Source organism: Parcubacteria group bacterium, assembly GCA_041659505.1.
Classification (GTDB): Bacteria; Patescibacteriota; Minisyncoccia; order Moranbacterales; family UBA2206; genus UBA9630.
In genome coordinates this window covers 1-115343 of record JBAZYF010000003.1, presented here as the reverse complement: position 1 = coordinate 115343, position 115343 = coordinate 1, and the positions used below count along the sequence as shown (strand labels likewise).

Sequence of the window (115343 nt, the reverse complement as noted above, 5' to 3'; positions counted from 1 at the left end):
TTATGATGGCGTAGCGATGGAAGTGGATATGGAAATCGGCGGAACCGACCAAACTTTCAATATGCTTGTCGGGCGCGATCTGATCAAGAGTTATCTCGGCAAGGAAAAATTTGTACGCACGAACAAGATGATGGACGCGCCAGATGGCAGGACGATGAGCAAAACCAAAGGCAATGGAATTAATCTGGCCGATAGCCCAGAAGATATGTATGGCAAAGCGATGTCCTATTCTGATGCGCATATTTTGTCCGGCTTTGAGCTTTTGACGGCTGTGCCGATAAAAGAAATTGAGAAAATGAAACTGGCGATGGAAAAAGGTGAGAATCCGATGATTTTCAAGAAAAAGATGGCCTATGAGATTGTGAAAATAATTAAAGGAGAAGAATCGGCCAAAAAGGCCGAAGCACATTTCGAGCAAGTTTTTTCTAAAAAAGAATTGCCGATAGAAATTTTGGAAATTAAGGTTTCTGCAGGAGAGTCACTGATTGACGTTTTAGTGAAAAATAAGTTAGCGACCAGTAAGGCGGATGCTAGGCGCAAGGTTGACCAAGGTGGAATAAAAGCGGATAATGAAGTAATCCGTGATTGGCAGTTAAAAGTGGACAAAAGTTTTGATGGAAAAATTCTGAAAGCGGGAAAGAGGGAGTTTAGGAAGATGAAGATTGGTTAAACTGATTATATTTCGGTTCTCTTCTTGTGTCATCCCCGAGAAGGCGGGGATCCAGGTACCTCAGGCTTGGTATATAGATAAACGAGCTATTGAATGCAAGGCTGACTGAAACATAAGGCAAGAATATTTATAATTTGATTGTTTATAATTTATAACTAGTGGTACCTGGATTCCCGCCTTCGCGGGAATGACACGCATTAGAGCTTTTTTGTGATTTTGTAACTATTTGTATTTTTGTAATAATTCGTATTTTCGTAGTCAATATTTATGTCAATTCTAAAGAAAATATTCGGTTCGAATGAGAGGGAAATTGGGAAGCTGAAACCGATCATCGAAAAAATCAATGCGATTGAGGAGCAGATGCTTAAATTGTCTGATGATCAGTTGCGGGCGAAAACAGTTGAGTTTAAAAAGCGGATTACTGAAAAAGAAACACTCGACGAACTTCTGCCGGAAGTTTTTGCGGTTATGCGGGAAACGGTGAAGCGGGTGGATGGAAAAAGACTGTTCGATGTTCAAATGATGGGCGGTATTGTGCTTCATAGTGGCAAGATTGCCGAGATGAAAACCGGTGAGGGAAAGACCCATACTTCACTTCTGCCGATGTACCTCAATGCGCTCACCGGCAAAGGCGTGCATCTCGTGACGGTGAATGATTATCTGGCCAAACGCGACTGTAATTGGATGGGAGGCATTTTGCATTTTCTGGGAATTTCCACGGCTTGTATCATCCATGACGCTTCATATATCTATACTCCGAAAGTGGAAGATGATGACGAGGTTAGTGTTGAGATGGAAAATCTCGCGCCAATCTCCCGGCGTGAAGCCTATGCGGCCGACATTACTTATGGTACGAATAACGAATTTGGTTTTGATTACTTGCGGGACAATATGGTGCCGACGCTCGAGCATATGGTTCAGCGCAACTTGAATTATGTGATTGTGGATGAAGTGGATTCGATCCTCATCGATGAAGCGCGGACTCCGCTGATCATTTCCGCCGCGGACAGCGAATCGACAAAACTCTATGAGCAATTTGCGATGCTTGTGCCAAAACTGAAAAGAGAAGAGGATTATGCCGTGGAAGAAAAAACCAAATCAGTGACCATTACAGAAAGTGGAATTGCTAAGATTGAGTCATGGCTTAATGTGGGAAATATCTATGAAGCAGGAAAAATTACTTATGTGCATCATTTGGAGCAGGCTTTGAAAGCGCAAGTGATTTTTCAACTGGATCGCGACTATGTGGTGAAAGACGGTGAAGTGATTATTGTTGATGACTTCACGGGGCGCTTGATGCCGGGACGACGCTATAGTGAAGGGTTGCATCAGGCAATCGAAGCGAAAGAGCACGTGCGCGTGCAGAAAGAATCAAAGACTCTTGCGACTATTACTTTCCAAAACTATTTTCGGATGTACCAAAAAATTTCCGGCATGACCGGAACAGCTTCCACTTCAGCGGAAGAATTTTTTAAGGTGTATAAAATGGACGTGACGGAAATCCCGACCAACAAACCGGCTATCAGAAAGGATATTCCTGATGTTGTTTATAAATCAGAAAAAGGGAAGTTTAACGCCATCGTAGAAAAAATTAGGGAGGTGAATAAACTTGGTCAACCGATTCTCGTGGGAACGATTGCGGTTGAGAAATCGGAATATCTCAGCATGCTCCTTATGAAATCCGGCGTCGAGCATGAAGTGTTGAATGCCAAAAACCATGAACGGGAAGCGCAGATTGTGGCGAAAGCCGGGCACGTCGGATCAGTGACAATCGCGACCAATATGGCTGGACGCGGAACGGATATCAAGCTGGGCGAAGGGGCGCGTGAACTCGGGGGACTGTTTATTTTAGGCACAGAGCGGCACGAAGCGCGACGCATCGACAATCAGCTTCGCGGTCGCGCAGGACGCCAAGGTGATCCTGGAATGTCTCAATTTTTTGTTTCTCTGGAAGATGAGTTGATGCGGCGTTTCGGCGGCGATAATTTGATCAACCTGATGACAAAACTTGGATTGCCGGAAGATCAGCCGATCCAAAATCCGATCATTTCTCGTACGATTGAAAATGCTCAGTCAAAAATTGAAGGCTTTAATTTTGACATTAGAAAACACATCTTGGATTATGATGATGTGATGAATAAGCAACGTGAAATTCTTTATAAAAAAAGACGCGCGGTTCTTGAGGCAAATAATATCAAGCCGGAGATTATTGATAATATCCGGGAAGAAATTGAGCGGGCGGTTTCGGCAAGTCTCACGACAGAAGATGGAAATCTTGAAATGGAAAAAATTGCAGAAAATATCCAGGCGATGATTGTGCTTCCGCCAGTAGCGCAAGTCAAGCTCAAAGAAATTGTGGAAAATCACAATAAGAATACAGCCGAGCTGATTGGTGAGGCGACGGAATATCTGTCGGGCGTAGCGAAAGAGGTCTATAATCACAAAGAACAAGAAGTAGGAGAGGCGAATATGCGGATGGTTGAAAAGAGTATCGCACTTCAGACGATTGATGTGATGTGGATGAGTCATCTTGATGAGATTGATTATCTGCGAGAAGGTATTGGTCTTCGCGGTTATGGCCAGCGCGATCCATTGGTGGAGTATAAAAGAGAAGCGTTTACGATGTTTTCCTATTTGATGGAAAATATCAAACAAACCATCGTTCACACAATTTTCCGTGTTTCCGTAGCTCCAGTGCAACAAACGCAATCGGCAATTCCAGAAAAAAATCTCAACTTCAGCGGAGCCGAAGAGTCAGAATCATTTGCTTCCGCCCGAGAAATCCAAGACGGCGAAACACGCGAAGCACCCAAGCAAAAACCGATTATCAATGATGACAAGATTGGGCGGAATGACCCGTGTCCTTGTGGGAGTGGCAAGAAATATAAGAAGTGTTGTGGGAAGTAGGAGCTGAAAAATAAAGCCAGGTAATCCGCAGTTGCGGATTAAAAGGGGAAACCCGTGCGAAGAGCACGGGTTTTTTCTATGCCGAAAACCCCGATCTCGAAATTAATTTCGCTCGCCTGAAGGTCGAGGCACGCGGCGCCTGAGTCCGCAATAAGTTTACATAAGTTGACAAACACGCTTATGAAAAATCTAACGAAAATTAAACAACGCATTCGTAGTGAGATGCGTGGAAAAGTGATGCGTAGTCGCATCTTGGAAAAAGCCAAATGGCTCGCCGGGAATCTCGAGGATAATATCTCTGACGAAATCGGTGAGCTAATGGGAAAGTTTACGACGGAACTTGCTGACGAAGAAATGCAAAGCGAACTGTCGGGTTATGCCTTCGATCAGATTAGGAAAGCTCTGATCGAAAAAATCAAAAAGCAACTTAACCAATAACGTTGCGGTCGGTGCATATCGCACGGCCGAACAGTAATCAAAAGTATGATTGCAGTAACTTACCCACCTGTGCCGAGGCTTCGGCGGGCAGGCGAGCACGCTAAGAAAACAATCGTCTGCGCCACGCAACTGGCAGTTTTCCTGGTGATGCTCGACATAATGATTCTCTTCATCTCGCTTGCTCAAATAACGGCAGATGGCCAAAGCGGATACTGGAGTCCGTTCTGGTCAGCCCAAGCGAAGCTGGCGCTGAATATTCTCAAATGAAAGAACCGAAAACCACTCGCACGGTCACTTATCGCAGGCACGGAGTTCCCGCGATAATCCTTGAAGGGAAATGGCTCGCGGATCGCTACGAATGGAAAATAGGAGACCAAATCCAGATAGAGTACTTGCCAAACGAAATACGGCTTCGTAAGTTGAACGGAGTCGCCAAGCAATTAAATAGCTTCCCAATGGGCGAAACGAACCCGGAGGGAAATAAATGAGCCAGGTTTCCGATCCCGAATCGTTCGCCGAATCGGCGAAAGCGGAGATCGGAAACCTGCCGAAGATATAAAGTTATGGGAATTGATATTTACGCGCGCTGGAAAAACCAGACGCTAAAGCAAAGAGAAGAACAAATGACTGGCTTCTCAACCAGGCACGGACATGTGGGGTATTTGAGGGAAGCGTATCACGGCGATCCTTATGCAACTCACTATTTATTCCAGGAAGTTTTTACCAAAAAAGGAGAGACGAAAATCGCAGCCAAAATTTTACGCGAACGACTGCCGAAAACTCTCGAATTAATCGAAGAGCGAGAAAGGCGCCTCTATAAAGAAGTGAGAAAAAAACAGATCGACAGGATTCAAAAAAGTTTTATTGATTTTGTGAAATTGTGCGAGCAAAAAGAAAAGGAAACAGGAGAGCCTTGCACGATAGTAGCCGATTACTAATATGAAATACGCATTCAATCTCGAATGGAACGAGCTTCCTGAAGAATTGCGGGAAGAAAAAATACGTCAATTCATTCTTGATGGCGAAAAGCGCCTATGTGACGAATGTGATGGAGAAAATATTTATTGCAAAATATGCAAAGGTCTCGGGCAGGTCGATCCCGACCCGGATAACTTGCATGAACAGGAAGAGGCGGAGGAATATATAAGAATTCATTTTCCCATTTATTTCTAACAGTTCTCAGCCCTGTCTTGATTGCGAAAGTGTCAGGACAGTGGCTGTTTCTCTTTCACTAAAAATATGGACTACGAAATACAATCAATAATTCCCAATACGACTCAAATTCCGCATCTCATCATCCGTGTGTGGATGCCACTTTTGAGTGACGTAGAGCTGAGAATTCTTCTCGTTGTTGCCGATCAAACATTGGGATGGATTGAAGACATGGAAACAAAACGGCGCAAGGAGAAAGATTGGATTAGTCAGGGTCAACTGATGAAAAAGATAAACCGAAGCGACAGATCCATTCAAAACTCGCTTAAGCGATTAGTGGATGAGTTGAGAATAATCCAAGCTCACGACGAATTGGGCGAGCTTCTGGATTCATCGCAAAAACGGATGAAATGCGGAGGAAAAATTTTCTATCGCCTTAGCCTTAAGCACCCCCAACAAATACCTGACTTAACTACCCCCGAAAAAAGTTCGAGGGTTAGAAAATTTGCACAACCCCCGAAAAATCTTCGGGCGAAAAAATTTCGGGCTACAAAAGAAACCGAGTTTACAAAGAAGTCCTATCGGACAAGAAAACTTGTTGGGGATAATAAAAAAATAATTCCAACGCGGTATTTTATTGGGAAGTTTAGTCAGCTGTGCCAAGCAATCCGACATACTAAGCCGACGCTCGTGAAATTTAAAGACGGCAATTTACTCAAGCACGCTCTTTCGCATTTGACTGAATTTCAATTGGAACTTGAATTCATCTGGTTTTTGCAGAACAAGCCATCCATGTCGCCATCAATTGGCGCCGCGCTGTGCAAGGAGGTGCTCAGGGATTTTATAAAAGCCAGTTACCGCGAATATGGTTTTTATGGAAACCTGGAACAGATTGCTATGAAGTATGGCACTGCGAAAAATTCAAAGACCGAGAACGAAGCTGAAAAAATGAGCGCAATGGTCGAAGCGCTCAATAAGTTGAAGGAATCGCTTAGTGTTTCGCGGAAATAAAAATAAAAGCACATGAGACATTTAGATCTATTTTCCGGCATTGGTGGCTTTGCTCTGGCAGTGGAAGAAATTTGGCCGAACGCGGAACATATTTTTTGCGACAATGATCGCTACTGCCAAAAATTATTAAAACTAAGATTTCCAAATTCAAAAATATATGGGGACATCAAAGAAATCAAGTCTATTGCCGACGCCAACTGGAACGGACTACAAAAACAGAGGAAAAAACAGCAAGCAAGTGGGAATAGACAACTATTTAAAGTCGACATCCTCACGGGAGGCTTTCCTTGTCAACCCTTCTCCCAGGCCGGAAAAAGGCGAGGCACAGATGATGACCGTTATCTCTGGCCGGAAATGCTTCGCGTCATCCGCCTTACAAAACCGCGCTGGGTTATTGCTGAAAATGTGCGCGGATTATTTACTATGCAAAACGGAATGGTATTCGAACAAGTGTGCCTTGACTTGGAAAATTCCGGCTACGAAATCCAGCCGTTTATTATTCCAGCTGTCGCCGTCAACGCTCCGCACCGAAGAGACCGGATCTGGTTTGTTGCTCACGCCCTCAGCGATAAGACCAATCGAAAGAAAAAGCGCGGAAAGCTATCTGAAACGTCAGGTGAGCAGAAACAAAACAGGGCGCAACACAGTTCCGCCCGGCAATCTTTACGAACAGCTTTTGGCCGGAGGAGCGAGCGATTTGAGAAAAACACACCTGTGGCCGAAGATGCTAGGAACACCGAAAGCGCAAGACAGCCGAGCGGCCATGAGGGACAGAGGAAAGCACAATATGGGAGAACAAGTTCAGGAAGCGATAAACGCTTTGCTTCCGACACCGAGAGTAAGCGAAAAGGAAGGTGCTCCGGTAAAGAATGCGGAACTGAAAAACGGACGATGGAGCAGGGTAAATCGAAAGGGCGTGAGATTCGGAGTGAAGGTGAAAGACGTGTTGGCGATGCTTCCAGCTCCAAGCGTGATGGATATGCGGAGCGATATCAGAAAACCGGAAGAAAGAAGCAACCAAGCAATCAAAGGCGGGTGTTCAAATTTGAGAGAGAAGGTTGGGAACTCTCCTGGCTTGAAGTTGCAACCGAACTTTGTGGAGTGGATGATGGGCTACCCGCAAAACTGGACGAATTTGAACTCACCAAATCACGACATCGAGTAGAAAGACTAAAGGCTCTTGGCAACGCAATTGTTCCGCAGGTGGCGATTGAAATTATGAGAGCAATAAAAAAAACCAATAAAATTATTAGCAGTACCTGAGGCGTTCAGGAGTAAAAAAGACTGACTCTTCAGGTGTGGCTAATCCACATTGCTACCTGCGGTCGACAGGTGGTTAGAAACTAAAAAATTATCTAAAGAAAAATAAAATCTATGGAACAAGATCAAAATTTATTGAAGGAGATTTTACAGGCCATCGTTACGTATCCCGAACAGGTCGAGGTATTGAGGCATGTCGATGAGATGGGCGTGCTCCTCTCGGTGAAGCTTGGTGAAGGTGATGCGGGAATTGTGATTGGAAAAGACGGACGCGTTATCAAAGCGATCCGTTCAATCATGAATCTCGCCGGTCGCAGAAGCAAGGCTCGGGTCAGTGTTCGGCTTGACGTGCCGGATCTTCCGGGTAGTGTCAGACCGACATCTGTCGAACTTTAATAAAATAACGGCGGCCTTGTCGCTAAGGGCGGGACAAAGAAACAAAATCCGTCATATCAAATCATATGAAAACCAGACTGGAAATATTAGAGTCAATCCATGACTCACTGATAGAAGAAAACCTGCGACTAGAGATTGCCATTCGTAATCTCGAAGATCGCGATGACAATGACGTGGTGATACCGCGCCTGACCCCGTTTAATCTGGACGGTCAAAAAACTAAAAAGGAAATTGTGGCCGAGTATCAGGAGCGAATCGAAAAAGTCGAACACGCCATCTTAACAACAAAAAAATTAATTGAAGAAGAATATGTACGTGTCAAACAATAGTTCTCAAAAAAATCTTCCAGTGGCCAAAGAGCGAAAACAGCATATCGAAATGATTCAGCGAGAGGAAACGACGCAAGTATGTCCCGCGCTTCCAAAATGGCAGATGATATTAATTCGTATAAAAATATTTTTCATGTACCTATGGTTAAAACTACGCAAATAGTAAAAATTTCAGAACTCAAGCACCCGTCTTACAATCCGCGAGAAGTTAAGCAGGAAGACATTGATGCGCTAAAAAAATCGATTGAGCGCTTTGGGCTTCGCGGGCTCATAACGGTAAATACCAATAAGAGCCGTGCGGGCATTATTATTGGTGGCAATATGACCGTTATGGTTTTACAGGAATTGGGCTGGGAGACAGTACCAAAAGAAAACGTGGATTTGGTGGATTTGTCCGAAAAAGAAGAAAAAGCCCTGAGTCTTGCTTTGAACAAAATTGCTCAAAGGCGCGATTGGAATGATGAAAAGCTGGCTGAACTGATGACAGAACTCAACCACTCGGACTTTGATCTGAGCGTCACTGGGTTTAATGAAGTGGAAATCAGCAATCTCTTGGACAGTCAAATACTAGACGAACCGGATGATGAAGAAGAAAAAACTGTCGAAGAAGAATATGCGGAAATAAAAAAGCCGAAATCAAAATACGGCGAAATTTATGAACTCGGAAGGCATCGGCTTATGTGCGGAGATGCGACTAAAATGGAAGATATTAAAAAATTGCTTGGTACGCTCAAAGCCGATATGGTTTTTACTGACCCGCCATATAATGTGGCTCATGTCAGTCATGAAAAGAAAGGAAAATTTCCGACTGAGCAGGGCAGAATTTTGGGAGATCAGCAGAGCCAAGAAGATTTCGAAGCGTTCAGCGAGAAAGTATTCGCGAATTATTGTGAAATCATGAAGCCCGGCGCAGTGATTTATGTCTGCACCGGCTATACTAGTTATTCGCTGTGGTATTACGAAATGCTCAATTCAGGCTTTGAATTTTCATCGACGATCGTTTGGGTCAAACCGTCTTTCTCTATCGGTTGGGGCGATTATAAGAAGCAATACGAGCAAATCATGAAAGCCAAGCGAAGCAAGAGTAAAACGAAAGCTCAGCCGATTATGTATGGCTGGAAAAAAGGAGAGCGTCATTTTTTCTATGGTGACAATAATGAAAGCGACGTATGGGATATGCCCAGAAAGGCGGTTACTAAAATGACTCATCCAACTGAAAAACCGGAGTGGCTGATTATGCGAGCCATCAAAAACTCCAGTCGAATCGGAAATAATATTGTCGATTTTTTCGGCGGATCAGGTAGTACGCTTTTCGCTGCGCATAAATTAGGGCGCACTTGCTATCTACTGGAGCTTGACCCTTGTTGGTGCGATGTGATTCGAAAGCGCTGGGAAAAAGTAAAGCTCAAGGGATAGATAAATGATAAGCGATCAAGCCATATGGCAAAGCCCGTACTTACAACTTCAAAAATGCCAAGCGAAACGGAATCTCAATATACCGCTTGGCTTTTATATTGCGAAGCGGGAAGCATTCGAAAGACATTGGGGCTATGGGATAAGGTTGGGCAAAGCTTGGGTGAAACTTGGGTGGAATTTGCCGAAAGGCTTGGCAAGAAACCAAGTGATACAACGATAGAAACTTGGTCAAAAAAATATCGCTGGGTTGAACGGAAAGACCTCAAACTCACTGAAGATCTTGAGAGTCTTCGAAAGAAAGCGCAGGAAATCAAACAGAAAAAAGTGTTTGTTATCGGTGAGGTTTTTTGGGAAAAAATCCAGGCTCTAAAAAAGCAGATGAAAAAAGGAGAAGGAGCGACAGTCGACGAGATTAAGAAACTATGGGAAATGTTTCGCACGGAGATGGGAGAATCTCTCGGTAAGCACGAATTGAGCATCAAGGAAGAAGATCAAAAACCACCGACAGCGGAAGAAGAGGAGTTGGGATTGGCAATAGATGAAACTATCAAAGCTTTTTATGGACGAAAAGGAAAAACAAAAAAGTAGCATTCTGTATTGGATCAAGCAGAATGGAATAAAAAGCGAAAGTGGCGATGTAATTGAATTTTCGGATCACCGCTTTATGCTGGATATTTATTCCGATCGTACTCCGATGCAAGTTATCCGTAAAGGTTCGCAGATTGGAGCTAGCACGATGGAGATTTTGCGAGCGATCCACGCCGCGCGTTTTTGGGGCATCAATCAAATTTATACACTTCCGACGGTGGACGATGTGGCCGAATTCGTAAAGAGCAAGGTAAACAGAATCGTGAAAGTGAATTCCTGTGTGCTGGAAGGAGTGAGTGGAAAAGACGTGGATTCGGTGGAGCAAAAACAGATCGGAAAATCATTCTTGTTTTTCAAAGGAACATACACGGAAAAGGAAGCTATTATGCTTACTTCAGACAGAAACATTCACGACGAGCTCGACAAATCCAAGCCGGAGGTAATTCGCGATTACACAAGCCGTATGGGATTTTCGAAAATCAGAAGTCAGCATTATTTTTCAACCCCGACTGTTCCGGACGTGGGAATTGATCGGTTGTTCGGGCAATCCGACCAAAAACACTGGCGGTTTAATTGTCCTAATTGTAACTATGAACAGCATATGGACTGGGAGAAGAATGTTGACCGCGAACGAAGAATCTATGTCTGCCAGAAATGCCGAAAAGAAATCACCTCACGCTGGGTCTGTGATACTGGACGATGGGAAGCTCGATATCCAGGAGAAGCAATCAGCGGGTATTGGATCAGTCAAATGATGTGTCCTTGGCGCAGTGCGGCTAATCTGCTTGATGAAGAAGCCAATGCCGAAGACCAAAAATACTTTTACAATTTCGTTCTCGGTTTGCCCTATATCGCATCCGATCAGAAAATTCCCCAAAGCCTATTTTTGCGCAATATTACAAATGAAGAAGTCGAAACAGCCGGCTGGAACGTAATGGGCGCGGATACCGGGGATGAGAATCATATCGTAATTGGCAATGCCAAAGGAATATTTTGGATTGGTAAAATCAAAGACCGGCCGAACAAAACTCGCTGGGAATATATGGCAGAACTGATTCAATTCTATGACGTGCGGGTATGCGTTATTGACGCTATGCCATGGACGGAAGAAGCCCTGCGTTTGGCTCGCAAATTTCCCTATCGCGTCTATGTGAATTTCTATAAAGACGACCCGAAAATGCTCGAGGTAATTCGCTGGAATGACGAGAGGGAGGAAGACAGAAAACCTTTCGAGGATGAAGTGAAAGTGCTTACCTCACGCAATCGCATCATTGACGACACAATCTCATCCCTGAGGCGCGGAGAGATCAAATTTGCCATGCAGTCGAACGACACGACCTTTCGCATGCTAATAGACCACGCTCAAACAATGTATGCCCGGACGGTTACTAATCAGTTTGGCCAGGAAAAACGGGAATGGCAATCGACTACTGGCACTGATCACGCTTGGCATGCTCTCCTGTACTGGCATATCGCATTTAAAAAAAGACTGAAATATGAACCGAATAAATAAGCAAAAAACAAATATATCCAATGAGCGGGAGCGCAATCTGCTCCTTTCGGAAATCGCCAAGGATTTGGCATCTATTGAAGCGGAAGGCTTCGGGCGGGTTGTGATTGAAATAAAAAACGGCCAAATTGTGAATTGGTGGAAAGTGGCATCGCGCACCAGGCGCGGTTTTCTCAAGAAAATGAAGGATGCTCCAGAGGACTCAGTCTCATGAAAAGAACAAGGGGTAGAGCTTTATAAAAATTTTACCAAATTTTTACTGAAATTTATCTTTGCGATGAGTATAATTATTTTAGTTTATTAATATTTTTGGAAGCAAAAAAACAGTTCTTGCTCCGAGGCATCCTAGGGGATGGATGCCAAGAGAAGGTCGACGTGGACTGGGCGTCCAAGAAAAAATAATTTTTAGTTGCAGCAAAAAATATTTATGCTATCCATCACCTAGCGATTTTTATTCCAGTGCAAATACACTATGAAGAAAATACTCTCACGAGTGCGCGCCTTTCTTCGCAGTTGTTTCATAGGAATAAGCCAGGAGACAAAATTGAATCTAAACCAAAAAGAGATCTCTGCTAATCGCAGGGATTTCTTTTGTGGGTAACTTTTCTATGGGCAAAGAAAAGATTAGGTGCTAAAGTATAGGCAGGTGAAATATTAGCATCCTGAAAATAGTATGCGAATTTTAGTCATAGACGACGACCCTAAAATTTCCGACTTTCTCAAGTCGAATCTTGAGATGGAACTTTTTGCTGTTGACGTGGCAACGGATGGCGAGAAGGGAGCATTCCTCGGCCGTTGCAATGATTATGACTTAATCGTGCTTGATAACGTGCTACCCAAGAAAAGCGGACTGGAAGTGTGCCAGGCGATCCGCGAAAAAAAGAAAGACGTGAAAATCATAATGCTTTCGGCCTTGTCGGATATTACCACCAAGGTGGATCTTTTGGATAATGGTGCGGATGACTATCTGACCAAGCCTTTTTCTTTTCGGGAACTTTTGTCCAGAGTGAAAGCGCTACTGCGTCGCCCGAACGCCACAATCAGAGAAACAATAAAAATCGGGGATTTGATCATGAACACCAAAAATCATGAGGTGAAACGAGGAAAGAAAAGCATCAATCTCACGCGAAAAGAATTTATGCTCTTGGAATATCTAGCCAAAAATACGGGTCGAACGCTGTCGCAGGGAGATATCATGGAGCACGTGTGGGACATGGATTTAGATACTTTTTCCAATACTTTGAAATCACATATCAGAAACTTGCGTGCCAAGATCGACATTGGGAGAAAGGTGAGCCTGATTCAAACTGTGAACGGAAGAGGCTACAAAATGGAACTGGATTGATTTCTTGATATTTTCTTTACTTTTTCTTTACCTCGCTTTGATACAATTAAATTTGTAATTCTTGGTCGAGGGATTATTTTTATCAAAAAATTAAAATAACGAAGAAATGAAAAAGAAAATCATCAAAAAAATTCTAACGAGCAAGAAGGCCAGAAAGGCTGTCGCATTGAGTGCATTTGTCATGTCGATGGTGAGCGTCGCCAGTCCATGGAGCAATGCTCCGATGGCGTAGGCTTTTTATAAAAAGACACTATATGAAAAACGATCTACAAGAAAAGGATATTTCCAACTCTGGCGTTTTTCAAAAAAGTGTCTTTTTGTTATTTGAAAAAGTAATAAAACCGAAGTCAAAAAGCGAAGACTCCAGGCGCCACGAATTCATACTGAATGTTTTACTATTGTCCGCCATTGTTTTGTCGGCAACCTTTTCGCTCATTATTGCATATCAAGCAAATAAGGTCGGCTTGGAATATCGAGGTTTTCCGTTGAGCAATATATTGATTGTATTTTTTAGCTTTGTTGTTTTATATTTACTTTCCCGAGCGGAACTTTTCGTTTTTGTCTCCTATGTTTTCATAGCAATCTTTTTCATTTTGACCACCTACACCGCTTTTCATTGGGGCGCCGATGTTCCAGAGGCGCTCCTCGGTTACGCGTTTATTATTGTGGCGTCAGGTGTTTTGGTTGGTTCGCGCTTCGCATTTGGAATTGCTTTCGCGACAGCCCTCGCTATTTTAGCGGTGACATATTTTCAACTTAGCGGTGTGACACAACCTAATGTGTATTGGAAGCCTGAAACATTAGACATCAAAGATGCCATACAATTTTCTGTAACCTTCATGGTCATCGCCATCGTTTCCTGGCTTTCTAATCGTGAAATTGAAAGGTCATTAAAACGAGCGAGAAAATCCGAAGCGGAACTCAAAGAAGAACGGGATATGCTGGAAATGAGAGTTCAGGAAAGGACAAGAGAGTTAGAGAAGGCGCAAATGGAGAAAATCAATCAGGCTTCCAGGTTTATCGAGTTCGGCAAAATTTCCTCCGGACTTTTCCACGACCTTATAAATCATATCAATTTTCTTTTTCTGAACATAGAGCAGGCGACCGAGGGGGGAGAAAAGGAATTGGTTGAGATTAGAGAATATTTGAAGCAGGCCAATGATAATAAAGCGGCTATATCGGAATATATCGAAGATGCCAAGAAGCAATTTCAAAACCAAAAAATAGAAGCGTTGTTTTCGGCCAAGAAAGAGATACTCGGTGTCGCCAAAATACTGGGATACAAACTGAAAACGGAAAAAGTCGATATCAAGCTATGCGGCGATTTTGATATCCTTACTTACGGAAACGCGGTCAGATTCAATCATGTGGTAACCAATATCATACTCAACGCCTTGGACGCATATGAAATGAGCAATGAAGAGGGGAAAGAAATAAAGATAGGGTTGGAAAAGCGTGGCGAAAAGGCGGTTATTTCCATTGAAGATCGGGCAGGCGGGATTTCGGAAGAAATCCGCAATAAGATATTTGATCCGTTTTTTACCACCAAGGGTCCGCAAAAGGGAGCGGGGATTGGACTGGCAACCGCAAAAAACACGGTCGAGGAAGATTTTGGCGGAACAATCAAGGTTGAAAGCATCTGGGGGCAAGGAAGCAAATTTATTATTGAATTTCCAATTAGAAATGAACCATAGCTATATAGACAAAACGATAAAGGCGAGTATTGATTATTTAGATCAAAGGCAAAAAAAAGACGGAAGTTTTTCCAATCTTGTTTCAACTTCAAAAGATTTCAATGCATCCAGGGAAAACCAATCCGCATTTCCCACGTGCTTAATTTTAGCGAGTCTCAATAATCTTCCCAGTTCAAAGGCGCTTGATAATGTAAGAAGCAAAACTGCAAAATTTCTGATGAGCCAAAAAAGCGATTTTTGGTCGTGGAATTATTGGAAAAGAAATTCGCCGGAAAGCAAAGATACGCCGTACCCGGACGATTTGGATGATACTTGTTGCGCTATGGTCGCACTGACCAAGCATAATCAAAAAATTATCTCCATAAGAGCCATCGCTAAAGTCATCAATCTTCTCACATTTTGCGAGAGCAAAGAAGGCGGGCCGTATTATACGTGGCTCACTCCACAGAATGCAGGCAAAGACTGGAAAGACATTGATTTGGCGGTCAACAGCAACATTGCGTTTTTTCTTTCGCTTCAGGACGTGACCCTGGAAAGTCTGACTGCTCTCGCGGAAGAAGCGATTGATTCTGGAAGATACAGCTCTCCCTATTATCAATCCCCATACGCCATCATTTATTTTATCTCTCGCTGGTACAAAGGAAAAAAGAAAGACAAAATAATTTCCTATCTCTTGGAAAATAGGCACAAGAATCATTCTTGGGGTAATCCCTTGGAAACCGCACTGGCAGTCAGCGCGCTTATTAACCTAGGGCACAATAAGGAAAAACTGGAGGAAAGTCTGGGATCTATCTTGAAAAACAAAATAAATGGAGAGTGGAAAGCCTATCCCTTCGTGGTTGAAAAAATAGAAAAGAAACAAAAACATTATTCCGGTAGCGCGGAACTTACAACGGCATTCTGTCTGGAAACTGTGGGAAAATTTTTGACTGAAGATGAGTCGGTCAAGAATAAAAAAGAAATAAAAATAGACAGGGAGCAGGAAAGGATACATAAAAGGATAATCAAGCTAACAGATCAAAGATTTTCTAATTTCAATTCTGAACTGACTGAGAATTTTCTGGCTGTCAGGAAAAGGATATTGAAAGGAGACAACGCAAATCGAGTAACCCTCTTGCCCTATTATTTTCAAAAATCGCTGGGGAGCAATAAGGCTGTGGATGAGAATATTCTCATTGAACTGGAAGTGGCCAGTCTCTATGGCTGGATAGCCTATACGATTTATGATGATTTTTTCGATGGCGAAGGTGACCCGAGGTTTCTTTCCTTGGCCAATATCTGCCTTCGCGAATTAACATTAATATACTGCGAAACTTTTGCGAAGGATGAAAAATTTTTACAATTTTTCAAAAACACAATGGACAGGATTGATTCTGCTAATGCCTGGGAGACAACTAATTGCCGAGCGCAGGTAGCCGGATCACGATTGACGATTCCCGACCGATTGCCTGATTTTGGAACATTAGAAAGACTCGCCGATCGTTCCATCGGTCACGCGTTGGGATCAATAGCTGTGTTGTATTTTCACACAAAAAACATTGAGTCTTCAGAAATAAAAAACTTACTCGCATTCTTTGAAAATTATATAATCGCCAGACAGCTTAATGACGACGCGCATGATTGGGAAGATGATCTCAAAAAAGGACAACTAAGCCCGACGGTAATTGAGGTTTTGAAAAAATACTCAAGACGAGGCGGGAACAAGAGCCTCAAAGAATTGGATTTGAAGAAAGAGATCAAGGAACTGCAAAAAATATTTTGGTATGAGGTAATCCAGGAAGTATGCAATAAGGCACTTTTTCACACCGAGAAAGCACGAAAGCATTTGAGCGGCGTCACCTCGGTGGAAAACAAAGTGGCTTTTGAGGGTATGCTCGCATCTGTCGAAAAATCAGCCAAAGAAGCCCTCGCCGAACAAAAGGAAATGCTGGAATTTTTGGAGGAATACAAGTAGGGCGGGTTGCACGGAATATTGGGGGCAGAGAGAAGCTGACCTGCCTTTGGGGTACTTGTACCATTTCGATATGAAAAACGCCCGTAGGGCAGAATTTGGCGAAATAGGGGCTGTTTTCCTTTACTTTATGGTCGTTCGGGAGTATTATTAAAATATTGGAAAAGTCACAAAAAAGGGAAATAAGAAGTAGCCGTCAAGTGTGTGGATGGGTTTTGTTAAAGATTGGAAAAAATAAGTTTAAATTAGATGGCATTATTTAAGATTCAAAATCCAAAGGTATCAAAATTAGTAACGAAAGACTTAGGCCTAGAAAAGGACTTGCAGAAATTATTTGAAAATAATCTGGAAGAAATTTTGAATATTGATTTTTTAGCTCATGAATATTCGACTAGTTTCGGGGGCAGGATTGATACCTTGGGTATAGATAAAAATGGCTCACCCTGCATTATTGAGTATAAGAAAAATCAAAACGATAGCGTTATCAATCAAGGTCTTTCATATTTGCGCTGGCTATTGGATCACAAAGCTGATTTTGAATTTTTATGCAAAAACAAAAATATCAAAATTGATATTGATTGGGATTCTCCGCGGGTAATTTGTGTCGCGGAAAATTATAACAAATTTGATATAGACACGGCAGATATTTTACCAATTAACATCGAACTTTTGAGATACAGGATCTATGAAAACGATCTTCTTTTTCTTGAGCCGGAAAACTATCAGAAAATAAAAATTTCTACTTCTGGAATTATCAAAAAGTCTAAAAATCAAAAAGAAAAGCACGAGGTTCTACAAAAAAATTATTCGATTGATGACCACCTGAAAAAAACCGATCAAAAAACAAAAGATCTTTTTTACAAATTGCGCGAAAAAATTATTTCCATCGACGAGGAAATAAAAGAGGAGCCAAAGAAATTTTATATAGCCTACAAAACAGCAACCAACTTTGCCGACCTGATTATTCATAAGGATGAAATACGAATCACACTTAATGTAAAAAGTGGTGAATTGGTTGATTTGTTTGAAATATCTACAGACTTCACAAAACCTAAAAAGGGACACTGGGGCAATGGAGATTATGAGGTGAAATTAAAAGATGAAAAAGACCTTGAATCAGCTTTTATTTTAATCAAGCAAAGTTATGATTTGAATAAGTAATTTCATGGAAAATAAGTCATTAAACAGTAATTTGCATAAAGCCAACAAGGCAAAAAAAGATGAGTTTTATACTCAGCTTGTTGATATTGAAAAGGAATTAAAACACTATAAAGAACAATTTCGTGACAAGGTGGTATATTGCAATTGTGACGATCCTTTCGAGAGTAACTTTTTTAAGTATTTTGCCTCAAATTTTAATGCTTTGGGTCTAAAGAAACTTATCGCTACAAGTTACAAACCATCACCAATTGCTAATACTCAACTTGGATTATTTGGAGATAATAAGACACTGCCCATAACAAAGGGTCGTCCAAAATTAACGGCCAATAAATTCATTATCAATGAAGTTAGCGATCTCGACGGTGATGGTGCGTTTGATTTGCGTGATATTGCTGAACAACTCAAAGCAAACAAAAACAATGAATGGGCACCGTTGGAAGGCGATGGAGATTTTAGAAGTGAAGAAAGTATAGAACTTTTAAAACAAGCAGATATCGTGGTGACTAATCCACCTTTTTCATTGTTTCGGGAATATGTTGCGCAATTGATTGAATATAACAAGAAGTTTTTGATTCTTGGCGACCAAAATGCAGTAACCTATAAAGAAACTTTCGGTTTCATCAAAGAAAATAAATTGTGGCACGGCTACGACAATGGTGGTACAAAATGGTTTCAGGTTCCCAATGATTATGATATTGAGACAGAGTCAAGAATAAAAATTGAAAATGGTACAAAGTTTTTCAGTATGGGTAGAATTGTGTGGTATACAAACCTCGACAATACAAAACGTCATGAAAAAATAGTGTTATATAAGAAATATACGCCGGGAGAATTTCCAAAATACGATAACTACAACGTTATAAATGTTGATAAAGTTGCTGATATTCCAATGGATTATGAGAGTGTAATGGGCGTACCGATTACCTTTGTTGATAAATATAGCCCAGCGCAGTTTGAAATATTGGGCATTGCTAATTCTGCAAGATGGATTGGTTACGAATGTTTTACTTTAATTGAAGGTAGGAAAATATATAATCGAATTTTAATTAAACGAAAAAAATAATATGGAAATTGAACTAAATGAAATTCCAGTGCGTGAACTTTTTGCTGGATATCAGGATAGCGATGAAGAGGGTGTGGTTGGATATGGCGGAAAATTAGATATTCGTCCGAAGTATCAGCGTGAATTTATTTATAAACCCGAACAACAAATTGCTGTAATAAATTCAGTGATTGGAGGTTTTCCGCTAAATGCAATGTATTGGGTAAAGAATAATGATGGAAGCTTTGAAATTCTTGATGGACAACAGCGCACAGTTAGCATTTGTAATTTTGTAGCTGGTAACTTTAACATTACAAATCGTGAATATCAAATGTATTTCGACAATCTAACTGAAAAAGAAAAAGCGAAGATTTTGGATTATAAGCTCATGGTTTATTTTTGCGAAGGTACATATGATGAGAAATTGGCATGGTTTAAGGTTATTAATACTGCGGGTGAAAAGTTAACGAATCAAGAATTATTAAATGCTATCTACTCGGGGACTTGGGTAACTGATGCTAAGCGATATTTTAGTAAGAGCAATGCTCCAGCATCCCTTTCGGCTAATGACTATATGGGGGGAGCATTAAATCGTCAAGAATATTTGGAAACAGTACTTCGCTGGATTAGTAATGATAAAATTGAAGACTATATGGGGAAACATCAACATGATGCAACTGCTGAGGAATTATGGGCGTATTTTCAAAAAGTGATTGAGTGGGTGCGAATGGTTTTTCCAAAATATCGTAAGATGATGAAAGGAATCGAGTGGGGAGAATTATATGGTAAATTTAAGAATACTAAATTAGATGCAGAAGAATTGGAGAGTGAAGTTGCGCGATTGATTGCCGACGAAGACGTTGACAGCAAAAAAGGCGTGTACTGGTATGTGCTAACTGGTGAAGAAAAATATCTCAATATTCGAGCGTTTAACGAGAAAATGAAGCTGGAAGCCTATGAGCGACAAAAAGGCATTTGTAAAAAATGCAAGAAACATTTTGAAATTGAAGAAATGGAAGCTGATCATATAAATCCTTGGCATGAGGGCGGAAAAACTGTTGCAAAGAATTGCCAAATGTTATGCAAAGAATGCAATAGAAGAAAATCGGGGAAATAAAATCAAAAAAATATCCAGTAAATTTGATATTTTAAATTATGATCACTAAGATTTCTATAAAAAATACTGCAAGTTATGGGGAAACACCCGCTATCTTGGAGACTGATAAAAAAATCAATCTTATTTATGGACTGAATGGGACAGGAAAAACAACTCTTTCAAATTATCTTCAAGATAAAGATAACGCTTGTTTTTCTTGCTGTTCAATTGCAGAACTAAATAATGAAAAAGTGTTAGTTTATAATCAAAAATTTGTTGGTGATAATTTTTATCAGGACACACAAAGAGGTATTTTTAGTCTGAAGTCAGAAAACAAAGAAGCAAAAGAAAAAATAGATACAGCTACTCAGGAGATAAATAAACTAAAGAATCAAATTGAAAACGATGAATTGAAAACCGGATTTCAATTTGACTTAAATAAAAAACAAGAAAATGTCGCTGATTTACAAAATACAACAGAAGATAAAACTTGGGAGATAAAAACAAAATATTCGGGTGGAGATAGAATTTTGGAATTTTGCTTGGAAGGAAAAAGGGGAAGCAAAAAAGACTTATTTGATCATCTTTTAAGATTACAAAAACCAGCAAATAAACCAGAAAAATCAAAAGAAGATTTAAAAAAAGAAGCAGAAGCAACGCAAGGAAAAAGCGCCAAAACTTATGACGAAAATTTGGTTAAAAAAGTAACTTTTGATTTTTGGAAAACCGAAGAAAAGGAAATTTTCAAAGAAGTAATTATTGGAAATGAAAATTCACAAGTAGCGGATCTTATTGAGAAATTAAACAATTCTGATTGGGTGAAAAAAGGGAAAGAGTTTATAAATGAACCCCGAGAGGAAAATAAAATCTGTCCTTTTTGTCAGCAAAAAACTATAACTAAAGATTTATATCAAGAAATTCAAAATTACTTTGACGTATCTTACCAACAAAAAATCACAGAATTAGAAGATTTAGACAAAGAATATTTTAGAGAATATCAGGATGCAAAAAAGTTAGAAAATGAACTTTTACAAATTGATTTTATAAAGGTCAAAGAAACCAAATTTAAGCTTTTGTTTAAAAATTTTATTGATAAATTGAACAATAATTGGTCAAAAATTAACAATAAAATTAAAAGTCCGAATGTAGTCATTGCCTTAGAATTAAGTATTTTAGAACAAAAAGCACTGAATGATTTTTTAGATACAATTATTAATGAAATAAAAACTCATAATGAAAAGCTAAAAAACAAACAAAAAACAAGAAATCAGATCATTAAAGACTTCTGGGAAATTATGCGGTGGGATTATGATCAAACAATAGAAAATTATAACACTCAAAAAGTGAAAGTTGAAAAAGAAAAATCAGATATTGAAACTAAAATTTCAGAGTTAAACAAAAATATTGAAGAGCGAGGAACGATAATAAAAGACGCACAAAAGGAAATGGTAAACATTCAAGATGCAATTGAGGCTATAAATAGTGAATTAATATTTTTTGGATTAGATGGATTTTCTATTGTTCCAGCTGGAGAAAAGTCATACAAACTACAAAGACCAAACGAAGATATTGCTAAATTTGAAACATTGAGCGAGGGAGAAAAAACAGTAATTAGTTTTCTGTATTTTTTGGAATTATGCAAAGGCAAAGAAAATAATGATGATATAGCAACTGAAAAAATAGTTGTTATTGATGATCCAATTTCTAGCTTGTCGCATATGTATGTTTTTAATGTTGCACAGCTCATAAGAAAAAACTTTTTTAATGATGACTATAAGCAAGTATTCATTTTAACTCATAATTTATATCTTTTTCACGAATTAATAAAATACACAGAGAAAAACAAGAAAGACGACAGGGAAAAACTTTTTAGAATTACCAAGAATCGAGAAAAAAAATCTATAATTTCTGAAATGGGTAAAGATGAGATATTAAATGACTATCAACAGTATTGGCAAATAATAAAAGACGATAACGCCCCTGATAGTTTATTGGCTAATTCTATGAGAAATATTTTAGAATGTTTTTTTGGTTTTATTGATAATGAAAAATATGATAAAGCAATTGAAAATCTAACAGATGGCAAATACTCTTATTTTTTGAGATATATAAATAGAGAATCACATTTTGATAGAATAAATATTTCTGACACAAAAGAAGTTGATCCTCAAATTTTCAAAGAAGCATTTAAAAAAATATTTGAAAATTCTGGACATGAGGCACACTACAATCGAATGATAAAATAAAAGTTTTGCGAAAAAATTGGACTAAACCCGAAAAGCAAAATGGCAAATATGATTTTAAATAATAGTTTTTTGGCGATTGATTAAAAAAATTGCATGAAATTATCAAAAACAAACTTTCTGATATGTCTCGATTGTGCAAAAAATGCTTGGCTAAAAATTCACAATCCAGAGGTATATAAGAAAAAAGCACTTTCTTCTTTTGAGCTGAATATTATTGATACTGGCAATCAAATTGACGAGCTTGCGCGCGGCCTTTTCTCGGGCGGCGTGCTAGTGGAATCTCGTGATGATACAGAGCTTACAAGGAAGCTTATGGAAGAAAAGACACCTGTAATTTATCAGCCTGTTTTTGCAACCGAAAAATATCTCGCAGTCTCTGATATTTTTGTTTTCAATCTGGATACAAATGTCTATGATCTATATGAAGTGAAGTCATCGACAGCTTCGGAAGAAAACGGAGGAAGAAAAACCGAGGATTATTTGATAGATATGGCTTTTCAAAAGAATGTCCTGAATGATTTGGGCATTGAGATGGGAACTTTCAATTTGATCAGGCTTAATAAAAAATATGTCCGCCTTGGCGAAATTAACTTGGAAAAGTTATTTTTTATAGAAGATTCGACTAGCCAAGTGAATGAGAAGCTGGATGACATAAAGCAAAAAATGGAGGGTGCCTATGAATTGTTATCTAGTGAAGCTGAACCGAAAGGGCATTGCGATTGTATTTTGAAAGGGAAAAACTCGCATTGTACAACAGCTTGGTATTCAAATTCTGATCTTCCGGAATATCCAGTTCACGCAATTTTAAGAATCAATGGAAAAAAATTAGCAGAGTTGGTTGATAGTCATATTTTCAATATTCACGATGTGCCGGATGATTTCCCACTTTCAGATAATCAGAAAAGGCAAGTGGAAACGGCCAAATCCGGCAAAGAATATATTGATAAAAAAAGCATTGCTGAATTTTTAGGAACGATGAAATACCCATTGTCATTTCTTGACTATGAAACATATCCATCAGCCTTGCCGAGATATAGTGGGTACAGTCCATATCAGCAAATAACTTTTCAATTTTCACTGCATGTGATTGACTCACGCGAGAGCGAATTGGAACATTATGATTTTATTTATACTGATCAAGGTTGTCCTGATGAAAGTTTCGCAAAAGCATTGGAAAAGCATATCCCGAAAACAGGAAGTGTTGTTGTTTGGAATCAGAGTTTTGAAAAAAAGAGAAATGAAGAAATTGGAAAGCGTCTGCCTGAATATCGGGATTTTATGCAAAGTGTTAATAATCGCGTTGTAGACTTGATGATTCCATTTTACGGAAATACAACAATGTATGATCATCCAGAGTTTAAAGGAAGCGCTTCAATAAAGTATGTTTTGCCGGCACTTGTTCCTCATCTTTCATATAAGGATATGCATATTCAAGAGGGTGGTGCCGCGTCAGATACATGGAATCGTATTGTGTCGGATGAATATTCTGAGGATGAAAAAAATATGAAAGTGCAGGCACTCAAGGACTATTGCCATCTTGATACCTTGGCTATGGTTGAAATTTGGAAAGTATTAAAATCAGTATAAGGAATGTTAAGTATTGAAGAAGTCAAGAAAATATTAAACGACGAAAATATCGCTGATGAAGAAGTTTTGGAAATCAGGGATAATCTTTATGGATTGGCTGAGCTTGCTATTGAGAATTATGCTAAAGATAAAAATTAATTAAAGCTATGATTTTATATAATAAAAAAATTGAAGATATTTCCTATGAGGATGTTGTTGCTTTTTGTAATGAGAAAATCAGGGAAAATGTTAATTTGGATTACAAGGAAGACTTTAATGCTGACAATAAAAAACTCGCAATGACACTGAGCGCTTTCGCAAATACTTTTGGTGGCTTAGTTATTGTTGGTGTAAAAGATGATGACGGTGTTCCATTGCTCCCAGTTGAAGGCCTTGAAAATAAAGAGGGCATTTCTGAAAAAGTAACAAGAATAATCATTGATAATATTTACCCAATAATATTTCCAGAAGTAAAAGTTTGCAAGAACGATGATTGCACGAAGGCGCTGGTTGTAATAAGAATTCATCCGAGTAATGAAACGCCCCATGCTATCAGGGGAAATACTAGAGCATATGTGAGAATTAATGACACTAAAACCCCTGAAAGTTTAGCCACGATGGAGCAATTGGAGTGGTTGAGAAATAGGAGAGATAAATCAGATAATTTGAAAAAAAATTTATTAACCTCGGCCACGCAAAGACACAATGATAAAATTTATGTTCCCAATGAGGAAAATACACTGATAGCAACCTTTAGGAGTAGAAAGCCTTTTGGAAGTGGATATTTCTCATCGATCCCAATTTATCCAAATCAAGTGCTAACGAATCCAGATCATTTGTTTGATTTTCTCGGCGAGCTTCAAATTAATGATTATTTTAGTTCAGGTGGATTTCCTAGATTCATAGATAAAAGAAGGGTTATAAATGATGGTGTTGTTATTAAATATAACGAAAAAAATTATACAGAAATCAATGATTTCGGACTTTTATACTATGGAGAAATATTCATGCAGGATATAGAATTGTTAAAACAAAGTTTTGAAAGGGAGGGTGAAATGAATTTTGATAATATAAGGGAAGACAAACTTGGGTATTATGGCTTCTATCATTTAATAGCCAGAATAGATTTGCTCATTGAATTTGCATATAAATTTTATGAAGATTTGGGTTATTGGGGTTACATAGAACTCTCGTTTGTACTCTCAGAAACGGATAATAATTTTCTGTATAAGGGAGATGAAAATTTCACATCCGAAAAAATAAAAAAATCATTAGATTATGAATTGGACTGGAATAGGAATATCATGGTGCAAGATTTAAAAGAGAAAAGAATAGAATTGATTAAAGATTTTTGTCAGCAATTAGGGTGGTGCTATGGTGAGCGGTTGGCAAAAAGACTCGAAAATGAAATGATTGAAAAATATTTAAAAAAGAACAACAGGATTGATTTGAAGTAATTTTTTTCAATTATTGCAAAATAAACGATAAGTCTAATTTGTTTTCTAATTTCATCAAACATAATTCAATAAAAACAAAACTATGCTTTGGACAATTATATTAATCATTTTCATCGTTGCTGTTGCTCTCGCTAAGGCATTTATTGAGAAAAAGGAAAGACTAACGAGTTTGTCTTCATATCAAAAGAAGGACAGGGTAATGAATGAATCAGAGCAAGCATTATTCGTTAATCTGCAAAAAGCACTTGGAGAAGTTTATATCGTATTGTCTAAGGTTCGCATTGAGGACTTTATTGATGTGAACAAGAAGAATATATCTGGCAATAGTCACTGGGGTCTTCGTGGCAAAATCAAGTCACGCCATGTTGATTTCCTTGTGTGTAATTATGCCACAACAAAACCATTGCTTGCTATTGAGCTAGATGGAAAATCGCATAATAGCGCACAACGTAAAAAGCGGGATAATTTTATTGATGAATTATACAAAGCAATTGGTCTGCCAGTAGAACATATTAGTGTTGGCGGAAACTTCTCAGAATTATCACAAAATATTAGGAATATCTTGGAGAATAAGAATCTCTCTAGTTAGGATATTTTGCTAAAAATGAATGAATGATACCAAATCTGATAGTATGTGGTATAATTATTTTAACAAGAAAGTTGAGATGAAATATAATCTTGAGTATCGAAATAAAAAATGGCTAATTCTTCTGAGGAAATAATAAGAGATCGATTGACAAGAAAAACAGGAAAGGAATTTCAGCAAATTTTGTGGGATATCCTAATTTGTTGTTATCCGGATTTGCAAACCCCTAAAATGCAACATGATCTTGGTAATGATGGGTACAGTATAGATGAGAAATGTTTTTTTGCCGTGTATGGTCCAGAATCAGAGAAATACGATAATAGCATAACTTCAAAGAAGATTTCAAATCCTATTCCTAAAAAATCAGAGGAGCTTGGTGATTATGATAAATTTTTGGAAAAATGGAAAGATAAATACCAGTTTGATAAGTGGGTATTTGTGACAAGGGATAATTTAATGGGCAAGCCCCATCAAAAAATTATTGAATTAAATGGAAATGGAGATGGAATAAAAAAGGAACATTGGGGATTGGAACAAATAGTTAGAAAGGCTATTGAATTAAGCAAAAATGATCGGCAAAGAATCTTTAATCTTCCCAATATTAATTCCAACGCGACAGAAGTTGAAACCGTAATGGATCTTATCTGTTATGTATCTGATAATGCGGACTTTATCAATGAAGGGTTTGAAAATACCATGCCTGATCCTGATAAAAAACTCGAACGTTTTAGTAGCTATTGTGTACAAATTAAAAGTGAAATAGTAAATAGCGCAATGTATGCAAGTGCACAAAAAGAAGCAGAACAGGCAATTGGTCCAGATAAGATAATGGTAGCAAAAAAGGTGGCGTTTTTGAAGGAAACTAGTCGTAGGTTTTTAAGAGAGAATAATGGTGACCCTATGACCGCGTTAGATAAGATGGCAGATTATCTTGAGAATAAGCTTGAAAGTAGTGGCAAGAAATATGCGCATAGTGCAATAAGATATTATTTAATTGGAGAGATTCCCAAATGTAGTATTTTTCCAAATGAAGAAGAATAATTTGATTACAAAAGATGAAGAAATTAAAACAACGCCAATTTATATTGGGTATTTAATTTTAAAAATTTTAAAGAGCAAGGATGATGATAAGGTAAGTATTTTTGAAGTAACTGAAAAATTAAAAAAGGAATTAAAAATAATTCATTATCGGCAAATAATGCTATCGTTAATATTTTTATATACCGCGGGTATTATAAATTTTACAGATCCTTATATTTATAAAGTATGAGAATAAAATTATTGAAACTTCATTCTTCACCAGAAATATTTGAACCCATCGAATTTCAAGATGGGATAAATCTTATCATGGGTGAAAAAGTTGAAACAGACAATGTGAGAAAAGGGAAAAAAACTAATGGAGTGGGCAAATCTTTAAGTATAGAATTTGTGAATTTTTGTCTTTTAAAGGCAAGTTCCAATAGTCGGGTTATGAAGATCCCACTTGATAAATTTTCTGATGATACTCAAATAATTTTAGACCTTGAAATTAATTCTCAAAATCTTAGAATAATTAGAACAAAAGGAAAACCAGAAAATCCAACAATTATAAAAGATGGTAAAACAACCGATTTTTCTAATTTGGATGATGCTAGCCAATATTTGGGGAGGATATTATTTTTGGAAACTTCCGAAAGTGTAGATATTAGTTTTCGTGAATTTCTGGGACCGTTCTTAAGAGAAGAAGGATCTGAGTTTAAGGATATTATGATGTGTTATGAGAGTAATTCACAAAAGACCATACCTCCTGCCATAAAACCAAGTGCGTTCATTTTTGGTCTGGATGTCTCGCTTATCAATAAGATACAAAAAAAATTCAAAGAAATTGAAAAAACTAGTGTCCACAGAACAGCACTGAGAAAATCCTTAACTGAAAACGGAACAAAAAAAGTCGGCGATGTCAAGGCTACACTCAACTCCCTCAATGATGATTTAAAGAAAATAGACACAGCGCTTGAAAGTTTCAAGACCAATGACGCATATGCGCTACAGCAGGATGATTTGGCTAAAATGCAAATAGAGATAGATGATTTACGCTCTCATCAGACTGCCCTGAGATATCAATTGAGAAAAATGAGAACCTTCCCAGCACTGGAGGCTATTAAAGAAAAAGATATTGAAATTATTTATAACCAATTCAAATCAGGCCTTGGTGATATTGTCTCCAAATCCATTGAAGAAGTCGTGAATTTTAAACAAAAAATTGATGAATTCCAAAGAAAATTGTTTAATGAAAAAATTAAATCTATAAGCGATGAATTAAATGTTACTGCAAGAAAACTTCAGGCTCTTGAAGACAGCAGACTAAATAAATTAGAAATTATTGATCAAAAGGGTGTTTTGAAGGATGTGAAAAACGGTTTTGCTATTTATCACCAAAAAAGAGAGTCTTATGCAAATATTCAAAGTAAGTATGCGGCCTATGAAAACACCGAAAAAGAATTAAAGGATTTAAAACTAGAGAAAGACAAATATTTCCAGGAGCTGGATGCTTTGATATTTGATGCTAAAAAAATAATAGATAGTTTTAATATAACAATTTTAAGTATCCATGAATATATAATGGATAGCAACGAAGCATCCTTTGATATTAAGACAGTTACAAGCGGGAAGAGTAAAAAGGTCTTATCATTTGAAATGAGGATAGATGATGATGGTAGCCATAGTGTGGACAGAACGAAAGTTTTTATTTATGATTTAGCATTATTATTTAACGAATACACCCAAGTGAGACATCCTCATTTTTTGGTTCATGATAATATTTTTGATGTTGATCAGGATTCATTAATAAAAAGTCTAAATTATTTAGCCAAAAAAGAGTCACAAGACTTCCAATACATTCTTACCTTAAATAGGGATAAAATTGAAAACGAAGAGCGAGAAAAAATGCTAAACCTAGAAATAGATGATCATAGAGTCGCTAATTTCACAAAGGAAATCAGATTTCTTAATGGGAAAAAGTATTCGGAAACGTAAGTTACGCATAAAAACTTATTTTTATAGGAGTTAGTTTTTAGTATGCCTAAATTTAAAAAGAGTGTCTAAAACTTTCCGAAAATTGACCAACACGACTTAAAAAGCTAGAATAAATTTACAATACAGCCTAAACTTATGCCTTCGGGTGTAGGCATGGCAAAATATATGAAACCCCATGTGAACAATAACGGTCTTCTGATCGGTATCTGTTCACATGGGTCAATACTCGAAAGGGTGTTGGGTGCCCGAAACGGTGCCGCCGACGGAGGACCTTTTTTGTATCCAAAAAATCATAGGGCTATGAATCAGAAGCGTAAAAAACAATTGGAATTTCAAATGCAGAATAACGATTTGCACATCCAGATGGCAACGATTTTAGAATTGGCAAGAGAGGGCATTGCGCTGAAAGGCTGGAATGAAAAGCACAATAAAATTCTCAAAGGGATAGTTGAGGATTTGATGTTTGTTCATAATCGATACAAGGCTTCTTTTGAATCAAGAAAACACAGGGAACAAGAGAGCTGTTTGTGATAAATAATGTGATTATACGCAATAACGAAATATCAAAGCCGGGGCGGAATGTTCTGGCTTTTGGTATAGTTACACCATATCAGCACAAAAAGCGCCCGTAGGGCAAAATTTAGCGAAATAGGGGCTGTTTTCTTTACTTTATGGTGATTTAGGGATACGATAAAAATACTATTTTTAATAAGTCGACGTCGGGTTAAACATGGCTATCAAGAAAGTACAGGAGTATGAAAAGAAAAGGCATATCAAAATCCATACGATTTGAAGTATTTAAGAGAGACAGGTTTACCTGCCAATATTGTGGTGAGAAAGCTCCTGATGTTGTTTTGCATATAGATCACATTGAGCCAGTTTCGAAGGGCGGGGATAATGGTATTGTAAATCTGATTACGAGTTGTTTTGATTGCAATCTTGGCAAGAGCGACAGAAAGTTGAATGATAATTCCGTAGTTGAAAAACAACGCAAGCAGTTGGAGCTGATCCAGGAGAGAAGAGAACAGATTGAGCTGATGTTTAAATGGAAGAAATCGTTGTCTAATCTGGACGATGAAACATTGAAAATGATCAAGGAATATGTTGAGGCAAAAATTGAGCCGCTTACAATAAGTGAACACGGGGAAAATAATCTTCGGAATCATTTACGAAAATACGGTGTCAATGAAGTGTTGGACGCGATCGATGCCTCGGCAACTACTTATCTGAAATTTTCCAATACGGAAGGGATTGTAAAAGAAAGCGTGGAGAAGTTTCTGGATAAGTTGGGAGGAGTGCTTTTTGTGAGAAGACTGTCTCCGATAGAACAAAAGTTGATGCATATTAAGAATAATGCTAAAAATAGTTTGGCTTATTACGATCCCAGAAAATCAGCTATTTTACTTCAGGAATACGTAGCTGTTTTACGCAACTACTGGAATTACAGCGACGATAAGATCATAAAGGACTTCGACAGCGAACTTATTCCTAATTTAAGTAAGGCATACAACTGGACAGAGTGGACTTCGCTGATAGAATCATGGATAGAAAGCATAAAAAAGAAAAGTAATAATACCAACAAAGTTCAAGAAAATAAACAATCAATAGGGGACCCGCCTGCCGAATGGACAAAAACAAAGCTTGAAGGTATTTTACAAGGCACTCAATATGATTTTGAAGCTTCGATAAAAGCATTAGTTTATTTATTAAAGCCCTTTCGTAAATTTGAAGAGAAAGATTTTATAAAAAATTTGTATGAGCATTCCATCAATTTTTTAGATGTGACTGCGAATCTTCCCGAGGAAACAATAGAGGAACATGATAACGATGAATCAAGGAAAAATTTTATAAAAGAATATGCCGATGAAGTATTATTGCCATATATAAATTATGAAGAAGAATCTATGGAAGTAGACGGTTGGCTTTTAATGAAATTAGACGAGCTTGCATTGTATTTAATTCGGGACAGCTTTGGGCAATTTTATTCTTCACGCAAAAACACTAGCGATAAAGATATGATATTATTCAGAACTGAATTGAAAAAATATTTAAAAAAAAATGTTGAAAGATATCAATCAGAACAATAAAGCTTTCAGTAAGGATGAAAAAAAGAGAATATCGGTAATATTTCAAAGGTGACCTCTCTTTTTTAGCTATGCAATCCGTCCGTCAACGAGTTTGACAAACGGCTTTAAATATGCTAGGATAGCCTGTTAGTACCTTAAATCCATAAAAGCAATGAGATGAGCATTTTGGGCGTCATTTTTGGCTTCCAAGGTGCTCATCTCATTCGAGATACAAGCCCTAATCCCGGGGTTCGGGAAAATAAAATTACCAAAGGAGGATGACAATGGAAACATTGATCACCGGTATCACAGACGGACAGAAGAAGCAAGTCAAGCGGTTTTCCGAAGACGCCATTGATCGCGCAATTGCAGATGGTCTTCTCGGAGACAAGGACGGTACCCAGAAACTCATTGAAAACGGCGACGAGTTTCAAGCTCGCATCATCACTGCCATCAGAGAGCTTTCGGTGTCCAATCAGTTCGCCGACGAGGAAGTCAGTTCCAGCTACACGTACCCCAAGGGCTACAAGGTCAAGGGGATTACGGAACAGACCAACATCCTGCGTCAGTTATTCCCGGGCATCGGATTCGCCGATGAGAAGATCGCCGAGCAGACGCTACCCTCAAACGCTGAAGGATGGTTTGCTATTCCGAAGTGGGAGACGCTCGCACCGACGTATGGCGAAGCGGTCGAGAAGGTTCTCGCGATGATCGCGTCCAAGCGGAAGTTCTACAACTACCGTGACGGCCATCTCGGAGCGGAGTACCTCAGGCAGCATGTCAAGACGGTGAAGATGTTCCAGAAGCTCGGCGACGAGCAGAAGGACTTCGACATCCTCGTCGTTCCGGCCCAGTTCGGTCTCCGTCATAAGGGTCGTTCGGTGCGCCGGGGACGTGAGGTCTTCATTGTCAATGAGTTTGGACTCGGAGCCTTTGCAATCGGAATCATGTTGCTGACCCACCCCGAACGTGAGATTCAGTGGGAACAGCTCCACATCGATTGTGCGGGCGACGAGTATGCTCCCGACGGCGATGGTGAGTTCGTGGGCGCGCCCTACTTCGACTGGGGCGACGGCGACCTCTACTTCAGCGCTAGCTGGACGAGCGATGTCAACGAGCAGTTCGGTTCCGCCTCGGGATTTCTCCCGCAGAATTGAAACTCGAAATTTCGAAACCTTGTCCCTCTCGTGCCTTTTATTCCTTGAACTTTCCGCCGAAGGCGGTCGGTTCAAAATCGAGGCTATCCACTTGTGGGTAGCCTCTTTCATTTGCTAGAATAAGCTGTTCTGATATACTTCTGAATGAGCGGGCCAATGAGCAGTTGTCCACGGATAGCTGTCGCCCTCTCTTTCTTCAAGGAAAATAACCGGAGTTCTATTCGGCTACGGCTGGAAGAAGTGTGTTATCTTGAGGAGATACTGCTTGCTTTTACCTGGTGGAGATGTTCGATAAAAAGAACTACTCCCGAATAAAATTCAAGGAGGAGAGAATATAGGCCTGATTTATTCAGACAGTAAATTTCAACTCCTGGTGATAATGGACGGGTAGAAGCAAAATCCCGACGGCGATGGTGAGTTCGTGAACGCGCCCAACTTCAACTGGAACGACGGCGACCTCAACTTCAACACTAACTGGACGAACAATGTCAACAAGCAGTTCGGTTCCGCCTCGGGATTTCTCCCGAAGTCTCTTCTCAAAACAAAAAGACATCCAGAGGGGGATGTCTTTTGTGTCTTAATCAGAATGATTGGAGCGTATCCAGCCACCCAACATTCTTCCAATCTCATCTGTGTTCTCTTGCAGTAAGATGTATTTTTTAGTATCAATGGCGCGAACTTCTTTGGCCAGACGGACAAAAATCCTGAACGAGTTAAGCTGTAGGCTTGTTTTTTCCAGAATCGGTAGCTTTTCTTTTTTAGGCATTTGGCTGGCAAGTAATATACTTTCCAATATTTCCAGCAAAATATTCTCGCATTTTTGCCAAAGTGTATAACGGTCCTGTTTGGGAACGGAATTCCTGAAACTGTAGAAATTTTTATACATATCGCAGATTTTTTTGAAGATCGGAATGTCAAATTCATCCATATTTTTATTGTTATTGAATTATGAAAACCTACAAAGATATTTTTGAAGAAATAATTTCGCTGGAAAACCTGTTTTTGGCCTGGGACAACTTCAAGGAGGGTAAGCGAAAAAAGGCGGATGTCTTGAAGTTCGAATGGGAATTGGAGCGAAATATTTTTCAGCTTCGCGAAGAGCTGAGGAGTCGCACATACAAACACCAGAGCTATTCGTCATTTTATATCCGTGATCCGAAACAGCGACATATTCACAAAGCAGAAGTGAAGGACAGAGTATTGCATCATGCCATTTTTTCAGTGCTTAGCCCGATTTTCGAGCAGTCTTTTATCTCACATTCTTTTTCCTGTCGCATCGGGAAGGGGACGCACAAGGGTGTTACGGCCTTGGAAAAAATGATCGAAAAAGAAAGCAAAAATTATTCGAGACCGTGCTTCGTTTTAAAGTGCGATATCAAAAAATTTTTTGATACGGTCGATCATGCCATTCTGCTGCGAATTTTATTCAAGAGAATAAAGGACGAGAATGTGCGGTGGCTCTTGAAAGAAATCGTAGAAAGTTTTTCTTCCGATCAATCAGACATTTTCAGTAGCAGAGGCGTGCCGATTGGCAATCTTACCTCCCAGCTTTTCGCCAATGTCTACATGAACGAACTCGACCAGTTTGTAAAGCATGAGTTGAAAATAAAACACTATGCCCGCTATACCGATGATTTCGTGATCGTCAGTAATAGTCAGGAGTTTTTGTCGAATATCCTCAATCCTGTTGGTCGGTTTATCGAAGAAAAACTTTCGCTGAAGCTTCATCCTGGAAAAGTTAGTATCAGAAAATGCAAACAAGGAATAGATTTTCTCGGCTACGTAACTCTTCCGCATTGTCGGGCGTTGCGGACAAAGACGAAAAAGCGCATTTTTAAAAAACTTCAAGAACGCATCCTGGAATATAAAGCAAGCAAAAGAAATGAGAAATCACTGAACCAGTGTCTGCAATCGTATCTAGGCGTTCTTTCTCACGCCGATGCTTACGATTTGGAACAGGAACTTCTGAATCAATATTGGTTTTGGCTGAAATAATTCCCGTTTCTAAGATTATTTTTGCTGGTGAGAATACAAAAAGCTCCCCGCCAGCGATGACCCTTTCAGGTCACCCGCACACCTTTCGATGCACGACCAACCAAGGTGCTCTGGACGAGGAGCTTACTACCTTGGTTGGTTTTAGCGCCATGCCCCACATTTTTGTGGGGTTTAGGCAATGAATTGTTATTTATATTATAACCTTTTTATTTTAATGAATCAAATTAAGGCGTCAGCCCCCCATCACCATTGCTTCTCGACATTTTTATTGCTACAATAGAATAAAATATTGTTAATTTTTTATTTCTATGAACAATAAAGAACTTGATTTTTTAATCCAAGAGGGCGAGGGATTTAATCTTGAATTTAAAGAAAGCTATACTTCCAATATTGCCAAAGAAATTTGTGCCATGGCCAATGTCAATGGAGGCAAGATTTTGATTGGCGTTACTGATGATGGGAAAATAAAGCCGGCCACTTTAAACAATCGGATGAAATCGGAAATTCAAGACTTGGTCAGAAAATTCGATCCAATCTTCTCGGTGGGTATAAGCGAATTTGAAGGCGTGGTGATTATTGACGTACCCGAAGGCAAAAAGAAACCCTATTCAACTGGAGGAAAATTCTATATGCGTCAGGGCGCTAATAGCCAACAACTTTCTCGAGACGAAATTAGAGATCTTTTTATGGACGAAGGCCTTATTCGCTTTGACGAAAAATTGAATAAAAAATTTGATCTAGTAAAAGATTTTAATGACGAGGCTTATGGGAATTTTTTGAAAAAAATAGGCATAGAAACCAAGCTAAGCCGGGATGAGGTCTTGCAAAACCTGGAATTGCTAGGAGATAATAAACTGAAAAATGCCGGAGTATTGATGTTTTGCAATAAAGCCTCACGGTTTATCAGTAGTGCCACGATCACTTGCGCATTGTTTCTTGGTAAATCCAAAACAAAAGTAATTGATAGAAAAGAATTTGATACAGACTTATATACGAATTACCAAGAAGCCCTTAACTATTTGCAGTCAAAATTAAATACTGAGTATATTATCAAGGGTGGCGGTCCAAGAAAAGAAGTTTTGGAATTGCCCGCGGAAGCTTTGCGGGAAGCGCTTCTTAACGCAATCGCTCATCGGGACTATTTTTCCATTGGCAACATTCAAATCAGTATTTTTTCCGACCGGGTAGAAATTGATAACCCTGGAAGTTTAATTGGCAATATTAAGGTTGAAGATTTATACAAAAAAAGTTTTCCCCGAAACACGCTTCTTTTTGGACTAATGCAAAGAATGGAATTGGTTGAGAAGATCGGCTCTGGACTAATGAGAATAGGCGAGATGATGGACGAATATTTATTACCGCATCCCTTGCTGGATGTAAGTGATGTGCGCTTCAGCATCACTTTTGAACGGCCGGATTTGCAAAAGATGAGTGTTGAGCAAAGAATGGAAAGATACCAGTTAGGGTTGGGAGTAAAGTTGGGAGTAAAGTTGGGAGAAAGGTTGGGAGAAAACGAGAAGAAGATTCTTGAATTGATAAGGGAGAAACCACAAATTACCATTGATAAATTAGCAGAAGAATTAAAAATTAGCACTACTGCTATCGAAAATAATATAAAGAAATTAAGACAAAAAAAGGTATTAAAAAGAATTGGTTATAAAGGTGGATATTGGGAGATTTTGGAACAATAGGTGATTGAAAAGGTGACTGAAAAATATTTGCTTGCTCTCTCCACACTTTCTTGCTACAATAGCCTCAAGGTAAAATCAGTGGGGGACAGAGAAGAATTTTATGCTAATTTTCCGACCAAATATAGATCAGATACAAGATGAATTTGATTCATCGACTCAGTCGATGAATACTTATGGTTTGAATTGAATATTGTCTAAAGCGTCCATTCGGGCGTTTTTTTGTCGATTGGGACTAAACTCAAAAAATGGTCGCCCAACAGCCAATTGACAAGTAGATTGTTTTGTGCTAGGCTGGTAAGTTATTTTAGCCTAAGAAAGATTCAAAAATCTATGCGAAAAACCAGAAAATCTCTATTTCAAATAAACCTCAAATATGCTTTCTCTCTGGAGAAAGTTGGTCTATTTTTTAGTTTTTCCAATTTAAAATTAGTGTTTTAGGGGGACGGCGCGGGCTGTCCTTTTTTATAAAGTTTATTTTAATAAATTTAGAGCCAAGCAAATGGAATACATACACATCCCCATCTACTCCACAGGAGAAAAAATGAAGATTAAGGTAAAAAAGATTGTGGAAAACATCAAATCGGAATTCCAAGACATTTCTGTGGTGGATACGGATATCTTCGGGCGCTGTCTCGTTATCGACGGAGTTATCCAGGGAACGGATGATGACAGTGACATCTATGACAGAGAAATGCTCAAATTTCTCAAAAGAACCGATGAAAAGATTTTGATCCTCGGCGGTGGCGATGGTAGTCTGGCGGAATCGATTTTAGAAAAAAATCCCCATGCGCATATCCAAATAATTGACTTGGACGTGGAAGTGATCAATTGTTGCAAAAAACACTTCGGACAAAAAATCTTCGATGATCCGCGCGTCAATCTCTACATTGGAGACGCCTTGCATCACATGAAGTCCACAATCAAAAAAATCAACGGAAAATTTGACGGCATTATCTGCGACCTGACCGACATTCCAATTGGCCGAAAAAAGAAAAAGGATTTTGTCAATTTCTATGAAGAGCTGATCGCCATATCTTCAAAGGTGCTCCAAAAAAATGGCTGGATGAGTATTCAAGCTGGCGCTTCGGAAACCAATGGCTATTATTTGAATATGATTAAGATTGTAGATGGAATAGCCAAAAAACATTTTTCCCGTGTGTCGCGTTCAGACGTCTTTATTCCCAGTTTCGGGGAAAAAGGTGCCTTTCTTTTTATCGAAAAAATTGCGAAAAAGTCTCTATTACGGGGATTTCGCGCTTATCGATCGCCGGTTCGCTTGACAATGAAGGAGAAATATGCTACTGTTTAGGGTTGTTTTTTGACAATAGCATAACGGAGGACAGAAAAAATCTGTTCCTAAAATTCAACGCATAGGAGGGAGCATGAAAACTAAAAAGACTTTTAAGTTTACTTTCGCCTATGTGCTTGCAACGGCGATCTATTACGTGTTTGATTATGTCTATCTACCATGGCTGGGAATCAAATTCGGCTTTACCGTTTTTGCTCCCTTGTATTCATCAATTGTAATCGTCAACCTTTTGGGAGTCTATCTGTATGACTTTCTCAAGGAAGACGTGCTCTTCCTTGAACTCGGAAAAAATTGGATCAAGAGCGACACTGGCAGACTTTTGAAATTTAAAAAGTATGTCAGAGAAAGCAAGAGATTGACTTTCATCGCGCTATCTATTTGGCCGAGCCCAATTGCCAGTTATTTGTTTTTTCGGGAAAGTTCCAAAAAACAATTTTGGAAAGTCTTTGGAGTCATCGCAATCGGAAGTATCTATTGCACGGCCGTCTATGGTGGCGTGCTTGGCCTGTTTGGTTATCTTTTTAAACTATCACTTGACTATCTGTGCAAAGGAGGATGGCTATGTTTGAAATTCTAAAACCGGCTGATTTCACGCCGGAGATTGTTGCTCAGGTCTTGGATCTGGGAAAGCGAAGTGGCACGTGGCAGGATTCGGACGTTGATTATTACAAAGATCAATTTCAGAATCCACGGAATATTAACATTGTTCACAGAAATGGCGACAATCGAATTTCGGGGTATATTCTGGCGAGGCCGCATAACGAGGCGGTGCTGGATTATCTAATTGAGGATCCGGTAATGGCAGCAAGCGATGTCGGGATGTTTTATGTGGATATCGTTATTGCGGATAAAAACAGTATTAGGCCCAGCATAGGGATGCTTCTCATTACAGAGATGATTAGAGAAGCAAACAATCGGCGCGTTTCAAGATTTTCTTTTCATTGCCGAGTCGTTACTGGCTTCAGCAAAAGAATCCAAAAGGAATTTGGAGCGGAAATAATAAGAAGAATTGAGAGGTATGTTGATTGTAATGAAGAGCCTTTCGATTACATTGAAACCATAGCGGTTGCTTAAAAAAAGGAGAATAAGTTGAAAAGAGCATATATAGCTTCAATGATGCTGGTTATGGCTTTCTTCAGTTCGGCTTTAGTAAGAGCCGCGGAAGTGTCTGGAGAAGAAAAAGAAAAAACCTTTTTGGTTTCTGCGGAGTTGGGAGTTTTCTCTTCCTACATCAATGAAAACACAGGCGAATATACCAATGGTCTGATGACAACGGCTGGCTTCTCGCTAACACATAATCCATCGGGACTATATTTCGGAGCCCTCAGTTATATTTCCGAGAAAGGTTTTGATGAGGTTGACGTGTATCTCGGAGATTCATTCAAAATCAAGGGTCTCACATTTGATCTCGGCGTTGTGTACTATAACGTGGACACACTGAGTGATATGGAAGGAGATTCTATCGGAGCATATGCCGGTGTCAAATTTCAAGAGGTATATGGCTTTGTGCCATTTGCTTACCTTGAAAAGATGTTTTCCATTCGTGAAGAATACATCGGTAGAGGTGGCTTTGTTTGGAAAGTCGGCGCTGAGAAAAAAGATTTCCTCAAAATCGGAGAATGGTTGATCGCGTTGAAGCTAGAAGCGGGCGGAAATAGCGGTATCTATGATACCGACCCAATGCTTGTTAGCTTCGCCAGGTGCACAATCTCAACTCCGATTAAAATCTGTGGGCTGGAGGTGTCTCCATTAATAATTTTTCAGCAAGACTTTGGGGGAATCGCTGAAACCGGATCAAGAGTTATTGGCGGAGTGAATATCGCTGTCTGGTAAAAAATCAATAAGGGATTCGCGTAGAAGCCGTACGCATATCTTCCAATAGCTAAAGCTCCTCATCGCAGAATCATGCGATTGAGGAGTTTTATTTTGGTTATTTATTTTGGTTATTTTTAATTATGTGCTATATTTTAGTAAAAGATAAATTCTTTGCTTATGTGTAGTCCTGCACCAAGTTTAGTTTATTATACATTCATACCCTGCTTAGTGCTGGTTATGGTGTTAGGGTTTTTGGTTTTTCTCAGTAACAAAAAAAATCTAACAAATCGCTTGTTCTTTCTATTATCCATAAGTATAGGTTTGTGGATTCTATTCACTATGATGGATTGGGTTAGTATTGATCCGAATATATCAGAAATTTATTCCAAGCTTTCCATAGTTGGTGTTCTTGTCCCCGCAATCTTCACTTATTTCAGCTATGCTTTTCCTGATGAAAATAATGTGTCATTGAAAAAAGTTTTGCTCATCTTTATTCCAATTTTACCTTTTATTTTTTTAGCACCAACCAAATTCAATATTGAATATATTGATTCTTCTACTCCTGATTGCGATGCAGTTTTGGGTTCGCTCTATTATCTAATTCCGGTAGTTTTTGTTACGTATGTGCTTTGGTCCTTTATCGTGTTATTTAAAAAGTTTAAAAAAGGAACGGATCAAATAAAAAAACAAATAAAATTGGTTCTTATAGGCTTTTCATCTTTAATTGCATGGGCGCTAGTAACTAATGTCACGGCCCCTCTTATTGGTTTAGATAAACTTTCTTTTTTTGGCCCTATCGGTGCTATAGTGTTTGTGTTTTTTGTGGCATATTCTATTACTAAATATAAATTTTTAAATATAAAAGTTCTTTTGGTGCAGGCGTTGGTTGTGTGGCTGGTCATCCTTATTGGTTCTCAATTCTTTTTTATAAGATCTTTTGTCAATCAACTCTTAACCGGATTTACCTTGATTTTGTTGGTAATTTTTGGCTGGGTGCTTATAAACTCGGTCAAAAAAGAAGTCCAGCAGAAAGAAGAATTGGAAGTTGCCAATAAAAAGATTGATAGAAAAAATGTAAAATTAAGCATCGCTAATAAGGAAATTAGTAAAAGAAAAGAAGCCTTGGAAGTAGCTAACAAGGAAATCAGTAAAAGAGGAGGGGAGTTGCAAAGAATGGCAGATTCTTTGGCGATTGCTAATGATAAATTAAGGCAACTAGATAATGCCAAAACAGAATTTATCGGTCTAGTTAATCATCAACTATTGCATGCACCAACGCCAATCAAGGATTACCTGGCAATGCTTTTGGAGGGTTCCTATGGGGAGATACCGGAAAATCAAATTAAGGTTTTGAAAAATATCAATGCTGCTAATGATAGGCAAATTCACCTGACGGAAGACTTGATGGCCGTTACACGCATGGAGTCGGGGAAAATAGAGCTGACTTTCACGAAAGAAAAACTGGAAGATATCTGTCAGGGCGTCTATGTTAATGTGGAACCGACCGCCAAAGAAAAGAATCTGGTGCTTGAATACGAAAAACCAAAAACAGCACTGCCGGAATTGGTTTTGGATAAAAGCAAGATTTTTGAGGCCATTTTCAATTTTGTGGATAATGCGGTAAAATATACACCAGCAGGGAAAATTGTCCTGAAGGTCGAGCTAGACTCGTCTTCTCGCTATAAACCGCAAAGCCTAGAGGATCAGGACAAAAAAGCGATTGCTGGTCAAGTTGTCCGTGTGACGGTAGCTGACACGGGCAGTGGAATTTCCAAGGAAAACATTTCTCAACTTTTTGCTAAATTTTCTCGTAAAGATGTCGCCAAGCTCAATGCTAATGGCACTGGTCTTGGATTGTATTTGGTTAAATTGACCATTGAAGCCCACGGCGGACGCACTTGGGCAGAGTCGGAAGGCGAAGGCAAGGGCGCGCAATTCATCATTGAGTTGCCGGTGAAAACTCCTGAAGAAATCTTAGCGCAAGTTCAAAATACAATTAAAAAATGATAAAGTTTATGCCAAAAATATTAATCGCGGAGGATGACAAAATGATGGATGATATGTATCGGAAAAAGTTTTCCGATTCTGGTTTTGAGGTTTTCATCGCTTTGAATGAAAAAGAGACTTTTGATATTATTGAAAAAGAAAAAATTGATGTGGTTTTAGTTAGCTTGCTTATGAACGGATTTGAAATTGTGAAAAAAATACGCAAAGATGGAAGTAATCCGAATATGAAAATTATCATCACGGGATATCATGACATACAAGAAGATGAGGATATGTCCATTGAAGTTGGCGCGGATGCTTTTGTGAATAAATCCCATACTACTCCAAGTGAGTTATTGGCGAAAACTAAAAAGTTAATGGAAAAACAATGAGTCAAGAAGAAGCAATCAAGCTAGACAAGGCCAAATCTGAATTTATCTCCATCGCCTCTCATCAATTGAGAACGCCATTGACCGCCGTTAAGGGTTATGTTTCCATGCTCCTGGAAGGATCATACGGAAAAGTTGACCCAAAGCAATATGAAATACTGAAGGGCGTATATGCCAGCAATGAACGAATGGCGAATTTGGTTGAGGAGCTGTTGGATATTCCCCGTATTGAACTCAATAAAATGGATTTTACATTCGCATCGGAGAAGCTGGAAGCGATTTGCCAAGAAGTGGTGGATACTTTTACCTCTAAAGCCAAGGACAAAGGGTTATATTTGGAATACAAAAAACCAAAAACCACATTACCGGAACTCATTGTTGACGGCGTCAAGGTACGCAAAGTCATCTCGGACATCGTGGATAATGCTTTGCGCTATACGACCAAAGGTGGCGTGACAGTCAAACTCGAACAAATGGAGAAAAATATCCGCATAACCATTTCCGATACCGGCATCGGCGTAGCGCCAGAAGAAACCCCAAAGCTGTTCCAAAAAATTTCTCGTGGAAAAGGCACTAGTCTTTTTAATCCTGACGGGCTTGGACTGAATCTCTACGTGGATCGCTTGATTATCGGAAAAAATGGCGGTAGAATCTTAGTAGAGAGCGAAGGCAAGGACAGAGGCGCGCAATTCATTGTTGAATTGCCGATTGAAACTCCCAAAGAAATCCTAGAGCAAACAGCGGATAAAAAATAATCTATAAACAATATGCCGGAAGAAATAAAACGAGAAGTATATGCATTTTTTATCATAACCGATCCAGGCACTATTTTGACTGAGTCAAATAAATTTCTGGCGGAAAGAGTCGTCGTAACGGCGACTGACAGCGAATGGGACGCAACGCAATATCTTTTGTATGATTATCATTTTGACATTGTTCTCATAGACACAAAAGTGGGCAAGCATAATGGCCTGGATATTTTGCAACATATGCGAGACGACCAAAGAATGAAGCGTTTTCCTGTCGTAATTTTTATTGACGAAAATGACAATGGAATACGCGAAAAAGTCAAAGGACTAGGCGTGGTTGATTTCATTGTTCGAAAAGGTTTGACCACAAAACAAATGGCGGAAAAGATCAAGGAAATTTTCAGCAAAATTGAGTCTAATAATTTAGTAAAATAACATTATGCCAAAACTGCTTATCGCCGAGGATGATCAAATGCTCTTGGAGATTTATCAAAAGAAATTTACCGATTCCGGCTTCGAAGTCTTCTTGGCGGAAAATGGTAAAATCGCCTTGAGCGTCGCTAAAAAAGAAAAAGTGGATATTGTGCTAACTGATTCGATTATGCCGGAAATAGATGGTTTTGATTTAATAAAAGGTTTACGCAGTGGTGACTATGACGCTAACATCAAAATCATTATGCTCAGCAATATCGGCGAGGGAGACAATCGCAAAAAAGCAATTGACTTGGGCGCCAATGGTTTTATCCCAAAATCAAAATTTACCCCAACTGAGTTGGTAGGGGAGGTTAAGAAGATTATTGAAACTGGTTGATTTGGATATTTTATTTTAGCGCGCATTTAACGAGTAACTGCGGAAGTCACGCTATGTGCTAAGCGTCATTGATTTTTTTAAAAGAACGGTGTATTGTTTTAATAGTATTATTTAATACTTCTTTTTTTATTATGCTAGAAAATGATATAAAAAACTCAATAAATGAGCTTAAAAATGACTTGACAACCGCAAAAAACCTTGTGGAGATGGATGTTATTTGGCGAAAATATTTAGGCGATAGGGGCACTATTAAATCTTTTTTGAAGGAAATAAAAAATTTATTACCTGAAGAAAAAAAGACAATGGCACCTTTAATACAGCAACGCCACAAGGAAGCTTCGGATTTATTTAGGAAAAAAGAAGACTTAATGAAAAAAGGCGAATTGGTTGAAAGCCTGAAGATGCAATCGGAAAACTTTGATTACTCTATTTCAAAAATTGGACATCTCCATCCCATATCTAAGACTATCAGAGAAATGAACGATTTGTTCGTAAGCATGGGTTTTAGCATAATGGATGGACCAGAGATTGAAAAAGATGAATTTTGCTTTCAAAGATTAAATGTTCCTCTTGACCATCCTGCTAGAGATATGCAGGATACTATTTATATCAAAGAGCCGGATTATTTATTAAGAACGCAAACATCATCGATTGAATCTCGCACATTGGCTAATTATAAGCCTCCATTTAAGATTGTTTCTCCAGGAAGAGTTTACAGAAACGAGAGCGTTAATAAAAGTAACCACTTTATATTTCATCATTATCAAGGCGTAGTGGTCGTTGAGAAGACGAGTCTTAAGGATTTATTCGGAATATTCAACCACTTATTCAAGAAGATGTATGGGCCTGGCGTAGTCATCAGATTTCGCAATAAATATTATCCAGAAGTCGAACCAGGAGTTGGTCCAGATATGCAATGTTTTAATTGCCATGGCGAAGGTTGTTCCTTGTGTAAGGGTGTGGGCTGGATCGAAATGGGTGGCGCAGGAATGATTCATCCAAGCGTAATGAAAAGAGCAGGAATTGATACTGATAAATGGATGGGTTTTGCTTTTGGGTTGGGTCTTGATCGATGGGTGATGGCTAAATATAATATCACGGACATAAGAACTTTGCTAGGTGGTAATTTAGGTTATAAATATTACGAAAATGAAAGTATTATACAGTCAAATTAAAGAATTGGTGCCAGATTTAAATGTTAGTCCAAAAGAAGTTGGAGAGGCTTTAACTCTGACTGGTTTTATGATGGATAGTTTTACAGAAGTTTCTTATAAAGGTGCCAAGGATTATTTAATAGGATTAGAAATAAGACAAAATCGTGCCGATTGTCTTTCTGTTATGGGATTAGCTAGAGAAGTCGCTGCATATTATAGGCTTCAGGTTTTAATACCTGGTGTCAAACAAATTTTCAAGGGCGAGGATAAATTAAATATTAGCGTTGAAGCAGTTGATCATGTTAAACGAGTTTTAGCAATAAAAATAGATGATGTCACAAATGTAGATTCTCCGGATTGGCTTAGAGAATATATGAATTTTTATGGATTAAATAGTATAAATCTTTTAGTAGACTTATCGAATTATGTGATGCTGCTTACTGGGTATCCGTCGCATCTGATTGATTACAAAAAAACTAAAGGACAATTATCTTGGTCATTAAATAATAGTTTTGATGAAATGACGACTTTAATGGGAACTTCCATAAAATTGCAAAAGAATACGGAGCTAATAATTAGAGATCGAAAAAATATTATAGCCTTAGCGGGTATAGTAGGAGGGACCGAAGCTGCAATTAGTTTAGAGACAAAGTCTGTTCTTGCTGAAATTGCGGTTTATGACCGTTCAGTTGTCAGGAAGAATTCAAGAAATTTAAATATAGTTACGGAAGCTAGTCACAGATTGGAAAAAGATCTTGATCCGAGCGAATCCGAGTATGCAATGAATTTACTTGTTTCTCTGATTTTGGAATATGGAGGCGGAAAAATAGCCAGTGATTTATTTGAATATTATCCCCAAAAATACGTATCTCCTGTAATAGAATTTAAAACAGGCTTACCAAGCAAGTTCGCTGGTATCGAAATTAAGGAAGAAGACGTGTTAAATATATTCGAGTGCCTTGGTCTTGTTGTTGAAGTGAAAGGGGATTTGTTGCTTGTTACGCCTCCTGCATATAGGCTGGATCTTTCCCTCCCTGAAGATTTAGTTGAAGAAGTATTAAGGATCTATGGTTACAATCGTATTCCTGTAGATGAAATCCCTAAGTTAGAAGTTGTTAAAAATATCACTCCTAAGAACATTATATTAGCAGATAAAATAAGAGATGTTCTAAGTACTCTGGGATTTGACGAAATCTTATCGTGGCCGTTAACGAAAGTCGACGATAATAACCTTGTTAATCATACTGATTGGGATACTGTTTCTACTCAAAATTCCGTTAATGATATTTATCCGAATCTCAGACAATCAATGATAACAGGATTATTGGATCAATTGAATGAGTATTTTAAGAAAAATGTCGATTTTATGAATATTTTTGAGATTGGTAAAATTTTTGGTAAAAAAGATGAAAATTATATAGAGCGTGAATCTCTCGGAGTAATGTCAACTTCGAATAATGAAGCGTTAAGCGAATTTAAAGATAGGGTTGAGTCTCTATTGCGATTGCTTGGACTTGACGATATAAAGTATTTCGAGTCAAAAATAAAACCTGAAATAGCCAATCCTAATTCATGCTGGGATATTTATTCGGGAGAGCAGCGTATAGGGATACTGTATAAGCTAATTCCTCAGGATATTAAAATGAATGTCTATGCGTCTGAAATAGATATAGATAAGTCCGTGGAACTACTTTCTGAAAAGAAAAATAATCCTGTAGTGGAAATTACTCAAAAGTTGATATTTTTAGATGTGAATATCGAACTAAAAAATGAAGAATCAATTTTCGAATATCTGGAAAAGCTTAATAAAAAGATGAACAAGGATAGCATATGGGGAATAGATATAGCAGATACATATAAATTAGAAAAATCAGTCAGATACACATTAAGAGTTACGTATAAAGAATTATCCGATCAAGAAGCTAAAAAGATTCATCTAGAAACTTTTAATCTTCAATAAATTATATGGTTACATTACCTAAAGAAATAAGAGACTTGTTTTATAATCCAGAGACAGATTCAATTTCTTCTTTGCTTAAGGATATCGAAGATACGCATGTCGAGATTCTAAAAAGCACTGATTTATCAAAATGCACCCTTTTATCTAAATCGGAAACTGATGAATCTGCCATTGAGAGTTTTGAAATACCAAGTGAGGGTTTATCAAAGGAGCGCTTTGCATCATTGATATCTGAATTGTTTCAAGGCGCTTGTCGATGGCATTCTCCTAACTCAATGTATAATGTTGTTGCATCTCCTATTATTCCTACCGTTACTGCTAAAACGTTTACGTCTTTGTATAATCCTAATCTTTGCATGGATACTGCTTCCGGAAAAAGTCTTGTGATAGAGCAGAAAGTTGTGAAATCCATTGCAGAATATATTGGCTGGGATTGGCGGGATGCAGGAGGAACTTTCACTTGGGGTGGAAAAGCAACAATAATGTATGGGGTTAAATTAGGATTGAAGAATTGTTCCCCAGATTCTTCTGAGCAAGGCGTAAAAGAAGATGTGATTGTTCTCTCTACAGCATCGGGACATCCTGCTCACAAACAAGATGTTGATTGGCTGGGCATTGGGACATCTAATTTTTTTAAAGTAAAAACTGGTGATGATAGTAGGGTTGACCTTTTGGAAATGGAAAGAATTATTAAGGAACAAACCAAAAAAGGTAAGAAAATTGCTGCTATTATCATTTCAGGCGGATCAACTAATAATATGGTTGTTGATCCTATTGAAAAAGTAGTTGAACTAAGAGATAGGCTTGTTGAAGAACTTGGATTGGGTTATGTGCCCCATGTGCATGTTGATGCCGTAGTTTCATTTCCCTGGATCTTCTTTAAGGATTATGATTTTAAGTCGAATCCTTTGAATATTGAGCCGGTGGCGCTGGGAAGAATATCGGAAGTAATAAAATATTTAAAAGATATTCATAAGGCCGATTCCTTTGGAATAGATTTTCATAAAATGGGCTTTTGTCCATATATGTCGTGCGCTTTTATGGTAAAAAGTAAAATTTCCCTATATAAAAGTCCTGAATTTTGGAAGTGGCCTTTTAAATATTCAATTGAGAATTCTAGGCCAGGCGATGGGCCAAACTCGGCGTATGTTGCGTTAAATGTTCTAGGCGTAACGGGATTTCAAAGTTTAGTCGCATATCTTACTGAAGTAGCGGTAGATCTTCAGAATAAACTCAATAAAACAGGGGATTTTGAAGTTGTAAATTCAAAAGGTCTCGGTGTTTGTGTTATGTTCATACCACGCACACCCAAGGAGGTCTCTTTTTCTAACTGGGAAGATGAAGCTGTAGTTCGTAATAATTACACATCATTTTTTTTAAAAAAGATTTCTGAACTAGGAAATCCATATTATATAGATGAGATGCCAAGTAATTCTACGGGTGCCAATCCGCATCCCTTTTATTCCTTAAAAGCTTATATAATGTCACCTTATTCAAGTACAGAATCAAATCTTAAATTTGTGAAATTCCTAGTTGATCTCAAAAAGGATATTGATTCACAGTTTGATTTTAAGAATACAAAGGCAGATTCAGAATCAGAACATCCTCATCCTTTAAAATAATCATTGCATATCTCTTAACCTTTAATCAATATTAAATATATTATTATGAATAAATCCGCGTTGGGCGTTAATAGTATTTCTAATCATGGAAAGGAACAAGCGAGTTTCCATAAGATTCCAATGCCATTAAGAGCTAGAATAGAGGTGAGTCGCTTGTGTAATCTAAAGTGTCGCTCTTGCCCTATGGGAATGAATAAGATCAAGAATAAGGGGATAATGTCTTTGGATGATTTTAAAAAAATAATAAAGTTAATAAAAAAAAGCGTAATTGAAATAGCGTTATTTAATTATGGTGAGCCATTGATAAATCCAGATATTGCTAAAATGGTAAAACTCGCGAAAGTTAGTGGAATAAAAATGGTAAGTATTTATTCGAATGGACTATTATTAAATAAAAAATTATCAAGAAAATTAATTAACTCAGGTTTAGATAATATCACTATTTCTATTGATGGGGCGTCAAATGATACATATAAAAAATATCGAGTAGGGGGCGATCTAAATTTAATATTAAAAAATATTAAGGATTTTATTGCAGTCAAAAAAGACATGGGCGCCAAAAAGCCTGCTCTTGAGGTTCAATTTGTAGTCATGAAACACAATGAGCATGAAATAGAAAAATTTTCAGAAATTTGCAAAAATATAGGAGTTGATGAGGTTGTATTTAAAACGTTCAATGCCTATATGGGTGGGTATGAAGATAGAAAAATAAATTTAAAATTTATACCGAAAAATATCAATTATTCAAGATACAAAACAGCTTCAGCAAAGGAAGTCTCCAGCCAATATGCGTTAAGTCGTTGCGCATGGCCATGGGAAAATTTGGTTGTAAGTGCAAATGGCGATATTTGCTTGTGTTGTCATGATTATAATTCAGATTATAAGCTTGGTAATATTTTAAAGGATGATAATTGGTGGGATACTGAAGGAAGAAGAAAAATACAAGACAACATTATTAAGGGAAAGAACAATATTAATATGTGTAAGCATTGTTCTATACCTGGAAATATAGGGTAAATTCTTGCGGTATTATTGTGCTGTTTTATCTTGGCTCCAAATATTTTTTTGTATCTTTATAATTTCTCTAGCCGAAAATATCCTTTTTTGGCTCAATAGTTGTTCGTGCAATTTTCCAATACATCCAGAAACACCTCTCGGAATATTCAAAAGAGCTGACCGTATTTCATTTGCAACGTTAGGTCTTAAGGCGTGTTTTATTGCTTCTTGCAAGGTGTATTTATCTAGGGTATTGCTAAAATCAACTAATAATCCATTTATTGTTTTTGTCTTCACGCCCTGTGATTGTAGCGTTTCTACGAGTAATGATATGTTGCAAGCACGTTCTTCCGATACTTCAGTGAGAAATTGAGTAGTACCTAAGTCGGCATCCGTTGGAACCGTGCCGGGGGAAGTAATTATGGGGATTGTTTCTGAAAATACTAAATCAATTAGCTCACCCCAACTTCCTCTAATAAAAGCAATGTCTCCTCCTGGGATAATTTCACCCCAATCCTTTCGGAAGCCTATTGCATAAGCATTCTCCGGTACATCAATTCCGGAGATTCTTTCGTCATTAATTTCTAAGGGCATGATAACATGAATATTGGGATGTGATTTTGCGAATTCAAGAACTTCTCGTGCTCTTTTTTTAAATGATCCGTCATTACTTTCTCCAGAAAGTATGATTACTTTATCCGTTGGCGATAATTTTTTACCTACGATAGAAGCAATATTTTTTCTAGCTTTTTCTTTTGTTATTTTTATATCGGGAATTGCCAAGGGAATCTGAATAACTTGAGTTGTATCATTGAGTTGCAATGTAATTTTCGAATCGATATTGAAAGTACGATATAATAATGTATCAAGCATTCGCATTTTTTCATTGCTAACTTTCCAATAATAGTCGATGCATTTTATATCTCCTCCCAATTTGACGACTCTCTTTGGCACAAGGTCAAGTGATTCTTGTACTTGCTGAAGCATTTTGGCAAGCCTGGGGAGATCATTATGCAGATTAATACGTTCCTTTAGTTTTCCTGTTAGAAATGTATGTGAAACTCCAACGGTTATTATATTCGGATTGATCTCTTTCATTATTTGTGTTTCTGCTCGAAAATTAGTTGAAACAACGGCATATTTTCCCTTTGCGACATCAACGCACAATCTAGTATTTGCAGCTACAAATGCGGCAACGGTTGAAAATGACTCTTGTTTACTAAAATCTTCTTTATATCCATAGCCAGTCCTAAAATCTTTTCCACCCGCATACGACCAATCGATAATTAACTCATCTACCGGAACGCTTTCGTTTCGCAAAGCATCCTTAGTAACTTCAGTTCGTTTTGTTGCTGGCAAAGCAAACCTCCATTTAGTCTGCAACGTTCCATTCTCGTTTGCCCATCGCAGAATTTTTGCCGCGTCCTGAACATGTCCCAATATTTGAGTACCTAAAAGAATCTTCGATTGTCCCTCTGGCTTTTGTGGTATTATGGATTGAATCTTTCCATATTTTACTTCCGCCATTTCAATAATAAATGGTAATGGTAATTTTTTATCCTGGAGGATAACTCGAGCAATTGGCTCAGCTTCCTCTAGAATTTTTGGAAGAATATAGCTTTCAAAGATATTTGATCCTTTAAACGTAATAATAAATCTCATCTGGTGATCGGATATTTTATAATCTGGCAAATCTTTTAAAATGCCCCATCTATTAGCTAAATTCATAGGATGAGTTTCGAGATCTTCAATGGTAATAATTCCTGTTTCTGTTTTTACTATGAAAGGTGCTTCTAGCCGTAATCTTGGTAATTCTAAAAAAACCCCGTTAATGAATAAACTTATTAATCTTTTCTTTTCATCAATAGTAAAAATCATATCTTTCAATATTGATACGTGTCGCTTAATATTTAAATCCGCTTTTATTTTCTGTGATATGCCCATAAGCCTAAGACAATGAGTTATTATAGGTCAAAACATAACATGCTGTATTTTATATAATTAAGTCCAGCTGACCTATATGTATATCATAATATTAGCACTTTAGTCAATTTTTCACTATTTTTATTGGGCTATTGGTTTTATTTTGTTATTTAAATCAAACGGGGATTAGGCTAGGATTAGGCTAGGCCTTGAATAAAAATTTATTTAGTTATACTATAGAAATATGAGGGTATCCTTTTATTTTTATAAATAGAGCTTTTGATAATTAAAAAATAATTTTCTCATTATGATTAATTGCAGAAAACACGTAAATAATATTGTACGTAAAAATCAAGATTTTCTTACTAGACTGGATAGGGTTCGATTAGGAATGAATGAATATATTCCTTCCATGCCAAAACCCTTATTCAAGAAAATAATAAAAGGATTTTCGGCGGAGATGGCTAGTGCTTATCCTGAAGTTAATAGAGCGTATGACGCATTGTCTCAATATTTAAAACAGCCTAATGAAAAATTGATATTGTCAAATGGAGCTGACGGTGCAATGAAAATGATACTAGAGACATTTTGTGATCCCGGCGATGTCATTGCAACTGTTGCTCCGACGTTTGAAATGTATAAAATACATTCACAGGAACTAGATTGTAAGTTGATTGAAGTTTATTGTGGCAATGAAGGAAAATGCTCTGATGATGTCTTGTCTCAATTAATTTCACCTGAAGTGAAAGTAGCTCTTATTGCTAATCCAAATGGTGCTACGGGTTACATCTTTACTATTGATAGGCTACGAGAGTTTATCAAAAAAACCGAAAGATTAAATATCTTGGTGGTAATCGATGAGGTATATGCTGATTTTGGGTGTATTGATGCTTCTTCATTGGTCGATGAATTTTCAAATGTTATTATTATACGTAGCTTTTCCAAAAATGTTGGGATGGCTGGTCTGAGAATCGGATATATATTAACCGCAGAAAGATTAGCTAGAATGATAGGAAAATTTAAACCATTCAGAGAAATAACTTCGCTGGCGGCAAGAGCAGTTGAAGTGGTTTGTTCTGATGGTAAATTTTTGAGAACTTCTGTTAAAAAAATAATAAATGCGAGAAAAAAGTTCGCTAATAATTTAAGAAAGTTAGAATTAGATGTAATTGAGGGTGGTGGCAATTTTATTTTAGTCGATTTTGGTAAGTATAGAGAAGCAGTAGTAAAAATTTTTGTGAACAATAATATAGAGTTTAAAGAAACGCCAAATCCATTAGCAAGATACATCAGATTAACTGTTGGATTAGGTGGTGTAATGGATCAGGTTGTGGATATGATAAGGGTGGGATTGGATAGCGAAAATATCGGAGTATAATAATATGAGCATATAAAACCAGACAAAAGATGTCAAGAAAGTATGATTATATTTATCAATGGTTCAATCAATTCAGGCAAAAGCACTATTGCAAAAATTTTAGCACAGGAGATTAAGGAATCTGCTGTGGTTGAAATTGATAGTCTTTCGGCGTTTATTGAATGGATGCCAATTGAGGAAAAAATAGAGCTAAATTTGGAAAATGCTGTTTCGGTAATTAAAAATTTTACCAAGAGAAAATTTGACGTGATTGTCCCATATCCGCTTTCACAAAAGAATTATGAATATCTCACAGAAAAACTAAAAGATGATGCTGAGATTCTGGTTTTCACCTTAAATCCTAAAATTGAAGAAGCATCGAAAAACAGAGGAGAGCGAGAACTAAACGAATGGGAAAAAGAAAGAATTAAGCATCACTATTCCATTGGGATTAATAATCCCGCCTTTGGAGAAGTTATCGACAATACGAATCAAACCCCAAGAGAAACAGCCAATGTTATTTTAAGCAAACTGAATAAGCAGAAATAAGCCTAGTAATATTTTGAAAATGAAAAAGAAATGGTTTTGATATAATTTTATGCTTCCACGAAAACTAAAACCAGGCGACACGGTCGCAATTGTTTCTCCTTCTTGGGGTGGCCCAAGCGTCTTTCCGCATGTCTATGAAAATGGACTGAAAATTCTTACGAACTGGGGGCTGAAAATTAAAGAATATCCAACTGCTCGAGCGGATGCTGATTATCTACGCAAAAATCCAGAAGTTCGCGCGAAAGATATCAATGATGCTTTTTCTGATCCAGAAGTAAAAGCTATTTTTACTTCAATCGGAGGAGATGACTCAGTACGGATCTTGCCCTATCTCAATAAGGAAATTATCAAAAACAATCCAAAGATACTTTTGGGTTTTTCTGACACAACAACAATTCACGCATTTTGCAATCAATTGGAGCTGGTTACTTTCTATGGCCCATCAATTATGGCGGGTTTTTCGCAGATGAAAAATTTATCGGAAAGTTTTGAGCGTCATGTTAAAGAAATGCTATTTGAACCAAGAGCTACTTATGCATATAGTCCTTATGGAGAATATGCTGATGGTTATTTGGATTGGAGTGATGAAAATAATCTTGGAAAAACAAAGGAATTCAAAAAAGATGATGGTTGGAAATTTTTGCAAGGAAAGGGGATTGTGAGAGGCGAATTATTTGGTGGTTGCATCGAAGTTTTGGAAATGATGAAGGGCACCCAATTTTGGCCAAAATCGGAATTTTGGGACGGCAAGATCTTAATCCTGGAAACATCAGAAGAAAAACCAACAATACATGAAATAGATCACGAGCTTAGAAATTACGGAATGCAAGGAATATTTGATCGAATCAATGGAATTGTTTTTGGTCGAGCGCGAGATTATTCTGCGGAAGAAAAACTAGAGCTGGAGAAAAGAATCATCACTATTGTCAAGGATGAATTCGGCCGAGCAGATTTGCCAATCATAACCAATATGGACTTTGGTCACACTGATCCACAATTCGTTTTGCCACTGGGCGCCAACGCGGAGATTGATTGTGAGAATAAAAGATTTGGGATAATAGAGCCATGGCTTATTTAAGTATTTGTTTGTGCCTAATCTTATGCCAACCAAAGTCGAAAAATGGGAAGAGCTGTCTAGAGAAATAGCCTTCCAGAAATACAGCCGAAAAATTGAAAAAGTGATGTATAAAATGCCTGATGGCAAGGAAAGTGATTTTTATTTAAAGAAAGAAGGTCCAGCTACCGGAATTTTAGCCATAACGAAAGACCAGCAAATAATTCTTGTCAGGCAATTTCGTCCCGGTCCAAATGAAATTTTAAACGAGCTTCCTGGTGGATATGTCGACGCAAATGAGACTCCAGAGCAAGCCGGGGAAAGAGAGCTCCTCGAAGAGACTGGCTATAAGGGTAGGGCTAGGCTGGTGGCTACAGCTTTTGATTGCGCTTATTCCACAATGAACAGATATTGCGTTGTTGTAACCGATTGCGAAAAAGTGGCAGAGCAAAATTTGGGTAAAAATGAATTTGCGGAGGTGGTGTTGGTGTCCCTGCAAAAATTTCGAGAATTACTTAAGAGTGGAAAGAATACTGATATCGAGGTGGGATATATTGGGCTTGACTATCTCGGATTGCTCTAGCCACTCCTTAAAGTTGCCTTTTTCTCCTCTGTATGTTATGAAGATAGTATATGAACTCACCTACCCGACGGGCTCAATCCGAACACTTTTACATTTCGCCACTTGGCGATTTTTTTGGTTTCTAAATTCTTTCAGCAGTTCGTTTGGGGTAGCATGCGCTAAACATTTCATAAATCTTCTGTTTAATTTCTCTTCGACGGAGAGAATGAATTTTTTGGAATATTTGGAAATATTACTTTCCTTCGGAATATCTTTGCGGATGTATTTATTGGTGTTTTCCACCGTGCCTTTTTCCCAAGAATGATATGGATGACAAAAATATATTTTTATCGAAAGTAATTTTTCCAACTCCTTATGTTTTCGAAAAAGGATATCATTGTCCGTGGTAATGGTTTTCATTTCCGGAAATCTTTGTTGAATTTTTACAAAAGACAAATGCACATTTTCGATTGAAACATCTGTAATTTTTTCAACAAAAGCCGCTCTGGTTTTTCGGTCTACAATTACCAGCAAAATACCTTTGCCATCTTTTCCCGAAACAATGAAGTCCGCTTCCGCGTCACCAATCTCAGACCGCTCATTTATGCTCTCAGGCCGTTCGTTAATGAAGTTCCTGTCTGCAATGGGTTGCTTCTTCTTTCCGCGCTTGTTTCCTTTTCTTCTGCCGTTCGTGCGGGCAAACTCAATCTGTCTGCCATAGGGACTTTCAATGAAACGATAGATACTATCCTTGGAAACTGTTGGCAATTCTTTCTCAACTTTCTTGATTCGTCCCGAGATGTTTTCCGGAGACTGACCGTCCAATAAATTTTCTTCTACGAAATCTCTCAGTCTATTTTCTGAAACAATTTTCATTCCTTGATACTTGCTATACTTTCTCCTGGCGTACGCTTTATGTTGGGCTTTTTTTGCGTCATAGATTCCCTTAACTTGATTCCGTTTCAACTCATCGGAAAGAGTGGAAATACTGCGTTGCATGACCTTGGCAATCTCTCGCAACGTATAGCTTTTCTTTCTTAAAATGGATAACTCACTCCGTTCACTCTTTGATAAATGCGAGAACTTCTTTTCATTTTTTTCATCGTTATTTTTTTAAAATTTTACTCTTTTTATTTTACTACTGTTCGGATTCAAATGCGAATCTAGTTCAAGGAGTTTATTGGGATAGTTCTTTAAGCTCTGGGTTGTTTTTCAGCTTTTTGGAAAAGGAGATTGTTATGGGATTGACTGGTTCGCCTTGCAATAGTTGCCCATCTTTCAGAATGGGGAAAAGATGCAAAAACTTTCGGGCTTGCGTAAACAAGTCCAGTGGCAAAATCTACAAAGTTCAACAAGGCTTATGGAAACGAGAAGGAGCATCGATTTTGTCCACAGCCCAAGGCGGTCTCGTAAGAGGCAGAAATCATCCAAGAACTGCCATTTACTCCAGAGGCTAACGGGTCTCAAAACGGCTGGACAATTTTTCGTCCAGCCAGTACTTTTTAAGGGAGGAAACTTATGGCCAAAAATCATCGTCAAGGAGGTAAAATGGGTGGCAGACACACAACCGTGATCGATGCTGCCCAGAAAATAGTTGACCTAGCTCAAAAGATGCCAGAAGTGAAAAAGGTGGTGGCTGGATATATAACCTCAGGCATCAGAGGGGGAAAACAACACGTCAAAATTGAAGGGATGGTTGGTGGACTTCTACTGAAAGTCAGAGGAAGCACCTGTATCCAAGAAGTTCGTGTTTATTCCAAAAATATCAAAGAAACTCAAGGGAAAATTGAACGTGAACTTTCATAAACAAGGCAGAGGATAATTCAGGAACTCCTGATTCCTCTGCCACTAAAAATTTCTTAAAGCACCATTTGGGGTGTTTTTTTGTTTGCCCAGATTATCTGCTTTTCATGTACAAAAAACAAAAACGGGGTTAATCCCGTTTTTGTTTTTGTGAGATAGGCAGGAAAATTCCTAGTAAGTGATACGCATCTCGTCAAACCCCACTTTTGTTGAAACTCCTTCGCAGGTTGCATCGGTTAGCCAAGTATGGCGGATGTCATATTTGGTTCCGGTTTGCACCCAAGCATCATAGTAAGAGTATTGATCAATAGTGAAGGCGTATTCACTGGCGCCATCATAGACCAAATCATAAGGCGCCATTCTGGTCGTAGCATTGACGCCAGGAATGAAAACCTTATGCACAGCATTCTGAGCTGAATTTATGTTGTCCCACAAAGCCTCGTTGCTGACAGTGCAACTATTGTTGTATGTCCAGCGCATACTGTTGGGACTACAAGTTCCACTGATGTGTCCGCAATAGCCGGCACTGGTTGTCGTGTGCCAATATTGAGAAGGACCAGTTTCAGAATAATAAGAACCACTGCTGGCATAATTGTATGTTCCGGAGAGCGCGAATGCCGACTTAACGCCACCGGCTAGTACTGCAATCATCGCAAGCATTGAGAAAAGTATTGCTTGCTTTGTTTTCAAAATTCTCATATGTTTATTTTGAATTTAATAATTAAGAATTAAAGTCCAAGAGAATTAGTGTAACTTAGCAAGCTTCCTCCGCGAGAAAATCCGACCTGAATAAATGGATGCATGTCTTCAACTTCCTGTGATGTATTTTCCCAACGAAAGAAATAGTTCACACCTTCTTTGTCACCGAAATTCGGAGTGAGATCATCTAGTTTCACGTCCGGCGCATTTTGGGCAATGAACTTTCGAGCCATTGTTTCCAGTTCTTCTTTCGAATAGCGGGCAGTAGTATCGAGACTCTTGGGTTTTTCTCCAATAGCAAGCGGGCGAGGACCAAATTGAATGATCTTATTATTACGAGCGTCTACTTCAAATTGATCAGAATCGGTCGTGTAAATTTCTACCGGGATATTGGCGTTATATGATGACGTGCTGGTGTTTTTATAATTAACAGCCAAGTCTTGGTTGCCTGCGATTTTTTTGATTTCAGTGACAGCCTTCTGTCTTTCGCTTTCCGGTCTAGCAACCAAAGCATCAATTTGCGCCTGTGTTTCATCGTGCAATTTTTTCATTTTTTCTGCCGACTCTCCTGCGAAAACTTTACCGTGAGAAGTTTCCACAAGCTGGCCGGTTTCTTGTTCGTGCTGTGACGTAACCTGTAATTTGTCCAATAAAGATTGGATTTTTTCTTGCACACCTTTTCCGCTTTCATTGGAAGCGAAAGCGCTTGTCACGCCTATTCCTAAAACCAGAGCAAGAGCACTGACTCCTGCCAGTTTGAGGATTTTCTTTTTCGAGTGTTGTTTGTTCATAAGCAATACTTTAAATAATTATATGCGACTTAAGCGTTTTGCCATTCGAGAAATTCAGACACCAACTCAATTGAATCAAGTCACTTGGAAAGATTTTGAAGTGATCTTGATTTGAGAATCTGCCGGACTGCGATGAGCTCAATCGAGTCGTGGACAGAGGGGCACCCAAATAGCCGGATGGTTCAAAACGCGCAAATCTTAAATTAACAACTTTAGTATAAAATAATGCCGGTAAAGTTTCTGTAAAGTTCCTATGCAATCTTGGTCAATCTTTTGGGGTATTTTTTACGCTCCCGCCTTTGCTCCAAAAGCTTTATGTTGGGCATTATCTTTCCTGAAGTGTTGTGATGTTAGGATAGATGAAGGGTAAAGTCAAGTAATTTGGAGGGCTGTTTCTGGTGGGATAATTTGGCGCTTTTGAGCCATAAATAACCGAATATTGTTTAGTTATCCACTCGCGCATATAAAAGAGCAATGCTTAAATTATCGTGTTTTTGACTGAAATGGCTATTTGTGAGAAGCTTAGAGCATGAGTAGAAAAGTAAAAATTGGCGCAATCCTAGGAGTAGTCTTGCTTATTGGCGCAGGACTGTTCTTGATGCAACGAATATTTTTCGGCGCGCCTCAGTTGCAGGAAAATAAAGAAGTTTTCACGGTAGGTCTAAAACAAAACGAATCGCAGACTTTGGATAAACTGAAAAGTCAGGGTTTAATAAAAAATAAGTTCGCCTTTGATCTCGTGTTATCTTTCAAGCGAAAACATAATACAATACAGCCGGGCGGATACAGTGTGTCCAAAAATCTGACTGCTTGGCAATTGGCGGAAAAACTGACCAGTGGTCCTGATATGAAGTGGGTAGTGATTCCGGAAGGCTTGCGAAAAGAGCAGATCGGGGAAATTCTGGCCAAGACCTTCAACTGGAGCGATGAGGATCTCGATAATTGGAACACGACTTACACCAAAATTAAAATAGATTATATTGAAGGAACATATTTTCCCGATACATATCTTATTCCAGTGGATGAAGGTGGCTTGAAAATTGCCGAACGAATGACCAGAAATTTCGATGAAAAATTTGCTCCCTATATTGGTCAATTTGCTCAGCAAAATATTGTTTGGACAACAGGGCTGAAACTCGCTTCAATCATTCAGCGGGAAGCGGCCGGAAAAGGCGATATGCCTCTGATCGCCGGAATACTATGGAATCGACTCAATCAAGGAATGAACCTGGAGATAGACGCGACTGTTCAGTATGCCAGAGGAAAAACCGATACTGGCTGGTGGGCGCCTATTACAGCGGATGATGTCAGGAATATTAATTCGCCCTATAATACCTATAAAAACAAAGGTCTGCCTCCTTATCCAATTGACAATCCAGGATTGGATGCGATTGAGGCGGTTTTGCACCCGACTGAAACGGATTGTTTGTATTATCTTCATGATAGCAATCGGCAAATCCATTGCGCGAAAACTCTAGAGGAGCATCAGGCCAATATTGAGAAATATCTAAAAAATTAAAATACCCAAAAGTGAGATCATGAAAGTGATTTTAGTTAAAGCATTTACTCAAGATAAAACCCAAGGCAATCCAGCCGGGGTTATTTTTGATGCTGATAAATTACTGGATAATCAGATGCTTGAAATTTCCAAAAAATTAGGATTTTCAGAGTCAGCTTTTGTTATCAAATCGGATAAAGCTAATTTTGGCATAAGATATTTCACGCCAACTCAAGAAGTTGATTTATGCGGTCACGCAACAATAGCGACTGTTTGGGCGTTATTCAAAAAAAGAAAAATCTATTTAGGCCGAGAGAAATCGAAAACAGTAACGATTGAAACAAGAGCCGGGATTATACCTGTTGAGGTTCAAAAAGATGGCTCGATTGTGATGACCCAAGCCCAGCCACAATTTTGGGGAGATGAACATAGCAAAAATAAGGTTGCTGGATTATTGGGTCTATCAATGCAGGAAATTATGGATTATCCGATTCAGACGGTTTCCACGGGAACTCCGAAATTGATAGTTGGAGTTAATTCTTTGGAAACTTTGTTCAAAATAAAGCCGGATCTCGAAGAGATGAAAATTTACTGCAAAGAGCATTTGGTAAAAGGATTTTATCCATTTACCACGGAAACGATAGATAAGGATTCAGATTTTCATGCCAGACAATTTAATCCCTTGGCGGGAATTAATGAAGATCCAATAACCGGAGTGGCAGCCGGAGCTTTGGGAGCGTATGCGGTCGAACATAAGATTTCAGATAAAAAAGATTTTGTAATCGAGCAGGGTTATTGCATGGGAAAAGGCGGAAAGATATATGTAGTGGTTGATGATAAAGTGAAAGTCGGGGGTTATGCGGTAATTTTTGGGGAAAAAGAAATATAGAAATGTCAGCTGTTTTTTGCAAAACATCTCTTTCGAAATTTTACATATTTTACAGGCTAAGACTTGGCATTGCTGTGAAAAGTTTTTTATAACTTCTCATCAATTTCCTTTTTAATCCTTTCCGAAAACTCCTCCACCTTCAAAATCTCCTGCTTTTTTTCTTCACCTCTTTTTCGAATAGCAACAGTTCCGTCAGTCATTTCTTTTTCTCCTACAACCAAAATGTAGGGGATTTTTTGTTTTTCAGCTAGTCGGATGCGTTTGCCGAGGGATTCATTGGAATCATCAATTGAGGTGCGAACACTAGACGCAATGAATTGCGTCTCTACGGATTTGGCGTAGTCATTAAATTTTTCGGAAATCGGAACAATCATTACTTGAACAGGGGAGAGCCAAGTCGGAAATGCTCCGGCGTAGTGTTCGATTAAAACTCCTAAAAATCTTTCTGGCGATCCCGTTATCGCGCGGTGAACCATAACTGGAGTTTTTTTCTCTCCATTAGAATCGATGTATTCAAGCTCAAAACGCTTTGGCATAATAAAATCAAGTTGGATTGTCGATAATTGCCATTCTCTGCCGAGCGAGTCCTTCGCTATCAAGTCCATTTTTGGTCCATAAATTGCTGCTTCACCAATTCCAACTGCGTATTCGATTTTATTTTCAATCAATATCTCTTCTAATAGTTTTTGCGAATTTTCCCATACTGCCGGATCTCCTAAATATTTTTCTGGCTTTTGTGGATCCCAAAGAGAAAGGCGTATTTTATATTCTAGCCCGTATGTTTTCATAGCTTTTTGGATAGCTCCAAGAACGGAAACAAATTCTTCTCTAATTTGATCTTCTCGACAAAAAGAATGCCCGTCATCTTGGCAGAAGCAACGCAAGCGGGTAAGGCCAGATAATTCGCCTGGTTTTTCATCGCGGTAAAGATTTGCAAAATCAGAAATCCTAATAGGCAAGTCTTTGTAGCTTCGCATTCTTGAAGCAAAGATTTGCGTATGTTGAGGACAATTCATGGGCTTTAGAAAGTATTCCTCATCTGTATAATTTGAAACTACGCGCAACATATCTTCCTTGTATTTTTCGTAGTGGCCAGAAACCTTAAATAATTCAGCCTTATTAATATTTGGAGTATGAACTTCTTGATAGCCAATGGCTATTTGTAATTCATTTGAGTATTTAATAATTTCTCGGCGAATAGTCGCACCTTTGTGCGTATAGAGAGGAAGTCCAGGTCCAACTAAGTCAGAAAAGACAAATAGATCCAATTCTTTCCCAATTTTCCGATGATCTCTTTTCTCCGCCTCCTCAAGCATATGCAAATAATCTTTTAGTTCCACTTTGCTGGCAAAGGCCACGCCATAAATTCTTTGCAATTGTTTATTTTTTTCGTCGCCTCGCCAATAGGCACCGGAAATTTTTGTTAATTTAAAACCATCCGCGGGAATTTCTCCAGTTGAATCTAGGTGTGGTCCAGAATACAGATCAACGAATGAGTCGGATTTGTAGATAGAAACGTTGGTGTTTCCCGCTTTTTCTAACTCATCAATCAATTCGACTTTATAATCTTGCGCGAGTTTTTTGAAATCTGCTCTTGCTTCGGAAGTGGAAATCTCTGCTCGTTCAAATTGGTAGTTTGCTTTGATGATGGCGCGCATCTTTTCTTCCAATATTTCCAAATCTTCTGGAATAAGAGTTCTTGGTAAGTCAAAGTCGTAATAGAAGCCATTTTCAATGGCCGGTCCAATGGCGAATTTCGCCTCAGGAAACATTTCCAAAACCGATGCCGCGAGGACGTGGGAAGTTGAGTGGCGCAGAACTTCCAAATTTTCACTTGTTTTTTTAGTTGTCATAAATTTAAATTAAAAAATAATTAATTACAAAACAAAAACCCGTCTCAAAAATCTTTAAACGTAATATGCAAAGCATAAAACGTAAGATTTCTGGGACGGGCCTTTTTTATTCTGACTCGTGGTTCCACCCAAATTTTCGCCTCCGTGGCGAACACTTTAGTTAAGCTATTTTGCCAGCTTTTGGCAGAAACTCAGTGGATGGTTAGGCCACGTCGACATTTCATCGGATTTTCGTGCTTTTAGTATATCGCCACTCGTAAAAATCGTCAAATCAAAATCGAGCTATTGACAGATTCGGGCTATTTGCTAAAATAAAATTACAAAATACGCAGAAGGTTTGCTTGACGGCGTTCCAATAAAATGGAACTAAACGAGACGGGGCTACGACTTCTGTTATCAAAAATCTTTCGACCAAAATTAATGGTCGGGTTTTGATGACATGAAGTGGTAGTCTCGTTTTTTTTGTTTGGTTTGCGGACACCAAAAAAAGTACCGTATCCTCCTTGGGGCTTTGGCCTTGCATTGATACGATAAGTACCAGATTGAAAATAATTTAGGCCGAGCTCTCAAAAGGGTTCGGCTTATTTTTTCTTTATGGCGGAAGTAACTACGAAAATTAAAAGAGAAGGGGTCGTGGGTAATGAGACTTATTCGCCGTCTAGTGAAGAATTAGCGCTCATTGAAAAATGGAAAAAGAGATTCACGAGAGCGGAAAACTATTTGCGGCCATATCGTGCAAAATGGTTGCGTATGTATAAACTGTATCGTGCTTATCAGGAAAAAATGAACTATGCCTACAAGACACGTCTTATGCCACCGATCGCGTTTCAGATTGTGGAAACAGTGGCTTCTCGCATGATAACAGCGAAACGCAAGACGAGAGTGCTTCCGCGTGAAAAAAAAGATGTCAATTCAAAATCAGTGCAAGCGTGGGATGATCTTGTCAATTATGATTTCGACGTTATGAAGCTTCAAAAAAAGCTTCCGCGGTGGGTGAAATCAGCAATAACTTTCGGTAATGGTATCGCTATGGTGAGTTGGCTTACCGATGAGAGCATTGATCACGATGATCCATTCCTGGCGATTTGCGATTTGTGGGATATTTTGCCCGCTCCTGAAACTGAAGATTTAGAAGAAGATTGTCCATGGCTCATTCGACGTATTCTCAAATCAAAGTCAAAAATCGAGCGTGAGGAAAAAGCGCGAGGGGATAATGCTCTTTACGAAAACGTAAATTTTCTCCAGCCAAAACAAATAGATGACTGGAAGCAGGAACGCTATGACATCAATATCAAAAAGATGGGACAAATTCAAAGCGCCGAATCAAGAGTGCAAGGCGATTCAGTCATAAAGATATCCAGCGAAAAATATGAACGAGAAAAGTTGATTGAAGTGTGGGAATGCTATGACTTCGAGGAAGGAAAACTGATTACATTGGGTAATCGTGAAATTCTGATGCGCAACGATGAAAATCCCTATCAAGAAGTAAATCACGGCCGTATTTTTCTTAATCTTTATGATCACGAAGTGAACTGGGAGTTGTGGGCTATTGGACACATTGAACCGGTTGAGACGACTATTGTGGAAATTGCTGATCTTCGGAATCAGCGCATGGACGACGTCATTTTAATGCTTGATCCAGTCATTAAAATTCGTAAGGATTCCGGCATCTCGAAAAACGATATTATTTTCGCGCCGGGAGCGAAATGGGAGCTTCGTAAAATGGATGATGTGGTCGTGGAGCGCTTGCCCGACATTTCTTTGATGGGAGTAAACGAAGAAAGAATGCTTCATGAGGAGATTGAAAAGACGCTGGCTATTTCTGAGTATGTTCAGGGTGTGCCGAAATCATCCAGTGAGCCACTTGGCAAAGTGGCTATGCTTATCGGACAAAGCAATCTGCGCCTGAGCTCATTCGCTCAAAATCTTTCGGAAACACTCACCCGGCTCGCAAACATCTTGATTGAAATGAATCAGGAATTTATTGAAGAGAATAAACTTTATCGCGTAGTTGGAGATGATGTGAGTTTTAAAGAGTTTACGTCGGCGGATAAGAAAATAAAAGTCGATGCCGTAGTGGCAGTTGATCCGATTATACCGCCCGATCAGCAAACAAGATTGAACCAAGTACTACTTCTTTACGATAAATTAGTGGCTCAGGACAAACCTGATCCGAATAATATCGATGAATTCAAACAATGGAAAAAACGCAAGCGGGTGATACAGGAAATGATTCTTGAGGAAATGGATAAAGAAGCTTATCGAGCAATATTGCTTGGCGAAGAACCCGATGAACTGGCGCAAAAAGAGCAGGAAAGAAAAACAGAAGAATTGCCGGTTATAACCGAACCAAAAGCTTTACCTGAAAAATCGTTACCAGCGACACCACAACCACAGCCAAGTTTTATGAAAAAAATATTATCACGCATTCCATTTATAGGCTCAAAAATAAAATAAAATAATAAATTTATGGCAAAAACAAATTCATTGGCAATATCCGTCACGGTTACTGTTTTGAGTAAAACACTTAGCGGAGGTGATTGCATTGTGTCATTGCAGGAAGGCCAAGGCAGGGTGCACACAATCTACCTTTCCCTAGAAGAATCTTCCAAGATTGATTTGGGGCACAAATTAAAATTTACAATTGAAAAGGTCGAAGCTAAATCATAATTAATTAGCATAAATATTTATATGCAAAATAAACCAATAGAAAAAAATTCTGCGGATGAAAATATGAACCAAGATATAAATCAGGAAAATGATAGAAAGATTGGTTTCAAAGATCAAAAAACAAATGTCGTGAATGCTGGAGACGCAGATGAAAAATGGAAAAAAGTGGAAAGTGTCATAAGCGTTGCAAAAGAAATTTATCAGTCTGGAAAATCAAGCTTTCATGACGTGGTTGAGAGTTTAGTGGCAACTTTGCAGGATTTGCTGGCTAGTGAAGACGGCAATAGTCAATTGGGCGGTCTCTACGGAGGCCCGCAAATGGATATTCCCGCAGGACCGGAACCGACAGCTGATGATCAGCCACAATAAAGATTATGGAAAGCAATGAGAAAAAATTCGAAGCAGGATTAGCCGTGCTGGAGATGACCAGAACTTCTGGTTGGAAGTGGCTGGAAGTGAAAATCAGAGAAGAGTTAGTAATCGAATATGCGGAACTGCGGGAATTCGAAATTATCGGAAAAACTTCTGAAGAAATCGCTGCCGATTATCTCCAGCATAGAGCCAACGCGAACGCTTATGAAAAAATTCTCTCTCTAGTCGAAACCGCCATCAGGGAAAAGGACGAAGCGGCCAGCGATATGAACAGAGAATACTAGAGTGGCTCATAAATTGGAAAAATATTGGGATAAGGTCGAGCCCAATTTTAGAAAATAAAAATTAATTATAACAGCATTTATGAATAAAGATCGAAAAAAGGAGCTTGATACGCTTCTCAACGCTGATTCGAAAGAGGAAACGGAAACCGAAGAAAAAGAGGAAGAAAAGGACAATAAATCCAAGGAAGATGACGAGAAAAATAATGAAGATGATGAGTCGAAAAAAGAGGAAAATAAAGACAATAAGAAAGAAATAGAGGATGAGAAAAACGAAGAAGAAGAATTGGATGACGATGAGGAAAAAAATAAAGAGGATAAGGAGGAGGAAAAATCAGAGGAGGAAGCCGAAGCAGAGAAAAATAAGAAAGATGATGAAGAATCCAAAGACAAAGATAAATGGCACGGCAAAAGTCGTGAAGAAGTGATTCGGATGTATGAAGATTTGGAAAACACAGAATTGACCAAGACAAAAACTCCCGACACTAAAGTCGAGAAAAAAGATGAAAACGAAAAGGCGGATTCTGATAATGGTGTTGAGGTGCCTTCGGATGAAGAGCTGTCCAAAATGACGCCGAAGCAGTTTGCCGAATGGATGGTGTCGACCGTGAAAACTATTGTGAGCGACACCTACGACACGCGGAGTCAAATGCGTGATTCTGTAACGCAGGAAATCAGAGAGGCGCAGAAAGACCATCCGCTTCTCAAAACCAGCGCAGAATACCGGGAATTAGTATTGTCTTTGATTGATACCGCTTCGCAAAAAGGAACGGTCATTTCACTCAAAGACGCTTGCGCAAAAGTTGATGGATTCGTCGGAACAGTTAAAGGAGATACGAAAGTGACCGATACCGAAAAGATTCGTCTTAAAAAAGCCAAAGCGCAAGTTGAGAGAGGAGCAGGTGCTCCAACCTCGCACGGCGAAGAAAAGGGTGCGGAAGAACGCCGCCTCGAACAAATCTTCGGAACAAGCGGGTCAAAAAGTCCCTTAGGAGGATTGGGGGTCTAATCCCCGAAGGTCGAACCTCCTATAATTAACCAATTTAAAGATATAAATATATGCCTCCAATAAATGGGGTAAGAGGAACGGATAATTTGGGCGTAACCAGAAAATATGACGTAGCCGATGTTATTTCACTTCTGGACGTCGCCCGTTATCCGCTTCTAGCTATCTTGACTAACGCTGGAAAAGATCCAGTCACTAAACAAGGAGATGCGCTTAAGAAAAAAGAGACAACTGATCCCGAATTCAAATGGTTCGAAGACAAATTTGGTGCGAGAGAAGATATTGTTGCCGCTAACCAGAGCGGGGCAACTTCGCTGGTTGTGACTAACGGATTGTATTTTAGTATCGGGGATGTTCTGCTTTGCGTGAAGTCGACTCAGAGCACAGGCAATCCGACAGGAGAAGTTATGATTGTTACGGACGTGAATACCAACACTTTGACGCTTCAGCGTCAGGTGGGTGATGGATCATTGGGCGGCGGTCTGCTTCAGTTAAACGACGTCGTTTGGATCATCGGAAATGCTAACGAAGAAGGAGCTAATATTCGTGAGATAAAAGCCACGGCTATCGCAGAAGCTATCAATTATTGCCAGATCTTCCGAACGACTATTGGTATTACCGAAACCGCAAAAAATACAACAGGATGGACGAAAGAAAGCGATTTTGATTATCAGACCAGAAAAAAAGGCATCGAACATTTGGTCGATGTCGAGAGAGCGTTTCTGTTTGGAAAAAAAGAATTGATTATGAGTGGCGTTCATCCGAAGAGATTTACTGGCGGAATTTTTCAGAGAATCAACCAGGTTGCATCAAATGTGGCGACGCGTGATGACTTCAACGGCTTTCTGCGAACCTTGTTCGCGCACGGGAACACTGAAAAATATTTGCTTTCTTCCGGGTATGTCTTAGATAAGCTCAGTAGCTTTGCGCATGACAAACTTCAGGTTTTGCAGGGTGAAAAAACTTTTGGATTGAGCATCGTAAAATATGTTTCTCCGCACGGTACGCTTAATATTTTGAAACATGATCTACTGACGGGAGATTTGTATGGCAAGAGCGCGGTGGGTCTGGATATGGAAGCTTTGACATATCGGTATCTTTCCAATCGCGATACGAAACTGCTTACCAACCGACAGGCACCAGGAGAAGATTCTAATGTCAACGAGTATTTGACGGAATGCGGTCTGCAGATGGAACAGCCGGAACGTCATGCTGTCGTCAAGTTTTCCTGATAGTTTTTTAAGTTTAATAATCCTTCAAGTCTTGGTCGGACGGACATGCTTTCCAAATCCGCCTGACCAAGTGGAAAGCCCTTGAGGGTTTCCGCGGGATATAAAGGTCGACCCGCGGCAAGTATAAAAAATAAATTCTCAACAAATTCGTATGGCAAAGAACAAAACATCAACGCTGGAAAAATCAAAGGAGAAAGCCAAGCGCTACGCTACGCGCTACGGACATCACTACAGCATCGTGATGATTCCGACTGTCACGGAAGTGATTAATGGAATTGCAGTGACGCGACAGGGAAAAACGATTGAATTCAAAAACGGCATCTATGAAACGAAAGATCTACAGGAACAGGAGTTCCTGGACAATTCCCCGTTCGCTGGCATCGATTATCAGGAAGTCACCAAGGAAGTGACTTCGGCGCTGGTCACGAGATCGCTGGCTGAAAGAGAAGCGGAACTAAAAGCCAAGGAAGAGGAATTGAAACGCCGGGAAATGTCGATTCAAGGCAAAGAAGAAGGAGCCGGACTCTCGATAGGAGATGAAGCAGTAACAAAAGAAAAGTCGAAAAATAAACAAGCGAAGTTTTAAGTGTCTGGTAATTAAAGGTCGAATAATTACCATTAAGCAAACAAAGATATGCCAATAGAAAGCAAATCAAAATTCACCGTGAACGAGGCGACAGTAGCTGTCGCAGGTGTGGCTGTTCAGCTTCCTGAGATCGTTGTTGGAGAAGGATGCACGCTTGTGATTAAAGCCAAGCGCACGAACCGGGGAGCGATCAAGGTCGGAGAATCCGCAGCACAAGCTCAGGCTGGAAAGTTCACGTTGGAGTCGGGCGAAGCGGTAAAGCTTGGCATCGGCAACGCAAACAAGGTGTACATAGACGCCGAGATAAGCGGGGACAAAGTCGAAATAATCGTAGAACAATAATTATTTATGGCTGAGTTCATTCCACAAAAAGGAGACTTTTCATTCCTCCGAATAAAAAAGGCGGGCAGATATTTCGGGTCGTTTCTTACGGGTGGTACGATCACAACGCAAGCATTAACTTCAGCTAATTCTCTTCGTGCTTTTCCATTTTTCGTTCCGAAAACAATGAAGTTCGACAGGATTGCGATTCGCATCAGTACAGCGGCTACCGGCACCACGCCGCGTGTCCGTCTTGGCGTTTATGAAGATAAGGGAGATGGAAGTGTTTATCCGGGTGTGCTCAAACTTGATGCAGGAGAAGTCGTCGTCAACACTATCGGCCTCAAAGAATTAGTAGTTGATCTTACTTTAAAAGGAGGGAAACTTTATTGGCTCGCGCTGATAGGGCAGGACACTGCGTCATTGGTCGCCGCTGCAATTCCGTCCGCTGATGCGTTGGCCACATTTTTGGGACTTGACAACAGCCTCTCCGGTACGCCTTTTCTCGGTTACGCTGTTACTCAGACTTATGGCGCGCTGCCAGTTAATTTTCCGTCAGACAACTCAACTGATTGGAGTTTGCCGGTTCCGCTCATCGCTCTTCGCAAAGCATAAAAATGTCGATGAATTATATTGCCAAAATTAAAAAAACGGTAGCGGAAACTGTCGATGATGGGCGCGAACAGGATGCAGTGGCATGGAATGGTGTCGGCAATGCCGGAAACGTAATTTCTTTCGGGAATGTTAGCGGTTTATTATATTCCGGCGCATTTCGCTTCAGACACATTGACATTCCAAGAAATTCAAAAATAGTTTTGGCGCGGCTCAGAATCCGTCCGGCAGTTACTGATTTAGCGGATCCGGATGTGAAGCTGATTATAAAAGGAATAAAAGAAACTGACACCAAGCCGTTCACGCAAACTTCCCGGCCAAGCCAGCGGACAAAAACCGTAAACAGCGTGCCTTGGCACATCGTCAAAAAATGGGAAGTTCACGAATGGACGCAGACTCCGAACCTGAAACTTTTGATCGAAGAAATCGTGGCGCAGGTCGGATGGAAAGCGGGTAATTCTCTGGCGTTGACAATCGAAGACAACGGATCAGCAACGAATCAGGCTGAGACATGCTACGACCTCAGTAAAGGAAAAAATTACGGAGCGGAGTTGGAAATTTTATATACGACCGTGATGAATGTCAGTATTGGTACGATTGCCGGCACGGATCGTGACGGTGTGGAAACGGATAAGTCTTCATGGCAATCAAGTCCGACCGGAAACGTCATCACGCTTGGTCATGACGGCATATCGGTCAATGAGGGTGGATTTATATTCAGTGCGCTAAATATCCCCCGCTACGCGAACATCGTTGGAGCCCATCTTCTTCTTACTGAAGCGGATCAGAATAATCGCTTCCCCAATCTTCTTATAAAAGGTTTCGCGGAAGACAATGCACCGCCATTCGTCGCAAACGGATCAAATCGACCGTCTACGCGAACCAAAACAAAAGCGCAGGTTGAATGGACAATCGGCGAAACGGTCAACGGCACGTTTGTCGGAATCCACTGGTCGGCTAACAGTGTTTATGAATCGCCAGATATAAAGGAAATTGTTCAGGAAATCGTCGATCGTGAGGGCTGGACGACTTCCAGCAATCTTGGCCTGGTGCTGGAAAACTACTCGTCGTGGGGCGGGCAATATAAGTTACCTTGGGATTATGCCAAGAACAATGGAGAATTCGCAGTCAAACTGGTGGTTGTATGGGATACGCTTCGCACCTTTCGCTGGGCGAAAAAAGACGCGCCAAAATATGACAAGGCCAACTACCCGGAATTTATTATTGTGCATCACACGGCGACGCCACGTGATTCCACTAGATATTTCACTATCAGAAATAATCATATTGGCATCGGTTGGGGAGATATAGCTTATCATCATTGGATCGCGGGAGCGATGGACGGACTCGGGACGCACATTCCTGGTCGGCCGGAAAACAAGATCGGAGCGCACGCCGACACCGAAAAGATGAACTACCGCTCGATCGGCATCGCCGTGTGCGGAAATTTTCATCCGACAAGCGGAAATGAACAGCCGAGTTCTGAACAGCTGGCCACGCTTCAAAAACTGCTCGACAAAATAAGAAAAGAGCGTGGCATTCCGAAAGAACGGGTGCTCGGACACAGGGAGGTTCCGGACGCAACCGATTGTCCGGGTGACAATCTTATGGAGTATATAAAACGCTACCGGACCACCGGCCAACTTATTCCTTAACATTATGCAATTACAAGAATTTCTACAGGATCTCAATGCACGCATGTCGGCGGCCAAGGCGACCGGATTTTGGAGTGAGACGGACAAAAAAAGATGGATCAATAAATCAATCGTTCGCGCCTGCACTTTCACCAGATGGAATTTTATCAATCATCATTCGACCCAGCTGACCGAAAAAGATGTCGAGGCATATTTTCTGCCTTTCGATTACAAACCAGGCGGATTGATGTTTCTGAAAATAGACGGTCAGGAATATGTGAAAACGAGCATCGAGAACTATCAAAGTGGCAATCATTTGTGGGAATTCGTGTGCTGCCTCATAGGCGATCAATATCTGATTAAACCGACACCCGTGGAAGACGGAAAAATTATCGATATCTATTATCGTCGGCGACTCATTCCGCTGGTCAATGATACCGATGAACCAGTTACGCCAGAAGAGATGGATGAAGCGATTGTGAAATTCGCGCTTGGCATCTGCCTCAAAAAAGAACCGAACCGGAGCGGGGAAGCCGACAAGCAGATCATGGAAGCCACCGCCATTCTTCAGCAGATAAAAGACCGGCAAGACGAAGAGATTGGAGAAGCCGGATATATCGGACAGGCGACCAGCTCGCGCTTCTTGTATAAAAACAGTAATCCGCAAGATTTCAACCAATAAACTATGGGGCTTAATGCGTACAGAATAAAAGGTTTTCGTGGTGGTATCGCGGATGATGTTTATAAAGGCGTTGCCGGTGCATTTCGTTTCGGACATAGTCTTGATATTAGAAATGGAGCGGATACGATGAAATGCAATCAGGGACTCAAAAAAGATTCGGGAGATGTTGTTATTGACCTCATTCTGTTTTTCGTTCCGGCTTCCAATGGCAAGCTGTACGGTTTCGGGAATACGGGAAAAATATATCGCAAAGATTCTCTGACTTCTGCTTGGTCTCTGGTTTATTCGGATCCTGACGGAAGAATAAGCGGGGCGGACGAGTACACGAATAATAACGGATCAGAAAGTTATATCCCGTATTTATATTGGGCGACCGAAACCAAACTGAAGCGCATTCCTCTGGCTGGAAATTGGAGCACTGATGTCCAGACGGTGGGAAGTTTGAATGGTGATCCTTCCTGGCACACGATGACTATGGCGGTCGGAGTTTTGCAGATTTGCGACGGACGCTACATCGCGCTTATTGATTACGAAGGAAATTTCAATAACCAGGCATTGGATATCATCGCCGGCAACCGAACGAAAGCTATTCTGCCCCAGGATCAGATCGCCATCATCGGCTCGACCAAGGGCGACAAAATAGAAGAAGGTTGGATGTGGACGTGGGACAAACAGCAACCCTCGTGGATTCTGAGGAGAATGATCGCCGAAAAAGGAATCAATGCCATGATCCAAACAGATTTTATCATCGTGCAGGCTGGCATCAGTGGTGGACTCTATTATTGGGACACGGTAAATATACTGCGTTTCAAAGCGTTTCCCGGAGGCGGGTGGGTGAATCCTGGAGCAGTGACCAACCAGAAAGGCATCGCCCTTTTCGGAGTAACGGGCTCGGATAAATGCGGATTATATTCCTACGGACGATTGAGCAAGAACGAGCCATATTCATTGAATCTGGAATATATTCCGTCTCACGGAAAAATGACTGACGTGGAAATAGGCGCGGTGACGATGTATACGGACCAGATATTCTTATCCTGGAAGGACGGTTCGACATACGGGATAGACACGGTTGATACTGAAAATAAAACTGATGCCAGATATGAAGGATTAGTCTTTGATGCTGGCGAACCAGAACTACAAAAAGGATTCCGACATATAAAATTGCTGACCAGACCCATTCCCGCTCAATGTTGGATAAAAACATATTACCGCATCAATGAGCAGGGCGATTGGAAACAGGCATATCTGGAAGACGGTGCGGATTGTTTCGATAAAGAAGGAAATACGAAAACAGTTTTCACGATTGAAACCGGTGATGAGGAAGACGAGGAAAAAGGTAAAGGTGAGACTTTTGAGCTGGCTTTTGATCTGCACCCGTCGGGAAACGACACGCCCGAGATCGTGGCGGCCAGTACTTATTTCGAGCCGGTAGGCATTTTATAGAAAAATCATGAGCGATTTTTTGCAAAAAATTTTTGGCAACCAGGAAGTGGATGATCAACCTTTTCCGGAAGTTCCCCTGCATACTCACGATGGAGATAATTCTCCCTTGCTTGCTCCTTCATCAATTGATTCGCTTCAGATAAAATCAGGGGCTGTCGGGACAACGGCTTTGGCGGATGAATCAGTGAGTTCCGACAAGATAATTGATAGCGCCATACTTAGTCAGCACCTTGATGCATTATCAGTTACTGAACAGAAATTGGCCAATGCGGCTGTTGCCACGGCCAAAATAAAAAACGGAGCGGTCAATGCTTCAAAGCTTATTCAATCCGAAGCTGTGGTAACATTGTCGGCTCAAATCGATACAGCAGTAATTATCAGCGCACACATCGGTACCGGAGTGATTCAGAACGCGCATCTGGGAAATGCCATCATTAGCTCAGCAAAAATAGTCGATGGCGCAATCATTAATGCCAAAATCGGTAATGGGCAAATCACTTCGGCTAAAATTGGTTTGGCGGAAGTGCAAAACGCTAACATTGATAATCTAGCGGTAAGTGCCGCAAAAATTCAGGATCTGGCTGTCACCAACGCCAAGATCGCCAATCTCGCGATTGACAATGCTAAAATCGCTAATGTCTGTGCGGATAAGGTTACAGCTGGAACGATCAATCTGACTTCGGCTGGATATCTGGCTACTCCATATGGCGGAATACGCATTGGCTATCTGCGCCAGATTAATGGTGTTTCTATCTATGGACTTCAGGCTGGCCCAGGACACGGACTTATGCTCGACGACGGAGCAAATGGATATGCTCGAATATGGATTGATACTTCAGGAAATCGTCCGCTCGTCATTGACACTACGTCCAATGATCGTATTTTTTTCAAAGCATCAAGCGGAAGTGATATTATGCGCCTCTATGGAAATAATGCCGTCGGCGGAGGCTTCGTCGATATTCTTACATCAATGCGCATTGGAAGCAATCAGCCCGATGATCCGGTAAAAGGCCAGATGTACTGGGAGAATAATCCTGATGACATGGGATCTGGTGGCAGACTGATGATCTATAACGGCTACAGCTGGCATGGAGTGGCCTGGTATGATGATATCTAAAAAATAGATGGTCAAACCTTAATAAAAATAATTTTAATTTTATGTTCGCAAAAAAATTAGACAAAACGGATCTTGAAGAAATTCGAAAACGACAGGAAATGATTCATCAGCATACGCTTATCGCACAGGCGCTGGAAGCGCAAAAGCAAGCGTATCTCCTTGGTAGATTTCATAGGTACGGTCTTGATCCTGCCAAGGAATATACTTTTGATTTGAAAACGGGAAAGATAATGGCAAACAAAAAAGTGAATATTTAAATATATGGCAGATAACAGCGTAACAAATATAGACTGGGATGGGTTTCGCCAACAAATGGAGCAATTAGGCAAAAATATCAGCTCCCAGTCAGCACCCGCATCAAACATGGCTAGTGCTCCGGCTGGATATGATTTTTCTTCTCTCAAAAATAAAATCAATACTGTTCAGAAAAAAATCGATAAGGCTCAGAGCACGCTCAAAAATTATTATACCGATCGCTATGATCAGGAATATAACAAACAGGGATTGGGAGATATCAAAATAAAAATCGCAGATACTGATTCTAAGATTGCCAGCGAAAAAGGAATTCGCGATGAATCGGTTAGTAAAACTCGGCTCAATCCATATTATTCAGCTGCAACTATTACAGGGGAATCGTCCGAAATCGAACGATTGGCTAATTCTAAAATTAATAATTTTGTCGACGAGAGAAATAGTTTGGCAGGTAGCTACAATACCAATCTTGATGAGGTGACTAAAAAAGTTGCCACAGAAACTGCCGAAAAAGAACGTGAAGTCGAAGATCTAAAATATAATCTTGCTAATCTCACAAAGCAGATGAGTGATTATCAGGACTTAATCAAATCGGAATTGGATAAGCAAAGCAATGAGCAACATTGGGAAATGGAATTTATGTTGAAATTGCAGGATGCTAACCAGCGAGCGAAAAATGGAGGCGGCACAACCGGAGAAAGAGTATCGGCACGTATTGAGCAAGGATTGGAACCTGATTCGACTATGCGTGCCACTGCGCAACGGCTTATAGGTCAAAATGTTTCCGACCCAACTCGTCTTGGTTACACCGGAGACTTGGCTGTGCAACTTGAATCGGAGATGGATTATATTAAAAAGCAAACGCCCCAAACAGACTCTTCTTCGGGCGGACAAAAGGGCATAACTGCCGAGAGTACTTTCAGGCGCGAAGTCAGAGACGCATGGAAAGAAGGCTATAACCCAGAACAATTAAAACAAACTTATTCAAATATAGGATTTAGTGATTCGAAAAAATCTCCCGCAGAAATTATTGATGATGAGTGGCAGATTAAAACCGCTCCGGGTATTGGCGGATTTTTAGGAAGACTTTTCCGTATTGGAGTCTAAAAAACTATATGGAAAACTTTTGGAATACAATAACCGCACCATTCAAAAAGGCGGCTGAAAAAACAAAAAAGACTGTCGGGGATTTTTTTGCGCCTGTTTCTGATGACGTTCGGACGCGTGATTTCATTCGCGAACTGCCGGGAGCAACGGAAAAAGTTGGGACATCCATATTGAATTTCGGCAAAGACGTTCTTCGCGCAGCTCCGAGAGCGGCGGCATCCGCCACGCTTTCCGCCGAAGGACAAAAAGAATTCATTCCCGGCACTGGGGTTGCGCCAGGATTCGAAAAATTTCTTCTTGGAGAAAAACCGATCAAAGATATTCGCGGTACCGGAGAAGAAATGATTCAAACATTTGGCGGAAGCGAAAAAACTGCAAAAAAATACGGACTCCCGCTCGGGTTCGCGCTTACCGCGTTTGATATTATTCCAGGAATTCCAAAAAAGAAAGTGGCTGAAGAAGTTGGTGAGCAACTAATCAGGAGATATGGCGATGATGTTGCCAAGCTGATCATGGAAAAAGGCGGTAAAAGTTTTGCAGAGCAAACATTGAAAGATGGCGGAGAAAAGCTATTGGAAAAAGCTGGTATTGATCTGGCAAAAGTTGCGGAGCCGATTGAGCAGACCGTAAAAAATGTCACAGAGGCAATTCCTGAAATCAAACAAAATTTGGAAATAGCGAATGAAGGCAATGGCGACAAGATAATTGGATCAATAAAGAATGATATTAAAAAAATAGAAATTTTGAATCCTGAAAAACTCCAAGAGTCTAATCCCCGCAATCTAACCTCAAACGCCGAAGAAGCACTGGATAAAATAAATGAGAAAGGAAATCCAATAGCAAGGGAGGGCGGAGAAATTGTCCCACAAAATATGAGAGCGGATGAAATTAATCCTCCGCCAACGTCTCCGCCGATAGCGACAGAAACACCAACATTGAATGCGAACAATATTCCCGAGGGAAGTGCGTTGGATGCCATCGACAGTATGACAGGGAAAACCAGCCAGTCAAGAAATTTGTTGGACTGGTTAAAGGGTGCACCTGAAAAATTCGCTGATGCGTTTAATGATCGCTTTGCACCAATCAAGCGTTTTGAAGGAATGGTTAGTGATCTAGCGGGGCATCCAATTGATATTAACTCCAGTGCCTATGTCTCTGCGCGTATGTATGCTGGCCGGATGGGAACAGTTGAGTCTTATCTCGGCGATCTTCAGAAAATTCTTTCGCCACTCAATAAGGAGCGCATTGACTTTACTCGTTTTGTTTTATCTCGTCGGGCATTGGAACGGGCCGAGCGAGGATTTGAGAATCCAGCGGGCGTAACGGCTGATACGGCAAAACAAGCAATGGAAGAACTCAAAACGAAAGTCGGTCCGGAAATTTTCGACAAATTCAATATGGCAGAGCAGGCGATTCAAAAATGGGCGGATGATAACATTCTCAGGCCTGCCACTGAATCGGGAATTATTTCCCAAGAAGTTTATGATTCGGTTATTGAGAAAAACAGACATTGGATGCCATTTCATGTAATTGATGAACTGCCAGATTCAGCAGCGTTAGATAAAATTCCGAAAGGCATGGAAATATTTTCCGTGAGCAAACAAGGAATAATACAGGAGCTAGAGGGAACGGAAAAAATAATTCGTGATCCGTTTGATTCGATAATCAATAAATTATCCAATGCGATCAATCTTATTAAAAGAAACGAAGTTGCTCAGAAATTGATAAATATTCGAGATGTCATGCCTGAAGCTAAAGACTTCATAAAGCCGCTTGAAAAAAGTGAGCGCGCTCCAAAAGGCTGGGGTTCAATTAGTGTATTTACCGACGGGAAAAATACCAAATGGATTGTGCCAGAAGAACTTTCTTGGGCAATGCATCAGATGAATGAAGTAGAGGCTGGCATACTCGGTAACTTCGTGAAGTTTACCTCTGCGGCTTTTCGAAAAGGTGCGACGACGTTATATATTCCGTTTTCGCTTTCCAATGCCGTACGAGACGCGCAGATGGCTGTCATGACTTCGAAATACGGCTTCAACCCGGTTGACTGGGTTAAGGGATTTGCCGAAGGACTAAAGGGCGCTTTTGGTTGGGATTCCAAGCTTATTGATGAATTTGCCAAGAATGGCGGAGGCTTTGGCGGTTTCATTCAAAGCACGAAAGAACTCAGTGGAGTAAAAAATCAACTGTTTGAACCGACGTGGTGGAAGCGGACTAAGGCGGTTATCAATCCGTTTAATCTGGTAAGCAATTTTGCTGAAGCTACAGAGCTTGCCCCTCGCTTAGGTGTTTATACGAAAGCTCTCAAAAAAGGTGCGTCAACTTTGGAAGCAGCCTTCGAAGCTCGCAACTCCACAATTGATTTCGCCAAATCTGGACAAGAGATGCGGATTATTAATATGTGGGTGCCATTCGTGAATGCTCGCTGGCAGGCGCTTCTCAATACGGCGCGCATTTTCAAAGATAGTCCGGTCAAAGCTTCAGCGAAAGCCGGAGCATTGATTGTTACACCAGGCGTAACGACTTATTTTTGGAACGCTCTAAATTATCCAGATTTATATGAAGATGTTCCGCGCTGGATCAAAGACACGTATTTCCCCCTCATCGTCGGAGAGGATAAAGATCAGGACGGCAATCGCATACCGAAGATGGTGCTTATTCCGAAAGGAGATGTTGGTCAGATTTTCTATAATCCAATTGAATATGCTCTCGACTATGTCAGAAAGGGCGAGCCGAATAATTTTACCAAGCTGGCACTCGAATGGATGAGTCAATTGGCGCCGATTCCGTTTACACGCGACGGAGAACTTTCCACTACGCAGTTTTTGTCTGGTGCATTGCCGCCGATTTTGCGTACGCCAGCAGAGCTGGCTACTAATAAATCATTTTTCACTGACGGACCAGTGGTTCCACGACGCCTAGAGCAAGTAGCACCTACGGAACAATATGATGACAAAACACCCTATGCGGCTGTGGTCATCGGAAGAGCTCTCGGCGCCTCACCGATGAAATTAGCCTACGGACTTAATGGTTTACTCGGAGGATTCGGTCGCGAAGTGATTGATCCTGCAAAAATATTGGAAACTACTGCTAGTAGATTTTATCGATCGGAAGGAGGGGAAAAACGCAATCAGGCTTGGAATCTGAAAGATGAAACAGTAATCGGATATAACACGGCGAGAGAGCAGGCCAAGCGGGCAATGGAAGCTAACAATACTCAAAGAGCAACAGCCATAATTGATAACTGGAATGCGACCGCGGAAAAAATATTGCCAGATATCTTACCCTATCTAGCAGCAGATGATCCACAGGAGGCGCAAAAGCTAAGATCAAGCGTGACATTCCAAATGCAAGATATAGCCAGAATGCAGAAATCCGTATATGACAAACTTGAATCTGCCGGCTCATCGAAAACAATGGGGCAGATGTTTTCCAATCAAGGATTGCAGCAGTCGGATCTGAAGCAAATGAGACAGACTTCCAAATAATAATTTTTATGGAAAAACAAAACTATCAAAATAAAATGCAAGATAAAAGACTCGACAGTTTAGAAAAAAATGTCGCAGAGATCAAAAATAACCATCTGCCTCACATTTATACAAAGTTAATGCAAGTAGGCACGGATGTCGATTGGCTCAAGCGGTTTTTCTGGATTGTCGCGACCGCCTCAATTGGTGGCCTTATCGCAGCTCTACTTAATCTACTAATTACCATTAATAAATAATAACAAAAAATATGAATATTATTCAAAAAATTTGGAAGGGATCACCGAATTTCTGGACCGGGCGAAAAGGCTATAAGCCGGAAATTATTGTCATTCACATCATGGATGGCACATTGTCTGGCACCGATTCGTGGTTTGCTAATCCCGCTTCGCAGGTAAGTGCGCATTATGGAATCGGAAAGAACGGAGAAGTTCATCAATACGTGAAAGAAGAAGACTCCGCCTGGCATGCCGGACGAGTGGATGCGCCCAGTGCGAAGCTTGTGAAATCCAATGTCAATCCTAATCTTTACACGATCGGCATAGAACATGAAGGCAAGCCTGAAGATGTTTGGACTGATGCAATGAAACAGGCGAGCGCTTCATTGATACGGGAAATTTGCCAGCATTGGCAAATTCCAATTGATCGAGATCACATCATCGGACACTACCAGATATATTCAAAAAAACCGGATTGTCCGTCGCACGATAAAAAAATTCTGAATGAGCTGGTCGCTCTAGCTAACCAGCAACAAACAAATCCCTCTCAGGTCGAGGAGGGAATAAAAAAAATCGAAGAAGGACTAGCTCTAATAAAACAAACACTAAAATGAATATGGAAGTTTTGAAATCAGCGAGTAAGATTGTATTTATCCTGATGGCGCTGGCCACAGTTGGCGCACTCTTTTTAGGGAAAATTTCAGGCGATCAATTCTTGCTTCTCGCCGGCATGGCATTTTCCTTTTATTTTTCCAACAAAGGGGACTCGACGCAACCATTTGCAGGAAAATAAATACGAATAAACACTCAAATTAGCCTAGCCAAAACTAGGCTTTTTTGTGTCGTTTTCAATTTTAGATAAATATAAAGCACCCAACTTGCTCCTGAAAATATTTTTTCAAATGATATTTGAAAATACTTTTATTTCGGCACGCTTGAGCCTGCTTCTGACAATTTTTACTAAAAATGCATAACTCTTTTTGTAAGATAACAGCGCAATGCCAATCGCGTTTGACTTCTTTGGCGCGGGGGAGTAGTGTTTCGCTTGGCATAGCGGAAGACATCGTCGAAAAGTCTTTCGTCAAACACATTAATTTTAAAAATACTCATCTCATTGTTTCTCGAAAAAGAAGCAACAGCCTTGGAGCTGAGGATGCGATACTATGAATTTAAAATTTTACAAAAAACGCGTGGAAGCTACACGAATTCATCGTGAATCGCACCCGAGAGAGTCATTATGTTATATGCTAACAAAAGAAGCGATTATTCAATTTTCAAATTGGAGACAATTCAAAGTTAAAAAAGAAACAGTACGAGGTTACGACCGCGAGCTGAAAAACTTCTGCCTATTTCTTCGTAATCCCGAAATCGAAAACATCACGCTGAATAACGTGATGGAATACTTAAATGGTATGGCGGATCTCGGCTGGGACAGAAACAGTTTTGTCGGAAAGTGCATGGCGCTCCGCAAGTTCTTCGAATTTTATCGCCTGCAGGGGTACAAAGTGATCGACGAAGAACTGATCCCGATTCCGGACAAAGTAATGAAACTTCCGCGCGTGGCAAGCGACGAACAATTCGACCAGCTTATCTCGGTTATTCCGAAAGATTCCAACGATCCGCGCCATATCAGAAACCTTGCGATTATCGGCATGCTATGGGACACAGGTGCGCGCAACGGAGAAATATGCTCAATCGACAAGGATGATCTGGATCTTACCGAAATGAGAGCCATCATTCGGACGGAAAAGGCGAAATCGCGCCGGCCATTTCGGGAAATATTCTGGACCAAGGCCACTAACGATCATCTGATGCGCTGGCTTGAGAAAAGAAAACACCTTGATAATAAAGTGAAGTTCGACGAACCGGAGGCGCTCTTCGTATCGGCCACCAGCTCGAAATATGGACAAAGATTTTCCATCAAAGGATTGGGCGAGATGCTCAGAAAATATTGCAATAAAGCTGAAATGCCCTACATGAACGCCCACAGCTTCCGACATCACCGTGGCCATCACATCATCAAAAGCGGCGGATCAACATCGGACGTGATGAATATTCTCGGGCACTCTTCAATACAAAGCACGACCATATACACGATGATGCGTGGCAAAGAATTAGAAGAGCGGGCGCGACTGTTTCTCGGGGACAATAAAGATAGGTTCGTCGAAAAGCAAGCTGATCCAGGATTCGGCAAAGCTCTTCAAGGATTCATGACTTTCGTCCAGAACCAAGACAAAGATAAGGAATCGGTCACAGCCAAAAATCTTGAGCAACAGGCAAATTATTTTGCCCAGCAGTTCAAGGGAAAAGTGCCTTATCCGCAATACGCAACTTGACATAAGTTGACAGAGGCGTATAATAGCAGTACATAATATTAACACTTATATGCCACTATCAATATTCAAAAAAAAGCAAATAAACGAGATGAAAGAAAAAGCGGTGCGCCTGTATAAGCAAGGTTTTGATACGCGCACCGCCGCTAAAATGCTCAAGGAATTGTATGGCTTCAAAAGGAGTCACACCTGGGTATGGGAAGCGGTGAGAGATCATGAAAAGTTATCCACTTCCAAAAAAGTTGACAAGAAACTGACAAAATAGTAATATACCAATAGGAACATTGAAAATCACAGTTCGCCTACTCGTCCACGAGGGATAAAGCACAACAAACAAACATCGAATCATTCGGTTGCGCATCCTCGCAGACGAGCAGTCGAGAATCGACGCACGGGCAAATTTTACAGCCACTAAAACCCCTGCAACACTTTCTATACTAGAAGAAGTATAAAAAATGTTGTGGGAAATAGCTTATGAAAAGCGATATTTTAGTCAGACGTGCAACTATCAAAGATCTTGAAGATATTTTAAGATTAAATTTGGACTTGTTTGAAAAAGAACGTAAGGAATATGATAAAAAGCTAGATTTAAAGTGGACTTATGGAAAAATAGGAAGAACATATTTTAAAAAGAATATTACTGATAAAAACGGTTTTTCAATTATTGCTGCGGATAATGGAAAAATTATTGGTTATCTTTGTGGAAGTTTCAAGTCTTCGCCCTATACATATAGAATAATCCTGAAATATGCGGAATTGGACAATATGTTTGTTGATGAAAAATTTAGGAGCAAGGGAATTGGAAAAAAATTAGCGAAAGAATTTTTAGTTTGGTGCAAGGAGAAAAAGGCTGATTGTATTTCTGTTAATGCTTCAATCCAGAACGAGAAGGCGATAAAATTTTATCACAGTTTGGGCTTTAAGGATTACAGCCTGACTTTAGAAATAAACAGGTAAATAAACTGGAGAAAATCGTGAAAAACGAAAGAATTAAAAAATTCAAACCAAAACCTGGCCAAGTTGATTTCACGAATGCGCGGTGGGCGCCGGTGATCAATTGTGTTTTGAAATATCAGGACAAAATTCTGATTGTGCAAAGAACCAAGGAACTGAATTTTTATCCGGAATATTGGAATGGGGTGTCGGGATTTTTGGATGATCAAAAGAGTTTAAAGCAGAAAATTCGAGAAGAGCTGAGAGAAGAGTTGGGGATGGCGAGTCGAAACATTTTAGATTTCAAGCTGGGAGAAATTTTTCATCAGGATGCGCCGAAATACAAAAAAACTTGGATCGTGCACCCAATCTTAGTGGAAGTGGTGACGGATAAAATCAAACTAGACTGGGAAGCAAAGAATTATCGTTGGATAAAATTATCAGAAACAAAACGCTTAAAAATTTTACCGGGATTTTCTGATGTTTTGGATAAATTAGAGAAGTGGATTAAAAAATAAAAAGATGTCCAAAAAAATCCTAACACTTTGTTTGTTGAGGAAAGATAATCAGATCCTTCTGGGAAGGAAAAAGTATGGATTTGGCGCGAGCAAGTGGAACGGATTTGGAGGAAAAGTGGACGCGGGTGAAACGATCGAGCAGGCGGCGAAAAGAGAAATGCAAGAAGAATCTTGCGTGACGGTTGAAAATCTGGTAAAAAGAGGCGTCTTGGATTTTGAAATTCAAGGTAATTCGGAAATTCTCGAAGTGCATATTTTTTATGCGGAAGACTTCAGCGGTGCGCCAAGTGAAACCGATGAGATGAAACCGCAATGGTTTGACGTTGATTGCATACCCTTTGACGAAATGTGGCCGGACGACAGAATGTGGCTCCCACTGTTTTTAGCAGGGAAAAAATTTCAGGGCAGATTTTTATTTAGTCGCGAAAAAACACCAGGAATTTTGGAACATAATTTAGAAATCGTGGATAATTTTAAATAAAAGAGCTGATGGAAAGTAAACGACAATTAAGCGTGGTTATTGCGCTTATCAGAAATGCCAAAGGGAAGATCTTACTTCAAAGACGTGTCGATCCGCTCATCCCTTCTGCGGATGGAAAGTGGGAGTTTCCTGGCGGTAGAATTGATTATGGCGAGTCGCCTGAAGAGGCGATCAAAAGAGAGTGCATGGAGGAAATTGGATGCGAGATTGAAATTGTGAGATTAATCCCTTGTGTCCAATCGACAATCTGGCCAAGATCTGATGGCGATAGTCAGCATGTATTAGTCTTCTGCTATAAAGCGAAGCTAAAAAAGGGAACGCCAGTTCCGGGAGATAAGAAAGTTTCTGAGGTTAAGTGGTTTTCTAATGAGGAAATAAATACAGTTGACACTTTAAGTGGCATCAAAGAGTTTGTTAAACTATCAAAAAAATGAACACAATCATAACTTTTGAAAAATCAATCGGGGCGGTTGTTTATCGGCGGGAAGGCGAAAAAGTTAAGTTTTTGCTTTTGCGTTATTTGGGCGGGCATTGGGGTTTCATTAAAGGGAAGGTGGATAAAGCGGATGAAACTGATGAGAAGACCTTGCGCCGAGAAGCGCAGGAAGAAACGGGTATCACTGAACTAAAAATCATTCCTGGTTTTTTAGGACAAGAAAAATATTTTTATGTGGCAAAAAGAGAAGAAAAAGAAAAACGATTGAAAGCCGGACGCGGTTGGTGGATTTTCAAAAAAGTGCTTTACTATTTAGCCGAGACGAATCAATCGGCAATCACATTGTCTCCCGAACATCGCGATTATATTTGGATGGAATATGGACAAGCTTATAATCGCGTGAGTAATTTGAATTCGAAAAAAGTACTGGAAAAAGCGAATCGGTTTTTGGTAGATAGCCATAGCTAATGCCTCCTCGCCCTTCGGGAGAGCCTGCCTGCCGGTAGGCAGGGATGTCACGAGCACGTGACAGGTGAGGGCAAGGGTGTTGTTAACAATGATAATTTTTTTTAACTAAGGGTAGAAAATATATCAAAAGCCCTTACCCTCATCCGGCCTACGGCCACCTTCTCCCGGAGGGCGAAGGGGATATAAAGTTTGACTATTGCCAAACTCTCAGATTCAGGTAGAATAGAATTTATGAATAACAGACAGAAACTTAGATTGAAATTTAGCTTAGTAATTGTCCTGGCGGTTGTCGCTGGGTTTATCGCTTATCCGCAGGCCGCTTCGAAAATACCGAAGCTTTTTGATGTCCTAAATAAGCCAAAAATCAATCTTGGCTTGGACTTGCAGGGCGGAATCCATTTGGAATATAAGGCGGACACATCTCAAGTTGACAGTTCTCAGGTCGGAGATGCGATGCAGGCGGTCCAGGACGTGATCGAACGGCGCGTCAATGCATTTGGCGTGGCGGAGCCGGTTGTGTACACAACTAAATCTGGCGGAGAGCAGAGGTTAGTAGTGGAGTTGGCTGGAGTGAAAGACATTAATGAGGCCAAGAAAATGATCAGCGAAACGCCATTTTTGGAGTTCAAGGAAGAAAGCCAGACTACTCCGGAGCAAATACCTCAAGATGTTTTAGATAAAACCAATGCGGAGGCGAAAGCCAAGGCGGAGGATATTTTGAAAAAAGCATTGGCTGGGGCGGATTTTGCGCAACTTGCCAAAGATAACAGTCAAGATCCAGGATCGAAAGATAATGGTGGTGTTTATGATTTTATGAAAAAAGGATCTTTTGTGTCAGAATATGAAAATGCCGTTTTTGACCCAAGCCTTAAGGACGGAGAGATTTATCCGAAACTTGTCGAATCTCAATATGGTTGGCATATCATCAAAAAGATTGAGATTAGAGGTGAGGGAGATAATCAAGAGTTCAAGAGTGCGCATATTTTGATCCTGAAAACAACTCAGCCTCAGCCACAGACCGATTGGATGGCAACAGGCCTAACTGGAAAAAATCTCAAAAGTGCTAGCGTGCAATTTAAGAGCCAGGGACTTTCCGAGCCAGAAGTATCTTTGAAATTTGATGATGAGGGAACGAAGTTGTTTGCGGAGATTACTAAACGTGATATCGGAAAACGGATCGCCATTTTTTTGGACGGGGAGATAATTACCGCGCCGACCGTGCAGAGTGAAATTCTAAACGGCGAAGCGGTTGTTACTGGGAGCTATACTGTTGAAACGGCTAAGGAATTGGTCAAGAGGCTTAATGAGGGAGCTTTGCCGGTACCAATCACATTGGTAGGCCAGCAATCAGTGGAAGCAACACTGGGACAAGTATCATTGGAAAAAAGTCTGAAAGCGGGATTGATTGGTCTAATGCTCGTGATTATTTTTATGCTTGTTTATTATCGTTTCCTGGGGTTGATTGCTTCTTTTGCACTCCTCATTTATTCCGCGCTGATGATTAGTATTTTTAAATTATCTGGCTTTACGCCGTGGCAAATCACACTCACCCTTCCTGGAATTGCTGGCTTTGTCCTTTCGATCGGAATGGCGGTGGACGCCAACATTCTCATTTTTGAGCGGACTAAAGAAGAAGTGCGCAAAGGACGCAATATTTTGAGTGCAGTTGAGGAAGGTTTCAAGCGCGCCTGGACTTCAATTTTGGACGGCAATATGTCATCGATCATCACAGCCTTGATTCTGGTGGAAATGGGAACGGGGTTTGTTAAAGGCTTTGCTGTGACGCTCATCATTGGAGTGCTGGCTTCGATGTTTACAGCTGTGGTGATTACCAGAACAATTCTGCGTTTTATCCTTGGACCATGGATCGAGAGTAAGATGTGGTTGGTGGGAGCTAAGAAGGAAAGTATATAATTTTGCGAAACATCCTCCTCGCCCTTAGGGAGAGGATGTCACGTACTCGTGACAGGTGAGGGAAAAGGGCACTATTAAATAAGAAAAGCTATATATAAACATTGTTGATTGATTGTTAAAAGGCTCCTCCCTCATCCGGCCTTCGGCCACCTTCTCCCTAATGGAGAAGGGGATATATAAATTAAAAAATCTATGCTCAACATAATTTCCAAAACCAAATACGCCTATATTTTTTCCATCACCCTTACCGTGCTTAGTGTTATGGCGCTGTTCACTTGGGGGTTGAAATATGGCATCGATTTCACCGGCGGAACTTTGATGGAAGTGAAATTTGAAAATCAGGTTCCTGCTAATCAGGAACTAGAAGAGACGCTCAAGGATTTAAATCTCAAGAGTCTTACTTTGCAATCGACGGGAAATAATTCCGTGCTGATCCGGTATGCCTCTGAGGATGATAAGATCAATCAGACGGTTCTCTCGACGCTCTTGGAAAAATATCCTGACTCGCAAAATTTGCGGACAGATTATGCCAATGCCTCCGTTTCCAGTGAGCTAAAAACCAAATCATTGATGGCAATTTTTTGGGCAGTCGTGGGCATCATGGCTTATGTCGCTTGGGCGTTCCGGCGCGTTTCTCATCCCGTCGCATCTTGGAAATATGGCGCAGGAGCGGTGATTGCGCTTGTTCATGACGTTCTCATAACTATTGGAGTTTTCTCGGTCTTGGGGCATTTCTGGGGCGTAGAGGTAGGCGTGCCGTTTGTGGCGGCCTTGCTCACCATTCTTGGTTTCTCTGTCCATGACACAATTGTGGTCTATGATCGCACACGCGAAAATTTGCAACGCAGTTCGAGCAAAGAAAAATTCCCGGAAATTGTCAATCGTAGTCTCAACGAAACATTGGTGCGTTCAATCAATACTTCACTTACCGTGATCGTGACACTTCTCGCAATCTATATTTTTGGCGGAGAATCGATCAAGTATTTTTCTTTGGCGCTTCTGGTTGGTGTGACTTTCGGAACATACTCGTCAATTTTTATCGCTTCAGCCTTGCTTGTGACGAGTTATAACTTACAAATTAATAATAAATAGATATGTGGAATCCATTTAAAAAAAATGATCAGCAAACCGAAGATCAAAATACTGGTGTCGCGCAAACTGCTTCGGTAAAAACGGATGACGCAAAGAAAGACGATGATTCTCCCAAGATGAATATGCTGCAACGTTTGGCGATGAAAAGGATGGAGCGGATGAGTCCGCAGGAAAAAGCTAAAATGATGCAAGAAGTTTTGAAACCGGAGAATAAGGATAAGTTGCTTTCTGCGATGGAAATGATGCGAAAAAGCGGACAAATTTCTGAGGAGCAATATAGACTGGCCAAGGAAAAGATGGGAATATAGGCAATTTTGGAGATATATTTTTTGCCATTTCGTATATATGGCGTTTGTTCTTTAACTCTGATTGCATAATAGGAGGCAGAATTAGTTTCTTGCTCTTTATCGGTTGGCTGCTTGTTTGGGTGCGTTCATGAAAGGAGGGCGGCTATGAATAAATTCTTGTCGTTGTATTTTCGAGCAAATAAGCGACTCTGTATTTACAGGGGAAGTCTTATTCTACTATTAGCCTTAAGTGAATGCTTTTACGGATTCGCCATAGGTGATTTCTGCATCTTATTGGCGGGAGCAGTGTCGTTTTTGTCACCGTCAAAAAAGGACTTTTTTTATGAAGATCTTTAACCCTGCGAAGTCAGGACTGGGGCGTTGCATCTTATCAACGCCCTATTATTTTGACTTTTTTAGGCTTTAAGGCTAGAATAATACTATGTTGAAATCAAAAATTGAAGAGGTGAAAAAGCAGGTTTTGGAGGAAACTGAGAAGGTCAAAAACAGTGACATGCTTTTTGAGTTGGAAAAAAAATATTTGGGACGCAAGAGTGAATTTGTTGGTTTTCTTAAGAATCTGAAAAATTTGGCACCGGAGGAGAAAAAGCAGATTGGTGAATTGGCCAATAAAACCAAGTTGGAAATTATGGCCATCATCAACGGAAAAAAGGCCGATTTGTCCAATGTCGGAGCAAGCGCAGAAAAAGAGAAAATTGATGTAACGATCCCGGGCAAAAAAAGAGGCGTGGGACATCTCAACCCGATTTCACTCGTGCGCCGTGACATTGAAGATATTTTTACCGGAATGGGATTTGAAATCGCCGATGGACCGGAAATTGAAACTGAATTCTACAATTTTGATGCTTTGAATATGCCAGCTGATCATCCGGCCCGTGAGATGCAAGAAACTTTTTGGTTGAAAAATAAAAAAAACAAAGAGAATTTGGCAATGCGTACACAGACTTCAGCCGTGCAAGCGAAGTATATGGAAAAACATAAACCGCCCTTGCGAATTATTGTCCCGGGTAAGTGTTTCCGCCGTGACGGATCAGACGCGACACATGACAATACTTTCTATCAATTTGAAGCGTTAATTGTGGGAGAAAATATCAACGTTGGACACTTAAAACAAGTAGCGGAGGATTTTTTCTCGCAATTTTTTGGGCGTGAAATCAAAGTGCGCTTGAGACCGAGCTATTTTCCCTTCACGGAACCAAGCTTTGAATTTGATATTTCTTGCACGGTTTGCGGTGGTGTCGGTTGCAAGGCTTGTAAATATAACAAATGGCTGGAACTGGGCGGTGCTGGCATGATCAACCAAAATGTGTTTGAAGCGGTGGGCTATAAACGTAATGCCTACACTGGTTTTGCTTGGGGCTTTGGCTTGGAACGCTTAGCGATGATGAAATATAAAATAGATGATGTGCGGTATTTCCACAGTGGGGATTTGAGGTTTGTTAGGCAATTTTAAATTATGAAATACAGTTTTAATTGGCTCAAGGAATTATCTCAGACGAAATTATCCCCCGAAAAAGCGGCGGAGCTTTTGACGATGCATTCGTTTGAGATTGAGGGTTTGGAAAAAAATAATTCTAGTTTGGATGGCGTGGTTGTTGGTGAAATTTTGAAAATCACAAAACATCCCAATGCCGACAAATTGCAAATTGCAGTCGTAGAGACGAGGCATGCCTCGTCTGTGGGTAAATTACAAATCGTTTGTGGTGCGCCAAATATTGCTGTTGGTCAAAAAGTCCCAGTGGCAACGGTTGGCACAAAATTACCAGGTGATTTTGAAATTAAAGAAGCAGAAATCCGTGGTGTAAAATCTTTTGGGATGCTGTGCGCGGAAGATGAATTAGGGCTAGGTAAGGATCATGCAGGCATTTTGATTTTAGATAAAAAAGCAAAAGTGGGCGAGCCGGCACAGAAATATCTTGGAATGAATAGTGATAGTGTTTTGGAAATCAAGGTTCTGCCGGATCGCGCGCATGATATTTTGAGTCATGTCGGCGTAGCACGAGAGTTGGCTATTTTGGAAAAAAAGAAGTTCGACTATTCTTTTGACGAATTGATTTTGCCAGTCAAAAAAAGCCAGAAACTAAAAGTGGAAATCAAGGACAAGGTTTTGTGCAAAAGATATATCGGCGCAGTAATGGAGAATATTACTATCAAAGAATCGCCAAAATGGCTGAAAGACAGATTGGAAGTTTGCGGTTTGCGACCGATCAACAATGTTGTTGATGCGACGAATTATGTCATGCTTGAGCTGGGGCAACCACTACATGCTTTTGACCTAGAAAAAATCACAGAGCTAAGCTCTCGGAGCCGAGAGCTTAGCTCTGAACAGGCTCATATTATTGTACGTAGAGCAAAAAAGAATGAAGATTTGATTTTGCTGGATGATAGCGGGATTAAATTAAACGAGAATAATTTATTGATCACGAATGGCGATTATGCGTTGGCATTGGCGGGAATCATGGGTGGCAAGGATTCGGGAATTTCAGAAAATACTAAGACAATCGTATTGGAAGCGGCTAGTTTTGATGCGGTGAATATTAGAAAGACAAGAACGGCGCTGGGGCTGAATACGGATTCATCCTATCGATTTGAAAAAGATATTGATCCGAACTTGGCGGAAAAAGCGATAGTGCGGGTCATCGATATTCTAGAACATATTGCCGATGGCAAACTGGAAGGAGTTATTGATATTTATCCCAAGAGAGTTAAATCATGGACAGTCAAATTGGATCTGGAATATGCCAATCGGCTTTTGGGTGAGAAAGTACCAGAGAAAGATGTTTTGAATATTTTGAGTTTGCTTGGAATTAAAGCGCAGAAAAAGAAACTACTTGAATGTACTATTCCAACCTATCGTTTGGATTTGCGGACGCCGGAAGATTTGATCGAAGACATCGGACGCATCTGGGGTTATGAAAAAATCGTTCCGCGGCCGATGATCGCGCAAGTTCTACCAGCCAAAATTAATGAACAAGTTTTTTTTGAAAGAAAGATACAGGATATTTTAACCGGACTTGGATTTGACGAGGTGTATAATTATTCTTTTTATGGCGCCGATGATCTCAAAAAAACGGGTCTCTCGGAAAAGGAGCATTTGCAACTGGCTAACCCGATGAATCCGGATCAGCAGTTTGTCCGCGCGGAACTGGCAGTAAATATTTTGAAAAATGTCCGCGAGAATCTCAAGAATTTTTCTGAGTTTGGCATTTTTGAAATCGGCAAATGCTACGCGCTGAAAAATAACGAGCCCACAGAAGATCGCAATTTGATCTTGGCAAGAGTGCTCGAAAACGACAGCAACTCAGAAACTTTCTATAATCTTAAAGGCGCAATAGAGGATTCCATAGAAGCCTCTATAGAAGCTTCTAATTTGGAGCTGGAGTTTTTGGAAAGTACAAAACCAGCTTCGTTTATGAATTCTAATCGAACGGCTGAGATAAGCTTGGATGGAAAAGTTGTCGGTTATGTCGGAGAAATCAGTCAGTCAGTGCTTGCAAGCTATAAAATTAGCAAGCGATTGGCGATTGCCCAAATCAATCTGGGCCTCCTTCGCCAAGGCTCCCTCCTTCATCAGAACTCCGGCGGGCAAGTCGGCGGGCCGAAGGAATATAAACCGATCAATAGATTTCCGGTTGTCTCACGCGATATTTCAATGATTGTTCCAAGAGGGGTAAAATATGCCGAGATTGAAACTTTGGTCAAAAAAATCGGTGGCGAATTAGTTGACAGTGTTTCACTGTTTGATCGTTTCGAAGCCAAAAACAGTATGGCCATCCGGATTGAAATGAGCGCCAAAGACCGCACATTGGAAAGTGCAGAGATAGATGGGGTGATGGAGAAGATTGTATTGATATTGGATAAAAATTTGAAAATAGAGATAAGAAAATAAAAAAATAACAACTGTTCTTTTTGAGAAGGAGGTGTAAGATGCTTTTTGAGGTTTCTATTTTTGATGAGATGATAGAAAAAGGTACGCCGCTTCCAGACAATATCTGCAAGGATTGTGGAGGAGAGGTCGCAAAAAGTGTGAGCAGCGTTCTTCGGGGCGTGTATTATTATGGTCCTCCAGTTTGTCAAGGATGTGGTCGGGAATATAGATATGCGACAAATGTCCCGGCCAAAGGGATACTTGATTTACGTAAGATGGCATCACAACGCTATATTTAATCCCTGACGCTATTATTGGGGCGATGCTTAGCCAAGCTCGCTCCAAAACTTATAAAAAAACTTTTTTAATATATATCATCAATGAAAGAAATTCCAAAAACCTACGAACCCCAAAAATACGAAGACAAGATTTATGCGCTTTGGGAAAAATCTGGAAAGTTCAATCCGGATAATTTAAAGTTGCCGAAAAATGCCAAGCCCTACACGATCATTCTGCCTCCGCCAAATATTACCGACAAGCTGCATCTGGGGCATGCGTCGATTATTGCGATTGAAGATTTACTCATCCGCTTCCACCGCATGAAAGGATATCGCGCGCTCTATCTTCCCGGAACTGACCATGCTTCGATTGCCACTCAAAATGTAGTAGAGAAGAAGCTTTTGAAAGAACAAGGATTGACGCGGCACGACTTGGGTCGGGAAGAATTTTTGAAAGAAGTTTGGAAATTTTTGCGCGTAACGCAAGCGACAATCCTTAATCAAGCGCGCAAGATGGGCGGATCTTTTGATTGGTCGCGCGAAGCTTTCACGCTGGACAAGCAAAGACAAAAAGCGGTGACGCGGATGTTTTTGGATATGCACAACGAAGGTTTGGTGTATCGGGGAAAAAGAATTGTCAATTGGTGTCCGCGTTGCAAATCGACTTTGGCGGATGACGAGGTGGAATATAAGGAAGAAATTGGAAAACTGTATTGGTTGAAATACGGTCCGTTTGTTTTGGCGACCTCACGACCAGAAACAAAACTGGGCGATACGGCCGTCGCGGTTTATCCAGGAGATAAGCGTTATGCGGATATGGTCGGCAAGAAATTTATGATTCCTGGAGTACTGGGAGAATTTGAAATTACCGTAGTAGCTGATCGAGCGGTTGACCCAAAATTCGGAAGCGGGGCAATTAAAGTTACTCCAGCGCATGATTTCACAGACTATGCCATTTCCCAAAAGCACAATATTGCGCTAAAGCAGATCATTGATGAAGATGGTAAGATGATGGCGAATTGTGGAAAGTATGCCGGAATGACGACGCTGGAAGCGCGGAAAGCCATCGTAGCGGATATGGAAAAAATGGGACTAATTGATCACATTGAAGAAGGCTATGTCCATAATCTGGCGACTTGTTATCGCTGCGGGACAACCATTGAGCCGATTCCGTCCGAACAGTGGTTTTTGGCGGTGGACAAAAAACTCAAACGCTTCAAGGGAAAATCATTGAAGGAAAAAGCTTTGGAGGTAGCCAGAAAAGGCAAGATAAAATTTCATCCGCATCGCTTTACTAAACGCTATCTTGATTGGATGAGCAATCTCCATGATTGGTGTATCTCACGCCAAATCTGGTTTGGGCATGAATTTCCGGTTTGGTATAGAAACAGTGAACCCTCCTTCGCTAAAGCTACGGCGGGCGAGCAGGAAAAAGAAATATTTGTTGGTGAAAAAGCGCCGAAAGGTAAAGGTTGGGTCAAAGATCCAGACACTTTTGACACTTGGTTTTCTTCTGGAATGTGGTCATTTTCTACTCTCGGCTGGCCCACCTCCGTTAAAACTACGGCGGGCAAGCCGTATAAAATCATTAAAACAGGGGATTTGGCGAAGTTTCATCCGACTCAAGTTTTGGAAACCGGCTATGATATTCTAACTTTATGGGTTTCGCGCATGATTATGATGACGCTTTTTGCGCTGGATGAAATTCCCTTTGAAAATGTTTATCTGCATGGGATGGTCTTGGATCAATTTGGCAAAAAAATGTCAAAATCGAAAGGTAATGGCATCGATCCATTAAGTATGGTTGAAAAATTTGGGGCAGATGCAGTGAGACTATCCTTGCTTATCGGTTCAACGCCGGGGAATGATATGCGCCTGTCGGAAGAAAAGATTGCCAGTTACCGAAATTTTGTCACTAAGCTGTGGAATATTTATCGTTACTGTGACCACGCGGACAATAAATTTGCTTTGGTAGAAAAAATAACAAAGCGCGATCTGAAATCACTTTCTGACAGATGGGTCGTCGCTCAACTCCACGAAACTATCGAAGAGATTACTAAAAATCTAAATGAGTATAAGTTTTCATCAGCCGGAGAGACGCTGGAAAAATTCATCTGGAATGATTTTGCTGATTGGTATGTCGAGATAAATAAGTTGGAAAAAAATTCAAAGGTATTGGGTTATGTTTTGGATAAGATTTTGAAGTTATCTCATCCGTTTGCGCCGTTTGTGACAGAAAAAATTTGGCAGGATTCCTTGGCACGCTATAGCTTCAGCGGAGGCGGCGCATTGTTAATGGTCGAGAAATGGCCATTAGCAGACAAAAAACTTTTAGACAAGGATGCTCAAAAGAATTTTGGCACTCTTCAACAAGCAGTAGCTAAGCTCAGGAATATCCGCACTAACTATCATATCGATCCGGGGAAAATAATCCAGGCCTATTCTAAGAAAATTGAAAACAAAGAAGTTTTGGAAAAACTGGCCAGGATAAAAATTGACGTCATGTCAAAAGGAAATTTCAAGGGCGTAGTGATTGCTGAGAAAAATATTAAGTTGACTTTGGCTATCGCAGATCTCATTGACGTAGAAAAAGAAAAAACCCGACTAACGAAAGAGATTTCTAATTTGGAAAATTTAGTCGCCAAAGCTGATGCGCTTTTGAAAAACAAGAATTTTATCCAAAGCGCGCCTGCCGAGGTAGTGGCGATCAATAAAACTAAACTGAAAGAATATGGCGAGAAGTTAAAAATTCAGAAAGAATTATTGGGGAATCTGGATTAGGGAGCTCTATTCAGGATAAATCCATCGAAGGTGGCGGGTCATCATTTGACTCGTCTTTTTTGTATGGTTTACAAATTTGCCAGATTGTGCTAAGATTATAAAAGGATGTGGTAGTACATTTTGACAAATATTGGCTTAAATTGGCCATTTATCAAAGTAAATTGAGTAATAGCCCCGACGTTCGCGTCGGGGAGGAAAGTCCGGACATTCATCCCTGACGTCAAGTCAGGGGAAGGGTAATGGGTAACCCCCATACGGAGTGATCCGCGAGGTGCGAGCAGAGACGCTTTTATTAGCAATAATAAAGGCACCCCGCTTTGGTGGGGTGAGTCCTGGAAGTAATTTCAGGGTTGAAACGGCTAAATCCTTACCTGGATGCAAGGCCGTGTCCTGTATTTTAATTAGATACGGGAAGTGCCGCTTGACTCCGACGGCAACGTCGGAGCTAGATAAATTATTACTTTTAACAGAATCCGGCTTACAGATTTACTTTGATAAATGTTTGATTTAATTTAAACGCAAGCTATGAAAAAATCCGAATTATTTTTTAGTGCCATCCAGGTTCCGGTCGATTTTGCAATGATCATCCTGGCAGCCCTTACCGCTTTTTCCGTCCGCAACGTCCCTAGCATCATCCAACTCAAGCCCCTACTCTATTCTTTTCCGTTTGACATCTATCTGCGGATTATTTTTATGGTGGCGCCCTTATTCATCTTGATTTATGCCTTCGAAGGACTCTATGATATCCGCGTCACGCGAAAATTTTGGAAAGAAGCGCTGAAAATTTTTGGCGCCACTTCTATCGGGCTGGTCATTATTATTGTGGCAATATTTTTGAAACGAGAGTGGTTTTCTTCTCGCTTTATTATTTTAGCCGCTTGGCTTTTGGCAACGACCTATGTCGTGATCGCGCGCTACCTGCTTCAGTTGGTGCAGAAATGGTTTTTGCGCAACCGGGGGATTGGCGTGCATAGAGTGCTCTTGATCGGAAAAAATTCTAAGATGAATGTCATTTTGCGAACGATCAAAGAAAATAAAAACCTTGGTTACCAAGTTGTTGATCAGATCGATACGGCGCATCTCAAAGTGATCAAGAAAGTCAAAGAAGACCGGGGCATTGATGAAATTATTCTTTGCGAATCTTCCATTACGGATGACGAACAGGAAAAATTGATCGACTATTGCACTATCCATAATATCGTCTATAAATATATCCCGACCGGATTGCAAACCTTCAAATTCGAAATTGGGATGCTTGATGGACAACCGCTGATTGAGATTAAAAATACCCCGCTGGACGGTTGGGCAAGAATCATCAAAAGAACTTTTGATATTATTTTTTCTATTTTGGGAATTATCGTTACTTCGCCGATTATGCTCTTGACGGCAATTGCAATCAAGCTCGATAGCAAGGGCCCGATTATTTACAAAAACGAACGGGTTGGGGGAGATGGAAAGAAGTTCCCGGTCTACAAATTTCGCTATATGCGCTGTGACTATTGTACGGATCCGACCACTCCGGAGGGCCGAAAGGCGATTGAATTTGAAAAACAACTGATTGAAAAACAAAGTGTCCGGCGCGGTCCGCTCTACAAGATTAAAGCTGATCCACGGCGTACGCGCGTGGGAAGTTTCATCGAGCGCTATTCCATCGATGAATTGCCTCAACTGTTCAATGTGCTTTTTGGTTCGATGAGCTTGGTCGGGCCACGACCGCATCAGGAAAGAGAGATTGAAAAATACATGGAATATCATCGTCGTTTGCTTACAATCAAGCCCGGTGTTTCCGGGATGGCGCAGATTTCCGGCCGGTCGGATCTGGATTTTGAAGATGAATATAAATTAGATCTCTACTACATCGAGAATTGGTCGATGCTACTAGACGTCATAATTTGCCTCAAAACTGTTGGTGTGCTATTTTCTAAGCGCAGAAATCTCTAAGAATCCCTAAAAAAGAAAAAGATGCGGATCGCTTTAGCCCATGATTATCTGGTTCAGTGTGGAGGTGCAGAAAAAGTGCTGGATTGTTTTTGCGAACTTTTCCCCTATGCGCCGATCTATACAATAATTTACGACAAAAAACTGATGCATGGTATGTTTGAAGATAGGAATATAAAAACTTCCTATTTGCAACGAATTCCCTTTGCTCCTACGAGGCATCGAATTTTTCCACCCCTAATGCCAGCGGCGATTGAGCAATTTGATTTTTCAAACTACGACATTGTGCTTTCTGATTCGTCCAGTTATGCCAAAGGCATCATTACCGGTCCGCAAACGTTGCATATCTGCTATATGCACACGCCGATGCGTTATGCTTGGGATGATTGTCATAAATATACGACTGATTTTTATTTTCCTAACTTTATTAAGAAGATTGTTCCATTTTTCATGAACTATATCCGCATTTGGGACAGGATCAGTGCCGATCGCCCGGATAAAATTATTGCCAACTCTAATTTTATTTCCAGGAGGATCAAGAAATATTACAAAAGAGATTCTATTGTCATCAATCCGCCGATAACTTTTGACAATTTCTATGTTAGCGAAAAAACGGAAGACTATTTCTTGATGGCCGGACGGTTTATGGCCTATAAGCGTTTCGATATTGCGATTAAAGCTTTTAATGAACTGAAGTTGCCCTTGAAAATATTAGGTCGGGGACCGGAAGTTAATCGGCTTAAGAAAATTGCCGGACCGAATATTGAATTTTTAGGAAGAGTGCCAGAAAAAGAGCTATTTAGATATTTTTCTTGCTGTAAGGCATTTATTTTCCCTCAAGAGGAAGATTTTGGCATTGCAGCGATAGAGGCAATGGCTTCTGGTCGCCCGATCATTGCGTATCGCGGGGGAGATATTCCCGAGCACATTGAAGAGGGAGTCACAGGAATATTTTTTGAACATCAAACAGTTGAGGATATTATCTCGGCAGTTAAACAATTTAAAGAAAGTGATTATGATCCAAAATATATCAGAGAGAAAGCCTTAAGATTTGACAAGAAAATTTTTAAAGAAAAGATTAAAAACTATATTGAAAAAGAACTGGCAGTACATTTAGAAAAGCAAGCCAAGTCTAATCCTTAAAAAGCACCAATATGGAACTAAAAGAATATTTCAAGATAATTAAGAATAATCTACGTGTATTCATTGGAACCGCTGTTGTTCTTTTTGCGATTGTTTCTGGTTATCTTATTTCGCGTCCCGCTTCCTATGCAACATCACTGACGTTGAATGTCACCCGCAGCGGCGTCCAGGATACGCCGGATTATAAATATGACGACTTTTATCGTCTGCAAGCGGATGAAAAATTTGCGGAGACTGTTGTAGAATGGCTGAAAAGTCCTCGCGTGGAAGAAGATATTTACACCGAAGCGGGGATCAATACAGCGGATTATAGCTTAAAAAGATTGACCAAAAGTATCTCTGCTGACAAATTATCTTCCCAGCTTATTGCGGTTAGTTTTTCCGCCCCTGATGAAAAGATTTCTCATAAGATTGCTTCGTCCGTGGCAAAAATTGTTTCCCAGAATGTGCAAAATTTAAACAAGGATCAAAATGAAAATACCTGGTTTGAGGTATTATCAAGTGATCCGGTCATTCGGATCGAAGAAGCCAGCTCGCTCGTCATGTTGGCGATTTTTTGCGGGTCGATTTTTTTGGCCTTTTGGGCAGTCATGTTCCGGCATTATTTAAAATAACGAAAAGTAATGGCAACGATCTGCATCGATGTGCGCTGTCTTTCAGAAGGGAGGAGAACTGGAGTGGAAGAATATACACTAGGGCTTCTTTTAAACCTGTTTGAATTGGACAAAAATAATGAATATATCTTGTTTTTTAGTGCATGGAAAGCGCCCGGTTTTGATTTTGATTTGTTTTTGAAATATCCCAATGTTCAACTAAAAAAGGTCCATCTACCCAATAAGTTATTGAACTTCTTGTTTTGGTACTTGGACTGGCCCAAGATTGATAAACTAGTTGGCGGAGCAGACGTGGTCTTTTTCCCTAATATTTTTTTTGGAGCGGTAAGCGAAAACGTTCGGATGATTGTGACCATGCATGATCTCTCTTTTGAAAGATATCCGGAATATTTTTCTTGGAAAAGACGCCTGTGGCATGTGTTTATCAATCCCCAAAAAATTTGTCGGCGTGCTGATAAAATAATTACAGTTTCAGACTCTTCCGCGACGGATATTGCCAGTTTATACAAAATTAACCAAAAAAAAATTTGCGCCATCCTAAGTGCGATTGAGAAAGATTTTTACGTGCTTGATCGCAATAACACAAAACTGATCGAAGTCAAGGAAAAATATCATTTACCATTTAAATTCATCCTTTATCTAGGTACAATTGAACCAAGGAAGAATATCCTCGGAATAATCAAAGCCTTTAATCGCCTCCAGGCCTCTGCCGTCACCGAGAAAGACCAAGATATTTTGAAATATAAACTAGTCCTAGCGGGATCGCCTGGTTGGCTAGGGGAAGAGATTTTTGCTGAAATTGAGCGGTCTGAATTTAGAGAAAAGATAATTTTACCTGGCTTTATCGCTGATGAGGACAAGGCTTACGTTTATAATCTTTCCGCACTGTTTATCTACACATCATTCTTTGAAGGCTTTGGTTTTCCTCCACTGGAAGCAATGCGTTGTGGCGTGCCCGTGATTGCTGCTAATAATTCATCACTTCCTGAAATTTGCGCGGACAGTGCAATATTAATCGATCCGCACAAACCGGAAGAGATTCTTGAGGCGATAAAGCAGATTCTGAAAAACAAAGACTTGCGTGAAAAATTGATCAATAGGGGAATAAAAAAAGCCCAAGAATTCACCTGGAAAAAGACCGCCGAAAAAACTCTAGAACTTTTTTCTGCTTAGTTTTTTTATTGGATTAAAAATGGTATAATTAAATTAAGTTAACTAAAAAGAAGTTAGGTACGAAAAGTTAAAAATTTATTATTATATTTGCAAACTTGCCCGCCTGCAACGCTTCGCGTAGCGATGCGGGCAGGTAATTCATAAATATTTCATGAAGATTGGAATTGATGCGCGCTTTTTTGGCTCGGTGGGCAAGGGGCTGGGGCGTTATACGCAAAAATTGATCGAAAAATTAGAGGAAATTGATCCAGTCAATGAATATTTTGTTTTTCTCAAAAAGGAAAATTATGATGAGTACCAACCTAAAAATTCTCAATTCAAAAAAGTTCTGGCAAATTATCATTGGTATTCATTTGCCGAGCAACTTTTTTTTCCATGGATGCTAAGGGGATACAAGCTGGACCTGGTGCATTTTCCGCATTTCAATGTGCCAATTTTTTATCGGAAGAAATTTATTGTTACAATTCACGATCTGATCTTGATCCATTTCCCCACGATCAAAAATACCACGCTCAATCCACTGTTCTATCGGTTGAAATTTCTAGCTTATCGCCTGATTATAAACTCGGCCGTTAGACGCTCAGAAAAGATTATTGCTGTTTCTCATTTCACCAAAAAAGATATTTTGGAAAACTACCAAAATATAGCGGAAGATAAGGTGGTAGTTACATATGAGGCCTGTGAGGATTTCTGCATGTTGAGTCCTAACAGAGATGATAAAATTTTGGAATATTATGGTATAATAAAACCATACCTGATCTATGTCGGGAATGCCTATCCGCATAAAAATTTAGAAAATTTAGTCCGGGCTTTTTCTTCACTTTCCACGAAATATCCAGATCTTAGGCTGGTCTTTGTGGGGAAGGAGGATTATTTCTATCTGAGATTAAAAAAACTGATCATTGCGGAGAAGATCCAAAAAATTATCTTTGCCGGTCACGTCCCAGATTATGAACTGGATACCTTGCAACATAACGCCAAAGCTTATGTTTTCCCTTCGCTCTACGAAGGATTTGGACTACCCCCGCTTGAAGCGATGGCCAAGGGAACGCCAGTGATTTCATCCAATCATCCCTGCATGCAGGAAATTCTCGAGGACAGTGCCTATTATTTTAACGGAAAAAATAAGACGGAGATAGCGCAGGCAATCGATACGATACTAACCGATAATATCTTGAGAAAAAAAATGATTGCGGCAGGCTATGCCCAGATCAGGAAGTATAGCTGGAAAAGAATGGCCAAGGAGACTTTGGGAATATATGAGAGTATTAAGATATAAAAATGCAACACACAAAGAAATCCAAAAATAGAATTTCCCCTAAAATGTTTGATGTCAAGCCGGTTGACAAAGATGGTAATTTGGATTTGAAAAAAATAAACCGACCAACTCGTATCCTAAAACTGGAACGGCTATCATTAAAAACGGAACCGTCAAAGTTAAGATCGGCAGCAGTTTTCTATGATGTGCGCCAGACGACTCCCTGTGAGGACGAGGCAAGAAGATTTAGACGATTCATCGATGAAGAAAAGAAGATGACTTCGCTAAAAAACAAAGTTGCCAGCATCAGCGTTTCTGAAAACATTAATACTGATCATATTGTCCTAGTGAAAAACGAGAAGGCTCTTTTGGAAAAAAGATTGGCAGAAGAAAAAAAGCTTCGTCTGGAAAAAAAGATTGAGTTCGCTCTGGCGCGTGAGCAAGCAGAAAGACAAGCAGAGATGGAAAGGCGACAAGATGCCTTACTGCAAGTTCAGCTAAAAAAACAACAAAAAATTGAAGAGCAAAAACTGAAGTTGCTACAAAAAGAAAAGGCTCTCGAAAAAATAAAGCAAGCAAAGCTTGCAGCAAAAAAACAGAAAAAGCGAAAAAATAAATCACACTCCAATTCGGTCAAGAATTTTTTTGCCCTATTCGCATCTAAACCGGAAGCCTCTTTCGATCAAAAAGACAATCCGCCAAAAAAGCGGACCGTATTTTCTTTTGTCGCTATGGCGGCGTGTGTTTTTTTTCTCGTTTTTGGCGTCGGATTTTTTTATCGCAGTTTGCGGGTCAAGAACTTGGCCATTGAAAATGGCAAGATCGCTTATGCCAGCCTAAATGAAGCGAAAGAGGGCATAAAAGAGCGTAATTTTGACAGTGCGATTCTCAAATTCAATGATGCTTACGATCGTTTCAATACTGTCCAATCTGACATTAATAGTTTGGGAAATGTCTTAGTAGAATCGTCCAAGTTTTTCCCATATCTCTCTAAACTTTCTTCTGGAGAACAACTCTCCGATGCGGGAAAAAATATTTCCCGCATCGGCGTGTTGGCAACGGACATTCTGAAAACGCTAAATGAAATTAAAAATCCGCTCGGCAGTGATGAACCAATTGCATATTTGAAAATTTTTCAAAACGTGGATCAAAATCTGACTGAGATTGCCATACGCATGAATGATCTTCAGGGTAATTTGGATAATATCAACCTTGAAGATATTCCTGCTGAACAGCGGAATCAATTTATTGATCTAAAAAACAAATTACCAGAAATCAATAAATTCGTCTCTAGCTTTTCTGAAGAAGAAAAAGTCTTGACGGATGTTTTGGGTGGGAATGGTCCGCGTAAATACCTCTTTCTCTTCCAAAATAATCAAGAGATGCGGGCCACTGGTGGGTTTATAGGAACCTATGCTGTTTTGGATATAGCGGATGGCAATGTGAGAAGTTTTTTCGTGGATGGAATTTTCAATCCAGATGGACAGTTGAGAGAGAAAGTGATTCCACCGGCGCCGATCCAAAAAATCAGCGCTGCCTGGAGCTTGCATGATAGCAATTGGTTTCCCGATTTTCCAGTGTCAGCAGAGAAGGCCTGTTGGTTTTATGAAAAAACTGGCGGACCGACAGTGGATGGGGTGATCACGATGACGCCGACTGTCATGCAAAGACTTTTGGAAATTACTGGACCGATTGAAATGTCTGACTATGGCGTGACCATCGACAAGGATAATTTTATGGAGAATATCCAGACTGAAGTGGAAATTAACTATGATAAAGAAGAAAATCAGCCAAAAAAAATTCTGGCCGATCTGGCACCAAAGATTCTTGATCGCATCTTCAATGCAAAAAATATTTCTGATATATCCAAAACGATGGATGTGCTTCTGGCGAGTCTAAATGAAAAACACATATTGATTTATTCCAAAAACTATAACATCGAAACAATGCTTTCAAATAACGGCTGGTCAGGAGAAGTTTTGAACACGGACAAAGATTATCTTTCCGTGATTAATACCAATATTAATGGCTACAAAACTGATGGGGTAATTGATGAAACAATCGCTCATAGGGCGGAAATCCAGACTGACGGGTCAATTATTGACACTGTGACAATAACCAGGCATCATAATGGAGGTAATACGCCATATGTTTGGTGGAACAGGGTCAATGCGGACTATATGCGCGTCTACGTACCTAAGGGGTCGAAATTGATCAGTGTTTCCGGCCAGACTCAAGAATTTGACTCTCCTCCGATTGATTATCAGGCCTTAGGCTTCAAGCATGATGCGCAGGTGGAAATGGAAGAAGATGGAACAATTATCGATCCGCAAAATGGAACACGGATTTATAATGAATCTGATAAGACCGTCTTTGCGAATTGGATCTATGTCAGTCCACAGGAGTCAGCTACGATGAAATATTCCTACATTTTGCCATTTAAATTAGATACCAATTTAACTACGAAACCAGCCGATACTTATTCACTTTTAGCGCAAAAACAATCCGGCAGTGTGAGTAGTAAATTTTCCACAGATATAATTTACCCCGATTTTTATAAAACAATTTGGAAATATCCTAGTGAGAATATGACGAATTTTTCCACCGGGGAAGAAAATAAAAAAGGTTTTGAGTTAGATAGTGATTTGAAAATAGATAGATTTGTCGGTGTAGCATTTGAGAAAAGTAACCCCTAGCACTAAATTTTTGTGATAAGAAAATTTCTTAATAATAAATTATTACTGAACTCTGAGCCATCGCATTCGGTAATTTCGGCCGCTTTTGTGATTACGATTGCGGGACTAGCGAGTCGGATTCTTGGTCTTGTCCGGGATCGCTTTTTGGCTTCGACGTTCGGAGCCGGCGACACGCTTGATGTCTATTATGCTGCTTTTCGCATTCCTGACCTGATCTATAATGTTCTGATTCTTGGCGCATTGAGTGCGGCTTTTATCCCGGTTTTCACAACGCTGATCAGTCAAAAAAAGGACAAAGAGGCATGGGAAATGGCCAACGGCGTGATGAATCTGGTCATAACCTTCGTGATTCTTCTGTCATTGATTTTTTGTCTTTTTGCGCCCTATCTGATGAAACTGATCACACCAGGCTTTCCGGCGGACAAGATGGCGCGAGTCGTCATGTTCACGCGGATAATGTTTCTCAGTCCTATTTTTCTGGGAATCAGCGGAATTTTCGGAGGAATTCTGACTTCCTACAAGCGCTTTCTGATCTATTCGTTTGCGCCGATTTTCTACAATCTTGGCATCATCTTGGGGGTAGTTTTTTTTGTGAGATTATGGGGTCCGATCGGTCTAGCCTGGGGAGTGGTTCTTGGAGCGTCATTGCATATGTTAGTCCAATATCCCGCGGCGAGGCATTTGGGTTTTCGGCACAACTTGGCTTTTCGCAAATATTTTTATGACAAGGACATCCGCCACATCGCAAAACTAATGATTCCGCGGACGATGGGAATTGCCGTTTCACAAGCCAATCTTTTTGTCATCACAATTTTTGCTTCGACGCTTGCTGCCGGCAGTCTCTCGATCTTTAACTTTGCCCAAAATCTGCAAAGTGTGCCATTGGGAATTTTTGGCGTCTCTTTTTCTATCGCTGCTTTCCCGACCCTCTCGGCTTTTTGGGCGACGGACAATCGGAAAAATTTTGCCCAAACTTTTGCCCAAACATTTTGTCAAATTATGTTTTTTGTCGTGCCACTGAGTATTTTTATCCTACTTTTGCGCGCACAAATCGTCCGCGTGACGCTTGGTGCGGGAAAATTTGATTGGAATGATACGACGCAAACATTTGAATGTCTGAAATATTTCACGCTCAGTCTTTTCGCGCAAAGTGTCATTCCACTACTCACCCGATCATTCTATGCTATTCAAAATACCAAAACACCGTTTTACATCGCGATTTTCAGCGAGCTGATCAATATCACGGCAGTGTTACTTTTGATCGACAGGTTTGGCATCCAGGGGCTAGCGATGGCGTTTTCTCTCACCAGTCTTGTTCAGATGCTCCTGCTATTTTTCGCACTGCGTTCCAAATTTGATGATTTGGGGGACAAAAAAATTATAAAATCAATCGGACAGATCTCCTTGGCGGCAATTTTTTCCGGTATCGGAGTGCAAATTTTCAAATATGTGGTCGCTAGATTTGTGGATCTGGATACTTTTTTAGGTGTGTTTGCCCAGCTCATTATCCCCGGAGCAATCGGGATTTTAATCTTCCTCATTCTTTGCCACTCTTTACAACTGGAAGAATATGTGAGTTTCAAAAAATCCCTAACCAGAAAAATTTTCAAAGACAAAAAAAATATCACCGAGAATACTGGTGAGGTTAGTGGAGTATAAGGTGAATCCTCCTCGCCCTTTGGGAGAGCCTGCCTGCCGGTAGGCAGGGATGTCACGAGCACGTGACAGGTGAGGGCAAGGGTAATAAATTGTAGACAAATTAAGTTTTGGCTACTTTTTTAATATTCCTCAGCCCCAAAAACAATAAAATAAAAATTGTAATTTTCAAAAGATAGTGACTATGCGGATCGAGAAAATTTTTGGTCAGTGGCGTGATCGGTCTGGTAATAAGGTGTGTCACGATGCCGATCGGTAGTGTCAAAAAGACCCAATTTTTTTTGGGAATTTCTAAATTGAATAATTTGCGAAATAGCCAGGAGAGCAGGGGAGATAACAAAAATAAGCCTAAAAAAGCCACACCAAAATCAAAGATGGCGTATTCGCCGAAGCGAAAATGACGAAGGTATGAAATTGAAAACATAATTTGATCAGGTTAGTTTGCTTGGCGGTTTTATTTCACTGCCAAACATCCAAAGAGGAGTTTTATTAAAAATTTTTTTGGCTTCCTTTTCTAAAATTCCTGAAATTACTTCAGGGGGAGCATCGAAATAGGGTTTAAATTGAGAAAGTTTCTTATTGCCCAAAATATTCCACTTAGTGTGTCCGCCCATAAAAGGCGAGGGTAAGGCGAAGACGACCCGGCTAACTTTGTATTCTCGAGCCATGAAAGAACACATCGGGCAGGGCTCGCAATTGGAATAAAGCGTACAATCTTTCAGGTGGGATGTTTTTAGGTGCTTATGCGCCTTGTCCAAAGCAAGCACTTCCGCGTGTTCGTAGATTTTTCCAGCCGCATTATTAGACGCCTGCGCAATTATTTTTCCATCTCTGACAATCAGCGCTCCGAACGGAGCGTCGCCTTTTTCAAGGGATTTTTCAGATAACTCGATGCAACGGCGGATAAATTCTTGGTCTTGTTTTTTTGTGGGCATAGCATTGTATTTTAGGATCTTTTGGCTTTTTCATAAATTATTTTGTGCTCTTTTAAAATAATATCCTTGAGACGATGGTTGATTCCGTCATAAGTAAGCACATCAACATTTCTGCCGAGCTTATCTTCTAGTTCAATTTTAAGCCCAACGAGATCAAGAAGGCTCTTATTTTTGTCAAGTTTCACGAGAATATCAACATCACTTTTCTTTGTTTCTTCGCCTCTAGCGAACGAGCCGAAAATAGACGCCCTGAGAACTCCTTGGTGCTTTAAAATGGGGACTATTTGATTTTTGATAGTTAATGTAGTCATGAATATATTGTAGCAAAAGATTTAAAATTGAGCAATTTCACTTAACGTTTCTCGATATCCGACGTTTCAATAAAGCGAAGCGAATTGAAATGTGGCGTAGCCTTTACAGATGTCGAGTGTTAGACGATGTTATAAAAATTTATTTCCTTTTTAAAATTTGTTTTACTTCTTTCACCTCTTGTTCTGTTGCAAGAATTTCTTTTGATTTATTCCATGTGCTTGTATCTATACCGAGGTGCAAGACGTAATCGCAAGCAACAAAAATACGTCTATTTCGTTTTTTCATTGAATTAGGATTCCATTGAGCCAGCTCCCAGTCAACGTCTCTGTTCCTGAAGTGGGGAAACGGATAACATCGCACAAACTCTTCTTTCTTCATCAACATTGTTATCATCCTCTCGTTATCCTTCTCTTTCATTAAAATATTTTTTCCGTGTAGTTTGATTTTCTTTTCCGAAATCGCTTTGTGTTCTATAGAGTCATGACCACTAATCAGTCCAATTTGATAATGCTCAGAACAAAGTTCAACCAAGTCTTTGACCGGTTTCTTGAAATAAGCATCAGCATCCATAATCATAACGTATTGTGGCGATTTGTAATTCACATAATCACAATCCTCCTGAATAACCTTGGCAAATACATTTGCGACATAAGGTATCCCCATGTTTTCAGGAAAAAATATTTTATTGATTCTGACTTGATCACTTTTTAAACCTTCAACTATCTTTCGAGTTTTAGAGTCACTACCGTTATTCATTATCCAAATTGTAGCGTCTAATCCTTTGAGATTTGAAAGTAAAGAAGTAAAACAAATTTTAAAAAGTTCCCCTCTATTCCATGTAGGGATACAAATAGCTAAGGATGGTTTAATTTGGCTCACTTTTTTAATGCTCATAGAAATAAATTTTTATAATTTCGTTGTGGTGAAATGGAACAAGCGGAGCGCGTGACATTTCGCCACAACGTTAGTGATATGAGAAGTTTTTATTTTTCTTCCTTAATTTAAGTTATAGAGAAGAGAAAAATAAAAATTTGGACGGAGAGAAATGATAAATTTATTTTTGTCACTACTTACTAAGAATAAAAAATTAGAATTGGGCGGGGAGGCTACAACATAGCCTCCCCATTGGTGCTTATTAAGCGGTTTTATTACGAAAATACCTCGATAGCGAGAGAATGTGCAAGATAAGAAGATATGCCGCAAAATACAGCGTGATTATTATGTTGGACAATGTTTCATGAGACACAAGGCGGGAAACATTAGTGCAGGAAAGAACGATGGTCATGATTTCAATTGAAATAACGCCACTTACAATGATACAAATTAAAATATCTGCGAAACTTAAGTTTTTCATTTCACACCTCCATCGGTTTATGGTTTTTTCTTACGAGCCCAATTCTAATTTTTTATTCAATTTTCAAAAGACAAAAATAAATTTATCATTCCTCGCAGTCTCATATCACTTGTTAAGTGAAGTTGGCCATTGAAATACAGATATACTATTTGATAGCTGATGACTTAAATTAGCAGAAATGCTTATAAAAGTCAACGCCAATTTCATTTAACGCTGAGCTATGCGAAGTTCCGATGTACTCATCGGAATTTGGGCGACAGCCGCCTAGCGAGAGTTGTGCGATGTGGCAGGCGCGGTAAGTAATCTCAGGCCTTCTTTAAAAGAATAGCCCCTTCGCATAGCTCAGCGTTGTGGTGAAATGGAACAAGCGGAGCGCGTGACATTTCGCCACAACGTTTCGGCATCATCCGAAGTTTTTGTTTCTTTTCCTAATTGTATTTACAAAAGAAAAGAAGAAATAAAAATTTGGGTCGAAGAAAATTGATACTCTTTTGAAATATAAATGCGTCAATTTTCTGAGCCGGATATGCCGTGTTGTGCGATGTTCAAAAAAGATTTCTTCCTTATTGAATTTATAAGCCTAAAATTTTATTTTTTTCTTAATTCAAAAATCATAAAAAGCGGAATTTTTGTATGGATGTCATAGAAATTTGGTTTTTCCTTGATGACGCCCTTTGTGGGTTTTGGCTCAATAAAATCCGAAATAAAAAATTCGCTTTTTATGATATCCTTTATGATTTCTGCCAACGGACGATGATAATAACTGACCTTGAATTCATTAAACCAAATGTCATCAATTTTTCTGGCGTTTAGATAGTCGCCAAAAACCTTGCATTCTCCTGACTCATATTTTTCATATCCTAGCAAAAACGTATTCTTACCATTATAGCGGTTGACTTCAGCACTCCATTTGACTGGATGATGTGTGGAGAAAAGGAAAGTGCCATTCTTTTTTAAAACTTTGTAAATACCACGCAAGGTTTTTGTCCAATCTTTCACGTAGTGCATTGTTAAGCTGGAGTAAACAAAATCAAAAGAATTGCCAGAAAAATTGATTCTCTCCATATCCATGACACGGAATTCAAGGTCAGGATAACTTTGTTTGGCGACTTCAATCAAACCCTTTGAAATATCTATGCCGACAACTTTTTTCGCGCCAAGCTTGGCCAGGTGTTCACATTCCTCGCCCGTGCCACAACCAACACACAAAACACTTTTTCCTTTTAGATCAGGAAGCTTCTTATACATCGCCGGCTTTTCCAAATACTTGTGGGCATGATTATTCCCGCTTCGTAACTTCCTTGCCCAGTTGTCGGCATAGTTGTCGTAGGATTTAATTGTTCGTTTGTCTGTTGGCATAAAAAAATAAAATTTTGGGCTTATAAAAATAAAAAATCTTTTTTGAATTTCGCCACAACGTTTAGGAATATCAGAAGTTGCGCCCATGTTTATAGGCCGAAACTTTAAAAATCCACTTGTTAAAATTATATCACTAAACTTGAAATGTCGTCAGCGCAATTTGGGAGAAAAAAATTTGCATACCTTGAATATATAATTACGCAAATTTTTTAAACCTGATATTCCTTGTTATGTGATGTAAAAATTTTGCGTTCGTTACACCTCACAAATCTCTAATGGCAAATCATCAGGGTCTTTAAAAAAAGTCATTTTCTTTCCCGTCCTGTCATCTATGCGAACCGGCTCGGTTTCTATTTCGAGATTGTTTAGTTTGCCAATAGCTTCATCAAAATTCTCTACGTCGAATGCTAAATGTCTAAGTCCGCAAGCCTCGGGATAAGAAGGACGTTCTGGCGGAGAAGGGAAAGAAAATAATTCAATAATCACATTGCCAGCATTTAAATATAGTACTGAAGAGTGCCTTTCAGGACGATCTATTTGGTGAATTATTTGAAAGCCAAGCTTATTCACATAAAAGTCTTTCGAAATTTCAAAATTTGAAACGATGATGGCAATGTGATTGACTTTTTTTAAAATCATATTTTTATTGGTTAATGGAATAGCAAAATTTTTATTTCACACAACGCTGAGCTATGTGAAGTTCCGATGTACTCATCGGAATTTGGGCGACAGCCGCCTAGCGAGAGTTGTGCGATGTGGCAGGCGCGGTAAGTAATCTCAGGCCTTCTTTAAAAGAATAGCCCCTTCGCATAGCTCAGCGTTGTGGTGAAATGGAACAAGCGGAGCGCGTGACATTTCGCCACAACGTTACGAGTATCCGAAGTTTTTCTGTGGCGGAGCGAAAGAAAAATTTGGGTGGAGGCTTTTGGATAAAAGCCGTAACCGGATACTCGTTGTTAGCTGATGTATTCCTTTTCTTTTTTCCGACAGCAGTCGGAATTGTTTTAAAAAATTTTCAAATTTCTTTTTCCGTTTTGGATTTTGGGCAGAGGGGTAGGGGTGAATGCCCAAAATCCAAAACTCCTTATTATTCATTGTACTTTTTAATAATCGTAATGATTCCTTCATTAGCATCAACCTCAATTAAGTCACCATCATTTAAAACTTGAGTGGCGATTTTTGTTCCAATTATGCAAGGAATGCCAAGTTCTCGGGAAACAATCGCCGCATGAGAAGTTATTCCGCCTTCATCAGTTACAATACCGCTACTTTTTACAATAAGAGGCATGAGCTGTGGTCGCGTTTGTCCAGCAACAATGATAAACTCTCCATTTACTAAAGAAAGTTTTTCTTGCATGTTATCGCTCCATTTGTAAACCAATACCTTTGCTTTAATTTTTCCCTTCATTGCGATATTTCCCTTAAACTCTCGCACGCCACTATTATTTACGAGTGGGACATATTCAATAAGTTTTTTTTGTGCTTCTGTGCCAGAAAGCACAAAGACCTTTTCATTTTCAATAGCAAATAAGAACGCTTTGTTTCTGTTTTCTAATTCGACTTTTTCTAATGATGCACCTTCGAAAAGTGTCATTATCTCTTTGATTGTCGCAAAACGAATTAAAGTCTGATCACAAGAAAATCTTTTTGCTACCTCATTCAAAATATGCTTGTCGTAATAATAACCAGGCATCCAAACAAATCTCATTTCCAATCTCCAATGCCCGATTTCAGCAAGTAAATTGCAATCATCTACAATATCCGACTTGATATTATACATCTTAATAAATTCTGTTTTCTGTTTTTCAATTTCTTCTGATGACTTTGCAATCTCTGAAAGCCTATTCTCAAGATTGGCTAATTGTAATTTGCTATCATTTAAGAATTTATTGGCAAAATACTCTAATGTCCATGGCTCATGGCCATCAGCAGCGTTAAGCAGGAAATATTCTTTGTAGTGCTTGAGTACAAGCACTTTGTTGTCATTTTCTGAAAGATTTTCTTTTTTTGATTTAATTATAAAATTAAGCCAATCTTGTTCTTCCCTTCTAATTTTTGTATAAGTGGTTGGTGTTGATAAAAGAGTAAAAGCATCAATTATTTTATTTTCTGGAACAACTGCTACTAACTTTTGTTGAACACTTTTTTCTATAAGTGAAACACACTGCGGTTGGCAAGCGAGATAATAACCGAAGTTTTTCACCACAACATCTACTGATTTTTGTAAAAAATCTTTTAACTCTGAATTTGAAATTTTTGAAAAATCGGTTTCTTCAATTTTTTGATATAATCTTGTCTCAGATTCGAGCAGTGTCTTTATATCTGCGAAATATTTATTTCGATATTCAATGTCTGAAAAATCTTTTAGCCCAGCTTCAGCCGCTTTTTTCATTTCGCCCTCCTCATAATAAGCTGCCCCAATACCATTTTCATAATAATAAAACCAGTGCTTATCAGCAAATGAGGCAACTTTTGAAAGCGTATCAACGATGGGAAGAATTGACCCTGTGTCAATATCAAAAACAAAAGTATCTGCCGCTTCCCACATTTTTTGAAATTTTAATTTTTCCATATTTTTTATAAATTAGCTTCCTTTCCGCGGAAATTAGCGACGATATTTTCTCCCTCAACCTCTATATGCATAGTTTCACAATTATTGATTCCTTCCTCCTGAAAAATATCTTGGATTACATGCATTAAATAATTTTCGTGTCCAAAGGCTAATATTTTAATATTTTTTTCATGGCCGCTTTCCTGCGCTTTTTTGACACCAAATTTTGCCAGTCGTTTCAGGTTTTGGAACTGTTCATTGAATAATTCTTCCGCCGTCTCAATTTCTGGGAAAATTACTTTTATTTTTTCTCCATGTTTTGCAAGATTTCCGCCATAAGACCCCTGGTCATCAGCTTCTATAATTTTTGATGCTTCGTCATATTTTGCTTTAAATTCTGGTTCAACTGCACCCCAGTTAATATCTCCACGCTTAGCAGGCGAATTAAACAAGCTTTCAATCAACAAGTATTTAGAATTTATTGAAAGACTGTCAATTACACGAATTTCACCCTCCGCAAGTTCTTCTGACAAACCGCTTCTTGCGTGTTCTGGCTTAAGAATCATAAATCCTTTTGTATGAGCTATTGTGCGATAGATATTTGCGGTTTCGATGGCTCGCGCTTCGTTACTGGAAGCAATAAACAACGAATCTGTATCAGGGTTTAATTTGCCGAAAAAACTCTCTGCTTCTTGTTTGGCCATTTCAATACCAGCTCCTGTTAAATCTGGAGTGCTTTGATTTTCTTTGTCAAATTCTGCTTTCGGGTTCTCTGATTTCAAAATATCGCCATAAGTTTTATAGCTTGATTTGCTATGTCGAATAAATTCAACTGAATCATTAGTATCCTTTTGTGAAATGTTTATTTTTGGTACTTTTTCCATAAAATTATAAATTGGTTAACGTAGTGATTGGTCTGCTTTGTACAATGTATATTATATCATTTTCAATCGCCCATTCGATATCACACGGAAAACCATAATGATTTTCAATATTTAAGATAATTTCCGATAATTTAAAAATTTGTTTCTCATTCAATACTTGAGATGATGCTTTTGGCTCGCTAATGCTAACCCATTCGTTACCAGCTTCTTTTGATCTATAAAGTCCCTTTGTTTGCGTGTTGATATTTATATCGATGATTCTTCTCGGCTCTTTTTCAACAACATAACTATCTGGTGTAATTTCACCGCCGACTATTGCTTCTCCAAGTCCAAATCCCGCCTCAATAATAAGCTGATTTCTGTCTTGTGTGACAGGGTGGACAGAAAAAGCAATGCCTGATTTTTCGCTTTCAATCATTTTTTGCACAACAACAGCGACGGATATTTTTTGTTTGCATAAGCCCTTTTCAAATCGATAAAAAATAGCGCGTGGCGTGAACAGTGAAGCCCAACATTTTTTCACATTTTCAAGCAAGCTTTCTTCGGTTGTATTGAGATAGCTTTCAAGCTGTCCCGCCCACGCGGCGCTTATCGAATCTTCAGCGGTAGCCGATGATCTGACTGCTACAAATTTTGAATCCAGTCTTTCGAAAAACTTTTGAATTTCATCTGTAATGTCTCTAGATACTACAGCGTTAAGAATTAACGCTTCAATTTTCTCCGAGGCATATTCAACCGTGTGCATTTCCTCGTGATTGACCGAATCAAGGATTGCTTCTATTTCAACATTCAAATCAGTTACTTCTAAAAATTTTTCAAAGACATTTGAAAGAATTACAAAACCAGACGGCACAGAAATGCCTGCTTGCGTCATTTCGCCGAGAGATGCACCCTTGCCACCTGCGATTGCAGTATCAGACTTTGTGATTTGTTGAAATGTTTTTATTAGTATCATGTTGATATTAAAATCTATAAATAAATCGTTTTCGTAGCGGAGCGGAGAAAACACCTTATACCCCTCTTTAATTAAATGAAAAAGAAATTTGAAAATTTTTTAAAACAATTGGGCGATAGCCCAAAAAAGAAAAGGAATATTTCAGCTAACGCTGAGCTATGCGAAGTTCCGATGTACTCATCGGAATTTGGGCGACAGCCGCCTAGCGAGAGTTGTGCGATGTGGCAGGCGCGGTAAGTAATCTCAGGCCTTCTTTAAAAGAATAGCCCCTTCGCATAGCTCAGCGTTGTGGTGAAATGGAACAAGCGGAGCGCGTGACATTTCGCCACAACGTATCGGCATCATCTGAAGTTTTTGTTTCTTTTCCTTATTATATTAAAAATAAAAGAAGAAACAAAAATTTGGGTGAAAGAATTTTTTACTCCTTATGAATATAATTAATGAAAAATTCTTGAACCAGATATGCCGTGTTAAGTGATGTTTTGTTCAAAAATATACTCCTTATTTAAGAAAGCTCTTTTGAAATTTTTTGGTTCCAAGCTATTGACTTTTGCGGCATGTTTGATAGGATAAATAATCCATTAACGACTAACCAAAAGGAGGATTGCCCGATGTCTGTTATTGGCATATTAGCAACAATTGCTTCATTGACGGTTGTCCTGGTAGGTCTTCCAGCACAAATCGTCAAAAATTATCGCCGCAAAAGTTGTGACGGCCTCGCTCCGTCTCTAATTTACTCGGCGTGTTATACGTACACACTTTGGAGTCTTTATGGATGGACAAAGCCCGATTGGTTCCTTGTTGTAGCCCAGACTCCCGGATGTGTATTAGCGTTCATACTGTTGTTTCAGCTTTTCCATTACAGGAAGAGGCCGAAGTAGGATGACCGTTAAAACGAGCCCCGCGCGTAACATATCGCTCGGGGTTTTCTTTTCCAAAAAAAATTTCAAAAGAGCCTATTTAATAAAATATTTTTGAACAAAATTTCACTTAACGTCACCCATATCTGAAGTTTTTGCCTCGCTTCCTTAATGTTATATCAAAAGAGCTAAAGAGGCAAAAATTTGGGTGGAAGAAATTTGCACTCCTTATTGGTAGTTATTGATGCAAATTTCTGTAACCAGATATGAGTTGCTAAACGATGTTTTGTTCAAAAATAATTCCTTATTAAAAGAGCCCTTTTGAAATTTTTTCGTCTGTTATTGACATTACTTACAAAAAGTGCTTAAATGCAATGTCCAGTGACTATAAAACTGGCAAACAACCTATAAGGAGGATATGTGAAATGGAAAAGGAAACGAAAGCACTCTCAAAGTTAGATCTTTTCTTCAGCGGCGTAGTTACGCGCAATGAAAGCCACGAACTGAACCAGTTGGACGGCACGCGGGAGGCAGTTAGACATGTCGGAAAGCTTCTTGAAACAGCCTCCAAGCGCGTACTGACTAAGGAAGAAGTTTCCATTGGTTTTGACATGCTAATGAAACTCAAAACACTAACTAGTTAATTGGTGCAAGCAATATCATCGTTAATCCCAGTAGCCCTGTTGGACACAGCGTTCCAACGGGGCTTTTTTCTTTCCAAAAAAATTTCAAAAGGGCTTAATAAAAAAAATATTTTTGAACAAAATTTCGTTTAACGCTGAGCTATGCGAAGTTCCGATGTACTCATCGGAATTTGGGCGACAGCCGCCTAGCGAGAGTTGTGCGATGTGGCAGGCGCGGTAAGTAATCTCAGGCCTTCTTTAAAAGAATAGCCCCTTCGCATAGCTCAGCGTTGTGGTGAAATGGAACAAGCGGAGCGCGTGACATTTCGCCACAACGTATCGGTATATCTGAAGTTTTTGTGTAGCGATAGCGGAACAAAAATTTGGGAGAAGGAATTTTTCTTACCTTGAATTATAAATGTGAAAAATTCCTGAACCGGATATGCCGTGTTAAACGATGTATCGAAAAGAAATAATTCCGATAAAAAAATTTGCAATATCAATTATCTGTCCATGATTTTTTCTCGTTGTTCTTCAGGGTCAACGTTGATGCCCATCTCTTTTTGAACTTGCTCCAGCGTGGTGACATATAATTCAGCTCGTTTTGCCAAAAAGTCATCGTCAAAGCAATCGCCACAAACGGACATTCTTTCTTCAACTGTTCGGACAAGATACTGCAATTTTTCTAAAACCACTTTCCTAATTTCTGGGTCGCTCGTCTCAATCTCTATATTTTCAGGTTTCTGAATTTCAAGCTCCTGATCTTTTTTGCCACACTTAGTGCAATCAGCAATTATTACCTCACGACCAAGTTGGTATCTTGTCCAGACATTTTCAAGACGACCATCTATTTCGACAGTTATGGGCATCCGATTATACGGACGCTCTTGTTCTTTGCTGGAAAAAATCATGGATTCCTTCATATTGATATTGCAAAATATAAAAGTATTTCTTTTCGATATTTCGTTTAACGCTGAGCTATGCGAAGTTCCGATGTACTCATCGGAATTTGGGCGACAGCCGCCTAGCGAGAGTTGTGCGATGTGGCAGGCGCGGTAAGTAATCTCAGGCCTTCTTTAAAAGAATA

Annotated in this window: 109 protein-coding genes, 1 other RNA gene and 1 pseudogene (1 of these 111 running past the window's edge); 95 read left to right on the top strand and 16 right to left on the bottom strand. The window is 39.7% G+C overall.

The features are described from left to right. The 32 genes from tyrS to WC848_04670 form a co-directional block, all read left to right on the top strand. Positions 1–670, top strand: partial view of a tyrosine--tRNA ligase gene (gene tyrS / locus WC848_04825; protein ID MFA5961979.1) — the 3' portion only. It extends 542 nt beyond the left edge of the window; 670 of the gene's 1212 nt are visible here — the last part of the coding sequence; the start codon falls outside the window, past its left edge; it ends in the stop codon at positions 668–670. Between the two features lie 267 nt (positions 671–937). Then, a complete protein-coding gene (secA, locus tag WC848_04820) occupies positions 938–3577 on the top strand; it encodes a preprotein translocase subunit SecA (protein ID MFA5961978.1) in 2640 nt (879 codons plus the stop codon). Between the two features lie 180 nt (positions 3578–3757). Next, positions 3758–4015: a hypothetical protein gene (locus WC848_04815; GenBank protein ID MFA5961977.1), complete on the top strand. Its 258-nt coding sequence runs from the start codon at positions 3758–3760 to the stop codon at positions 4013–4015. Positions 4016–4060: 45 nt separating this feature from the next. Further along, positions 4061–4282: a hypothetical protein gene (locus tag WC848_04810; GenBank protein MFA5961976.1), complete on the top strand. Its 222-nt coding sequence runs from the start codon at positions 4061–4063 to the stop codon at positions 4280–4282. Positions 4283–4578: 296 nt separating this feature from the next. Next, positions 4579–4953 carry a hypothetical protein gene (locus tag WC848_04805; GenBank protein MFA5961975.1) on the top strand — a complete coding sequence of 125 codons (375 nt, stop codon included), beginning with the start codon at positions 4579–4581 and terminating at the stop codon, positions 4951–4953. A 1-nt stretch (position 4954) separates the two neighbouring features. Beyond that, positions 4955–5188 carry a hypothetical protein gene (locus tag WC848_04800; GenBank protein ID MFA5961974.1) on the top strand — a complete coding sequence of 78 codons (234 nt, stop codon included), beginning with the start codon at positions 4955–4957 and terminating at the stop codon, positions 5186–5188. Between the two features lie 66 nt (positions 5189–5254). Further along, positions 5255–6178, top strand: a complete 924-nt coding sequence (locus WC848_04795) for a hypothetical protein (GenBank protein MFA5961973.1) — start codon at positions 5255–5257, stop codon at positions 6176–6178. 12 nt (positions 6179–6190) lie between these two features. Further along, the gene (dcm, locus tag WC848_04790; GenBank protein ID MFA5961972.1) at positions 6191–7441 is read left to right on the top strand and encodes a DNA (cytosine-5-)-methyltransferase; all 1251 of its coding nucleotides are present in this window, start codon (positions 6191–6193) and stop codon (positions 7439–7441) included. A 111-nt stretch (positions 7442–7552) separates the two neighbouring features. Further along, on the top strand, positions 7553–7834 hold the full coding sequence (locus WC848_04785) for a KH domain-containing protein (protein ID MFA5961971.1): 282 nt from the start codon (positions 7553–7555) through the stop codon (positions 7832–7834). 65 nt (positions 7835–7899) lie between these two features. Then, on the top strand, positions 7900–8163 hold the full coding sequence (locus tag WC848_04780; protein ID MFA5961970.1) for a hypothetical protein: 264 nt from the start codon (positions 7900–7902) through the stop codon (positions 8161–8163). A gap of 96 nt (positions 8164–8259) precedes the next feature. After that, entirely contained in the window at positions 8260–9579 is a 1320-nt protein-coding gene (locus tag WC848_04775; GenBank protein ID MFA5961969.1) for a site-specific DNA-methyltransferase, read from the top strand. Positions 9580–9633: 54 nt separating this feature from the next. Then, positions 9634–10167, top strand: a complete 534-nt coding sequence (locus WC848_04770; GenBank protein MFA5961968.1) for a hypothetical protein — start codon at positions 9634–9636, stop codon at positions 10165–10167. Further along, the gene (locus tag WC848_04765; GenBank protein MFA5961967.1) at positions 10118–11680 is read left to right on the top strand and encodes a phage terminase large subunit family protein; all 1563 of its coding nucleotides are present in this window, start codon (positions 10118–10120) and stop codon (positions 11678–11680) included. The genes WC848_04770 and WC848_04765 overlap by 50 nt, the downstream gene beginning before the upstream one ends. After that, on the top strand, positions 11664–11891 hold the full coding sequence (locus WC848_04760) for a hypothetical protein (protein ID MFA5961966.1): 228 nt from the start codon (positions 11664–11666) through the stop codon (positions 11889–11891). Before WC848_04765 ends, WC848_04760 begins: the two co-directional genes overlap by 17 nt. Positions 11892–12350: 459 nt before the next feature. Then, complete coding sequence (locus tag WC848_04755) at positions 12351–13022, top strand: response regulator transcription factor (protein MFA5961965.1); 672 nt, start codon at positions 12351–12353, stop codon at positions 13020–13022. 106 nt (positions 13023–13128) lie between these two features. Next, positions 13129–13254 carry a hypothetical protein gene (locus WC848_04750; protein ID MFA5961964.1) on the top strand — a complete coding sequence of 42 codons (126 nt, stop codon included), beginning with the start codon at positions 13129–13131 and terminating at the stop codon, positions 13252–13254. Between the two features lie 22 nt (positions 13255–13276). Then, positions 13277–14716 carry an ATP-binding protein gene (locus WC848_04745; protein MFA5961963.1) on the top strand — a complete coding sequence of 480 codons (1440 nt, stop codon included), beginning with the start codon at positions 13277–13279 and terminating at the stop codon, positions 14714–14716. Between the two features lie 217 nt (positions 14717–14933). Continuing rightward, positions 14934–16670 carry a hypothetical protein gene (locus tag WC848_04740; protein ID MFA5961962.1) on the top strand — a complete coding sequence of 579 codons (1737 nt, stop codon included), beginning with the start codon at positions 14934–14936 and terminating at the stop codon, positions 16668–16670. Between the two features lie 246 nt (positions 16671–16916). Then, positions 16917–17828: a DUF5655 domain-containing protein gene (locus WC848_04735; GenBank protein MFA5961961.1), complete on the top strand. Its 912-nt coding sequence runs from the start codon at positions 16917–16919 to the stop codon at positions 17826–17828. Positions 17829–17832: 4 nt separating this feature from the next. Continuing rightward, complete coding sequence (locus tag WC848_04730; protein MFA5961960.1) at positions 17833–18891, top strand: adenine-specific methyltransferase EcoRI family protein; 1059 nt, start codon at positions 17833–17835, stop codon at positions 18889–18891. Between the two features lies 1 nt (position 18892). Beyond that, complete coding sequence (locus WC848_04725; protein MFA5961959.1) at positions 18893–19987, top strand: DUF262 domain-containing protein; 1095 nt, start codon at positions 18893–18895, stop codon at positions 19985–19987. 38 nt (positions 19988–20025) lie between these two features. Continuing rightward, complete coding sequence (locus WC848_04720; protein ID MFA5961958.1) at positions 20026–22212, top strand: AAA family ATPase; 2187 nt, start codon at positions 20026–20028, stop codon at positions 22210–22212. 93 nt (positions 22213–22305) lie between these two features. Further along, positions 22306–23799, top strand: coding sequence for a DUF2779 domain-containing protein (locus WC848_04715; protein ID MFA5961957.1), 1494 nt, complete (start codon positions 22306–22308; stop codon positions 23797–23799). Between the two features lie 3 nt (positions 23800–23802). After that, positions 23803–23937 (top strand): hypothetical protein, encoded by a 135-nt coding sequence (locus tag WC848_04710; GenBank protein MFA5961956.1) that lies wholly within the window; start codon positions 23803–23805, stop codon positions 23935–23937. Between the two features lie 8 nt (positions 23938–23945). Then, positions 23946–25235 (top strand): ATP-binding protein, encoded by a 1290-nt coding sequence (locus WC848_04705; GenBank protein MFA5961955.1) that lies wholly within the window; start codon positions 23946–23948, stop codon positions 25233–25235. An 82-nt stretch (positions 25236–25317) separates the two neighbouring features. Beyond that, the gene (locus WC848_04700) at positions 25318–25824 is read left to right on the top strand and encodes a DUF2726 domain-containing protein (protein ID MFA5961954.1); all 507 of its coding nucleotides are present in this window, start codon (positions 25318–25320) and stop codon (positions 25822–25824) included. Between the two features lie 108 nt (positions 25825–25932). Beyond that, the gene (locus WC848_04695; protein ID MFA5961953.1) at positions 25933–26862 is read left to right on the top strand and encodes a hypothetical protein; all 930 of its coding nucleotides are present in this window, start codon (positions 25933–25935) and stop codon (positions 26860–26862) included. A gap of 1 nt (position 26863) precedes the next feature. After that, entirely contained in the window at positions 26864–27091 is a 228-nt protein-coding gene (locus WC848_04690) for an ABC-three component system middle component 6 (protein MFA5961952.1), read from the top strand. Then, complete coding sequence (locus WC848_04685) at positions 27088–28836, top strand: DUF2326 domain-containing protein (protein ID MFA5961951.1); 1749 nt, start codon at positions 27088–27090, stop codon at positions 28834–28836. The genes WC848_04690 and WC848_04685 overlap by 4 nt, the downstream gene beginning before the upstream one ends. A gap of 153 nt (positions 28837–28989) precedes the next feature. Beyond that, on the top strand, positions 28990–29367 hold the full coding sequence (locus WC848_04680; protein MFA5961950.1) for a hypothetical protein: 378 nt from the start codon (positions 28990–28992) through the stop codon (positions 29365–29367). Positions 29368–29591: 224 nt separating this feature from the next. After that, a complete protein-coding gene (locus WC848_04675; GenBank protein MFA5961949.1) occupies positions 29592–30923 on the top strand; it encodes an HNH endonuclease in 1332 nt (443 codons plus the stop codon). A gap of 263 nt (positions 30924–31186) precedes the next feature. Then, positions 31187–32059, top strand: coding sequence for a hypothetical protein (locus WC848_04670; GenBank protein ID MFA5961948.1), 873 nt, complete (start codon positions 31187–31189; stop codon positions 32057–32059). A gap of 577 nt (positions 32060–32636) precedes the next feature. Here the strand turns inward: WC848_04670 and WC848_04665 are convergent. Further along, positions 32637–32987 (bottom strand): four helix bundle protein, encoded by a 351-nt coding sequence (locus tag WC848_04665; protein ID MFA5961947.1) that lies wholly within the window; start codon positions 32985–32987, stop codon positions 32637–32639. Positions 32988–33007: 20 nt separating this feature from the next. Between WC848_04665 and WC848_04660 the strand changes: the two genes are divergently transcribed. The 15 genes from WC848_04660 (at position 33008) to WC848_04590 (ending at position 48557) form a co-directional block, all read left to right on the top strand. After that, positions 33008–34054: a reverse transcriptase domain-containing protein gene (locus WC848_04660; protein ID MFA5961946.1), complete on the top strand. Its 1047-nt coding sequence runs from the start codon at positions 33008–33010 to the stop codon at positions 34052–34054. A 308-nt stretch (positions 34055–34362) separates the two neighbouring features. Next, a complete protein-coding gene (locus WC848_04655) occupies positions 34363–35745 on the top strand; it encodes an ATP-binding protein (GenBank protein ID MFA5961945.1) in 1383 nt (460 codons plus the stop codon). Positions 35746–36244: 499 nt separating this feature from the next. Next, positions 36245–37054: a methyltransferase gene (locus WC848_04650; protein ID MFA5961944.1), complete on the top strand. Its 810-nt coding sequence runs from the start codon at positions 36245–36247 to the stop codon at positions 37052–37054. A 73-nt stretch (positions 37055–37127) separates the two neighbouring features. Then, positions 37128–37631, top strand: a complete 504-nt coding sequence (locus WC848_04645; GenBank protein ID MFA5961943.1) for a hypothetical protein — start codon at positions 37128–37130, stop codon at positions 37629–37631. Then, complete coding sequence (locus WC848_04640) at positions 37616–38128, top strand: hypothetical protein (protein ID MFA5961942.1); 513 nt, start codon at positions 37616–37618, stop codon at positions 38126–38128. Before WC848_04645 ends, WC848_04640 begins: the two co-directional genes overlap by 16 nt. A 15-nt stretch (positions 38129–38143) precedes the next feature. Further along, entirely contained in the window at positions 38144–38887 is a 744-nt protein-coding gene (locus WC848_04635; protein ID MFA5961941.1) for a hypothetical protein, read from the top strand. A 159-nt stretch (positions 38888–39046) separates the two neighbouring features. Next, positions 39047–40876 carry an ATP-binding protein gene (locus tag WC848_04630; protein MFA5961940.1) on the top strand — a complete coding sequence of 610 codons (1830 nt, stop codon included), beginning with the start codon at positions 39047–39049 and terminating at the stop codon, positions 40874–40876. 8 nt (positions 40877–40884) lie between these two features. Beyond that, positions 40885–41247 carry a response regulator gene (locus tag WC848_04625; protein ID MFA5961939.1) on the top strand — a complete coding sequence of 121 codons (363 nt, stop codon included), beginning with the start codon at positions 40885–40887 and terminating at the stop codon, positions 41245–41247. Beyond that, positions 41244–41999: a HAMP domain-containing sensor histidine kinase gene (locus tag WC848_04620; protein ID MFA5961938.1), complete on the top strand. Its 756-nt coding sequence runs from the start codon at positions 41244–41246 to the stop codon at positions 41997–41999. The genes WC848_04625 and WC848_04620 overlap by 4 nt, the downstream gene beginning before the upstream one ends. Positions 42000–42011: 12 nt before the next feature. Continuing rightward, positions 42012–42428 carry a response regulator gene (locus WC848_04615; protein ID MFA5961937.1) on the top strand — a complete coding sequence of 139 codons (417 nt, stop codon included), beginning with the start codon at positions 42012–42014 and terminating at the stop codon, positions 42426–42428. A gap of 4 nt (positions 42429–42432) precedes the next feature. Continuing rightward, on the top strand, positions 42433–42804 hold the full coding sequence (locus tag WC848_04610; GenBank protein MFA5961936.1) for a response regulator: 372 nt from the start codon (positions 42433–42435) through the stop codon (positions 42802–42804). A 131-nt stretch (positions 42805–42935) separates the two neighbouring features. Next, positions 42936–43979, top strand: a complete 1044-nt coding sequence (locus WC848_04605; protein ID MFA5961935.1) for a phenylalanine--tRNA ligase subunit alpha — start codon at positions 42936–42938, stop codon at positions 43977–43979. Then, positions 43954–45918 (top strand): phenylalanine--tRNA ligase subunit beta, encoded by a 1965-nt coding sequence (locus WC848_04600; GenBank protein MFA5961934.1) that lies wholly within the window; start codon positions 43954–43956, stop codon positions 45916–45918. The genes WC848_04605 and WC848_04600 overlap by 26 nt, the downstream gene beginning before the upstream one ends. A 5-nt stretch (positions 45919–45923) precedes the next feature. After that, positions 45924–47540 (top strand): hypothetical protein, encoded by a 1617-nt coding sequence (locus tag WC848_04595; GenBank protein MFA5961933.1) that lies wholly within the window; start codon positions 45924–45926, stop codon positions 47538–47540. 45 nt (positions 47541–47585) lie between these two features. Further along, positions 47586–48557 (top strand): radical SAM/SPASM domain-containing protein, encoded by a 972-nt coding sequence (locus WC848_04590; protein MFA5961932.1) that lies wholly within the window; start codon positions 47586–47588, stop codon positions 48555–48557. 12 nt (positions 48558–48569) lie between these two features. Here WC848_04590 and WC848_04585 read toward each other — a convergent pair whose 3' ends face one another. Next, entirely contained in the window at positions 48570–50480 is a 1911-nt protein-coding gene (locus tag WC848_04585) for a hypothetical protein (GenBank protein ID MFA5961931.1), read from the bottom strand. 286 nt (positions 50481–50766) lie between these two features. Here WC848_04585 and WC848_04580 point away from each other — a divergent pair, with 286 nt between their 5' ends. The 4 genes from WC848_04580 to WC848_04565 are packed head-to-tail and all read left to right on the top strand — an operon-like array spanning position 50767 to position 54002. Beyond that, positions 50767–51837: an aminotransferase class I/II-fold pyridoxal phosphate-dependent enzyme gene (locus tag WC848_04580; protein ID MFA5961930.1), complete on the top strand. Its 1071-nt coding sequence runs from the start codon at positions 50767–50769 to the stop codon at positions 51835–51837. A 42-nt stretch (positions 51838–51879) separates the two neighbouring features. Further along, positions 51880–52365, top strand: a complete 486-nt coding sequence (locus WC848_04575) for a hypothetical protein (GenBank protein MFA5961929.1) — start codon at positions 51880–51882, stop codon at positions 52363–52365. A 49-nt stretch (positions 52366–52414) separates the two neighbouring features. Beyond that, complete coding sequence (locus WC848_04570; protein MFA5961928.1) at positions 52415–53443, top strand: S66 peptidase family protein; 1029 nt, start codon at positions 52415–52417, stop codon at positions 53441–53443. A gap of 22 nt (positions 53444–53465) precedes the next feature. Continuing rightward, positions 53466–54002, top strand: a complete 537-nt coding sequence (locus WC848_04565) for an NUDIX hydrolase (GenBank protein MFA5961927.1) — start codon at positions 53466–53468, stop codon at positions 54000–54002. A 60-nt stretch (positions 54003–54062) separates the two neighbouring features. Here the strand turns inward: WC848_04565 and WC848_04560 are convergent. Then, positions 54063–55055, bottom strand: a pseudogene (locus tag WC848_04560) (IS30 family transposase). Positions 55056–55499: 444 nt separating this feature from the next. On the opposite strand from WC848_04560, the gene WC848_04555 reads away from it, so the two are divergent. Beyond that, a complete protein-coding gene (locus tag WC848_04555) occupies positions 55500–55787 on the top strand; it encodes a DUF2103 domain-containing protein (protein MFA5961926.1) in 288 nt (95 codons plus the stop codon). Between the two features lie 168 nt (positions 55788–55955). On the opposite strand, the gene WC848_04550 is transcribed toward WC848_04555, so the two are convergent. Beyond that, positions 55956–56483: a hypothetical protein gene (locus WC848_04550; GenBank protein ID MFA5961925.1), complete on the bottom strand. Its 528-nt coding sequence runs from the start codon at positions 56481–56483 to the stop codon at positions 55956–55958. Between the two features lie 29 nt (positions 56484–56512). Beyond that, positions 56513–57274 (bottom strand): hypothetical protein, encoded by a 762-nt coding sequence (locus WC848_04545; protein ID MFA5961924.1) that lies wholly within the window; start codon positions 57272–57274, stop codon positions 56513–56515. 529 nt (positions 57275–57803) lie between these two features. Here WC848_04545 and mltG point away from each other — a divergent pair. Together mltG and WC848_04535 are read left to right on the top strand one after the other, a co-directional pair. Next, positions 57804–58793 (top strand): endolytic transglycosylase MltG, encoded by a 990-nt coding sequence (gene mltG / locus WC848_04540; protein MFA5961923.1) that lies wholly within the window; start codon positions 57804–57806, stop codon positions 58791–58793. A 19-nt stretch (positions 58794–58812) separates the two neighbouring features. After that, positions 58813–59661 carry a PhzF family phenazine biosynthesis protein gene (locus WC848_04535; GenBank protein MFA5961922.1) on the top strand — a complete coding sequence of 283 codons (849 nt, stop codon included), beginning with the start codon at positions 58813–58815 and terminating at the stop codon, positions 59659–59661. An 86-nt stretch (positions 59662–59747) separates the two neighbouring features. Here WC848_04535 and thrS read toward each other — a convergent pair whose 3' ends face one another. Continuing rightward, complete coding sequence (gene thrS, locus WC848_04530; GenBank protein ID MFA5961921.1) at positions 59748–61514, bottom strand: threonine--tRNA ligase; 1767 nt, start codon at positions 61512–61514, stop codon at positions 59748–59750. A 594-nt stretch (positions 61515–62108) separates the two neighbouring features. On the opposite strand from thrS, the gene WC848_04525 reads away from it, so the two are divergent. The 40 genes from WC848_04525 (at position 62109) to murJ (ending at position 104426) form a co-directional block, all read left to right on the top strand. After that, a complete protein-coding gene (locus WC848_04525) occupies positions 62109–63971 on the top strand; it encodes a hypothetical protein (protein ID MFA5961920.1) in 1863 nt (620 codons plus the stop codon). A 12-nt stretch (positions 63972–63983) separates the two neighbouring features. Beyond that, positions 63984–64184 (top strand): hypothetical protein, encoded by a 201-nt coding sequence (locus WC848_04520; GenBank protein ID MFA5961919.1) that lies wholly within the window; start codon positions 63984–63986, stop codon positions 64182–64184. 21 nt (positions 64185–64205) lie between these two features. Then, positions 64206–64553, top strand: a complete 348-nt coding sequence (locus tag WC848_04515; GenBank protein MFA5961918.1) for a hypothetical protein — start codon at positions 64206–64208, stop codon at positions 64551–64553. A gap of 5 nt (positions 64554–64558) precedes the next feature. Then, on the top strand, positions 64559–64840 hold the full coding sequence (locus WC848_04510; GenBank protein ID MFA5961917.1) for a hypothetical protein: 282 nt from the start codon (positions 64559–64561) through the stop codon (positions 64838–64840). A 79-nt stretch (positions 64841–64919) separates the two neighbouring features. Then, a complete protein-coding gene (locus WC848_04505; GenBank protein MFA5961916.1) occupies positions 64920–65846 on the top strand; it encodes a hypothetical protein in 927 nt (308 codons plus the stop codon). Between the two features lie 50 nt (positions 65847–65896). Next, positions 65897–67075 (top strand): DUF5309 family protein, encoded by a 1179-nt coding sequence (locus WC848_04500; protein ID MFA5961915.1) that lies wholly within the window; start codon positions 65897–65899, stop codon positions 67073–67075. A 151-nt stretch (positions 67076–67226) separates the two neighbouring features. Further along, complete coding sequence (locus WC848_04495; GenBank protein MFA5961914.1) at positions 67227–67661, top strand: hypothetical protein; 435 nt, start codon at positions 67227–67229, stop codon at positions 67659–67661. Positions 67662–67709: 48 nt separating this feature from the next. Further along, positions 67710–68003 carry a hypothetical protein gene (locus tag WC848_04490; protein MFA5961913.1) on the top strand — a complete coding sequence of 98 codons (294 nt, stop codon included), beginning with the start codon at positions 67710–67712 and terminating at the stop codon, positions 68001–68003. Between the two features lie 6 nt (positions 68004–68009). Next, a complete protein-coding gene (locus WC848_04485; protein ID MFA5961912.1) occupies positions 68010–68597 on the top strand; it encodes a hypothetical protein in 588 nt (195 codons plus the stop codon). Between the two features lie 8 nt (positions 68598–68605). Beyond that, the gene (locus WC848_04480; GenBank protein MFA5961911.1) at positions 68606–70249 is read left to right on the top strand and encodes a peptidoglycan recognition family protein; all 1644 of its coding nucleotides are present in this window, start codon (positions 68606–68608) and stop codon (positions 70247–70249) included. 4 nt (positions 70250–70253) lie between these two features. Next, the gene (locus WC848_04475) at positions 70254–70910 is read left to right on the top strand and encodes a hypothetical protein (protein MFA5961910.1); all 657 of its coding nucleotides are present in this window, start codon (positions 70254–70256) and stop codon (positions 70908–70910) included. 3 nt (positions 70911–70913) lie between these two features. Next, positions 70914–72356 (top strand): hypothetical protein, encoded by a 1443-nt coding sequence (locus tag WC848_04470; GenBank protein MFA5961909.1) that lies wholly within the window; start codon positions 70914–70916, stop codon positions 72354–72356. Positions 72357–72363: 7 nt separating this feature from the next. Beyond that, entirely contained in the window at positions 72364–73473 is a 1110-nt protein-coding gene (locus WC848_04465) for a hypothetical protein (GenBank protein MFA5961908.1), read from the top strand. A gap of 41 nt (positions 73474–73514) precedes the next feature. Then, complete coding sequence (locus WC848_04460; protein MFA5961907.1) at positions 73515–73730, top strand: hypothetical protein; 216 nt, start codon at positions 73515–73517, stop codon at positions 73728–73730. A 4-nt stretch (positions 73731–73734) separates the two neighbouring features. Further along, the gene (locus tag WC848_04455; GenBank protein ID MFA5961906.1) at positions 73735–74832 is read left to right on the top strand and encodes a hypothetical protein; all 1098 of its coding nucleotides are present in this window, start codon (positions 73735–73737) and stop codon (positions 74830–74832) included. An 8-nt stretch (positions 74833–74840) separates the two neighbouring features. Continuing rightward, complete coding sequence (locus WC848_04450) at positions 74841–78320, top strand: LPD38 domain-containing protein (GenBank protein MFA5961905.1); 3480 nt, start codon at positions 74841–74843, stop codon at positions 78318–78320. A gap of 8 nt (positions 78321–78328) precedes the next feature. Next, complete coding sequence (locus WC848_04445) at positions 78329–78556, top strand: hypothetical protein (protein MFA5961904.1); 228 nt, start codon at positions 78329–78331, stop codon at positions 78554–78556. An 11-nt stretch (positions 78557–78567) separates the two neighbouring features. After that, entirely contained in the window at positions 78568–79149 is a 582-nt protein-coding gene (locus WC848_04440) for a peptidoglycan recognition family protein (GenBank protein MFA5961903.1), read from the top strand. Continuing rightward, on the top strand, positions 79146–79328 hold the full coding sequence (locus WC848_04435) for a hypothetical protein (GenBank protein MFA5961902.1): 183 nt from the start codon (positions 79146–79148) through the stop codon (positions 79326–79328). Before WC848_04440 ends, WC848_04435 begins: the two co-directional genes overlap by 4 nt. Before the next feature lie 451 nt (positions 79329–79779). Next, on the top strand, positions 79780–80871 hold the full coding sequence (locus WC848_04430) for a site-specific integrase (GenBank protein MFA5961901.1): 1092 nt from the start codon (positions 79780–79782) through the stop codon (positions 80869–80871). Between the two features lie 49 nt (positions 80872–80920). Beyond that, complete coding sequence (locus tag WC848_04425; protein ID MFA5961900.1) at positions 80921–81133, top strand: hypothetical protein; 213 nt, start codon at positions 80921–80923, stop codon at positions 81131–81133. A 209-nt stretch (positions 81134–81342) separates the two neighbouring features. Further along, positions 81343–81825 (top strand): GNAT family N-acetyltransferase, encoded by a 483-nt coding sequence (locus tag WC848_04420; protein MFA5961899.1) that lies wholly within the window; start codon positions 81343–81345, stop codon positions 81823–81825. Positions 81826–81842: 17 nt separating this feature from the next. Beyond that, positions 81843–82319, top strand: coding sequence for an NUDIX domain-containing protein (locus WC848_04415; GenBank protein ID MFA5961898.1), 477 nt, complete (start codon positions 81843–81845; stop codon positions 82317–82319). Positions 82320–82323: 4 nt separating this feature from the next. Continuing rightward, on the top strand, positions 82324–82800 hold the full coding sequence (locus WC848_04410; GenBank protein MFA5961897.1) for an 8-oxo-dGTP diphosphatase: 477 nt from the start codon (positions 82324–82326) through the stop codon (positions 82798–82800). Between the two features lie 8 nt (positions 82801–82808). Further along, a complete protein-coding gene (locus WC848_04405; protein ID MFA5961896.1) occupies positions 82809–83234 on the top strand; it encodes an NUDIX domain-containing protein in 426 nt (141 codons plus the stop codon). After that, the gene (locus tag WC848_04400; protein MFA5961895.1) at positions 83231–83704 is read left to right on the top strand and encodes an NUDIX domain-containing protein; all 474 of its coding nucleotides are present in this window, start codon (positions 83231–83233) and stop codon (positions 83702–83704) included. Before WC848_04405 ends, WC848_04400 begins: the two co-directional genes overlap by 4 nt. A 231-nt stretch (positions 83705–83935) precedes the next feature. Next, complete coding sequence (gene secD / locus WC848_04395; GenBank protein ID MFA5961894.1) at positions 83936–85618, top strand: protein translocase subunit SecD; 1683 nt, start codon at positions 83936–83938, stop codon at positions 85616–85618. Positions 85619–85810: 192 nt separating this feature from the next. Next, positions 85811–86710, top strand: coding sequence for a protein translocase subunit SecF (gene secF, locus WC848_04390; GenBank protein MFA5961893.1), 900 nt, complete (start codon positions 85811–85813; stop codon positions 86708–86710). A 2-nt stretch (positions 86711–86712) separates the two neighbouring features. Continuing rightward, a complete protein-coding gene (locus WC848_04385) occupies positions 86713–87018 on the top strand; it encodes a hypothetical protein (protein MFA5961892.1) in 306 nt (101 codons plus the stop codon). A 421-nt stretch (positions 87019–87439) separates the two neighbouring features. Then, complete coding sequence (gene pheS, locus WC848_04380; GenBank protein MFA5961891.1) at positions 87440–88471, top strand: phenylalanine--tRNA ligase subunit alpha; 1032 nt, start codon at positions 87440–87442, stop codon at positions 88469–88471. Between the two features lie 3 nt (positions 88472–88474). Then, complete coding sequence (gene pheT, locus WC848_04375; protein MFA5961890.1) at positions 88475–90907, top strand: phenylalanine--tRNA ligase subunit beta; 2433 nt, start codon at positions 88475–88477, stop codon at positions 90905–90907. 359 nt (positions 90908–91266) lie between these two features. Then, complete coding sequence (locus tag WC848_04370) at positions 91267–93945, top strand: valine--tRNA ligase (GenBank protein ID MFA5961889.1); 2679 nt, start codon at positions 91267–91269, stop codon at positions 93943–93945. Positions 93946–94098: 153 nt separating this feature from the next. Continuing rightward, positions 94099–94442, top strand: an RNA gene (gene rnpB, locus WC848_04365) — RNase P RNA component class A. 28 nt (positions 94443–94470) lie between these two features. Next, a complete protein-coding gene (locus tag WC848_04360) occupies positions 94471–95886 on the top strand; it encodes a sugar transferase (GenBank protein ID MFA5961888.1) in 1416 nt (471 codons plus the stop codon). A 21-nt stretch (positions 95887–95907) separates the two neighbouring features. Further along, the gene (locus WC848_04355; protein ID MFA5961887.1) at positions 95908–97026 is read left to right on the top strand and encodes a glycosyltransferase; all 1119 of its coding nucleotides are present in this window, start codon (positions 95908–95910) and stop codon (positions 97024–97026) included. Positions 97027–97037: 11 nt separating this feature from the next. Next, positions 97038–97640, top strand: a complete 603-nt coding sequence (locus WC848_04350) for a hypothetical protein (protein ID MFA5961886.1) — start codon at positions 97038–97040, stop codon at positions 97638–97640. A 9-nt stretch (positions 97641–97649) separates the two neighbouring features. Beyond that, positions 97650–98813, top strand: coding sequence for a glycosyltransferase family 1 protein (locus WC848_04345; protein MFA5961885.1), 1164 nt, complete (start codon positions 97650–97652; stop codon positions 98811–98813). Between the two features lie 151 nt (positions 98814–98964). Continuing rightward, entirely contained in the window at positions 98965–100092 is a 1128-nt protein-coding gene (locus WC848_04340) for a glycosyltransferase family 1 protein (GenBank protein MFA5961884.1), read from the top strand. Between the two features lie 2 nt (positions 100093–100094). Beyond that, the gene (locus WC848_04335) at positions 100095–102767 is read left to right on the top strand and encodes a DUF4012 domain-containing protein (GenBank protein ID MFA5961883.1); all 2673 of its coding nucleotides are present in this window, start codon (positions 100095–100097) and stop codon (positions 102765–102767) included. Positions 102768–102779: 12 nt separating this feature from the next. Further along, positions 102780–104426 (top strand): murein biosynthesis integral membrane protein MurJ, encoded by a 1647-nt coding sequence (gene murJ, locus WC848_04330; GenBank protein ID MFA5961882.1) that lies wholly within the window; start codon positions 102780–102782, stop codon positions 104424–104426. Between the two features lie 100 nt (positions 104427–104526). On the opposite strand, the gene WC848_04325 is transcribed toward murJ, so the two are convergent. The 9 genes from WC848_04325 to WC848_04285 all read right to left on the bottom strand — a co-directional run bounded on the left by WC848_04325 (position 104527) and on the right by WC848_04285 (position 112773). Continuing rightward, positions 104527–104847, bottom strand: a complete 321-nt coding sequence (locus WC848_04325) for a hypothetical protein (GenBank protein ID MFA5961881.1) — start codon at positions 104845–104847, stop codon at positions 104527–104529. A gap of 7 nt (positions 104848–104854) precedes the next feature. After that, a complete protein-coding gene (locus tag WC848_04320) occupies positions 104855–105358 on the bottom strand; it encodes a nucleoside deaminase (protein ID MFA5961880.1) in 504 nt (167 codons plus the stop codon). An 11-nt stretch (positions 105359–105369) separates the two neighbouring features. Continuing rightward, complete coding sequence (locus tag WC848_04315; GenBank protein ID MFA5961879.1) at positions 105370–105669, bottom strand: nucleotidyltransferase family protein; 300 nt, start codon at positions 105667–105669, stop codon at positions 105370–105372. A 139-nt stretch (positions 105670–105808) separates the two neighbouring features. Continuing rightward, positions 105809–106564 carry a glycosyltransferase family A protein gene (locus WC848_04310; protein ID MFA5961878.1) on the bottom strand — a complete coding sequence of 252 codons (756 nt, stop codon included), beginning with the start codon at positions 106562–106564 and terminating at the stop codon, positions 105809–105811. A 1048-nt stretch (positions 106565–107612) separates the two neighbouring features. Further along, positions 107613–108383 (bottom strand): class I SAM-dependent methyltransferase, encoded by a 771-nt coding sequence (locus tag WC848_04305; protein ID MFA5961877.1) that lies wholly within the window; start codon positions 108381–108383, stop codon positions 107613–107615. Positions 108384–108638: 255 nt separating this feature from the next. After that, positions 108639–109022 carry a VOC family protein gene (locus tag WC848_04300; protein ID MFA5961876.1) on the bottom strand — a complete coding sequence of 128 codons (384 nt, stop codon included), beginning with the start codon at positions 109020–109022 and terminating at the stop codon, positions 108639–108641. Positions 109023–109470: 448 nt separating this feature from the next. Beyond that, positions 109471–110955, bottom strand: coding sequence for a PEP-utilizing enzyme (locus tag WC848_04295; protein MFA5961875.1), 1485 nt, complete (start codon positions 110953–110955; stop codon positions 109471–109473). A gap of 5 nt (positions 110956–110960) precedes the next feature. Next, positions 110961–111818, bottom strand: coding sequence for a hypothetical protein (locus WC848_04290; protein MFA5961874.1), 858 nt, complete (start codon positions 111816–111818; stop codon positions 110961–110963). A gap of 4 nt (positions 111819–111822) precedes the next feature. Beyond that, entirely contained in the window at positions 111823–112773 is a 951-nt protein-coding gene (locus WC848_04285; protein MFA5961873.1) for a PEP/pyruvate-binding domain-containing protein, read from the bottom strand. A 1285-nt stretch (positions 112774–114058) separates the two neighbouring features. Between WC848_04285 and WC848_04280 the strand changes: the two genes are divergently transcribed. Further along, positions 114059–114277 (top strand): hypothetical protein, encoded by a 219-nt coding sequence (locus WC848_04280; GenBank protein ID MFA5961872.1) that lies wholly within the window; start codon positions 114059–114061, stop codon positions 114275–114277. A 482-nt stretch (positions 114278–114759) separates the two neighbouring features. Here the strand turns inward: WC848_04280 and WC848_04275 are convergent, their stop codons facing one another. After that, positions 114760–115179 (bottom strand): hypothetical protein, encoded by a 420-nt coding sequence (locus tag WC848_04275; GenBank protein MFA5961871.1) that lies wholly within the window; start codon positions 115177–115179, stop codon positions 114760–114762. Positions 115180–115343: the final 164 nt, after the last annotated feature.

Coding starts and splice junctions, on each gene's coding strand:
- WC848_04460 (MFA5961907.1), top strand. CDS start 73,515: ATGTTCGCAAAAAAATTAGACAAAACGGATCTTGAAGAAATTCGAAAA.
- WC848_04640 (MFA5961942.1), top strand. CDS start 37,616: ATGTTTGAAATTCTAAAACCGGCTGATTTCACGCCGGAGATTGTTGCT.
- WC848_04280 (MFA5961872.1), top strand. CDS start 114,059: ATGGAAAAGGAAACGAAAGCACTCTCAAAGTTAGATCTTTTCTTCAGC.
- WC848_04485 (MFA5961912.1), top strand. CDS start 68,010: ATGGCTGAGTTCATTCCACAAAAAGGAGACTTTTCATTCCTCCGAATA.
- WC848_04740 (MFA5961962.1), top strand. CDS start 14,934: ATGAGCCAAAAAAGCGATTTTTGGTCGTGGAATTATTGGAAAAGAAAT.
- WC848_04320 (MFA5961880.1), bottom strand. CDS start 105,358: ATGCCCACAAAAAAACAAGACCAAGAATTTATCCGCCGTTGCATCGAG.
- WC848_04420 (MFA5961899.1), top strand. CDS start 81,343: ATGAAAAGCGATATTTTAGTCAGACGTGCAACTATCAAAGATCTTGAA.
- WC848_04720 (MFA5961958.1), top strand. CDS start 20,026: ATGATCACTAAGATTTCTATAAAAAATACTGCAAGTTATGGGGAAACA.
- pheT (MFA5961890.1), top strand. CDS start 88,475: ATGAAATACAGTTTTAATTGGCTCAAGGAATTATCTCAGACGAAATTA.
- WC848_04650 (MFA5961944.1), top strand. CDS start 36,245: ATGGAATACATACACATCCCCATCTACTCCACAGGAGAAAAAATGAAG.
- WC848_04645 (MFA5961943.1), top strand. CDS start 37,128: ATGAAAACTAAAAAGACTTTTAAGTTTACTTTCGCCTATGTGCTTGCA.
- WC848_04775 (MFA5961969.1), top strand. CDS start 8,260: ATGGCAGATGATATTAATTCGTATAAAAATATTTTTCATGTACCTATG.
- WC848_04345 (MFA5961885.1), top strand. CDS start 97,650: ATGGCAACGATCTGCATCGATGTGCGCTGTCTTTCAGAAGGGAGGAGA.
- secF (MFA5961893.1), top strand. CDS start 85,811: ATGCTCAACATAATTTCCAAAACCAAATACGCCTATATTTTTTCCATC.
- secD (MFA5961894.1), top strand. CDS start 83,936: ATGAATAACAGACAGAAACTTAGATTGAAATTTAGCTTAGTAATTGTC.
- WC848_04490 (MFA5961913.1), top strand. CDS start 67,710: ATGCCAATAGAAAGCAAATCAAAATTCACCGTGAACGAGGCGACAGTA.
- dcm (MFA5961972.1), top strand. CDS start 6,191: ATGAGACATTTAGATCTATTTTCCGGCATTGGTGGCTTTGCTCTGGCA.
- WC848_04595 (MFA5961933.1), top strand. CDS start 45,924: ATGGTTACATTACCTAAAGAAATAAGAGACTTGTTTTATAATCCAGAG.
- WC848_04505 (MFA5961916.1), top strand. CDS start 64,920: ATGAATAAAGATCGAAAAAAGGAGCTTGATACGCTTCTCAACGCTGAT.
- WC848_04500 (MFA5961915.1), top strand. CDS start 65,897: ATGCCTCCAATAAATGGGGTAAGAGGAACGGATAATTTGGGCGTAACC.
- WC848_04470 (MFA5961909.1), top strand. CDS start 70,914: ATGGGGCTTAATGCGTACAGAATAAAAGGTTTTCGTGGTGGTATCGCG.
- WC848_04450 (MFA5961905.1), top strand. CDS start 74,841: ATGGAAAACTTTTGGAATACAATAACCGCACCATTCAAAAAGGCGGCT.
- WC848_04570 (MFA5961928.1), top strand. CDS start 52,415: ATGCTTCCACGAAAACTAAAACCAGGCGACACGGTCGCAATTGTTTCT.
- WC848_04805 (MFA5961975.1), top strand. CDS start 4,579: ATGGGAATTGATATTTACGCGCGCTGGAAAAACCAGACGCTAAAGCAA.
- WC848_04410 (MFA5961897.1), top strand. CDS start 82,324: ATGTCCAAAAAAATCCTAACACTTTGTTTGTTGAGGAAAGATAATCAG.
- WC848_04575 (MFA5961929.1), top strand. CDS start 51,880: ATGATTATATTTATCAATGGTTCAATCAATTCAGGCAAAAGCACTATT.
- WC848_04550 (MFA5961925.1), bottom strand. CDS start 56,483: ATGAGAATTTTGAAAACAAAGCAAGCAATACTTTTCTCAATGCTTGCG.
- WC848_04730 (MFA5961960.1), top strand. CDS start 17,833: ATGGAAAATAAGTCATTAAACAGTAATTTGCATAAAGCCAACAAGGCA.
- WC848_04600 (MFA5961934.1), top strand. CDS start 43,954: ATGAAAGTATTATACAGTCAAATTAAAGAATTGGTGCCAGATTTAAAT.
- WC848_04340 (MFA5961884.1), top strand. CDS start 98,965: ATGAAGATTGGAATTGATGCGCGCTTTTTTGGCTCGGTGGGCAAGGGG.
- WC848_04605 (MFA5961935.1), top strand. CDS start 42,936: ATGCTAGAAAATGATATAAAAAACTCAATAAATGAGCTTAAAAATGAC.
- WC848_04625 (MFA5961939.1), top strand. CDS start 40,885: ATGCCAAAAATATTAATCGCGGAGGATGACAAAATGATGGATGATATG.
- WC848_04495 (MFA5961914.1), top strand. CDS start 67,227: ATGGCAAAGAACAAAACATCAACGCTGGAAAAATCAAAGGAGAAAGCC.
- WC848_04580 (MFA5961930.1), top strand. CDS start 50,767: ATGATTAATTGCAGAAAACACGTAAATAATATTGTACGTAAAAATCAA.
- WC848_04425 (MFA5961900.1), top strand. CDS start 80,921: ATGCCACTATCAATATTCAAAAAAAAGCAAATAAACGAGATGAAAGAA.
- WC848_04335 (MFA5961883.1), top strand. CDS start 100,095: ATGCAACACACAAAGAAATCCAAAAATAGAATTTCCCCTAAAATGTTT.
- WC848_04795 (MFA5961973.1), top strand. CDS start 5,255: ATGGACTACGAAATACAATCAATAATTCCCAATACGACTCAAATTCCG.
- WC848_04665 (MFA5961947.1), bottom strand. CDS start 32,987: ATGGATGAATTTGACATTCCGATCTTCAAAAAAATCTGCGATATGTAT.
- WC848_04590 (MFA5961932.1), top strand. CDS start 47,586: ATGAATAAATCCGCGTTGGGCGTTAATAGTATTTCTAATCATGGAAAG.
- WC848_04515 (MFA5961918.1), top strand. CDS start 64,206: ATGCAAAATAAACCAATAGAAAAAAATTCTGCGGATGAAAATATGAAC.
- WC848_04735 (MFA5961961.1), top strand. CDS start 16,917: ATGGCATTATTTAAGATTCAAAATCCAAAGGTATCAAAATTAGTAACG.
- WC848_04760 (MFA5961966.1), top strand. CDS start 11,664: ATGAACCGAATAAATAAGCAAAAAACAAATATATCCAATGAGCGGGAG.
- WC848_04275 (MFA5961871.1), bottom strand. CDS start 115,179: ATGAAGGAATCCATGATTTTTTCCAGCAAAGAACAAGAGCGTCCGTAT.
- secA (MFA5961978.1), top strand. CDS start 938: ATGTCAATTCTAAAGAAAATATTCGGTTCGAATGAGAGGGAAATTGGG.
- WC848_04510 (MFA5961917.1), top strand. CDS start 64,559: ATGGAAAGCAATGAGAAAAAATTCGAAGCAGGATTAGCCGTGCTGGAG.
- WC848_04545 (MFA5961924.1), bottom strand. CDS start 57,274: ATGAACAAACAACACTCGAAAAAGAAAATCCTCAAACTGGCAGGAGTC.
- WC848_04780 (MFA5961970.1), top strand. CDS start 7,900: ATGAAAACCAGACTGGAAATATTAGAGTCAATCCATGACTCACTGATA.
- WC848_04480 (MFA5961911.1), top strand. CDS start 68,606: ATGAATTATATTGCCAAAATTAAAAAAACGGTAGCGGAAACTGTCGAT.
- WC848_04385 (MFA5961892.1), top strand. CDS start 86,713: ATGTGGAATCCATTTAAAAAAAATGATCAGCAAACCGAAGATCAAAAT.
- WC848_04310 (MFA5961878.1), bottom strand. CDS start 106,564: ATGAGCATTAAAAAAGTGAGCCAAATTAAACCATCCTTAGCTATTTGT.
- WC848_04785 (MFA5961971.1), top strand. CDS start 7,553: ATGGAACAAGATCAAAATTTATTGAAGGAGATTTTACAGGCCATCGTT.
- WC848_04445 (MFA5961904.1), top strand. CDS start 78,329: ATGGAAAAACAAAACTATCAAAATAAAATGCAAGATAAAAGACTCGAC.
- WC848_04695 (MFA5961953.1), top strand. CDS start 25,933: ATGGCTAATTCTTCTGAGGAAATAATAAGAGATCGATTGACAAGAAAA.
- WC848_04765 (MFA5961967.1), top strand. CDS start 10,118: ATGAAACTATCAAAGCTTTTTATGGACGAAAAGGAAAAACAAAAAAGT.
- WC848_04295 (MFA5961875.1), bottom strand. CDS start 110,955: ATGGAAAAATTAAAATTTCAAAAAATGTGGGAAGCGGCAGATACTTTT.
- WC848_04660 (MFA5961946.1), top strand. CDS start 33,008: ATGAAAACCTACAAAGATATTTTTGAAGAAATAATTTCGCTGGAAAAC.
- WC848_04770 (MFA5961968.1), top strand. CDS start 9,634: ATGCCAAGCGAAACGGAATCTCAATATACCGCTTGGCTTTTATATTGC.
- WC848_04715 (MFA5961957.1), top strand. CDS start 22,306: ATGAAATTATCAAAAACAAACTTTCTGATATGTCTCGATTGTGCAAAA.
- WC848_04630 (MFA5961940.1), top strand. CDS start 39,047: ATGTGTAGTCCTGCACCAAGTTTAGTTTATTATACATTCATACCCTGC.
- WC848_04755 (MFA5961965.1), top strand. CDS start 12,351: ATGCGAATTTTAGTCATAGACGACGACCCTAAAATTTCCGACTTTCTC.
- WC848_04810 (MFA5961976.1), top strand. CDS start 4,061: ATGATTGCAGTAACTTACCCACCTGTGCCGAGGCTTCGGCGGGCAGGC.
- WC848_04400 (MFA5961895.1), top strand. CDS start 83,231: ATGAACACAATCATAACTTTTGAAAAATCAATCGGGGCGGTTGTTTAT.
- WC848_04475 (MFA5961910.1), top strand. CDS start 70,254: ATGCAATTACAAGAATTTCTACAGGATCTCAATGCACGCATGTCGGCG.
- WC848_04555 (MFA5961926.1), top strand. CDS start 55,500: ATGGCCAAAAATCATCGTCAAGGAGGTAAAATGGGTGGCAGACACACA.
- WC848_04670 (MFA5961948.1), top strand. CDS start 31,187: ATGGAAACATTGATCACCGGTATCACAGACGGACAGAAGAAGCAAGTC.
- WC848_04305 (MFA5961877.1), bottom strand. CDS start 108,383: ATGCCAACAGACAAACGAACAATTAAATCCTACGACAACTATGCCGAC.
- mltG (MFA5961923.1), top strand. CDS start 57,804: ATGAGTAGAAAAGTAAAAATTGGCGCAATCCTAGGAGTAGTCTTGCTT.
- WC848_04290 (MFA5961874.1), bottom strand. CDS start 111,818: ATGGAAAAAGTACCAAAAATAAACATTTCACAAAAGGATACTAATGAT.
- WC848_04465 (MFA5961908.1), top strand. CDS start 72,364: ATGAGCGATTTTTTGCAAAAAATTTTTGGCAACCAGGAAGTGGATGAT.
- WC848_04675 (MFA5961949.1), top strand. CDS start 29,592: ATGAAAAGAAAAGGCATATCAAAATCCATACGATTTGAAGTATTTAAG.
- WC848_04435 (MFA5961902.1), top strand. CDS start 79,146: ATGAATATGGAAGTTTTGAAATCAGCGAGTAAGATTGTATTTATCCTG.
- WC848_04725 (MFA5961959.1), top strand. CDS start 18,893: ATGGAAATTGAACTAAATGAAATTCCAGTGCGTGAACTTTTTGCTGGA.
- WC848_04430 (MFA5961901.1), top strand. CDS start 79,780: ATGCTAACAAAAGAAGCGATTATTCAATTTTCAAATTGGAGACAATTC.
- WC848_04300 (MFA5961876.1), bottom strand. CDS start 109,022: ATGATTTTAAAAAAAGTCAATCACATTGCCATCATCGTTTCAAATTTT.
- WC848_04700 (MFA5961954.1), top strand. CDS start 25,318: ATGCTTTGGACAATTATATTAATCATTTTCATCGTTGCTGTTGCTCTC.
- WC848_04745 (MFA5961963.1), top strand. CDS start 13,277: ATGAAAAACGATCTACAAGAAAAGGATATTTCCAACTCTGGCGTTTTT.
- WC848_04520 (MFA5961919.1), top strand. CDS start 63,984: ATGGCAAAAACAAATTCATTGGCAATATCCGTCACGGTTACTGTTTTG.
- WC848_04440 (MFA5961903.1), top strand. CDS start 78,568: ATGAATATTATTCAAAAAATTTGGAAGGGATCACCGAATTTCTGGACC.
- WC848_04535 (MFA5961922.1), top strand. CDS start 58,813: ATGAAAGTGATTTTAGTTAAAGCATTTACTCAAGATAAAACCCAAGGC.
- WC848_04360 (MFA5961888.1), top strand. CDS start 94,471: ATGAAAAAATCCGAATTATTTTTTAGTGCCATCCAGGTTCCGGTCGAT.
- WC848_04685 (MFA5961951.1), top strand. CDS start 27,088: ATGAGAATAAAATTATTGAAACTTCATTCTTCACCAGAAATATTTGAA.
- WC848_04750 (MFA5961964.1), top strand. CDS start 13,129: ATGAAAAAGAAAATCATCAAAAAAATTCTAACGAGCAAGAAGGCCAGA.
- WC848_04350 (MFA5961886.1), top strand. CDS start 97,038: ATGGAACTAAAAGAATATTTCAAGATAATTAAGAATAATCTACGTGTA.
- WC848_04710 (MFA5961956.1), top strand. CDS start 23,803: ATGTTAAGTATTGAAGAAGTCAAGAAAATATTAAACGACGAAAATATC.
- thrS (MFA5961921.1), bottom strand. CDS start 61,514: ATGACAACTAAAAAAACAAGTGAAAATTTGGAAGTTCTGCGCCACTCA.
- WC848_04525 (MFA5961920.1), top strand. CDS start 62,109: ATGGCGGAAGTAACTACGAAAATTAAAAGAGAAGGGGTCGTGGGTAAT.
- WC848_04655 (MFA5961945.1), top strand. CDS start 34,363: ATGAACAATAAAGAACTTGATTTTTTAATCCAAGAGGGCGAGGGATTT.
- WC848_04615 (MFA5961937.1), top strand. CDS start 42,012: ATGCCGGAAGAAATAAAACGAGAAGTATATGCATTTTTTATCATAACC.
- WC848_04815 (MFA5961977.1), top strand. CDS start 3,758: ATGAAAAATCTAACGAAAATTAAACAACGCATTCGTAGTGAGATGCGT.
- WC848_04405 (MFA5961896.1), top strand. CDS start 82,809: ATGGAAAGTAAACGACAATTAAGCGTGGTTATTGCGCTTATCAGAAAT.
- WC848_04455 (MFA5961906.1), top strand. CDS start 73,735: ATGGCAGATAACAGCGTAACAAATATAGACTGGGATGGGTTTCGCCAA.
- WC848_04585 (MFA5961931.1), bottom strand. CDS start 50,480: ATGGGCATATCACAGAAAATAAAAGCGGATTTAAATATTAAGCGACAC.
- WC848_04565 (MFA5961927.1), top strand. CDS start 53,466: ATGCCAACCAAAGTCGAAAAATGGGAAGAGCTGTCTAGAGAAATAGCC.
- WC848_04285 (MFA5961873.1), bottom strand. CDS start 112,773: ATGATACTAATAAAAACATTTCAACAAATCACAAAGTCTGATACTGCA.
- WC848_04800 (MFA5961974.1), top strand. CDS start 4,955: ATGAAATACGCATTCAATCTCGAATGGAACGAGCTTCCTGAAGAATTG.
- WC848_04680 (MFA5961950.1), top strand. CDS start 28,990: ATGGCAAAATATATGAAACCCCATGTGAACAATAACGGTCTTCTGATC.
- WC848_04620 (MFA5961938.1), top strand. CDS start 41,244: ATGAGTCAAGAAGAAGCAATCAAGCTAGACAAGGCCAAATCTGAATTT.
- WC848_04325 (MFA5961881.1), bottom strand. CDS start 104,847: ATGTTTTCAATTTCATACCTTCGTCATTTTCGCTTCGGCGAATACGCC.
- WC848_04705 (MFA5961955.1), top strand. CDS start 23,946: ATGATTTTATATAATAAAAAAATTGAAGATATTTCCTATGAGGATGTT.
- WC848_04355 (MFA5961887.1), top strand. CDS start 95,908: ATGCGGATCGCTTTAGCCCATGATTATCTGGTTCAGTGTGGAGGTGCA.
- pheS (MFA5961891.1), top strand. CDS start 87,440: ATGTTGAAATCAAAAATTGAAGAGGTGAAAAAGCAGGTTTTGGAGGAA.
- WC848_04315 (MFA5961879.1), bottom strand. CDS start 105,669: ATGACTACATTAACTATCAAAAATCAAATAGTCCCCATTTTAAAGCAC.
- WC848_04610 (MFA5961936.1), top strand. CDS start 42,433: ATGCCAAAACTGCTTATCGCCGAGGATGATCAAATGCTCTTGGAGATT.
- WC848_04370 (MFA5961889.1), top strand. CDS start 91,267: ATGAAAGAAATTCCAAAAACCTACGAACCCCAAAAATACGAAGACAAG.